The 82,174-nt window shown below is 69.8% G+C and carries 66 protein-coding genes, 2 tRNA genes and 11 pseudogenes; 49 read left to right on the top strand and 30 right to left on the bottom strand.

Features of this window, described 5'->3' with window-relative positions; genetic code table 11:
- The 5 genes from E1166_RS03725 to E1166_RS03705 form a co-directional block, all read left to right on the top strand.
- On the top strand, positions 1–647 hold a 647-nt coding region (locus tag E1166_RS03725), incomplete at its 5' end, for an alpha/beta fold hydrolase (protein ID WP_132335768.1).
- A gap of 20 nt (positions 648–667) precedes the next feature.
- Positions 668–1,951, top strand: coding sequence for an MFS transporter (locus E1166_RS03720; protein ID WP_243710131.1), 1,284 nt, complete (start codon positions 668–670; stop codon positions 1,949–1,951).
- A 26-nt stretch (positions 1,952–1,977) separates the two neighbouring features.
- Positions 1,978–3,708, top strand: a complete 1,731-nt coding sequence (locus E1166_RS03715; RefSeq protein ID WP_132335766.1) for a S8 family serine peptidase — start codon at positions 1,978–1,980, stop codon at positions 3,706–3,708.
- Positions 3,709–4,423: 715 nt separating this feature from the next.
- Positions 4,424–5,002 (top strand): hypothetical protein, encoded by a 579-nt coding sequence (locus E1166_RS30730; RefSeq protein WP_165944228.1) that lies wholly within the window; start codon positions 4,424–4,426, stop codon positions 5,000–5,002.
- A 526-nt stretch (positions 5,003–5,528) separates the two neighbouring features.
- Positions 5,529–9,101, top strand: coding sequence for a S8 family serine peptidase (locus E1166_RS03705; protein ID WP_132335764.1), 3,573 nt, complete (start codon positions 5,529–5,531; stop codon positions 9,099–9,101).
- Positions 9,102–9,243: 142 nt separating this feature from the next.
- On the opposite strand, the gene E1166_RS31390 is transcribed toward E1166_RS03705, so the two are convergent.
- The 3 genes from E1166_RS31390 to shbA all read right to left on the bottom strand — a co-directional run bounded on the left by E1166_RS31390 (position 9,244) and on the right by shbA (position 11,147).
- On the bottom strand, positions 9,244–9,411 hold the full coding sequence (locus E1166_RS31390; RefSeq protein ID WP_207913987.1) for a hypothetical protein: 168 nt from the start codon (positions 9,409–9,411) through the stop codon (positions 9,244–9,246).
- A gap of 360 nt (positions 9,412–9,771) precedes the next feature.
- Entirely contained in the window at positions 9,772–10,572 is an 801-nt protein-coding gene (locus tag E1166_RS03695) for an anti-sigma-D factor RsdA (protein ID WP_132335762.1), read from the bottom strand.
- On the bottom strand, positions 10,569–11,147 hold the full coding sequence (gene shbA / locus E1166_RS03690) for an RNA polymerase sigma factor ShbA (protein ID WP_132335760.1): 579 nt from the start codon (positions 11,145–11,147) through the stop codon (positions 10,569–10,571). The genes E1166_RS03695 and shbA overlap by 4 nt, the downstream gene beginning before the upstream one ends.
- A gap of 158 nt (positions 11,148–11,305) precedes the next feature.
- Here shbA and E1166_RS03685 point away from each other — a divergent pair, with 158 nt between their 5' ends.
- Genes E1166_RS03685 through E1166_RS03635 form a run of 11 tightly spaced genes read left to right on the top strand, consistent with a single transcriptional unit; the run spans position 11,306 to position 22,420 of the window.
- Positions 11,306–12,304, top strand: coding sequence for an ABC transporter ATP-binding protein (locus E1166_RS03685; protein ID WP_132335758.1), 999 nt, complete (start codon positions 11,306–11,308; stop codon positions 12,302–12,304).
- The gene (locus E1166_RS03680) at positions 12,301–13,071 is read left to right on the top strand and encodes an ABC transporter permease (protein ID WP_132335756.1); all 771 of its coding nucleotides are present in this window, start codon (positions 12,301–12,303) and stop codon (positions 13,069–13,071) included. The genes E1166_RS03685 and E1166_RS03680 overlap by 4 nt, the downstream gene beginning before the upstream one ends.
- 1 nt (position 13,072) lies before the next feature.
- On the top strand, positions 13,073–13,876 hold the full coding sequence (locus tag E1166_RS03675) for an ABC transporter permease (RefSeq protein WP_132179223.1): 804 nt from the start codon (positions 13,073–13,075) through the stop codon (positions 13,874–13,876).
- Position 13,877: 1 nt separating this feature from the next.
- A complete protein-coding gene (locus E1166_RS03670) occupies positions 13,878–15,158 on the top strand; it encodes an MCE family protein (RefSeq protein ID WP_132335754.1) in 1,281 nt (426 codons plus the stop codon).
- On the top strand, positions 15,155–16,186 hold the full coding sequence (locus tag E1166_RS03665) for an MCE family protein (protein ID WP_132335752.1): 1,032 nt from the start codon (positions 15,155–15,157) through the stop codon (positions 16,184–16,186). Before E1166_RS03670 ends, E1166_RS03665 begins: the two co-directional genes overlap by 4 nt.
- The gene (locus E1166_RS03660) at positions 16,183–17,166 is read left to right on the top strand and encodes an MCE family protein (protein WP_132335750.1); all 984 of its coding nucleotides are present in this window, start codon (positions 16,183–16,185) and stop codon (positions 17,164–17,166) included. Before E1166_RS03665 ends, E1166_RS03660 begins: the two co-directional genes overlap by 4 nt.
- Complete coding sequence (locus E1166_RS03655) at positions 17,166–18,407, top strand: MCE family protein (RefSeq protein WP_165944227.1); 1,242 nt, start codon at positions 17,166–17,168, stop codon at positions 18,405–18,407. The genes E1166_RS03660 and E1166_RS03655 overlap by 1 nt, the downstream gene beginning before the upstream one ends.
- Positions 18,408–18,415: 8 nt before the next feature.
- On the top strand, positions 18,416–19,801 hold the full coding sequence (locus E1166_RS03650) for an MCE family protein (RefSeq protein WP_132335746.1): 1,386 nt from the start codon (positions 18,416–18,418) through the stop codon (positions 19,799–19,801).
- Positions 19,798–21,042: an MlaD family protein gene (locus tag E1166_RS03645; protein WP_132335744.1), complete on the top strand. Its 1,245-nt coding sequence runs from the start codon at positions 19,798–19,800 to the stop codon at positions 21,040–21,042. Before E1166_RS03650 ends, E1166_RS03645 begins: the two co-directional genes overlap by 4 nt.
- A gap of 23 nt (positions 21,043–21,065) precedes the next feature.
- Positions 21,066–21,881 carry a hypothetical protein gene (locus E1166_RS03640; protein WP_132335742.1) on the top strand — a complete coding sequence of 272 codons (816 nt, stop codon included), beginning with the start codon at positions 21,066–21,068 and terminating at the stop codon, positions 21,879–21,881.
- Positions 21,882–21,907: 26 nt separating this feature from the next.
- Positions 21,908–22,420 (top strand): hypothetical protein, encoded by a 513-nt coding sequence (locus E1166_RS03635; RefSeq protein ID WP_132335740.1) that lies wholly within the window; start codon positions 21,908–21,910, stop codon positions 22,418–22,420.
- A 123-nt stretch (positions 22,421–22,543) separates the two neighbouring features.
- On the opposite strand, the gene E1166_RS03630 is transcribed toward E1166_RS03635, so the two are convergent.
- Together E1166_RS03630 and E1166_RS03625 are read right to left on the bottom strand one after the other, a co-directional pair.
- The gene (locus tag E1166_RS03630) at positions 22,544–22,804 is read right to left on the bottom strand and encodes a hypothetical protein (protein ID WP_207913985.1); all 261 of its coding nucleotides are present in this window, start codon (positions 22,802–22,804) and stop codon (positions 22,544–22,546) included.
- A 61-nt stretch (positions 22,805–22,865) separates the two neighbouring features.
- Positions 22,866–23,174, bottom strand: a complete 309-nt coding sequence (locus E1166_RS03625; protein WP_132335738.1) for a hypothetical protein — start codon at positions 23,172–23,174, stop codon at positions 22,866–22,868.
- Positions 23,175–23,390: 216 nt separating this feature from the next.
- Here E1166_RS03625 and E1166_RS03620 point away from each other — a divergent pair, with 216 nt between their 5' ends.
- The 3 genes and pseudogenes from E1166_RS03620 to E1166_RS03610 all read left to right on the top strand — a co-directional run.
- Positions 23,391–24,401, top strand: a complete 1,011-nt coding sequence (locus E1166_RS03620; RefSeq protein ID WP_132335736.1) for a hypothetical protein — start codon at positions 23,391–23,393, stop codon at positions 24,399–24,401.
- Positions 24,402–24,839: 438 nt separating this feature from the next.
- A complete protein-coding gene (locus tag E1166_RS03615; RefSeq protein ID WP_207913983.1) occupies positions 24,840–26,111 on the top strand; it encodes a PD40 domain-containing protein in 1,272 nt (423 codons plus the stop codon).
- Positions 26,112–26,263: 152 nt separating this feature from the next.
- A pseudogene (locus E1166_RS03610) lies at positions 26,264–26,394 on the top strand (transposase); the annotation flags it as partial.
- Positions 26,395–27,073: 679 nt separating this feature from the next.
- On the opposite strand, the pseudogene E1166_RS03600 reads toward E1166_RS03610, so the two are convergent.
- Positions 27,074–27,223 (bottom strand): annotated as a pseudogene (locus tag E1166_RS03600) (IS5/IS1182 family transposase); the annotation flags it as partial.
- 101 nt (positions 27,224–27,324) lie between these two features.
- On the opposite strand from E1166_RS03600, the gene E1166_RS03595 reads away from it, so the two are divergent.
- The 6 genes and pseudogenes from E1166_RS03595 to E1166_RS31770 all read left to right on the top strand — a co-directional run.
- Positions 27,325–27,858 carry a SigE family RNA polymerase sigma factor gene (locus tag E1166_RS03595; RefSeq protein ID WP_132335734.1) on the top strand — a complete coding sequence of 178 codons (534 nt, stop codon included), beginning with the start codon at positions 27,325–27,327 and terminating at the stop codon, positions 27,856–27,858.
- Positions 27,855–29,066 (top strand): hypothetical protein, encoded by a 1,212-nt coding sequence (locus tag E1166_RS03590; protein WP_132335732.1) that lies wholly within the window; start codon positions 27,855–27,857, stop codon positions 29,064–29,066. Before E1166_RS03595 ends, E1166_RS03590 begins: the two co-directional genes overlap by 4 nt.
- Positions 29,063–30,838, top strand: coding sequence for a hypothetical protein (locus E1166_RS03585; RefSeq protein WP_132335730.1), 1,776 nt, complete (start codon positions 29,063–29,065; stop codon positions 30,836–30,838). Before E1166_RS03590 ends, E1166_RS03585 begins: the two co-directional genes overlap by 4 nt.
- 368 nt (positions 30,839–31,206) lie before the next feature.
- Positions 31,207–31,409: pseudogene (locus tag E1166_RS32635) on the top strand (transposase); the annotation flags it as partial.
- Positions 31,410–31,447: 38 nt separating this feature from the next.
- Positions 31,448–31,534 (top strand): annotated as a pseudogene (locus tag E1166_RS31775) (transposase family protein); the annotation flags it as partial.
- Between the two features lie 160 nt (positions 31,535–31,694).
- Positions 31,695–31,952 (top strand): annotated as a pseudogene (locus tag E1166_RS31770) (transposase family protein); the annotation flags it as partial.
- A 105-nt stretch (positions 31,953–32,057) separates the two neighbouring features.
- Here E1166_RS31770 and E1166_RS03570 read toward each other — a convergent pair.
- Positions 32,058–32,912, bottom strand: a complete 855-nt coding sequence (locus tag E1166_RS03570) for a GAF domain-containing protein (protein WP_132335728.1) — start codon at positions 32,910–32,912, stop codon at positions 32,058–32,060.
- 363 nt (positions 32,913–33,275) lie between these two features.
- Between E1166_RS03570 and E1166_RS31765 the strand changes: the two are divergent.
- Positions 33,276–33,466, top strand: a pseudogene (locus tag E1166_RS31765) (hypothetical protein); the annotation flags it as partial.
- Between the two features lie 450 nt (positions 33,467–33,916).
- On the opposite strand, the gene E1166_RS03555 reads toward E1166_RS31765, so the two are convergent.
- Both E1166_RS03555 and aztA read right to left on the bottom strand, forming a co-directional pair.
- Positions 33,917–34,453, bottom strand: a complete 537-nt coding sequence (locus E1166_RS03555; protein ID WP_132335724.1) for an isochorismatase family protein — start codon at positions 34,451–34,453, stop codon at positions 33,917–33,919.
- A gap of 230 nt (positions 34,454–34,683) precedes the next feature.
- On the bottom strand, positions 34,684–35,346 hold the full coding sequence (aztA, locus tag E1166_RS03550) for a zinc ABC transporter ATP-binding protein AztA (protein WP_132335722.1): 663 nt from the start codon (positions 35,344–35,346) through the stop codon (positions 34,684–34,686).
- A 47-nt stretch (positions 35,347–35,393) separates the two neighbouring features.
- Between aztA and aztB the strand changes: the two genes are divergently transcribed.
- The 7 genes and pseudogenes from aztB to E1166_RS03505 all read left to right on the top strand — a co-directional run bounded on the left by aztB (position 35,394) and on the right by E1166_RS03505 (position 43,311).
- Positions 35,394–36,260, top strand: coding sequence for a zinc ABC transporter permease AztB (gene aztB, locus E1166_RS03545; RefSeq protein ID WP_132335774.1), 867 nt, complete (start codon positions 35,394–35,396; stop codon positions 36,258–36,260).
- Complete coding sequence (locus E1166_RS03540) at positions 36,257–37,447, top strand: hypothetical protein (protein ID WP_132335720.1); 1,191 nt, start codon at positions 36,257–36,259, stop codon at positions 37,445–37,447. Before aztB ends, E1166_RS03540 begins: the two co-directional genes overlap by 4 nt.
- On the top strand, positions 37,444–38,358 hold the full coding sequence (gene aztC / locus E1166_RS03535) for a zinc ABC transporter substrate-binding protein AztC (RefSeq protein WP_132335718.1): 915 nt from the start codon (positions 37,444–37,446) through the stop codon (positions 38,356–38,358). Before E1166_RS03540 ends, aztC begins: the two co-directional genes overlap by 4 nt.
- 216 nt (positions 38,359–38,574) lie before the next feature.
- Positions 38,575–39,621: a zinc metallochaperone AztD gene (gene aztD, locus E1166_RS03530; protein ID WP_243710130.1), complete on the top strand. Its 1,047-nt coding sequence runs from the start codon at positions 38,575–38,577 to the stop codon at positions 39,619–39,621.
- 352 nt (positions 39,622–39,973) lie between these two features.
- Positions 39,974–41,172 (top strand): annotated as a pseudogene (locus E1166_RS03520) (IS256 family transposase).
- A gap of 470 nt (positions 41,173–41,642) precedes the next feature.
- On the top strand, positions 41,643–42,368 hold the full coding sequence (locus tag E1166_RS03515) for a hypothetical protein (RefSeq protein ID WP_132335714.1): 726 nt from the start codon (positions 41,643–41,645) through the stop codon (positions 42,366–42,368).
- 595 nt (positions 42,369–42,963) lie between these two features.
- Positions 42,964–43,311 carry a hypothetical protein gene (locus E1166_RS03505; protein WP_207913981.1) on the top strand — a complete coding sequence of 116 codons (348 nt, stop codon included), beginning with the start codon at positions 42,964–42,966 and terminating at the stop codon, positions 43,309–43,311.
- Between the two features lie 45 nt (positions 43,312–43,356).
- Here the strand turns inward: E1166_RS03505 and E1166_RS03500 are convergent, their stop codons facing one another.
- From E1166_RS03500 to E1166_RS03490, 3 genes are all read right to left on the bottom strand, one after another.
- On the bottom strand, positions 43,357–44,607 hold the full coding sequence (locus tag E1166_RS03500; RefSeq protein ID WP_132335712.1) for a hypothetical protein: 1,251 nt from the start codon (positions 44,605–44,607) through the stop codon (positions 43,357–43,359).
- 502 nt (positions 44,608–45,109) lie between these two features.
- Positions 45,110–46,540 carry a glycoside hydrolase family 43 protein gene (locus tag E1166_RS03495; RefSeq protein WP_132335710.1) on the bottom strand — a complete coding sequence of 477 codons (1,431 nt, stop codon included), beginning with the start codon at positions 46,538–46,540 and terminating at the stop codon, positions 45,110–45,112.
- A 1,152-nt stretch (positions 46,541–47,692) separates the two neighbouring features.
- Positions 47,693–49,363, bottom strand: a complete 1,671-nt coding sequence (locus E1166_RS03490; protein ID WP_165944226.1) for a CocE/NonD family hydrolase — start codon at positions 49,361–49,363, stop codon at positions 47,693–47,695.
- Positions 49,364–49,990: 627 nt separating this feature from the next.
- On the opposite strand from E1166_RS03490, the gene E1166_RS03485 reads away from it, so the two are divergent.
- The 4 genes from E1166_RS03485 to E1166_RS03470 all read left to right on the top strand — a co-directional run bounded on the left by E1166_RS03485 (position 49,991) and on the right by E1166_RS03470 (position 53,263).
- Entirely contained in the window at positions 49,991–50,725 is a 735-nt protein-coding gene (locus E1166_RS03485; protein WP_132335706.1) for a transposase, read from the top strand.
- A gap of 164 nt (positions 50,726–50,889) precedes the next feature.
- On the top strand, positions 50,890–52,383 hold the full coding sequence (locus E1166_RS03480) for an FAD-binding protein (protein ID WP_165944225.1): 1,494 nt from the start codon (positions 50,890–50,892) through the stop codon (positions 52,381–52,383).
- 29 nt (positions 52,384–52,412) lie between these two features.
- Positions 52,413–52,787: a nuclear transport factor 2 family protein gene (locus E1166_RS03475; RefSeq protein ID WP_132335702.1), complete on the top strand. Its 375-nt coding sequence runs from the start codon at positions 52,413–52,415 to the stop codon at positions 52,785–52,787.
- Between the two features lie 2 nt (positions 52,788–52,789).
- Positions 52,790–53,263, top strand: a complete 474-nt coding sequence (locus tag E1166_RS03470) for a thioesterase family protein (RefSeq protein ID WP_132262757.1) — start codon at positions 52,790–52,792, stop codon at positions 53,261–53,263.
- 177 nt (positions 53,264–53,440) lie between these two features.
- Here the strand turns inward: E1166_RS03470 and E1166_RS03465 are convergent, their stop codons facing one another.
- On the bottom strand, positions 53,441–54,382 hold the full coding sequence (locus E1166_RS03465; RefSeq protein WP_132262754.1) for an AraC family transcriptional regulator: 942 nt from the start codon (positions 54,380–54,382) through the stop codon (positions 53,441–53,443).
- A gap of 81 nt (positions 54,383–54,463) precedes the next feature.
- Here E1166_RS03465 and E1166_RS03460 point away from each other — a divergent pair, with 81 nt between their 5' ends.
- Positions 54,464–55,297 (top strand): NmrA family transcriptional regulator, encoded by an 834-nt coding sequence (locus E1166_RS03460; protein WP_207913979.1) that lies wholly within the window; start codon positions 54,464–54,466, stop codon positions 55,295–55,297.
- A gap of 711 nt (positions 55,298–56,008) precedes the next feature.
- Here E1166_RS03460 and E1166_RS03455 read toward each other — a convergent pair.
- The 4 genes from E1166_RS03455 to E1166_RS30725 are packed head-to-tail and all read right to left on the bottom strand — an operon-like array spanning position 56,009 to position 59,310.
- Positions 56,009–57,217, bottom strand: a complete 1,209-nt coding sequence (locus E1166_RS03455; protein ID WP_132335700.1) for an acyltransferase domain-containing protein — start codon at positions 57,215–57,217, stop codon at positions 56,009–56,011.
- Between the two features lie 31 nt (positions 57,218–57,248).
- A complete protein-coding gene (locus E1166_RS03450) occupies positions 57,249–58,019 on the bottom strand; it encodes a 3-oxoacyl-ACP reductase family protein (RefSeq protein ID WP_207913977.1) in 771 nt (256 codons plus the stop codon).
- Positions 58,016–59,017 (bottom strand): ketoacyl-ACP synthase III, encoded by a 1,002-nt coding sequence (locus E1166_RS03445; protein ID WP_132262750.1) that lies wholly within the window; start codon positions 59,015–59,017, stop codon positions 58,016–58,018. The genes E1166_RS03450 and E1166_RS03445 overlap by 4 nt, the downstream gene beginning before the upstream one ends.
- 14 nt (positions 59,018–59,031) lie before the next feature.
- On the bottom strand, positions 59,032–59,310 hold the full coding sequence (locus E1166_RS30725) for an acyl carrier protein (RefSeq protein ID WP_132262748.1): 279 nt from the start codon (positions 59,308–59,310) through the stop codon (positions 59,032–59,034).
- A gap of 281 nt (positions 59,311–59,591) precedes the next feature.
- On the opposite strand from E1166_RS30725, the gene E1166_RS03435 reads away from it, so the two are divergent.
- Positions 59,592–61,535, top strand: a complete 1,944-nt coding sequence (locus E1166_RS03435; protein ID WP_165944224.1) for an AAA family ATPase — start codon at positions 59,592–59,594, stop codon at positions 61,533–61,535.
- 208 nt (positions 61,536–61,743) lie between these two features.
- Positions 61,744–64,761, top strand: coding sequence for a BTAD domain-containing putative transcriptional regulator (locus E1166_RS03430; protein WP_132335694.1), 3,018 nt, complete (start codon positions 61,744–61,746; stop codon positions 64,759–64,761).
- Here E1166_RS03430 and E1166_RS03425 read toward each other — a convergent pair.
- Genes E1166_RS03425 through E1166_RS03390 form a run of 8 tightly spaced genes read right to left on the bottom strand, consistent with a single transcriptional unit; the run spans position 64,643 to position 71,230 of the window.
- Positions 64,643–65,353 carry an indole-3-glycerol-phosphate synthase gene (locus tag E1166_RS03425; RefSeq protein ID WP_132335692.1) on the bottom strand — a complete coding sequence of 237 codons (711 nt, stop codon included), beginning with the start codon at positions 65,351–65,353 and terminating at the stop codon, positions 64,643–64,645. The two genes, E1166_RS03430 and E1166_RS03425, sit on opposite strands and share 119 nt — an antisense overlap.
- Positions 65,353–66,057, bottom strand: coding sequence for a hypothetical protein (locus tag E1166_RS03420; RefSeq protein ID WP_207913975.1), 705 nt, complete (start codon positions 66,055–66,057; stop codon positions 65,353–65,355). The genes E1166_RS03425 and E1166_RS03420 overlap by 1 nt, the downstream gene beginning before the upstream one ends.
- 2 nt (positions 66,058–66,059) lie before the next feature.
- Positions 66,060–67,196, bottom strand: coding sequence for an acyl-CoA dehydrogenase family protein (locus E1166_RS03415; RefSeq protein WP_132335688.1), 1,137 nt, complete (start codon positions 67,194–67,196; stop codon positions 66,060–66,062).
- A gap of 10 nt (positions 67,197–67,206) precedes the next feature.
- Positions 67,207–67,581 carry an ectoine synthase gene (locus tag E1166_RS03410; RefSeq protein ID WP_132335686.1) on the bottom strand — a complete coding sequence of 125 codons (375 nt, stop codon included), beginning with the start codon at positions 67,579–67,581 and terminating at the stop codon, positions 67,207–67,209.
- A 13-nt stretch (positions 67,582–67,594) separates the two neighbouring features.
- Positions 67,595–68,404, bottom strand: coding sequence for a tryptophan synthase subunit alpha (trpA, locus tag E1166_RS03405; protein WP_132335684.1), 810 nt, complete (start codon positions 68,402–68,404; stop codon positions 67,595–67,597).
- A gap of 1 nt (position 68,405) precedes the next feature.
- Positions 68,406–69,449, bottom strand: a complete 1,044-nt coding sequence (locus E1166_RS03400; protein WP_132335682.1) for a hypothetical protein — start codon at positions 69,447–69,449, stop codon at positions 68,406–68,408.
- A gap of 3 nt (positions 69,450–69,452) precedes the next feature.
- Positions 69,453–69,713 carry an acyl carrier protein gene (locus E1166_RS03395; RefSeq protein ID WP_132335680.1) on the bottom strand — a complete coding sequence of 87 codons (261 nt, stop codon included), beginning with the start codon at positions 69,711–69,713 and terminating at the stop codon, positions 69,453–69,455.
- Positions 69,710–71,230 carry an AMP-binding protein gene (locus tag E1166_RS03390; RefSeq protein ID WP_132335678.1) on the bottom strand — a complete coding sequence of 507 codons (1,521 nt, stop codon included), beginning with the start codon at positions 71,228–71,230 and terminating at the stop codon, positions 69,710–69,712. Before E1166_RS03390 ends, E1166_RS03395 begins: the two co-directional genes overlap by 4 nt.
- Positions 71,231–71,399: 169 nt before the next feature.
- On the opposite strand from E1166_RS03390, the pseudogene prs reads away from it, so the two are divergent.
- The 3 genes and pseudogenes from prs to E1166_RS31755 form a co-directional block, all read left to right on the top strand.
- Positions 71,400–72,286: pseudogene (gene prs, locus E1166_RS31760) on the top strand (ribose-phosphate diphosphokinase); the annotation flags it as partial.
- A 145-nt stretch (positions 72,287–72,431) separates the two neighbouring features.
- Positions 72,432–72,917 (top strand): anthrone oxygenase family protein, encoded by a 486-nt coding sequence (locus tag E1166_RS03370; RefSeq protein WP_132335674.1) that lies wholly within the window; start codon positions 72,432–72,434, stop codon positions 72,915–72,917.
- Between the two features lie 111 nt (positions 72,918–73,028).
- The gene (locus tag E1166_RS31755) at positions 73,029–73,316 is read left to right on the top strand and encodes a hypothetical protein (RefSeq protein ID WP_243710129.1); all 288 of its coding nucleotides are present in this window, start codon (positions 73,029–73,031) and stop codon (positions 73,314–73,316) included.
- Positions 73,317–73,710: 394 nt separating this feature from the next.
- Here the strand turns inward: E1166_RS31755 and E1166_RS03360 are convergent.
- A pseudogene (locus E1166_RS03360) lies at positions 73,711–74,283 on the bottom strand (nucleotidyltransferase domain-containing protein); the annotation flags it as partial.
- A 187-nt stretch (positions 74,284–74,470) separates the two neighbouring features.
- Between E1166_RS03360 and E1166_RS03355 the strand changes: the two are divergent.
- From E1166_RS03355 to E1166_RS03345, 3 genes and pseudogenes are all read left to right on the top strand, one after another.
- Positions 74,471–74,865: pseudogene (locus E1166_RS03355) on the top strand (GntR family transcriptional regulator).
- A complete protein-coding gene (locus tag E1166_RS03350; protein WP_132335672.1) occupies positions 74,862–75,761 on the top strand; it encodes an ABC transporter ATP-binding protein in 900 nt (299 codons plus the stop codon). The pseudogene E1166_RS03355 and the gene E1166_RS03350 overlap by 4 nt, the downstream one beginning before the upstream one ends.
- A complete protein-coding gene (locus tag E1166_RS03345; RefSeq protein WP_132335670.1) occupies positions 75,758–76,735 on the top strand; it encodes an ABC transporter permease subunit in 978 nt (325 codons plus the stop codon). Before E1166_RS03350 ends, E1166_RS03345 begins: the two co-directional genes overlap by 4 nt.
- Positions 76,736–77,807: 1,072 nt before the next feature.
- On the opposite strand, the gene E1166_RS03340 is transcribed toward E1166_RS03345, so the two are convergent.
- The 4 genes from E1166_RS03340 to E1166_RS03320 form a co-directional block, all read right to left on the bottom strand.
- Positions 77,808–78,365, bottom strand: a complete 558-nt coding sequence (locus E1166_RS03340; RefSeq protein ID WP_132335668.1) for a dihydrofolate reductase family protein — start codon at positions 78,363–78,365, stop codon at positions 77,808–77,810.
- Positions 78,366–78,422: 57 nt separating this feature from the next.
- Positions 78,423–78,495 (bottom strand) — tRNA-Arg (locus E1166_RS03335).
- A 79-nt stretch (positions 78,496–78,574) separates the two neighbouring features.
- A tRNA-Ser gene (locus E1166_RS03325) sits at positions 78,575–78,661 on the bottom strand.
- A gap of 264 nt (positions 78,662–78,925) precedes the next feature.
- Positions 78,926–79,744 (bottom strand): hypothetical protein, encoded by an 819-nt coding sequence (locus E1166_RS03320; protein WP_132335666.1) that lies wholly within the window; start codon positions 79,742–79,744, stop codon positions 78,926–78,928.
- A 384-nt stretch (positions 79,745–80,128) separates the two neighbouring features.
- On the opposite strand from E1166_RS03320, the gene E1166_RS03315 reads away from it, so the two are divergent.
- From E1166_RS03315 to E1166_RS03305, 3 genes and pseudogenes are all read left to right on the top strand, one after another.
- On the top strand, positions 80,129–80,326 hold the full coding sequence (locus E1166_RS03315) for a hypothetical protein (RefSeq protein WP_132335664.1): 198 nt from the start codon (positions 80,129–80,131) through the stop codon (positions 80,324–80,326).
- 54 nt (positions 80,327–80,380) lie between these two features.
- A pseudogene (locus E1166_RS31750) lies at positions 80,381–80,538 on the top strand (IS701 family transposase); the annotation flags it as partial.
- 969 nt (positions 80,539–81,507) lie between these two features.
- A partial coding sequence (locus E1166_RS03305; RefSeq protein WP_165944223.1) for a glycoside hydrolase family 11 protein occupies positions 81,508–82,174 on the top strand: 667 nt, incomplete at its 3' end.

Raw genomic sequence — 82,174 nt, 5'->3', positions numbered from 1 at the left:
CCCGCACCCTGAGGGAGTTGTCCGAGTATTACGTGTCGCTGCTATGCGCGCACTGGCCCGGCCGACCGGTGACCTTGCTCGGCTGGTCGCTCGGCGGGGTGGTGGCCTACGACATGGCGCAGCAGCTGTCCGCGGCAGGGGTCGCCGTGCCGGCGCTCGTGTTAGTCGACGCCGATGTGCCGTATCGGGCGCCGCTGCCGCCGGAGAAGGCGATGCTGCTGAAGTTCCTGCACGATTTGACGGCGGTGGCACATACCTCGACCGACGCCGCGGCCTCGTCGACCCCCTTGGCCGGCGAGCTCGACGCGATAGTGGGGCCGCAACCCGCGGACGCCGACCCGGCGGCGGTCTTCGACGCGATCGAATGCGCGGCGATCCTGCCCGAGGAGGTGGACGCCGAGATGCTCCTGCAGCGCTACCGCATCTTCCGGGCGCACGTGGCCGCGCTGTTCGACTTCGAGGTGCGCACGCCGTATCACGGGCCGGTGACCCTTATCAGGGCCGCCAAGTCACCCGATGATCAGATGCGTTGGGATCGGGTGGCACCGGACCTGCGCAAGTACACCATCGAGGGCGACCACCATTCCATCTGGACCGGGAACGGCCTGTCAACCATCGCCGGCATTGTCGCGGGCCTGCAGCGATGAGCTCCACCCGGTCTCGTGGCGTGCTGTGGCGCGACCCGGACTTTCTCAAGTTCTGGGCTGGCGAGACGCTGTCGCTTTACGGCACGCAGGTCACCACGCTGGCGCTGCCGCTGACCGCGATGCTGGTCTTCGATGCCGGTCCCGAGCAGGTCGGGTTCCTGCGATTCATGCAGCTGGCACCGTACCCGGCCTTCGCGCTGCTGTTCGGCGTGTGGGTGGACCGGGTGCGGCGGCGGCCGTTGATGCTCGGCGCCAATTCGGTGCGGGCAGTGCTCATCGGGCTGGTGCCGGTGCTGGCCGGGATGGACAGGCTCACGCAGCCGGTGCTGCTGGTGCTGGCGTTCGGCATCGGCGTGGCGTCGGTGCTGTTCGACGTCAGCTGGATGTCATACCTGCCGGGCCTGCTCCGCGACAAGAAGTACCTGGTGGAGGCCAACTCCAAGCTGTCGATCACCGCCAGTTCCGCAGATGCTGCCGGGCCCGGCCTGGCCGGCGTGCTGATCAGTGCGCTCACCGCGCCGGTGGCGATGGTTGTCGACGCGGCGAGCTATCTGGTCTCGGTGGTGTTGCTGGCCGCCATCCCCACCCGGGAGCCGGCGCCCTCATCGGCCGCGGTCCGGCGACATCTGCTGGCCGAACTGGCCGACGGCCTGCGGTGGGTGTTCGGTAACAGCTACCTGCGGTCGATCGCCTTCGTCGGCGCCTTCTGCAACTTCTTCACCATGGCTACATCGACGATGTTCATCGTCTATGCGGTGCGCAATGGCGGCCTGTCCCCGGCGCAATTGGGCGTCGTCTTCTCGCTCGGCGCGGTCGGCGGGCTGCTCGGCTCCCTAGTGTCCGGCCGGCTGCTCGCCCACTACACGCCCGGCCGGGTCTACTTCTGGTCGCTGGCCGCGACGTTCATCGGCCCGGTGCTGATCCCACTGGCCGCCGGGCCACACTGGCTGGTTCTCAGTCTGTTCGTGGCTTCGTTCTTCATCGCCTATGGCGGGCTCGCGGTGTCCAACGTGCTGATCGTGAGCCTTCGGCAGACGGTGACGCCGCCGCACCTGATGGGCCGGATGACCGCGGCCATTCGCACCTTGCTGTTCGGCGGCGGCGCTCTCGGCGGCCCGGTGAGCGGCCTGCTGGCCGGCGCCGTCGGCCTGCGCCCCGCGTTGTGGACCATCGGTGCCGCCGCGGTGCTGATGCTGCTGCCGGTGCTGCTGTCCCCGGTCAGCCGACTGGCGGCGATGCCGGAAACCCGTTCCAAGGCACCACTCAATCCGATCGATCCGATCCCTGAGCGTACGAGGGAGTAACACCGAAAATGATTAAACGAGGACGGGTGCTCGCCGCAGCACTATCAGTGGTGTCCGGGCTGGCGATGGCAGGCCCGGCCCCGGCCGGGCCGGCACCGGCCGGGGCGGCACCCACCACCGGGCCGGTGGCCTACACTGTGCTGCTCGCCGATGATGGTCGGCATGATGCTGCACTGGCCGCCATCCGCGCAGCTCAGGGCACAGTGCTGCGTGAGAACCGCGCGCTCGGGCTGGTCGTGGCGGAGAGCTCGGCCGCCGATTTTGCCGAGCGCGTAGTGGTACCGGGGGTGCTCGGTGCGGCCCGCAGCCGAGCACTCAGCCGCAGCGGGGGCAGCGTCGGCCGCGACCTCGGCGTCGGCGCCACGGTCGCCGACGTGACCGGCTACAGCCCAGCCGGTCCGTCCCGAGCCGGTGCGGTCACGGCCGCGGTTGGCATGGACCCGCTGGACGCGAAGCTCTGGGGCCTGCGGATGGTGCGTGCCGACAAGGCCCGCGAGCGTCAGCCGGGCGACCACCGGGTACGGGTCGGTGTGATCGACTCCGGGATCGACGCCACCCACCGTGACCTGGCCACGAACGTCGACCTGGCCGCGTCGCGCAACTTCGTGGCCGACATCCCGAACGACGTGAACGGCGTGGTGATCGACGGGCCGTGCGAGTTCGCCGGCTGTGTGGACCCGCCCGGGCACGACGACTACGGCCACGGCACCCACGTCGCCGGAACGATCGCCGCCGCCGCCAACGGGTCCGGCACCTCCGGCGTGGCGCCCGGTGTCACGCTCGTGGACATCAGGGCCACCCAGGACAGCGGCTGGACTTTCCTGCAGCCTTTTCTCGACGCCCTGACCTACGGCGCGGACATCGGGCTCAACGTGATCAACCTGCCGTTCTACATCGACCCGTGGCTCTACAACTGCCCGGACAACCCCGCCGACACGCCCGCGCAGCAGCTCGAACAGCGCATCACGATCGAGGCGGTAAACCGCGCGCTTGATTACGCGCACCGGAAGGGCGTTACCCTGATTTCGCCGATCGGCTTCGCCCACGACGACCTCGGGCGCCCCAATCCGGACACGCTCAGCCCGACCTTCCCGGCCAACTCTGCCTACACCCGGCAGATCGACGGCGCCAGCTGTGCGGCCATGCCCATCGAAGGGCGCCACGTGATCGGCGTCAGCGGCCTCGGGCCGTCGGAGGGCAAAGCCGACTACTCCAACTACGGTGTCCCCGAGGTCGAGCTCGGCGGCCCCGGCGGCTTCCGCAAAGACGGGCTGGGCACCCCTTCATTCGGTGCCAGGGAAAATCAGATCCTGTCGACGTACTCCCGCGCCGCGGCCACCGGCAAGGGCTGGCTGACTCCGGAGGGCGACATCACTCCGCTCGGCGATGCGCAGGGGATGCTCAAAGATTGCACCCAGGACGGCACCTGCTCGTTCTTCCGCTGGGCCGAGAGCACCAGCCGGGCCGCCCCACATGTCTCCGGCGCGGCCGCTCTGGTGATCAGCCAGTATGGCATCAAGAACCGGCGTGGTGGCCGGATCAGCATGAACCCGGCCAGCGTGCGGCACGTCCTGCTGACCAGCGCCCGCCGGCACCCTTGCCCGACACCGCGCCTGGTGTCCTATGCCGGCATCGGCCGTCCGCCAGCGTACGACGCCTACTGTGAAGGCACCAAGTGGCACAACGGCTTCTACGGTTACGGCATCGTCGACGCATATGCCGCAGTCACACGTCGGGGCCCCCAACTTGGGTTTTAACCTGAGGCCGGGTGGTATCGACCCCGGCTGATCATAGGAACAGCCCTTGATCGATGATCTTCTAGTCTGGGGAAGAAAACCGAATCAAGGGCTGTCTGATGATCAGTCTGCCTGACGTGGATCCGGCTGGTGCTCTCGGGCGTCTGGTCGGGTTCCGGGCCGAGTTCCGAAAGCCCCACGCTTTCGAACGCCTTCGTCGGTGGATCGAGTCGGGGCCTTGGCCAGGTCGCCTGCTGCCCTGGTGGCTCAGCGGGCGACTCGGCCGGGGCGCCGCACACCTGGTGCCAGGTCATCTCGACACACTCGCCGATTCGACCGCACCTTGGCGGGCACAGGCGGCTGCCGCAGCAGGCTGATCCCTCACCGATACATGTACTGCGCGTATCTCGTCGCGATGTACTCGTCCGGGTCGCAGAACCGCAGGATTTGCTTGACCTGGTCAGCGGTGCGCAAGGTGATGGGGGAAGCGGCCGTCGAGCTGTGACTGGTTCCAGGGCTCGTCCTGCTGGCCAGACGAAGGCGTCAGATGGTCCCCGTTGAAGCCTGCGTCATAACAAGTCGCTGGGATGCCCGTTTCTCGATATTCTGGGCATCCGTGACGATGCGTAGCCTCGTGCCGCTACCTGTACGCCGGCATTTCGCGATCTGAGTGCTAGCCACAGCACTCTCCGGTTGATCGTGGGCATGTGGGAGGACCACGGATTCACGCCGTCCGGTGATCCGAACGACGAGACCAGCGAACGGCGCGGATTGGCGCGAGTTCGAGGACAACGTGGACTGGATTGACCCAGGCCACGTAAAGCGTGTTCTTCGGGTGTACGAGACGCTGGTCGACGCGCTGCCACCGGAGGCGGTGGCGAGCACGCGCAAGTTCATGGAGCGGCAGGGCTTCGATCTGGACGCGGAGGGCAGGATCAGCCCGAAGTCAGACAGCGCCCTTGTCGCTGCCGCGACGATGCCGCGGTCGTTGACCGCGCTCCGAGACCCGGGGATGATCCTGGACTCGTTCGATCGTATCAACAGGGCCCTCCCGACCGACCCGGCCCAGGCGATCGGATCTGCCAAGGAACTGGTCGAGGCGACCGCGAAGACCGTGCCGCCTGATCCCGACAGCAGCCTCTTCGGACAAGTCGCAACCTGCCGTACCCGAATGCCGGCAGGCTCCTGGTCGCGGCGGCCGGGCAGGCCTGATCGCGGCACCGGCCGCGCCTGCCGGTCCCGCCCGTCGACCGTTCCGTTCGGTGTACGCCAAACCGGGCGGAGTCTGCGGGAGCAGCGGGGCCGGCCTCGGTGACCTCGATCTCCAACGCGACCGTGCCGCTGCGGAACGACAGCGTCCGCGCGGAGCGGGCCGACCGGGTCAGCCCCCGCCGGCTCCGCGTCGCACGCCGAGTCGAGCATCAGCTCGGCGGTCAGGGCGTCGTCATCGGCCGGCGGCCACGGTGCCACCACGGTCACCTCCGTTCGTGTGCGTCGCCGCCGCTCCGAGGAACCGAGCCAGCGCCGGGCACTCGCGCAGCCGCCGCAGGCAGCGCCTGGGTGGGCCCGATGCTGCCGACCGGCACGTCCAGCCGTTCGGCGATCTCCCGGTAGCTGGGCGGTGGGTCGGCCGTCAGCAGGGACAGCAGTTCCTGGCAGCGCGGCGGTAGCTGCGCGAAGCCCTCCCGCAGCGCCTGCCGCCGCTCCGCGCGCAGCAGTTCCTCGTCCGGGCCCGCCGCGTCCGGGGCGCGGGAGGCGGCTGTAACGCAACCGCCGGCCCGGCCGATATAAGCGGCAGACAGACTCCCGTCGGTCTTCCCTCCAGAGAAAGGGGAACCCGCGTGTCCATCAAGACACGAGGCGCCCTCGTCACGGCCGGTGTCGTGACACTCGCCCTGATCGTCGCCACCCCACCGGGCACCGCCGGCGCGACGACCTCGGCAACGGTGACGGTCGCCACCGTCGGCGGCAATCCCGTGAAGAACGGCAGGGTGTCGGCACCGTTGTCGGGTACGGTCGCGGTCGCCGGGAGGGCCAACCCCTCCGCCACGATCCCCGCCCCCTCGCCGACGCCGCTGGTCGCCGACGCCGGTGACAGCGCGTTCGTCGCCGCCGGCGAGCGTGCCGTCCTGCTCGGCTCGGCGTACGGCGGCACCGCCCCCTACCAGTTCACCTGGTCCAGCCCGAACGGCAAACTCGTCAGCCCCGACGCGTCCAGCACCGAGCTGGACACCGCCGGCCTGGCCGCGGGCAGCTACCCGGTGACCCTGACCGTGCGCGACGCAGCCGGGAAGTCCAGTTCGGACAGCGTACGCGTGGTGGTCTTCCGGTCCGGCCAGACCACGCTGCTGGACCGGACCGACAGCGACCTCACCCCGGGAACCGTCGCGACCGGGGAGCGGCTGGAGTTCGGCTTCACGGTGCCGACCGGGACCCGGCGGATCACCGTCAAGCTCTCCTTCACCAACGCCGCCAACGACTACGACCTGGAGGTGTACGACCCGACAGGCGTCCGGGTGGCGTCGTCCGGCGCGTCTGCCGGACGGCCGGAGGAGGCGGTAATCTCCTCGCCCGCGCCCGGTGCCTGGCGGGCGGTCGCGGTCAAGTTCGCCACCGTGCCGCCGGAGCAGGTACGGGTCGTGGTGACCGGCGAGACCGGTGCCACCGACCCGCGGCCCGTGGTGGTGTCCGGCGGGCCCTACGCGTTCGCGACCGGTGCCGAGCAGGCGCTGCGCGGCACGGTCCGCGGCGGAGCAGCGCCGGTCGTCGCGGGCTGGGACCTCGACGGCGACGGGGTGTTCGAGAGCGCTGGCGGCTCGGTTACCGCACACCTGCCCGAGGGGCGGCACCTGGTGACGCTGAAGGCCACCGACGCGGCGGGACTCGAACGGCGCGAGACCACCAGCGTCCTGGTGGCCGACCCGGCGGTGATCGCTTCGAAGACCACACCGCTGACCGTGATCGGCATCGCCGACACCGGCGTCAACCCGTACCACCTCGAATTCTCCGCGCAGACCTACCCGGACCCGGACGTTCTCGCGCTGACCAAGAACTTCACCCGGCACCCCAGCGACTACATCCCCGGCTATCCGAAGGACGCCAAGGCGCTGGACATCACGCTCGGCCGGGGCTACTTCCCGCCGGAGGACACGAAGCTCTGGTCGGGCAACACCACGATCCAGCCGGGCTCGATGTACTGGATCCCCGGCACGAAGATCATCGGAGCGGTGGACTCCGGCGGCTCGACCGGGGTCACCTCATCCGACGACCCGCATCCGATCCTGGACGACAACGGGCACGGCTCCGGGTCGGCCTCGGTCTCCGCGGGCAACCGGTACGGCTACTGTCCGACCTGCCTGCTGGTCGTGGTCGAGGCACTGGACGAATCCGTCGTGGCCCAACTGCCCTGGGTCGACATCTCCAGCAACTCGTTCGGCTACGTCGGCGGCGCGCCCGTCGGTCCGGTCTCCAACGGCCAGGAGGTGACCAAGCGGGCGGCGGAACGCGGCCAGACCACCCTGTTCGCCGCCGGCAACGGGGTCGGCAACGCGTTCGACGTTCCGGTGAGCACCTGGCACTCCGACCAGACCGGCCCGGACTGGAACATCACCGTGGGCGCGATCCGACGCGACAACCAGCGGGCGATCGTCGGTGACGGCATCCCGGTACACCTGTCGTCCTGGGGTGACGGCAACCTGCCCTCAGCCTGCCGGTCCGGCACCGTCGGTCAGTGCGCCTTCGGCGGCACCTCCGCCGCCACGCCGTACACCGCAGGGGTTTTCGGCGCGGTGCTCGGCCAGGTTCGCGCCGCTCTCGGCGACGGCGCCGCGGGGCAGCGCCCCGGACAGGCGGTGGCGGTGGGCGTGCCCCGCACGGAGAGCGTCTACCTCGCCGACGGCAAGCTGACCCGCGACGAGCTGCGGCAAGCCGTACTCAAGAGCGCGCTGCCGCTCGGGCGGGACAACACCGGGGCGCCGTACGCGTACCCGCTGACCGCGCCGTACACGGGCGAGCCGAACGTGCTCTTCGAGGGGTACGGTGCCGCCACCCCGGCAGCTGCCCAGCGGGCGATCGCCGTCCTGCTCGGCGAGACGCAACTGCCCGAGCGGCCGTTCGAGGACCAGTTCTTCGCGTACGACCGGGCCGTGCGGGACACGTTGTGGGGTGGCTTCGACCGCGACGGCGACGGCAAGGCCGACTCCTCGGCGCTCGCCAGCGGGCTCGGCGTGGACCTCGCCGACGTGGCCACGTCCGCCGGCGCGCTGTCCGTACTGCAGAAGGTCGCGGCGGCCACGTCGCCCGCGGCACAATCCAGGCTCCAGCCGCTCGGTGACAACACCCTGTCGTACTGGCTGCACCGCCGTGTCGCGTCGACACCCGGCGTGACGGGCTGCGCGGCGACGAACAACGAGCAGTACATGGACCGCGCCAACGGCCCGGGCGACCTGGAACCCTGCTTCGAGTCCCGGGTCACGTCGGTGGTCGCGGCGTTCCGGCCGGTGGGCATCTTCGCCGGTACGGACACCCTCGACGCACCGCTGCCCGCCGGGTCGACGGTCAACGTGGAGCTGTACATCGCCGGTGAGACACCCACCGTGATCCGGCCGGTCGGCGTACTCATGGCCACCGACCGCGAGATCGGCACCGGCGAAGGGCTGGCCCAGCCGGTTCTCGGCAGCGGGCCGGGCGGCGCGGCCTGCGCCACCCTCGGTGAGACCTGCTGGACCCGGTACGCCTTCTCGTACCGCACCACCCGGCCGGCGTTCACCGCAGAGCAGCTCACGTTCCAGGTGCAACTGCTCGGAGCGCGGTCGTGGGCATTCGGGTTCGAAGGCCAGCACGCTTCCCGCGTACAGATCACGCCCGCGCCGCTGCCCCCGGCCGGGCTGGATTTCGGGGTGACGGTCGACTCGCCGGCGGGCGGGAGCGCGGTCTCCGAGGACGAGACGGTGTTGGCCGGCGGGAGGTACGCGGTCCCTGACCTGGGCGAGGACCCGAACGGCGCGGGCGACCACCCGAGCCAGCGCCGGGTCGAGGTATCCGTCGACGACGCGTCGTTCGGCAACCCGGTGAAGGCGGTGCTCGACCCGGCGACCGGCACCTGGTCGCTGTCGCTCGGCAGGCTGCCGGTCGGTGAGCACACCATCTACGCCCGGGCGCGTGTGGACAGCACCACGTCGGCGGTTACGGCGAGCACGTTCAGGGTGGCACCGAACGCGGTGGTGCAGTGGCAGGTGGCGGACCGCAACGGCGCGGCCGACCAGACCGGGTGGCGGGCAGCCGAGGGCCTGACGGACTGGACCTTCAACGTCGACACCCACAGGTACGACTCCGGCCCGAAGATGATCCTGGTCCGCTTGGTCGAGCGGAACATCGAGACGGCACGCGACGCCGTACAGGTCAGGTTCCGTTAGCCGTACGCCGGTCGCCGGCCGGGTTGGTCAGCTTCTTGGCCCGGCGAGTGTCGTCCCACGTGCCTGATCGAAGCGTCCCCCACGTAGCTCCTGCTAGGTGGGGGACGCTTCGCTCTGTCACTCTGCTCCTGAAAGCGGGCTGTCAACTGGCACCATTGGCGAACCGAAGCCCCAACACCGCCGCACCGGCCGCCGACGGGGCGAAGCCGGCCGGCAGGTTGACCCGGACGCTGTCGACGTGCAGCGCGGTGTCGGTGAGCTGGCTGCCGTTGAGCAGCCGCCGCACCGGTGGGGTGACCAGAACCGGCACCCGCCCCTGTCCCGCACCTGACCGACCACGGAGGTGAGGTTGCCGCGAAAGGCCGACGCGGTCCGCACCGGCCGACACGTGCCGGGGCAGGATCTGTCCCACCCGGTGTACGGGGCGGTCGGCTGGTCGCAGAACCGTAAAGCCGCCGGCCAGGCAGACCGCCTGCAACGCCCGGTGCACGGTGCCGTCGCGACGCCGAGCGGGTTGCTGGCCGCCTGGACGGTCAGACCGGACAGTTTCGGCGCGGACCCGGCGAAAGGTGATGCTCAGCCCCGGGTTACCGGCGCCCACCAATCGGCAGATTGGAATGGCTTGGGCCTAGGTGCCGGGACCGGCCCGGCCGGGGGTGCGCAGCCGGGCTCAGCCCGGCAGGTCGCCGGCGGACGGCGGCAGCCCGGGCAGCGCCGGCAGCAGCGTCGGTGCGCCCGACGGCGGCAGCAGGGTGGGCAGGGGCAGCGAGCCGCCGTCTGGGAGAGGGGTGCGACCACCCGGCGTCGGCGAGGGCGCCGGCGAGGTGAGCTTGGGGGTCGTGCCGCCGGGGGCAGGTTCCCGGGTCAGGGTGGGGCCGAGCGTCGGGATGCCCGCGGAGGGCACGCCGGGCGATCGCGTCGACAGCGCCTCGAGCAGGTCACGGTGCACCGCGTCGAGTTCGGCGCCCAGGCGGGCGGCGGTGGCGGGATCGTCGATCGCCAGGAGGTCGCCGCGCGCCCGGTCCACCAGCTGCCGAGCATTGTCGAGCTGACCCGATTCGACGGCGGCGCGGGCGCGGACGAGGCTGTCCTCGACGCTGCGTACCTCGGCCTGCCCCGGATACAACACGCGGGTCAGCGACCACAGCGGGCTGCCCGGCCCGGCCGTACGGCTGGCCACGCCCAGCCCGATGGCGAGGGCGGCGAGGGCGACCACGGCTGCGGCGACCCGCAGGAACCGGCCCCCGAGCCGCGCCGGCGTGGCCGCGGGCGTGGCGGCCCACGGATCGACGGCGGGCGGGGCCTCCTGCGGATCAGCGCCGAGATCGGCGTGCCAGGCAGCCAGCATCGAGGCGAGGTCGTCGCCGGCCGGGACCGGCTCGCCGCGGCCGAGCGCGTCGAGCAGCCGGTCGTCCCGGGCGATCGTCGCCAGGTCCGGCTCCTCGCCGCCGTCGGGCCTGTGCTCCCTCATGCCGCCACCTCGCCGAGTGTGTCGCCTGCCAGCGTACGGAGGCGGGCGAGCGCCCGGGACTGGGCCACCCGGACTGCGGCCGCGGTCATGCCCAGGATCGTGCCCACCTCCTCGGCGGACAGGCCGACCGCCACCCGCAGGACGACGATCTCCCGCTGCGCCTCGGGCAAACGGTTGAGCAGCACCGTCAGTCGGCGGGCGAGGTCGGTGGCGACGGCTCGCTGCTCCGGCCCCGGCTGCGTGTCCGGTGTCTCCAGCGGCGGTTCGGCGGCGGAGACGGTGGCGGCACGTACCGCCGCCCGCTGCGCGTCGGCCACCTTGTGCCCGGCGATTGCGTAGACGAACGCCGAGAACGGCGTGCCCTGGTCGCGGTATCGCGGCAGGGCGCGAAGCACCGCGAGGCAGATCTCCTGGGCGACGTCATCCGCGGTGGTGTACCCGCCGCCGATGCGACCCAGCCGCGCCCGGCAGTAGCGCACGAGCCCGGGCCGGACCTCGGCGAGCAGGGCCGCGAGGGCAATCTGGTCGCCGCGGGCGGCCCGGTGCACGAGCTCGGGCTCGGTCGTGGTGGTCATCGCGTCGGGGGCACCTTCGTTACCAGCGGGTTACGGGGCACGGTATCGAGCCCTGCCCTTCTTGCATAGCTCACGGTCGGTGCGCGGCCATCACCCAAAGTAGTTGTTGCGCCCGAGCGGGCCGCCGCGATGTCCCAGTAGCGAGAGGGGAGGGGCGCGTGGGCGTCGAGGTGGCGGTGCGAGGGCTGACCAAGTCCTTCGGTGGCCAGCCGGTCTGGTCCGACATCAGCCTGACCCTGCCGGCTGGTGAGATCTCGGTGCTGCTCGGCCCCTCCGGCACCGGCAAGTCGGTGTTCCTCAAGACCCTGGTCGGGCTGCTGCGGCCGGACCGGGGTGAGATCTGGATCGAGGACAAGAATCTTCCCGCGCTCTCCGAGCGTGGCCTCTACGAGGTCCGCAAGCTGTTCGGCGTGCTGTTTCAGGACGGCGCGCTGTTCGGTTCGATGACCATCTACGACAACGTCGCCTTCCCGTTGCGTGAGCACACCCGCAAGACCGAGGCCGAGATCCGGGCGGTGGTCGACGAGAAGCTGGACATGGTCGGGCTGACCGGCGCCGAGCGGAAACTGCCGGGTGAGATATCGGGCGGCATGCGTAAACGTGCCGGGCTCGCCCGGGCGCTCGTCCTCGACCCGCGGATCATCCTGTTCGACGAGCCGGACTCCGGACTCGACCCGGTGCGCACCGCGTACCTCAACCAGCTCATCATCGACCTCAACCAGCGCACCGAGGCGACGTTCCTGATCGTCACGCACGACATCAACACCGCCCGGACCGTGCCGGACAACATCGGGCTGATCTACCACGGGCACCTGGCCATGTTCGGGCCCAGGGAGATGCTGTTGTCCAGCACCGAACCGGTCGTGCGGCAGTTCCTCAACGCCCAGCGGATCGGACCGATCGGGATGGCCGAGGAGAAGGACGCCGAGGAGTTGCAGGCCGAGGCGCAGGCCGGAGCGGAGCTGCCGCCGCTGCCGCCCATCCCGCCGCAGTTGCGGCCCACCGACGGTCTGCCCCGTCGCGCCGAGCGACCCGCCGGGCAGTGGTGCCGGGAACACGGCGTCACGCCACCGCCTGGTTCCTTCACGAGCACACCGGCCGCCGAACGTCCCACCGGGGAGATCCCGGCGCAGCCTCGCCGAGAGGGTTCCGGATGAGCGACACCCGAGCCCCCGTCCGTGAGGTGGGCCAGTTCCTCGCGTTCTGCCTCGACACCCTGCGCGGGCTCGGGCGGCGGCCGGTGCAGGTCCGTGAGTTCGTCCAGCAGGCGTGGTTCATCAGCTCGGTCTCGATCCTGCCGGCCGCGCTGGTGGCGATCCCGTTCGGCGCGGTCATCGCGTTGCAGCTCGGCTCGCTGGTGCGGCAGCTCGGCGCGCAGTCGTTCACCGGGGCGGCCTCGGTGCTCGCCGTTGTCCGCGAGGCCGGGCCGATCGTGACCGCCCTGATCATCGCCGGCGCGGGCGGCTCGGCGATCTGCGCGGACCTCGGCTCCCGGAAGATCCGCGAGGAGCTGGACGCGATGCGGGTGCTGGGCATCGATCCCGTCCAGCGACTCGTGGTGCCCCGGGTGCTCGCCTCGATGCTGGTGGCGGTCCTGCTCAACGGTCTGGTCAGCGTCGTCGGCGTCACCGGCGGATGCCTGTTCAACGTGGTCATGCAGGGCGGCACCCCCGGCGCGTACCTGGCCAGCTTCCAGGCCCTCGGGCAACTGCCCGACCTGGTGGTCGGTGAGATCAAGGCGCTGTTGTTCGGTGCCACCGCCGGGCTCGTCGCCTCGTACAAGGGGATGACCGCCCGGGGCGGCCCGAAGGGCGTCGGCGACGCGGTCAACCAGAGCGTGGTGATCACGTTCATGCTGCTGTTCGCGCTGAACTTCGTCGTCACCGCCGTGTACTTCCAGGTCGTACCGCAGAAGGGGACGTGACGTGCCGGTGCTGCGACAACTCGACGACCTCGGCGGCCAGCTCGCGTTCTACCTGCGGGCGTTCGCCTGGGCGCCGCGCACGGTCCGCCGCTACCGGCGGGAGGTGGTGCGGCTGCTGGCCGAGGTCAGCTTCGGCACGGGCGCCCTCGCGGTGCTCGGCGGCACCGTCGGCGTCATCTGTTTCCTGACCTTCTTCACCGGCACCGAGGTCGGCCTACAGGGCTACCAGGCGCTCAACCAGATCGGCAGCAGCGCGTTCACCGGCTTCATCTCGGCGTACTTCAACACCCGCGAGATCTCGCCGCTGGTGGCCGCGTTGGCGCTGTCGGCCACCGTCGGCTGTGGGTTCACCGCACAGCTCGGTGCGATGCGCATCTCCGAGGAGGTGGACGCCCTGGAGGTGATGGCCGTGCCATCGCTACCGTTCCTGGTCACCACCCGGATGATCGCCGGGTTCATCGCGGTGATCCCGCTGTACGTGATCGGCCTGCTCTCCAGCTACCTTGCCACCCGCACCATCGCCGTCGGCTACTTCGGGCAGTCGGCCGGCACCTACGACTACTACTTCCACCTCTTCCTACCGCCCGGCGACGTTCTCTGGTCCTTCGGCAAGGTGCTGGTCTTCAGTCTGATCGTGGTGCTCGTCCACTGCTACTACGGCTACACCGCCAGCGGCGGGCCCGCGGGCGTCGGCGTCGCGGTCGGGCGGGCCGTCCGGCTGGCCATCGTGGCCGTCAACATCGTCGACTTCTTCCTGTCGCTGGCCATCTGGGGAGCGACCACCACCGTCCGGATCGCGGGGTGACATGAAAAATCGGGTCCTCGGTGTCGTCTTCATCGTCGTGCTGACCGCGGCGCTGACCGCCTCCGTGCTGCAGTACCAACGGGCGTTCACCCCGGTCGCCTGGGTCACCCTGCACGCCGACCGCGCCGGGCTGCAGCTCAGCGACGGCGCCGACGTCAAGGTACGCGGCGTGCGCGTCGGCGACGTCCGTTCGGTGCGCAGCGACGGTGCCGGGGTCGTCCTCCGGCTCGCCATCGACCCGGCGTCGACCGCCCGGATCCCCGCCGACACGACCGCCCAGCTGCTACCCAAGACGCTCTTCGGCGAACGCTACGTCGAGCTCGTCCCACCGCCGGCCAGCACCGCCGGGCCGATCCGCGACGGCTCCGTGATCACCCAGGACCGCAGCCGCACCGCCGTCGAGCTGGAACGGGTACTCGACGAGGCGCTGCCCCTGCTGCAGGCCATCCGCCCCGATCAGCTGGCCACCACGCTGGCCGCCCTGGCGACCGCCCTGGAAGGGCGGGGCGACCAGCTCGGCGCGAACCTGGCCGCACTCGACGCGTACCTCAAGCAACTTAACCCGGCGATGCCGGCGATCGCCGAGGACATCCGCACGCTGGCGATAGTGCTCGACAGCTACGACGCGGCGCTGCCCGACCTGCTGGCGTTGCTGCGCGACGTCACGGTCACCGCCCGCACCGTCGCCGACCAGCGCACCCAACTGGCGGCGTTCCTCGCCACGACCACCGGAGCGGCCGACGTCACCCGGGGTTTCCTCGACCGGCACGGCGACCAGCTCATCCGGCTGGGCGCGGTGAGCCGGCCGGTGCTCGAACTGCTCGCCGCCTACGCCCCCGAGTACCCGTGCCTGATGAGCGGCCTGGTCGCCCTGCAACCCCGGGTGGAGGAGGTGTTCGCCGGCGGCCGGATGCACATCACCCTGGAGGTCACCCGCGACGGCGGCAGGTACGAGCGGGGCCGCGACGAGCCGGTCTACGGTGCCGACGACGGGCCGAACTGCCGTGGCCTCCCCCGGCCCGCCGGACCGGCCCCGGAGGTTCCGGTCGACGACGGCTACGACTACTCCGGCGAGCGTCACCGCCCGAGGCTGCCCGTCGGCGTGCCGGCCGCGTCCGCCGGCGCCTCCCCGGAGATGGGCCGGGCCGCTACCAGCGAGGAACGGGCCCTGGTCAAACCCCTCGTGGGTGCCCTCACCGGCACCCCGCCGGCGGAGGTGCCCGACATCGCGGTGCTGCTGTGGGGGCCGCTGCTGCGCGGCGCGGTGGTGCACGCGCGATGAGCCAGAAGACGATCGCGCCGCTGGTCAAGCTGGCCATCTTCGCCGCCGTGACGCTGCTGCTGACCGGGCTGCTTGCGCAGACTCTCGGCGCCTTTCCCGCCGGCGGTGTCACCTACCGGGCCCGGTTCACCGACGTCACCGGGCTGCTGCCCGGCGACGACGTGCGCATCGCCGGGGTGCGGGTCGGTCGGGTCAGCGACATCCGGGTGGTCGACAACACGGTCGCCGAGGTGGCCTTCACCGTCCGCGACGAGGTGCCCCTGGTCACCAGCGTCCGCGCGAAGATCCGCTACCGGAACCTCGTCGGCCAGCGCTACCTGGCGCTGAGCGAGGGACCGGGAGACCGGCGCCCGCTGCGGCCGGACGGGCTCATTCCGGTCGGCCAGACCACCCCGGCGCTGGACCTGACCGCGCTGTTCAACGGATTCCGGCCACTGTTCGCCGCGCTCGACCCGAACGACGTCAACAAGCTCGCCTACGAGATCATCCAGGTGCTCCAGGGCGAGGGCGGCACGGTCAGCAGCCTGCTGAGCCGCACGGCGTCGCTGACCAACACCCTCGCCGACCGGGACGCCGTCATCGGCCGGGTGATCACCAACCTCAACGACGTCCTGGCGACCCTGGCCACGCGCGACCGTGACCTCGACCGGACGATCCGGCAGTTGCAGGAGTTCGTCTCCGGGCTGGCCGCCGACCGGAAGGCCATCGGCCAGGCGCTGGTCAACATCGGCGACCTCACCACCGCGACCTCGTCACTGCTGGCGGAGGTGCGGCCGCCACTGGCCGCGGACGTGCGGGCCCTGGACCAGCTCGCCGGCACCCTCGACCGCAACTCGGCGGTCATCGAGGGCACCCTCGGCCGGCTACCGCAGCGGTACGAGGCGCTGACCCGGGTCGCCTCCTACGGATCCTGGTTCAACTTCTACCTCTGCGACTTCGACGGCCAGGTGACGGCCGCCGGCCAGACGCTCAACCCCGTGACGTTCAGCGCACCGGCCGCCCGGTGCGCCGGCGGAGGCAGCCGATGAAACCGTTCAGCGAACGCAATCCCGTGGTCACCGGCGCCGTCGGGCTGACCGTGATCGTCGCCGTGCTGCTCGGCGCCTTTCAGCTCGACCGGCTCGCGGGGCTGACCGGCCGCGCTTACCAGGCGGCCTTCCACGACGCCAGCGGCCTGGCCGTCGGCAACGAGGTACGGGTCGCGGGCGTACGGGTCGGCAAGGTGACCACCGTGGAACTCGCCCGCGACGGCGACACGTTCGTGCGGGTCCGCTTCCGGGTCGACGACGACGGCGTACGCCTCGGCGACCAGACCGGTGCGACCATCCGGATCAAAACCGTGCTCGGCCAGAAGTACCTCGCCCTGTCTCCCTCCGGCGGGGGACGGCTGCCCGAGGGCGCGCTGATCCCGCTGGAGCGCACCGCCGCCCCGTTCGACGTGTTGCAGGCCGTCACCGGGCTCGCCGACACCCTCGACCGGGTCGACACCGAGCAGCTCGCCGCCGCGTTCGCCACCCTGTCCGAGACGTTCGCCGACACCCCGGCCAGCGTCGGCTCCGCGCTGGACGGGCTGTCCCGGCTGTCCCGGACCGTCGCCGAGCGCGACGCCGAACTGCGGTCCCTGCTGGCCCGGGCCCGGAAGGTCACCGAGGTGCTCGCCACCCGCGACGAGGAGTTCCGCAGGCTGGTCACCGACGGCGAGGCGCTGCTGGCCGAGGTGAGCCGCCGCCGGGACGCCATCCACAAGCTGCTCGTCGGCACCAGCGACCTCGCCACCCAGCTGTCCGGCCTGGTCGCTGACAACCGCACCACGCTCACCCCTGCCCTGAACAAGCTGCGTGAGGTGATTGCCGTCTTGCAACGCAACCGGGACGACCTGGAGCTGACCATCGAACGGATGGCGCCGTTCGTGACCGCGTTCGCCAACGTGGTCGGCAACGGCCGGTGGTTCGACTCGTACGTGCACGGGATGGTGCAGCCGTTCCAGCCAACGACGGGAGGACGATGATGCCCGGCCGGATCTTGCGGTGGCGGCGTCCGGTCGCCGCCGCGACCGTCCTGCTGACCGCCGTCGCCGCCACGGTGGTGGTCCTCCGCCCCCAGATCCCGCAACGGCAGATGGTCGCCCACTTCACTCGCGCCGTCGGCGTGTACCCCGGATCCGACGTGCGGGTGCTCGGCGTCCGCGTCGGGGAGGTGACCGCCGTGACGCCGCAGGGCGCCACCGTGCGGGTCACCATGCGCTACGACCCGGAGGTGGGCGTGCCCGCCGACGCGCAGGCGCTGATCGTTCCGCCCAGCGTGGTCAGCGACCGGTACGTGCAGCTGACCCCCGCGTACTCCGGCGGGCCGGCGCTGGCCGACGGAGCGGAGATTCCGGTCTCCCGGACCGCCGCTCCGATGGAGATCGACGACATCTACCGGGCGTTGGACGAGTTCAACCGCGCGCTCGGGCCGAAGGGGGCCAACGCCGACGGCGCCCTGTCCGACCTGGTCGCCACGGGACGAGCTAACCTTGAGGGCAACGGCGACAATCTTCGCGACGCCCTCGACGGGCTGTCCCGGGCGCTCGCCACCGTCGCCGACGGCCGGCAGGACCTGTTCGGTTCGGTCGCCAACCTGCAACGGTTCACCACCACCCTGGCCCGCAGTGACCAGCAGGTCCGCGCGTTCAACCAGCAACTGGCCGACGTGGCGCAGCAGCTCGCCGGCGAGGGCGACGAACTGACCGCCGCGTTGCGCAACCTCTCGGTCGCCCTGGCCGACGTCACCGCGTTCGTGCGCCAGAACCGCGAGGTGCTCACCGCCGACGTCGCGGCGCTCGCCGACATCACCGGGGTGCTGGTCCGCCAGCAGCGGGCGGTCATCGAGATCCTCGACGTCGCGCCGCTGACCGTGAGCAACCTCGCCCTGGCCTACAACCCCCGCTCCGGCACGCTCGACACCCGAAACAACGCGACCGGCCCGTACGACCCGGCCGGGTTCGTCTGCTCACTGATGGTGGACCAGCTGCCGGCGACACGGGTGCCCGAGACGTGCCGCGCGCTCGCGCAGACCCTGCACGCACGCGGCCTGCCCATGACCGACCAGCTGCGTAGGCTGCTCAAGCTGCCGCCCGGCGCCCCGGCGACCGGTCCGGTCCCACCGGGAGCCCCCTCTCCCGGAGGGCCGGCCGCCGATGCGGCGCCGGGCGGCCCCGACATCGCCCCCGACCTCACCCTCGGCGGCATCCTGCGGGGGCCGGCATGATCGCCCGGATGCGCCAGCTGGCGGCCGGCGTTCTGGTCGCGGCGCTACTGCCCGCCGGGTGCGGTCTGCCGGAGGTGACCGACCTGCCACTGCCCGGTGGCGAGCCGGCCGGCGCCGGATACCGGGTCACCGTCGAGTTCAGCGACGTACTCGACCTGGTGCCGCAGGCCGCCGTCAAGGTCGACGACGTGACCGTGGGCAGCGTCGAGAGGATCTCGCTGGCCGGCTGGACGGCGCGGGTGACCCTGCGCATCGACCGCGAGGTCCGCCTGCCGGCCAACGCCACCGCCGCCGTCCGGCAGAGCAGCCTGCTCGGCGAGAAGTACGTGACGGTGGCCGCGCCGCCCACCGAACCGGCGCGCGGCCGGCTCGCCGACGGTGACGTCATCCCGCTGGTCCGCACCAGCCGCGGGGCGGAGGTCGAGGAGGTGCTCGCCGCCCTCGGGCTGCTGCTCAACGGCGGTGGACTGGCGCAGCTGCGCACCATCAACCAGGAACTGGCGGCGGCACTGGACGGCCGCGAGCCCGCGGTCCGCGACGCGCTGCGCCAGCTCGACACCTTCATCGGCGGGCTGGAGCGGCAGAAGAGCGACATCGTCCGGGCCGTCGAGGCGCTCGACCGGCTCACCGGCCGGCTGGCCCGGCAACGGCAGGTGGTCGGCGACGCGGTCGACTCCCTCGCCCCCGGGATGACCGTGCTGGTCAGCCAGCGCGCCCAGCTGACCAGCGCGCTGACCGCGCTCGGTGAGCTCGGCCGGGTCGGCACCCGCGTCGTGGAGCGCAGCCGCGACGACACCCTGGCCAGCGTACGGGCGCTGCAACCGATCCTGGAGCAGCTCGTCCGCGCCGGCGACGACCTGCCGAAGTCCCTGGACTTCATGCTGTCCTTCCCGTTCCCGCCGAACGTGACCGGGGCGATCGTCGGCGACTTCGTCAACCTCTCCGTCACCGCCGACCTCGACGCCGCCGGCATCCTGGCCAACCTGGTCGCCGCGGCGCCCGCACCGCCCGCCACGGCCCGCCCGCCCAAGTCCGGCGCGTCCCGGCCGCCCGGCCCGGGCGGGCCCCGGCCGGACGCCGGCCCGCTGCCTCTGCCCGACCTGCCACTGACCGGGTGCCTGCCCGATCCGAAGAATTTCCCGGCGACCTGGACGCCACCGAAGGACTGCCGGCTGCCCGAGGGATGCGTGCTGCTCAAGCCCGGCTCGCCGGTGCCGGTGGACGGCCTGATCCTGCCGAAGGGGCTGGTGCCCCCCGGCACCGCGTTCCCCGCCGGAACCGAGCTGCCGTCCGGCACGGTGCTGTCGGGGCAGTGCGTGCTGCCGGTGACCGGGGCGATCACCGGCCAGACCGGTGACCTGACCGACGTCCTGAAAGGGGGCTTGCTGCCGTGATCGGGCGTGGCACGAAACTCAAGGTTTTCGTCTTCGTCGTGGTGAGCCTGCTCGGCGTCACCTACGTGGGGGTGCGATACGTCGGTCTCGGCGACCGGCTGCTCGGCGGCGGGTATGTCGTCCACCTCGACCTGGCCCGCGCCGGCGGCATCTTCCCGCACGCCCCGGTCACCTACCGCGGCGTGCCCGTCGGCCGGGTCACCGCGGTCACCCTGCGCGGCGACGGCGTCCGCGCCGACCTGCGGATCCAGCGGGGCGTACGGGTGCCGGCGCAGTTGCGCGCCGTGATCGCCCAGCGCTCCGCCGTCGGGGAGCAGTACGTGGATCTGCGCCCGGACCGCGACGCCGGGCCGTACCTGCGCGCCGGTGCGGTGATCCCGGCCGACCGCACCGGCGTCCCGCTCGCCCCCGAGGTGCTGCTGTCCAACCTGGACGCGCTGGTCCGGTCGGTCGGGCCGGACGATCTGGCGGTGCTGGTCACCGAGCTGGGCACCGCCTTCGCCGGCAACGAGCAGGCGCTGGCGCGGATCCTCGATGCCGGTGACGCGCTGCTCGCCGACGCGACCGAGGCTCTGCCCGAGACCCTCACACTGATCGAGGACGCCCGGACCGTCCTCGCCACCCAGGCCGAGTCGGCGGAGGCGCTGCGGCGGTGGGCGGCCGGGCTGGCCCAGCTCGCCGCCGCCGTCCGGGCCGCCGACCCCGACCTGCGCCGCCTGCTCGCCGCCGGCCCGCCGGCCGGGCAGGAACTGGTGGCGCTGCTGCGCGGGCTGGAACCGACCGTGGGCACCCTGCTCGGCAACCTGATCACCGTCAACGGCATCGCCGCCCGGCGGCTGCCCGGCATCGAACAGTTGCTGGTGGTCTACCCGATCACCGTCGCCGGCGGGTTCACGGTCACCCCGGGCGACGGCACGGCACACCTGGGCCTGGTCCTGAACGCCAACGACCCGCCGGCGTGCGTGTACCGGAGCCCCGAACGGGGGTGCAGCGCGGCGGACCGCGCGGCCGGCGCCGGCGTACGCGGCGCCGCGGACGCGCCGCGGCCCTCGGGGGCCGAGCCGGCCTTCACGGGCGGCGCGTCCCGGGCGGGGGCCGGCACGGCCGGCTACGACCCGGTGACCGGGCTGGTGCTCGGCAGCGACGGCCGGCCCCTGCAGTTCGGCGGGACGGGTGGCCAGTACCGGACCGCCGGGGACCAGTCGTGGAAGCAGTTGCTGCTGGCCGGGGTGACCCCGTGACCGGTGGTGGGGAGGAGGATGTCGTGCAGACACCCAGGGACGGCAGGCTGAAGGTGATCAGGGGTGCGAAGCTCGCGGTGCCCGGCCGGCCGGCCCGCCGGCGGCTCGTCAGCCGGCCGGTGAACCGGGCGACGGCCATCGAGGACGTGCTGCGGCGCCTCGACCGGGAACCGGTCGAGGCGCCGATCGAGGTCGAGGACCGGGAACCGGTCGAGGATCTGCCGCGTGATGGCGGCCGTGTCGAGGACCGGGAACCGGTCGATGGCCTGCCGCGTGATGGCGGCCGTCCCGGTGTCGTCAAGCCTGCCGCCGGTCCGGACACCGCCACCGGCGACGGGCGTCGAACCGGGTCGCCGGCCGGCCGGGCGCTGGTGGGCCTGCTGGCGGTCGCGCTCGCCGCCACCCTGGCCGCCGCTGTCGTGTACGGCCACCGCTGGTACGCCGACCGGGCGGTGGAGGAGGCGCGCCAGGGGGCGCTCGCCGCGGCCAAGCAGGTCGCTGTCAACTTCGTCTCGGTCAGCGCGGCGAGCGTCGACCGGGACCTGCAACGGATCTCCGCCGGGGCGGCGGGCGACTTCAAGGAGGAGTTCGCCCGGGGCCAGTCGCAGGTCCGGGCGGCCGTGGTGGAGAACAAGGTGGAGTCGCAGGGGTCGGTACTGCGGGCGGGAATGGTCTCCGGAGACCGCCGCCGGGCTGTGGTCCTGGTCGCCGTGGACGCGACGGTGAAGAACGTCAAGGCCCCGGAGGGGCGGCCGTCGCACTACCGAATCCAGATGGACCTGGTCCATGAACCGGAGTCGGGTCAGTGGCTGGTGTCCCGCCTGCAGTTCGTCGGTTGACGCCCACCTTCGATCAAGGAGAATCGATGCGTACTCTCGACCCGGCCCGCTGGCGGCCCGCCCTCCGCCGCGTCCGGCCGATCCCGGCGTTGGTCACGGCGATCCTGCTGGCGGCGGCCGCCGCCGGCCTGGGCTGGCACGGCGACCGCGGCGCCGAGCGGCGGGACGCCGCCGTCCGGCAGGCGCTGGCTACCGCCCCCGCCGCCGCCAAGGCGATCTTCTCCTACGACCACCGCACCTTCGACGACAGCGTCGCGAACGGCCGCAGCTTCGTCACCGGGCCCTTCGCCCGGGAGTACGCCCAGACCACGACGACGCTCAAGCAGACCGTCGTCAAGCAGCAGGCGGTGGTGCTGGCGGAGGTCTCCGCGACGGGGGTGGTGAGCGCCACGGCGGACCGAGTGGAGTTGCTGGTCTACCTGAACCAGTACCGGCGCAACGTCAACACCGCCGGCGAGAAGGTGGACCAGAACCGGGTGCTGCTCACGCTGGTGCCCGACGGGGGCGCCTGGAAGGTCAGTGCGGCCTCCGCCATCTGAGGGCCCGTCGGCGGCCGGGTGGTGGTCGCCGGCCTGCCGGCCGAGTCAGGGCGTCTTCGGCTGTTTCCTGGTCACGTCGGAGCCGCCCTGACCGGGGTGGGTCGACACGTGGTCGGTCCGCGGCTACGGGGTGACCACCCGGCCGCCGAGGGTCACCACGAGGCGACCCTCGGAGGCGAAGGACCAGCCCAGAGTTCCGGTGTGGTTCGCGCACCGGGATCCGTTCATGCCGTTTGAGAACTGGTTGGAGCCGTCGGCGTCGCTGACGATCCGGTCGGTCGAGCCGCTGTCGCAGGAGGTGTTGTCGCGGAACACCGAAGAGCCGGCGTCGAAGGTGAGGTTGCGCTGGGCGTTGCCGATGCTGGTGTTGTTCGACAACGTCATCGTGCCCGGGTTGCGGTTGGAGGTGAACCCGTGCTTGCCGTTGTCGTACTAAAAGCATGTCTCAAATGGTGAGTTTGAGGTAGCGCTTGTGGCAGGTGTAGGCGGCGCGCGAGGTAGGCGCCTCGGCGATGTCGCCTGCGGGACGGCCGGATCGGTGGTGGTGTCGAGGGGGAACGTAGTGGGTGTGCCGCAGTTCGGTCATGAACCCCGGGCAGGGCATGCGGGCCTGGAGGCCGGTGGTGATCGTGGTGGACAGCGTCTCGGTCAAGCCGGCCAGTGTCGAGCCGTGTTTGCCGACCCGTAGGTCGACGTGGGTGAGCCGACCAGCCGAGCTGGCGGTGACGAGGCGTCCAGGGATGCCGTCAAGCACGAAACCGACGGTGACGCCGGCTTACCCGGCCTGGGCGTGCTGCCATCGCTCATTCGACTTATGACCCCTCGCAGAAAGAAGCCTGCTTGCTAACCACCAATAAGGCGTGGCGGACGGCGAGGCTGTCGGCTACGTGACTGCACCCTGGCGGCGTGGTGGGACGGGCCTAGGCTGAGCGCACCTTTCGCCCGGCGACGCTCCGGAGGGAGCCGTCCCATGCCATCCATCCTCGCGACCGCTCTCCTCGCGGCCGCCTTGACGGCCGCACCCACCCTCGCATCCCCCGCCGCCGTTGCGCCCGGCGCCCTGGCCAGCTACCGCGTGGTGGACCTCGGCACCTTCGGCGGCGACAGCAGCTACGCCACCGCCATGAACGACCGCGGCGACGTGGTTGGCCGTGCCCAGGCCGCCGACGGCACCTTCCGCGGGTTCCTCTGGCGCGACGGCCGGATGATCGATCTCGGCGCCTTCAACCCGATTGACGTCAACGACCATGGCCAGGTCGTCGGCGGCCACGGCGACGGCTCCGGCGGGTACGTCTGGCACCGCGGGGTCCTGCGGTCGCTGGGCGACCCGTCCGCCCTGCCCGTGGCGATCAACGACCGCGGCCAGGTCGTCAGCCGCACCGCCGAAGGCCCCGTCCTGTGGACGAACGGCCGCGCCCGGCCCTTGCCCCTCGCCGAGGTGTCCGACGTCAACGAGCACGGCCAGGTCTCCGGCGGAATGCACGTGCCGGGCGGCTACCACGCCGCCCTGTGGCACCGTAACCGGGTCACCGACCTCGGCGCCGGCCCCTTCAACCGCAGCAACACGTACGCCCTCAACGACCACGGCTGGTTGATCGGCTGGCAGTTCTCGGCCATGCAGTTCCCGCGCGGCATCCTCTGGCGGCACGGCCGCGCCCTGGACGTCGGCACCCTCGGCGGCAGCTTCACGGAGCTGCGGGCGATCAACAACCGCGGCGAGATCCTGGCCACCTCCCAGGCCACCGACGGAAGCGCCCGCCCGGCACTGTGGCGGCGCGGCGTCCTGCACGACCTCAGCCTCGCCGGGGTCAGCACGGCGGGCACGGTCGTCGACCTCGATGACCACGGCCGCATCGCCGCGTCGATCCGCCCGGTCTGGGGTGTCAGCCGCGCGGTCGTCTACCACCCGCGCTCGTTCGAAGGCTCCGCGGCACCCCGTCCGACCGCCTCCGGCTGTACCGCTCGATGGGCATGCCGGTGAGCCGCTTCTCCCAGGCCGGTCGAGTCGTAGCTGTGCCCGATGGCACGGGTAGCCCGTCAAGCGCGCCGATCCGTTCCGCACAGGCGGGCAGGTAGACCTGCCGCTCGGCGTCGCACTGTCCGTCCGTGCTCTTGGTGCGGTCCTTCGTCAGATTTGGGCTTCGGTCGGCCAGCACCCAGTCCTAAAGTAGCGCCAGGCGACTCGCGTTCCGCCGCTGGTCGGGCGCAATCCGGTGCCGCAGGGTGACGCGTGTCGACACACCCGGCAGCGACGGTGCCGAATGGCGGCGACTGGAGTATCGGGTACCGGACACGGGCGAACAATCGCGCCCCAGCCCGAGCCCAACCAGGTATGACGACACAATTCGCGACACCCGCCACCCATCGCAGGACCGTACGGTCTTGCCTGCGCCGCCCGATCAGCACCGCCGCTGCCGGCGTGGCCGTGCTCGGCTGCCTCGCCGTCGGCGTCGCACCTGCCGCCTCCGCCGCCGCACCGCCAGCTACCACCCGGATCAGCGTGGACAGCAAGGGCGGCCAGGCCACCGAGTACCGCAGCGAGCCCTTTGCGGCGAGCGCGGACGGCCGGTACGTCGCCTTCGCCTCCGCCTCGCCGAACCTGGTGCCGGACGACACCAACAACACCTGGGACGTGCTGGTTCGCGACCGCCGCACCGGCACCACGAGCCGGGTCAGCCAGTCCACTGCGGGAGTTGTGGGCGACAGCTCCAGCTACGGCCAGTCCCTGAGTCCGGACGGCCGGTACGTCTCTTTCACGTCTGACGCCACCAATCTGGTGCCCGGCGACACCAACGGGGTTTCCGACGGCTTCGTCCACGACCGCCGCACGGGCAGCACCAGCCGGGTCACCCTGACCAATGGCGGCACCGAGGCCGACGCCCGCAGCTACGCTCCGGCCATCAGCGCCGACGCTCGGTTCGTGGCGTTCGTCTCCGAAGCCACCAACGTGGTGCCGGGTGACACCAACGGGGTGGCCGACATCTTCCTGCGTGACCGGCAGGCCGGTACCACCGTCCGGGTCAGCGGCATGAACGCCGACGCACCGTCCGACGCACCGGCGATCAGCGCCAACGGCCGGTACGTGACGTTCACCTCCGAGGCGGCGTTGGTTCCCGGCGACACCAACGGCGTCGCCGACGTGTTCATCCGTGACATGCGCACCGGCAGCCTCCGGCGGGTGAACGTGTCCACCACCGGCGCACAAGCAAACGCGCTGACCGTCTCTCCGACGATGAGCGCGGACGGCCGGATCGTAGCGTTCACCTCCGAGGCCACCAACCTGGTTTCCGGCGACACCAACGGCGTCGCCGACGTGTTCCTACGAGACCTGCGCGCCGGCACGACCGTCCGGGCCAGCCTGGCGGCCGATGGTGGGCAGGCCACCGGCGGCAGCAGTTACGGCCCGATGATGAGCGCGGACGGCCGGTACGTTGTCTTCAGCTCCGACGCCACCGACCTGGTGTCGGGCGACACCAACGGTGTAGCCGACGTGTTTCTGCGAGACCTGCGCGCCGGCACGACCGTCCGGGCCAGCCTGGCGGCCGACGGCGGACAGGGCAACGACGGCAGCTACAACGGGGTGGTCACCCGAGACGGCCGACACGTCGCCTTCGCCTCGGCGGCCACGAATTTGGTACCGGGCGACACCAACGGCGTGACCGACGCATTCCTGCGCCGCATGCCCCACTGACCCACTCGATGGTAGGCGTCTCGATCGGCCCCGTGGCGCGCCGAGTGCCCCGGCTTCCTGCGAGGCCGGGGCACTCCTCGCCTATCTGGTACTCGGCCGCTGATCGCGGCCCACGGCAGGGACTGCTACCGGCACATCGACTCGATCAGCTCATCTCCAAGTCCGAGGTGTCGCGCATCTGCGCCGATCTGGACGAGGAAGTGGGGCCTTCCGCGACCGATCCCTGGCCTCGGCCGCGTTTCCCTACGTCTTCCTCGACGCCACCTACTGCAAAGCCCGAGTCAGCCGCGAAGTTCGACGGCGGTGTGGGTGGTGGTTGCGCGGTGAGCAGCGCCTGCGCGACGGCGGAGGCGGTGAACGCCGCCGTGCTGGCCGCCGCGACCGGCCAGGTCCGCGGATCAGTGGCGGCGTGGCACAGGGCCGCGGCCAGCAACAGACTCACCGCGGCCAGCACACGCCCGGCGGACAGCCGACGCGCCGATCGTGCGGCAGTCCAGGCAAGCGCCGCCCCGACTACGGCGCCGGGCAGCAGAAGTAGGCCGATGCCCATCGTGCTGTGGCCCTGGCGGCTGAGCAGGTGAGGAGCGGCGTACCGAACGGTGAACAGGCCTGCGTACACGCTCGCGCCGGTAGTTGCGGCGTGCCGGAACCATCGGGCGGACAGAGTGTGCCGACCGAGGAGCCCGTCAGGGCGCGTCCGCTGACGAATCGCCAGACTCGCAGCGGCGGCTGCCGTAGTGACAGCGGTAATCACGGTGGGCCTCGCGCCTGCCTGCCCGGCAGCACGCTGCGCGGTCAGCAGCAGTCCGGCGGCGGCGACCGCGAGCAGACCGGCGGCAGGCCAGTCCACCCGATCTCGGCGTGGCGCGTGGGCGGTGAGGGGCCAGCACGGGGGAACCGCGGCGACGGACAGCACGGGCAGAACCAGCGCTGCCCGCCAGGACCAGTGCGCCGCGACCGCGCCGGCCAGCGGCATCGGCGATGACCTGCACGTTCATCCCGTGCCGTTGGTGCTTACCGGAGGAGCACGGCTGCTGACCGGCGACGCGGTCGATCGGAATAGGCGTGCCGTCCAGGATCGCGCACGTCAGCCGCCGGATCCGCTGCATGGCAGTGGCAGGTCCTCGGACGGCTGTTGTCCCGGCCGATGGGTGACAACCTTCCTGCGGTCTGGGCGCGATAGAGGTGTGACGCCGAAGGAAGGAGTCATGCCTTGTCGGCAGAGGAAGACCGGGAGTACGTCGAGTACGTCTCGGCGGCGTTGGACCGGCTCAGGCGTACGGCTTTCTTGTTGTGCGGTGACGCCGACCGCGCCGATGACATCGTGCAGTCCGCGCTCGTCGCGGTCTATCTGCGCTGGAAGAGGATCCGCATGGTCGGCAACCTCGACGGCTACGTGCACCGCATCCTGGTGCGCCGCTACATCGACGAGACCCGCAAGGGCTGGGCACGCGTTCTGCTCGCCTGGCGGGATCCCGACACCGCGGCCCGCGCCGGACCGAGTGTGGAGGACTCGCATGCGGTGCAGGCCGCGCTCGCGAAGGTCAGCCGGGGGCAGCGCACCGTTCTGGTGTTGCGGTTCTTCTGCGACTTGTCGGTCCAGGAGACGGCCACCGTGCTCGGCCTTTCCACCGGAACCGTGAAGAGCCAGACCGCTCGCGGCCTGGCGGCGATGCGCGACCTGCTCGGCGAGGAGTGGCAGGCGATGCCCGCAGGGGCCACCAGAGAACCGAGGAGGGTGCGATGACGCCAGACAGTGAGACCAGGATGCGGCAGTTGTTGTCCTCAGTGGACATGCCGGCGTCCCGGATGAGCGCGACCGATCTGGTCCGCGAGGGTGCGCGGATCCGGCGCCGACGCCGGCAGTGGCTGACGGCAAGCGTCGCCGGGGTGGCCACGCTGGGGCTCGGCGCGGCCGCTGGGCTGGCCGGCCTGCCCGGGCACCCGGGCGGTCCGGATCCCGGGCTGCCGCAGCAGGCCGGTGCGTCGGTGACGGCCGCGCCGGTGGCCTGCGCCGTGCAGCGGCTGACCCTGCCCAAGGGGTCGACCGCCGGTGAGGTCACTGCCGGCTCGCCGAACGGGCAGTATCTCGCCGGGGTGGTCACCGGAAAGGACAACCCGGGTACGCCGGTCCTCTGGGCCGGCGCGCGGACCGTCTCGATTCCGATCGACGGAAATGGCGAGGCCGAGGGCGTGAACGACAGCGGGGTGGTGGTCGGCGAGGGCCAGACCGCCGACCGGCGGCACTATGCCTGGGCGTACGTCGACGGCAAGGTCGTCGAACTGCCGGTCCCGAACGGCTACACGGGCGCCGAGGCGTCTGCGATCAACGCCAGGGGCCAGGTGGCCGGGGTGCTGTTCGCGGGGGACCGGGCTGCCGCCGTGGTGTGGCAGGCGCCCACCGCCACCGCCCAAGCCAAGGTGCTGGAGGCGCCGGGCGGGGCGATGGCCTTCGGCATCTCGGACAGCGGGATGGTGGTCGGCGGCCTGTACGACGGCAGCGCCGCGTACTGGTGGGACGCGCAAGGGCTGGGCGGCAGGCTCAGCAGCCCGGCCGGCACCGTCGGCGGCTCCGCCTACGGCGTCCGTGGCGACTGGGCCTACGGCCTGCTCAAGCGAGACGGCAAACCGCCCACCGGCGACCCAACCGCGAGCGCTCCGCAATCCATCGACTGGAACGTGGCGGTGGTGTGGGACCTGCGGAACGGCCGCGCCGCCACGGTGGACGACGGCCGGGTCCAGGCGATCAACATCAGCGGGCAGGTCGTGGTCGATCACCCCGACAACACGGCATCGATCCGCGAGGTGGACGGCACGCTGCGGGCCCTGCCGGGTCTCGCCGCGGAGGACACGGCCCATGCCACCACCCTCAGCGACGACGGCACCCGGGCAGGCGGAGGCAGCGCCGACGTCCCGGCAAGTTGGTTCTGCGCTCCAGGAAGGGGCAATCGATGAGAGCATGTTTGCGGCCGGTCATCGCGGCGATGCTCGCCGGATCGGTGCTGCTCACGGCACCGGCCGCGACCGCCGCCGAGCCGTCCGACAGGTCCGGGGGTCAGGGCGTCGCGCCGGAGCGGACCGTCTTCGGGGCCGTCCGGGCCGCCGGCCAGATGCGGATGGTGTCCGGCAACGCCGCGTCCCTGCTGAGGAACGGAGTGCCGGGCGGCAAGCTGGTCGGCATGCCCCCGCTGGGCGAGCCCCGGTCGTTGGCCGCGACCGGCGACGAGGAGGAGCTGTTCGACCTCACCCTCCTGCACACCGGACGCGACGGCGCCCCCAGCACCGACCATCAGCCCTTCATCGTCAAGACCGACGGGGAGAGCGCGTGGGTCGACGTGCCGGCGGACGGCAAGCTCCGGCTGCCCCGCGGCGAGTACATGGTCAGCACCAAGATCTACGGTCCCGAGGGCGAGGTGACCGATCTGGTGTGGCCGCGGCTGGAGCTGACCGGGGATCGTACCGTCGATCTGGACGCCCGGCTGGGCCAACCAATCACGGTGACCGTGCCGAATCCGTCGGCCACGTCGTTCCTCGCCGAGCTGGTGGTGAACATTCCCACCGACGACGGGTTGGGCATCTCCCTGCTCTCCTGGAGCGATTCGTTCGAGCGTCAGTACAGCGCACAGCTCGGACCGGCCGGCACTCTCGACGGCATGACGACCAGGATCGGCAGTCAATGGTCCGGCGGCCCGGCTGACAGCCCGTACGCCTATCGCCTGGCCTGGTTCGAGAGCGGCCTGATGCCCACCGGCTTCAGCCGGCGGGTCCGGCCGGCCGAGCTGGCCACCGTGCGGGCACAGTACGCCGTCGGCACCCCGGGTGCCACCGGCAGGCTCGCCGCGTTCGCCCGCAACGACGCGGTGCCCAGCGGCGGCTTCGTCGAGGACGTCGATTTCGCGCTGCCCACCACCCGGACCGAGTACTACAACGCCGAGCCGGGAGTGGTCTGGGAGAACAACTTCGGCGAGGTGCACGCCGACGCGGGCGGCCTGACCAACCAGCTCTGGGGTGCCGGCCACTACCGGCCGGGACGCACCTACCGGGAGACCTGGAACCGGGGGATCCTCGGCCCGGCCTTCTCCGGCATCCGCACCCCGGACCGCAAGCCGGAGGAGGTGGCCCGGACGGACGACACGATCAACGTCAATCTGCCGCTGTACTCGGACACGGTCGACCGGTACAGCTGGCCGGGCGTGTCCACCGGCACCACCTCGCTCTACCGGGACGGAGAGCTGGTCGCCGAGCTGCCGAGACTGACCGGCAAGTTCGCTGTTCCCGCGGCGAAGTCCGGCTACCGGCTGCGGATCGACGCACAACGCGGCAAACCGGCCGACCTGGCGATGCGTACCATCGTCGAGTGGACCTTCCGCTCCGGCGGAAGTCCCGGCCGGACCACCCGCCTGCCGGCCTCGGTGGTGCGGTTCACCCCGGCGCTGGACGATCGCCAGACGGCACCGGCCGGGGCGACCGTCCGGTTCCCGGTCCAGGTGCACCGGCAGCCGGGCACAGCTGGCGGCCCGGTGCGCTCCCTCGCTGTGGATGTCTCCTACGACGACGGAAAGACCTGGAGCCAGACGGAAGTCACCCAGATCGGCGACAGCGGCCTGGTCACTCTGCACCACCCGCAATCGATCGGGTACGTGTCCCTGCGCGCGGCCGCGACCGACAACGCGGGCAACACCGTCGAGCAGACCGTGATCCGGGCGTACCGGCTCACGTCCGAATAACCGACCCTCAGAGGTGGCGGGCCGTGCCGCGCACGGCCTGCCACCCGGGCAGGTGCGGCGGGCGTTCCCGGAGGGGTACTGCTGGCGGAGCTAGGGGACGCAATCGCGGCTCAGGCTCCGGCATGGGTGCGAGCAGGGTCATAACAATAGCTTCGATGCCAGTAACAGCCCGAGGAGCTGGCCGGTCAGGGGTCACCGTTACGCGGTCGAGGACCACCACCGCATTCACGCCGCCTCGTACGTGTGGCCACCTAACTTGATCTTTAACCCCCTGAGGTCCTGCGGGGGCCCCGACCGATCACGGAAACAGCCCTTGGTCGATGATCTTCTTGTCTAGGGAAGAACGTCGATAACCAAGGGCTGTTCTGGTGACCAGTGTGTATGACTGTGGTCCGGCTGATGCCGTCAGGGACCTGAACGGGTTCCGGCGAGAGTTCTACGACTGCTTGACTGCCCGGGCTGACGCGTTGTTTGACCTGACGGACGCGGTGTTGTGCGCCGACGGGCCGGTCCGGTCGCTGGTGGAGCTGTCGCTGGTGGGTGAGCACCGCGGGGTCACGGGGCGTTGTATCTCGGCGTGGGATTGGCGCTGGGGCGAAACACCGGCTCGTGTTCAGGGATCGCCTGGTGGCCACGCTGGTGCATCTACGGCACGGGTTGACCCATGACGCGGTGGCCGCCTGGTTCGGAGTTCACCGTTCGACGATCACCCGCAGTGTCGCCGAGGTACGGCCGCTGCTGGCCGAGCGTGGCTGCCAGGTGCCCGACGGCGTGCGGCTGCGCACCCTCGCGGACGTGGTCGGGTACCTGGGCCACCACCCGCGGGCGTTGATGGACGCCACCGAGGTACGGGTCCGTGAAGGCCCTGGTGATCTGCGATCCGGCTGGTCGGCTGCTGTTCTGCGGCGAGACCCGGCCGGGCTCGATGCACGACCTCACCCAGGCACGGACCGCAGGCCTCGTCGACCTGCTTCTCCACACGCCGATCGGGGTCCAGGTCCTCGCCGACGCCGGCTACCAAGGACTCGGTGCCGACACCGCCGGAACGGTGATCACCCCAAAGCCCACACCACGCAAACACCAGAAGTCACTGCCGCCAAGCGTCACCGCCGCACACGACGCGGCTCGAAAACGGCACTCGTCGCAACGCATCCGGGTCGAGCACGTCATCGGACCGCTGGCCGTCGGCGTCGCCGTTCGTCCCAGCCGGGCATATGGTTCAGCGGTTGAGGTAGGCGGCCAGGCCGCCGAGTTCCTCATTGGCGATGAACACCGACCGGACGTTGACGATGGCTTCCTCGACGTGGGCGGTGCAGCCCCAGGCGGAGTCGCCCCACGCGTCGGCGATCTTCAACTCGGCCGGGGCGGTGCATCCGGAGGTGCCGCCGAGTTGGCAGTGCTCGGGATGCGCGGCGGTGGCGTGCGCGGCGGTCGCGGCGCGCATCCGGGCGGCGAGCTCGGCCGCGGCGGCGGCGCGTTGCTCGGCCTCGGCGCGCAGGTGCCGTTCGGCGCGCACCGCGGTCAACGCGGCCAGCCGTAGTTCCAGCTGCCGAGCGACCAGCGCGGCGAGGTGACCCAGCACGGCGGTCTGGGCGTCGGTGAGCTGCCGTGGGGCGGAGTCGATCGCGGTGACCGTCCCCAGGTGGTGGCCGTCGGCGGTGATGATCGGTGCGGCGGCGTAGAACCGCAGCCCCAGCTCGCCGCGCACCAGGGGGTGCTCCAGGGTGCGCGGGTCGACGGCGGCGTCGTTGATTACGTAGGGGCCCTCGGCGCAGAACGCCGAGGCGCACAGGCCCGGCTCGGTGCCGACCTGCGTCACCCCGTCCAGTCCGTGCGTGGCGGCGAACCACACCCGGTCGGTGTCGACGATGCTGACCGTGGCGATCGGGGTGCCGCACACCGCGGCCGCGGCGGCGGCGAACTCGTCGAACGCCCCGTCGGTCGGGGCGTCGAGGATCTCGTAGCGGCGCACGGCCGCCACCCGGGCCGGATCCCGCAGCGCAGCCACCGGATCAGCCGGCGCCGGGTTCGTCGCGGTCGGGTCGGTCGTGGTCGAGTCAGCGGTGGTCGACATCTTGGTCTTCGGTGCCCTTCGGGATTCGTGTGGGTTAGGCGGCGGCGCGGTCGAGGTGGCTGTAGATGGTGCCGTGGGTTACCCCGAGAGCGGCGGCGATCTGGGCGACGGTGAAAGTCTTCGTATTTCCGCGCCCCCCCACCTAAATCAACTACTTGGCGTTGACCATACGCTGCCAGTCGGGCAGGCCAGCACCTCGACCACTAGCTAGATCAACTTTTTGGCGACTGGTCGCAAGATCGTTAGCAACGCGCCTAGGGCACCAGCCGCAGCACCGGGCGCTGGTGTCAAGAGATATCGCCGAGAGCGGGGTTAAGAGATCGTCCGCCAACCCGCCGACCAGCAAGGGTTCGTCGTGCACGCCGCCGCTGGGTGGTGGAGCGAACCCTGGCCTGGCTCACCACCTCCGCCGGCTGGCCCGCGATTACGAAACCCGCCCCGCCACCTCGGAAGCCATGATCCGCTGGGCCGCCATCGCCGGCATGCTCGGCCGTCTCACCCGAGGCGGACCCGCCACCCGCCAACAACGGCGCATCTTCAACACACCCGACTGACATGTGTTGCTCCATCCGACGTTGGAAGCGTCCCGGCACTCCAACAGAGCTGCGATCAAGAGCGCAACGAGTTTTCGAGCCTGCACCGCTCCTGCCGGATGGGTCACCGCGAGCCCAGAGTGACCGCGTAGTCGATTGACGCTCTTCTGGCCTGGGCGTTTGGCAGATGTGGCTCAGGGATGGGGCAGGTCCCGGGCGAAGTCGGAAGTGGACGTCTGGTTGGGGTGGTTAGTGGAGAATCGCCGTGGTGTGGTCAGCAGGGCGGGCTCGACCGTCACGGAAGATCATCGAGGTTGTGAGGCCTGTTGATCTGTCTGCAATGAGCCATGCCAGGGCTGTCATCATCGCTGATCCCGTCATTGTCGGCTGCGCCAGCCAGGGCGTTGCTGCCCCGAGCGTGCCGGTGGGCTTCTGGCAGCCCGGCAGAGCAATTGGGCAGTACGTCAGATGTCAGCTGAGCCTGTCGAGAACCTCGTCGGTGGTGATGACCTCGCCAAATCGCGGCAGGACCACCCTCAGCGCGTGGTCATGCTCGTGCGCCGTCATGCCGCTCATCGCGTCGGCGGCAAAGATGACCGCGAACTCGTGGTCGGACGCTGCGCGGGCGGTCGACTCGACGCCCATCGTCGTCGCGATACCGGCCATGACCACAGTGTCCACGCCGCGTTCCCGCAACTGCTCGGCCAGGCCCGTGCCATAGAACGCGCCGACGGTGTGCTTGACGACGGCGATGTCGCCGGGCTGCGGTTCCATCTCAACGACAAAGCCGCTGCCGGGCGGCTGCTCGGCGACGTTCGGCCGATCCACCCGGACCAGCACCACGGAGGCGCTCGCCTGGCGGAACGCATTCACCAGACGGCTCGCCCGGGCTACCACGTCGACGCCCTTGTGAGGCCCCAGATCCTGCTCGACGATACGCGGCATGAGGTCCACGACGATCAGGGCGGTGCGCTCGGCGACCAGAGGATTGGTAAGGGGCGAAGACACTTCGCGACCCTAACATATCGGCAGGCATACGCGAGAACATCGTCGAAGCCCTGGGGTCGGTGGGGCGGGTGTGGTCGTATCGGTGATCATGGTGGTTCCTGACGCCACATGATTCCGACCAGGACCCGTGTGGGCCCGGTGCCATTCTGGCGATCTGTCGCAACGGCCACGTCACCGACCGGACGGCACGTTTCCTGCGCGTTCCTCCGCTTCGTGCGACCGGTGCGTCTTCAGCGCTGATCCGTGTTGCCGGACAGCGTGGCCACGGAACTGGGCCTGGCGCCTTCGAGGCGGATGGTGTGTTCGGCGAGCGCGGTCTCGGCGGGGTCGTGGCTGGCGAGGACCACCGCCGCGCCGGTGGTGACGCGTTCGGTGAGCAGGTCGTGGACCTGCTGCCGGCTGCGGGTGTCGAGGGCGGCTGTCGGCTCGTCCAGGACGTAGATGTCGGCGTCCTGGACGAGCGCCTGCGCGATGAGGGTGCGCTGGCACTGGCCGCCGGACAGTTCGCGGAGCCGCCGGCGGGCCAGGTGGGCGATGTCCAGCCGCTGCATGATCTCCACCACGGAGGCGCGGTCGTCACGGCTGAGGCGTCGACGCGGCGTGAACCGGCCGATCTGTACGCACTCGGCGACGGTCAGCGGCAGGGCGTCGATGTCGCTGGTGCGTTGCGGCAGCAGGGCGAGGCGGGTGCCGGGCCGGCGGTGGACGCGTCCTTCGGTGGGCTGTGCGACGCCCGCGAGCAGGTGCAGCAGCGTGCTCTTGCCGGTGCCGTTCGCGCCGGTCAGAGCGAGCATGGACCCGGACCTGACGCGCAGGTTCACGTCGTGCAGGACGGGCACGTCGGCGTAGCGGAAGCCCACATGCTCGGCGGTCAGGACATCAGAGCTCAACACATCCCCTTAACAAAAACGATTATCATTTAACTATAGTCGACCGGGTGATGTCGTCCCTGGTCGAGCCGTTTACCGTGTCCTTCGTCATCCGTGCCCTCGTCGGCGGCGTGCTGCTGGCCGCGGCGTGCGCCTTGGTCGGCGTGTGGGTGATCGCCCGGGGGATGACCTTCCTCGGCGAGGCGATGAGCCACGGCATGCTGCCGGGAGTGGCGATCGCGTCGATCTTCGGCGGGAACCTCGTCGTGGGGGCCGCCGCCAGCGCCTTCGCCATGGCAGCCGGCGTCAACGCACTACGGCACAGCCGGGAGTTCGGCCGCGACACCAGCATCGGGCTGCTGTTCGTGGGGATGCTCTCGGTCGGGGTCATCATCGTGTCGCACTCGCGGTCGTTCGCAACCGACCTGACGGCTTTCCTGTTCGGCGACGTCCTGGCGATCCAGCGGCCCGACCTGCTGATGCTCGCCGTCGCCGTCGCCGTGATCGCGGCGGTCACCGCCGTGTGCTACCGACCGTTCCTTGCGCTGGCCTTCGACCCGCGCAAGGCGCGGACACTCGGCCTGCGACCGGATCTGGCCAACGCGGCGATGCTGGCGCTGCTGACCGTCACGATGGCGGTCGCCTTCAGTGTCGTGGGCACCCTGCTCGCCTTCGGCATGCTGATCGCGCCGTCGGCGGCGGCCATGCTCGTGGCGCGCCGGCTGCCCGCGGTGATGCTGACCAGCTTCGTGATCGGGTCGGCCGCCACCGTGATCGGCCTGTGGGTCTCCTGGTACGCCGCGACCGCCGCCGGCGCCACGATCGCCGCCGTCGCCGTACTGATCTTCTTCGTGATCCTCGGCGCGCGCCGGGTCACGACCGCGCTGGGTCGACGCTGGTCGCCGACCCCGAACCCCTCACTGAAAGGAACTTTGTGATCGTCACCGATGCCAGGCACGCCGCCGGTGCCGCCGTCCTGAGTGTCACGCTCGCTCTGTCCGCGTGTGGCTCGTCGAGTGATCCGCCAGACGTCGAGGAGACACCACACGGCTACGTCGCCGGTGCCGAGGAGGTGGCCGAGCCCCAGCCGGCCATCGCGTACGCGACCCGCGGGGCCCGACGGCTGCACCTGCTCGACCTGGCCGGCGGGTCGGAGAAGGAGGTCGGCCTGTCGCTCGATGCCGAGCGGATCACCGAGGACGGCCGGTTCGTCTACGCCGGCGACGGTGACCGGAGACTCGAGATCGTCGACGCCGGAGTCTGGACGGTCGATCACACCGACCACGTCCACTACTACCGGGCGGCGGCCCGCTCGGTCGGCACGCTGACGCTCGACGCGCCGGTCACGACGGTCGTCGGCTTCGAGGCCCACACCACCATCGGTACGACCGACGGGAAGGTCACGGTGCTCGACCGCCGGAAACTCGAGGCCGGCAAGGTCGCCACGCTCGCCACCATCGACTCCCGCAGCACCACCGCACTGGCCGTGCCGTACGCGGATCGGCTGCTCGTCGCCGTCGGCGACGATCCGGGCCGGCCGGCGAACCGGATCGTCGCCATGGACGAGCGGGGCGAACCGACGGCCGCCCTGGAGGTTCCGTGCGCCGCACCGCGCGGCTGGGCGGTGCTGCGCGGCGGCGCGGTCATCGCCTGCGAGGACGGTTTCGTGCGCGTCAAACTCGCGGGCGAGAAACTTACCGCAAAGACCCTGCCCAGCCCACGGACTCCGGTCTCGACGGACACGTTCGGGTACCGGCCACGGAGCAACGAGGCGGCGGTCGCCGATCGCGCCGGAATCTGGTCGGTGAACGCGGCCAAGGCCACCCTGCGATACCTCCCGACGCAAGGACGTGAGCTGGTGGCGGCGGTGTCACCGGCGGACGGGAGCACGGTGCTCGCCCTCGACAAATCCGGCACGCTGATCAGCTACGACCTGGAAACCGGGAAGGTGCTCGCGCAGAAGTCCGTGCCGGCCGCGAGCCTGACGCTGGACGTCGAGCGTGCCTACCTGGCCGAGCCGGCTGCCCGGATCATCCACGAGATCGACTATCGCGACGGGCTGCGTACCGCCCGGACGCTGCGGGTCGCCGAGCAGCCGGACCTCGCCGCGGAGGTCGGTCGATGAGGGCTTCGAAACTGCTGGCGGCACTTGTCGCCGCAGCTGTTCTGCTGGTCGGCGGCGCCGCCTGCACCTCGCCGGAGCGGACGCGCATCGTGGTGACCACGAACATTCTCGGTGACGTCGTCGCGCAGATCGTCGGTGATCAGGCCGAGGTCAGCGTGCTCATGAAGCCGAACGCCGACCCGCACTCGTTCGCAGTCTCGGCGCGGGAGGCGCACGCCATGCAGACGGCCGACCTGGTCGTCTACAACGGTCTCGGCCTGGAGGAGGGCGTGCTGCACCATGTGGAGGCGGCGAAGTCCGAGGGCGTGCCCACCGTGGAGGTGGGTGCGCGGATCGACCCGATGGAGTACCGGGACGGCGACGCCGCTGGGCTTCCGGATCCACATTTCTGGACCGACCCGGCGCGTGTCGTCACCGCGGTGCGACTACTGACCGACGAGATCATCACCCATGTCGACGGCGTGGACGCCGGCATCCTCCGCCAGCGCGCCGAGTCGTACGCGAACGACGTAAGCGAACTGGACGCGACGCTGGCCGAGCGCTTCGCCGGAATCCCGGCGAAGCGCCGGGTCCTGGTCACCAACCACCACGTCTTCGGCTATCTCGCCGAACGCTACGACCTCACGGTCGTCGGCGCGATCATCCCGAGCGGGACGACCCTGGCCTCGCCGAGCGCCTCCGACCTCGCCTCGCTGGTCACCGCCATCAAGACCCACCGGGTGCCGGCCATCTTCGCCGACACCGCGCAACCCGCGCGCCTCGCCGAGGTCCTCGCCGCCGAGGCCGGCGTCACGGTACGCGTCGTCGGGCTGTACTCGGAATCGCTCAGCGACGCCGACGGCGACGCCTCCAGCTACCTGGACATGATGCGCTTCAACACCGAGGCCATCATTGGCAGCCTGAGCAGCTGACCTCCCAGAGACACCCGGAGGGGCACCTCCATGTAGATTATCTGAAAACGATTGTCACTTTCATATATGAGAGGGAATGTAGTGAATCGACGCACAAGCTACGGACTGGCCACACTGGTGGCAGCCTCGCTGGCGCTCGCCGCCTGCGGGTCCGAAACGACGAACGAAAGCGGCTCTCCCTCCGCTTCGTCCACCGCCGCCTTGGTGAAGGAGCCGGTGGCAGTCACCTACGAGGGCGGCATCCACGTGCTCGACGGCGAGACCCTGAAGGTGGCGCACACCGTCGCCCTCGACGGGTTCAACCGGATCAACCCGGCCGGCAACGACACTGGCGTCTTCGTCTCCACCGAGGCCGGTTTCCAGGTGCTCGACGCGGCCGCCGGCAGGATGACCGACATCACCTACCCCGGCGCGAAGCCCGGTCACGTCGTGCTGCACGGCGACCGCACCGTCCTGTTCACCGACGGGACCGGTGAGGTGCACAGTTTCGACCCGAAGGGCCTCGCCGACGGCAAGCCCGTCGGGCGCCAGTACAAGACCGCGCAGCCGCACCACGGCGTAGCGGTCGAGCTGGGCGACGGCACTCTCGTGGTCAGTCTTGGCACCGAGGAGTCCCGCTCCGGTGCGATCGCGCTCGACAAGGACGGCAAGGAGATCGCCCGCAGCGAGGAGTGCCCCGGTGTGCACGGTGAAGCCGTCGCCCAGGGCGAGGTCGTCGGGCTCGGCTGCGAGGACGGGGTCCTGCTGTTCAAGAACGGCGCCTTCGTCAAGGTGAAGAGCGACCGGGCATACAGCCGGATCGGCAACCAGGCGGGCAGCGAGGACTCGCCGGTCCTGCTCGGCGACTACAAGATCGAACCCGACGCCGAGTTGGAGGCCCCCGAGCAGTTCGCGCTCATCGACACCGCCACCAACTCCCTGAAGGTGGTGCCGATGCCCAAGGGTGTCAGCTACAGCTTCCGCTCCCTGGGCCGTGGTCCCGAGGGTGAGGGCCTGATCCTGGGCACCGACGGCAAGCTGTACGTCATCGACCCCGCCACCGGCGCCTTCACCAACGCGTGGCCCGTGGTTGCCGCCTGGAAGGAGCCGGTGAAGTGGCAGGAGCCCCGTCCGGCACTGTTCGTTCGCGGTGACACTGCCTACATCACCGAGCCCGCCACCAAGAAGGTGCACCGGCTCGACCTCGCCACCGGCAAGCTCGTCGGCTCGGTGGAACTACCCGCGGTCCCGAACGAGATCAGCGGGACGCTGTCGGCCCACTGATCACTTTTGAGGTGAAGGAGCCCGGACTGCGGAGACGCGGCTCGGGCCCTTCTCTTTTTGGCCCTGGCGGGTGTGACTGTCCCGAGCGGTCAGTGCGGATGCTGCTCGCGGGCACCTTGCGTCTGTCGTCGGTAGTCAATGGGTACGGGAAGGACTGCCGGAGAAGGTGCGGGTGGTGGGGATCAGTGCCGCAACCGCCGGGGCCGCGAAGCGAACGACCGCGCAGGTGGCCAGCACCGCGGGAGCACCGTACGCGTTGATCGCCGCTGCGATGACGGCGAGCCCGACGGGCGCTAGGCAATACACCTAGCGGGTCAGGCTGGGCGTTGTGCCTGGTGAGGAGGGTGCCGTGATGACCGCGACACTGAACGAGCAGACCGGACGCAGGAAGCGGCCCGAGCCGTCGGCGGAGGCGAAGGCCGCCGCCGAGTTAATCCGGGCCGCAGAGGAACAAAGGGCTGTCGTTGACCGGCCCGGACGGGCTGCTCAAGCAGCTGACCAAGACGGTCCTGGAAACCGCGCCGCACGAGGAGATGACCGCGCACCTCGGTTATGAGAAACACGACCAGGCCGGCGTCGGGTCGGGCAACATCCGCAACGGCACCAGGCCGAAGACCGTGCTCACCGACAGCACCGGACCGGTACAGATTGACGTGCCACGGGACCGGGTCGGCACGTTCGAGCCGCAGATCGTGCGTAAACGGCAGCGCCGCCTGTCCGGGGTCGACGAGGTCGTGTTGTCGCTGTGTGCCAAAGGGCTGACGACCGGGGAGATCTCGGCGCATTTCGCCGAGATCTTCGGGGCCTCGGTCAGCAAGGACACGGTCTCTCGGATTGCCGACAAGGTGGTCGAGGAGATGACCGACTGGTCGTACCGGCCTCGTGATGAGATCTACGCGGCGGTGTTCATCGACGCGATCGTGGTCAAGGTCCGTGACGGGCAGGTCGCCAACCGGCCGTTCTACGCCGCGATCGGGGTCACCCTCGACGGGGAGAGGGACATCCTCGGGCTGTGGGCCGGCACGGGTGGTGAGGGTGCGAAGTTCTGGATGAGCGTGCTGACCGACGGACGGTGGTGCAGACCTGCGTGATCCACTGATCCGTAACACGTTCCGGTTGACGTCCCGCCGCTACTGGCACGAGTTGAAGCGGGACATCAAGCCGATCTACACCGCCGTCAACGCCCACCGCTGCCTGGGCCGCGTTCGATGACCTGGCCGACAAGTGGGGCGGGCGGTATCCGGCGGTGATCCGGCTGTGGGACAACGCCTGGGCCGAGTTCATCCCGATCCTGGACTACGACGTGGAAATCCGGCGGGTGATCTGCTGGACCAACGCGGTCGAGTCGTTGAACGCCCGCTACCGGCGGGCGGTGAAGGCCCGTGGCCACTTCGCGAACGAGCAGGCCGCGTTGGAGTGTCTGTACCTGGTGACCGGTCCCTGGACCCCACCGGAGCAGGCCGAACCCGATGGACGATGCGCTGGAAACCCGCGTTGAAAGCCTTCGCCATCACCTTCAGCGACCGCTTCCCAGCCGCTGGAACCTACTAACCAAGATCGCCGGAAACGCCGTTAGCGAGACAGCCCCAACATCCTCGGCGAGTGGTGTGTGGCCGGGGCACGGTCTACGGGTGCAGCGAAATCTCGAGCAGGGCACATGGCCCGCGCAGTTCGCGCGACCCTTCGTCACGGGCACTGGCCGAATCTTCAGGAACGAATCATGTGGGTAGCCCACCTGGATGGTTTCTGTGGAAGGGCGTGAAATGAGACCAGGGGTGTGTCCTAGATATCTTCGTAAGTGGTGATCGCCGCAAGGAGCGCGAAGCCTCTAGAGCAGAGTCGAAAGGGCCTCAACTGTCATGTGGAGCATTAACAGCATCAGTACTCTCGACGAGCCAGGAAGGATCTGGGGTGGTCTGGGCGCCAACGCCGGCCCCCAACAGCTGGGCGCCCAACTTGGCGGCGTAGGCGCCAGCTACGTGGTCTCCTGCGGTGACGCCGGGTCGCTGACATTGGTCCAGGTGAACCGACAAAATCGCTATGACATCGTGCAGGTCAACGGCCCCACACAGATCCAGTTCGAGGTGATAGGTTCGATCGACATCAAGGTTCTCGACGAAACCAACGTGGAGATCACCCCGGACAGTCAGAAGCCGATCCCGTATAAGCTGCTCAACCAGGCCATTGACGTCGGCCAGATCGTGCAGGTTGTCCTGTCGATCGTGAGCGCGAGTCCCACCCTGCAGCAGCAATGGGACAACAACGCGATGGACCTGCTCAGTGCCGCCGGGCTTCCGGAATCCGCTCTGGAAAACCTGGGTGTGACCGTGTCCAGCGCGCCCAGCGGGGGCGACCAGCTCACCACCTGGCTACAGAGCATCAAATTCTCGGAGGTCGCGGAGTTCACTGAGGACGCGCGAGCGACCTGGCTGAGCTGTGCCCTCTGCAAGGGCCTCGTCTGTGGCGGCGCCGCGGCCGCCTTCGTCCTCGTCGCCGCCGCCTGCATCGCCACCGGCGGCGTCAGCGCCCCCGCCGTCACAGCCGTCGCCGGCTTCACCATCGTCGAGGCTATCGCGGCGTTGACAACGCTCTCGGCCACCGTTGTCGCCCAGGCGGCTGTCGCCGCATTCTTCGCCGCGGGCGCGGCCGGTTTCGTCGGTGCGGTACTGGATGCCATCTGCCAGGCAAATGGCTCCTGCCAAACCAGCATCATCGCCCCACCCAAACTCGCCGTCCGTACCGCCTAGCAGAGTGACTTGCCGGGGGTGAAGTCCACCTTCCATCACCGGTCGAAGCCGCTGCGCGTCGGTCGGTCCAGCGAGCGTGCACCGGCGCCTTGTATCGGGGATGGGCCACATCAGGAGCGTGGAGATTTCAGACGAGGATGTGGGACACCAAGTGGATCCAAACGGGCGGCCAGGCGTCGCCCACGAAGGCGCGGGCCTTCTCGGTGAGGGCCTGCGCCGAGCCACCGCCGCCCTCTTGACCGGAGGAAACCGGCATCCCGCTGGGAGTCCTCGACCGCACCTGGTGGTCACGCAGCAACTTCGACCTCGTGCACGGTTGACGGTAGAAGGAGCAGCACCGTCTCATCGAACTTTGGGTGCAGCGGGTAGGGCCCTGATTCGCCGGGTGTTGTGCTCGATGCGGTCGGTGTGTTGGTGCTCGGACAGGAGGCCGGCGATCGCGCGGATGCCGGCGTCGAAGGATTCGCGTCGGCCGTGGTAGCGGCCCAGGATTCGCCAGTTCTTCGGGTGCCCGATGGCGTGCTCGACACGGATGCGTGGGGGAGGAGTGTCGTGCGTACCGTTGACCGGGGCCGACGGCCGGTCGGTGTGGGTCGTGCAGGTACATGGGCGACGCGACCCGGCGGGCAAGGGTGATACTCCGGCACGGCGTCGGCAGGCCGGGCGGCTCGCGGATCTGGTACGCCGGAGACGCGATCCTCGCGACCTGGTGGTGGTCTGCGGGGACTTCACCCTGCTGTCCGACAGCGAAACGTTCGGCGTGCTGGCCGAACTCGGTCTCACCGACCTGGTCGGCACGGCTGACACCCGGTCGTCGCACTACCGTAAGCCGGTGCGACACACGAGCTACCTACTGGTCTCCGACGTCGCCGCCGTCAAACGGTTCGAGATCCTGGCCGAGCCAGAGGTCTCCGAGCATCGTGCACTGATTCTCGACATCTAACCAGAGTCGGCACCAGTCACAGCCCGGTTCTCGGCCCTCCGAGAGCTACTGCTGGGACAGGCCCTGGCCGGGCAGCTCATCGGCAGGAGCAACCACAGCGGGCGGACCTCCTCGCCGGCCGCGCCTACGCCGCCGCGTTCCGGGCGGGCGGACCCGGGCCAGATAGTTGTCACGGACCAGCAGGCTCAGGGAGATGCTGCGCGACAACGGGTCGTAGAAGGCGGTCCGGTACTTCGGGTCTGTCGAGGTCGATGCCGCGAAATACACCATGGACAGCATGGCGAGAAAAGCAGCGGTCCGGACCAGCTCCCATGACGCGAACACCTCGATACCGAGAACCTGCGCCACCTGTGGCACACGACCGGTCCAGGTCTCGATGATGTCTGTGCCGATCGCCGCCATGCCGAAGATCACGAAGAACACGAACACGACCAGCGAGAACAACACCGCCTGGAAGGTCTGGGCCAACGCCAGCTTGGCGACGATGTTGACCCGCTCGCGGCGGGACACAGGCCGGCGCGGCGGGTGCGCGTCCCCGTTCGGCAAGACCCCAGACGGCCGATCCGCCTCGTGGGCGAGGGCGGCAATCGCCTCGCGCGGATAATCCGAGGCGACGATCTCCTTCATCTCGCTGAAGGAGATCGTCGCCGAAAAGCCGGCCGCCGCGCAGGTCAGCACGGCCGCCATGGCCCAGAACCGTGACCCGTCGAGTGCGGACACGACCTGCCATACCTCGGCGGCCAGGAAGCCGAATACGGACAGCAGGACAAACAGGGGCAGCGCACGCCCGGTCATCTCTCGCAGCGCCGTTGTCTGCCGCAGCCCTTCGCGCACCGACCAGGCAAGAAGCGACCCGACGCCCAGGTAGTTCAGAAGGACCAGCACGGCAGTGGCAGCGATGTTGCCGGCAACATCGCTGACGAAGTCGTTGCCCATCAGGGCGTTCAGATACGGCGCGAGCACGACGGCAACCGCGGTCGCCACGACCGCGGTAACGACCGGCAGCGTTCGGGACGTGGTGGAATCGATCCGCCGAGCCGCCCATCGGGCCGCCAGCAACGGTAGGACCAGGAGCGCCACCAGGACAAGGAGCTGCAGGGGGCGCAACGGCTGCTCCGCCTGCGGCCCGCCCTGCTGCAGTGCGTCCAGGGCGGTGGACAGAAGCTCCCAGGTCGAGATCAGCACCAGGGGCGGCAGTACGCGAGCGGCTGTCAGTGGGCGGACACCGACAGTGAAACTGGGCAGCCCCTGGCGATCGAACCATCGCTCGAAGGCGCGCCGCTGTCGGTCGCCCACGGTCGTCTACCTCCCACCCGTCGATCGCAGCCGTACCGGGCCACTGACGTCCACCGCGCCTTGTCACGCACTGATCAACGGATCCCGATCACGCACCGTCGGCACGCATCGGCGGGCCCGTCCACGACGTGCGATACGTCCTCGACCAGCGCCACCGCAGTGTACGCAGGGGCGGGACGGGTTTCATTCGCCCAGGAGCCTGCCCGAACGCTCCTCGCGCAGCTACTACTCGTAACGCGGATTTGCGACGTACTCCGGGAACAGCTCGGAGGCAGGCCCGGCTCGTCATGGGAGTCATCAACGGCGCGCTGGTTGGTCGGCTCCAGGCCAGGCCGGTCCGGAACGTCGGCGGTCAGCGGCGGCCGGAAGTCCTTCGCCGAGTGCTGGGCTGCCACGTCCGGGTGGTGGTTGCTGGTCAGGGAGACGGGGATCGCTTGTGAGGGATGCCGGCGCTCTCCCCGCAGGGACGGGTGGCGGTGAGGGCGCCGGCATCACGGTCGGGTCAGTTGGTTACGCGGAAGGTGGCGTCGCCGCGTGCGGTTGTGGTGGTGATCGGGTCGAGGCGGAGTTGGTAGGCGTAGTGGCGGATGTAGCGGTCGGGGTGGCTGTATGACTGGAAGGAGGACCAGGTCGGGTCGGCGAGGCCGGCGACCTGCAGGAAGGTGGCGTCGGCGGCGAACTGGGCGGTGCCGTCGTTGCGGACCAGTTGGAAGTCGTAGTTGGCGTGGCGCAGGAAGTAGCCGGGGAAGTTGACCGACTCGAAGGAGACGGTGCCGGTGCCGGTGAGGCCGGGCCGTAGCCGGAACTGGGCGTCGGGGCCGGTGATGTTCTGGTCGATGCGTACGTCGTAGTTGGCGTGGCGCACGTATCGGTCGGGGAAGTTGTACGACTGGAGCCGCTTGGCCGGGGTGCTGGGCCAGCGGGCGAGGACGCGGCCTTCCTCGGCGGCGGTGAGGGTCATGATGGAGCCGTGGCGCTTCTTGGTGGCGCCCATGTTGTAGCTTCCCGATGCCGGGATCTGGTAGGTGCTTACGGCGGAGGGGTTTGTCGTCGTGACGGGCATGTATCCGCGTCCGGAGGAGTACTGGTCGAGGTAGAGGGCCCACTCGTTGCGGTCGCGGAACTTCATCCACATCGGGCCTTCGACCTGGGAGCCGGTCAGGCCGATGCCGGAGAGGTTGCCGAGGTTGGTCCAGGTGCCGAGGATGGAGTTGCTGCCTTCGAGGGTGATCTGGCCGTCGCCGGAGGCCCGTACGTAGCGGTAGTTGCCGACGCCGGCCGGCAGTTCGACGATCTGGGTGTCGATGAGTTCCTGGGTGCCGGGGCGGTCGATGTAGATCCGCGGGGTGGTGATGGTGCGGAAGTCGGTGGTGTGGGTGTAGAAAATGCGGTGCTTCGTCTTGCCGTCGAGTGGCACGTTCGTCGCCCAGTACAGGACGTAGTCGTTGGTGTCGGGGTTCCAGATCGCCTCCGGCGCCCAGGCGTTGCGTCCGTCGGGGATCGCGCCGGCGACGTTGAGCAGCCACGGTTCCGACCAGGTGATCAGATCCGTCGACTCCCATACCACGAAGCTGCGGCTGCCGTTGTTGATGGAGCCGTCCACCGTCGACCCGCAGCCCCAGCACAGGTCGGTCGCGATGATCCAGTACTTGCTGCCGTCCGGGGAGCGGACCAGTGCGGGGTCGCGCACCCCGCGCGTGCCGAGCGGGGAGCGCAGGATCGACGCTCCGTCGTTGAGGTCGTTCCAGTGCAGGCCGTCCGTGCTGTGCGAGAGGTAGATCTGCTGACCGGTCGACCCCTCACCGATGAAGTGGACCATCAGGTAGCCCGGGTCGGCGGCGACGGCCCGCCGCGGTGCGGTCACCGACCAGGATGTGAACAGCAGACAGGCAGCAGACAACATCGCCACTAGTCTGACCAGGATCTTCGGCATTTGTCTCCTTTAGGAACAGTGAGGTGCGTCAGATGCGTGACCGTTGGAGCTGGTGGCCGTGCCGCAGGTGTGCTGTTCCACCAGGGCGAAGTCCGGCAGTGGAAGCGCCGACGATGTTGAGACGCTTGCCGCTGCGGCGGGCCTGCTCATGTAGGGCGTCTTCTTGAAGATGATGGAGCGAAAGGAAGGACCAGGGGAGCCGTTAGCGCTGACGCTTGGTCAGCGCCCTCATGGGGTCATGGATGTTTCGATTGTGTGTTAGCGTTCACAACTCTGACGTCAAGGGCACAGGCTAGGTGCGCCTGGCGCGGCCGTCAATACTTTGCCACCGGTGCAACCGGCGGCGGGCGGCCCGCCCCTGCGCGGCTCGCTGCAGCTTCCGTCGAGGTGGGCCGATGGCGGAGCGGGACCGGGATGGTCGCTGGCCGCGTGGTCGGCATCGTGGGTCGGGGTGCCGAGGCCCGTGAGCAGTTGGACGAGCAGGGTGAACCGCGTCGGACTGGATCTCAATTTCTTCGATCAAGGCTTCAGGCAGGGCTTTCCTTGCTTGTGGTGGCTGGCGGTGATGATCTCCGCAACCTGCCACAGTTGCGAAGCGCGGGTGTTGACTTGCCCCACGCTGATCGCTGAGGATGTGCCGCAACTCGTTGGATGCGAAACGTGTAACCGACCGGCGGGCAGCCGGTCATCGCTCGTCCGGGCCTGATGTGGCAGCGCCGCGGGTCCCGTCGAGCCGCATGTCGGGTGCCGGGCGACCGGCGCCGCGGGGGAGCTGCGCACCCAACCCGGGTGCCGCATTGACGGTTGACGTGCGGGCCGAGATTCGACCCTCAATGTTAGCGCTAACATAGAAAAGCGACTATTTTGTCTCGGGGGCCCGCTTACGGACGCCGCATTCCACCCGGAGTGAGCCGATGTGGCCCGCTTCATGTCAGCGGGCCCAAAATGACGAAAGGAAAGATGCTATGTCGATTGGTTTGCGCGCACCGTGAGGTGGCGTCGTCGCTGGCGGTCGGGTTGGCCGCTGCGGCAGTCGTGCCGCCGCGCACCGGGTGCGGGGTGGCCTGGACATCGGCACGGCGTTCGTGGTCAGCAGAGCTGACATACGGCGTAGCTGCCGCCACCCGAGCTGCGGGTGCCGCAGGAACAGCGTCAGGGTGCTACGGAGAGGGCGATCGCCGACTCGTACAGCGGTGACGTGTGAACCTCAAGTCGTACGGGCACCAGATCGCTCGGTTCTCCCAGCGCGGCACCTGTTCCGGGGTTGCGTGCGAAACGCGGATGCGCTCCTCCACTGATCTGGATGCGGATGCGGTGCCCCGGCTTGAAGTGGTAGGCCGTTGGCCACAGGGTGACCTCGACTCGCCGGACGCCGGAGGTGTCCGCTGCGCTCGCGCTCACCCGGGTGAGCCCGTCGCACACGTTCCACGAGCGGCCGGATGTGTCTACGTCACACAAGCGTACGAAGATGTCGAAGTGGTCCCGCGACGCGCCGACGTATACCGTCGCGGTGACGGGGCCGAGCACCTCGACCACGGCGTCGAGCGGATCGCTGGTGTAGGTGCGTACATCCGGTCGCGCTTCCAGGCGTCGGTTGTCCTGTCGCCCGGCTGCTGCGGCGGCGAGTCGAGGACCGCCGAGCGCGGGCGTGGGGTCGTTGGGGTCGTAGGTGAAGACATCGCGGCCGTCCCAAGCTGCTGGCGTGGTGTGTAGCCCTCCGCCGGCGTGCAGGTACCACGGCTTGGGCCGGGCCCCGGGTGGCGGCCATTGCGGGTAGTCGCGCCACTGGTTCGAGCCGCCGATGTGCACCCGAACCGGGTGTTCGCGTACGGGCCGGCCCTCGGCGTTGGCCTTGTACCAGGCCACGGCCTCGCTCACCAAGCATCGGAAGAAGCCGGAGCTGTTGTGTTTCCAGGGCCCGATCGTCAGATGAGGCGGGCGACCGGCTTTGCACAGAGCTGCGTAGTCGTCGAGTTGGCAGGGCAGCATGACGTCGTACCAGCCCCCGATCATGTGGATCGGTGCCTGTACGTCGGTCACGCGTGACCGGTGATCGCGTTCGAGCCAGTACTCTCCGGCGGTGTCGTTTTCTGCCAGCCATTCCTGGAAAAAGCCGACTCGCTGTCCCGTCGCGACCCGGTCGGCTTCCGCCAGCGGCAGGTGGGCAAGAGCAGCGTGAAGTCGGGAGCGGCGCAGCCACGACTCGATGAGGGTTGGCTGGCGTTCGGGGTCCGATCCCAGCGCGCCCAGTCCCCACACCCAGGTCAGCGCGCTGTCGAGGGAGAACGCCCCGCCGGTGTAGAGGGAGCCGGTGAACTGGGCGGCGGTCGCGGCCATCATCAACGCGACGAGCTGATCACCGGCGTCGGCCGCGAACCCCCATGTGGCGTAACCGCAATAGCTGAAGCCGAAGACACAAAGTTGGCCTGTGTACCACGGCTGGTCGGCCAGCCACGCAATCGTATCCAGACCGTCCGCCCGTTCGTGCCGCATCGGCGCGAACTCGCCAGTGCCCGCTGCGGTGCCGCGGCAGGACTGCAGTACGACGTGGAATCCCTGCGCGGCGACCGCGCGGGCGACGCGCGGGTTGCTTCCGCCGCGCCCGTACGGGGTGCGGATAAGAATGGTCGGCGACTTCCCTCGGTCGGTGGCGGGACTGTAGTGGTCGGCGGGCAGGCAAACGCCGTCGCGCATCGGTACTGGCAGGTCGCGCTCGATGGTGATCCGTCGGGTTGCTGGTGCGGGCAGGCCCAGCAGTCGGCGCATCGCCTCGTCCAAGGGCGTGAGCCGGCGTTTTACCGGCGGATGGCCGTTGCTGGACATGGGCGGTGTCCGGATGTCGGGCTGGTTGCTCGGCGGGTACTCGGGGTCCGCAGATGGACGAGGGGTGTGCATTGGTGCTGTACTCTCTGCTGTTAGCGTTAACATCCTCGGCTCGGCCGACCGACTGACGTGGAATTCTTGTCGCCCGGCGATGCCGGTTCGCGGGCTCGGTGAGTCGACGGCCGGCCGCATCGAGGCGGAACAGTCGACCGCTACCCTGGGCCCGTTTCATGATCGTGTCCAACGGGCTGCGACACATGATGATCGCTGTCGGAAGTCACGTCAAGCTTGGGCAAATCGATTCCCTCGTACTGGGATGCCGCTCCTCTACCTGTCGACAGGAATGCTGGATCGCACTGGCAATCCGGAAGTTTTTAAATTCTCCGGCCTATAGGGTGATGTGGTTCAGATAGGGCTATTTGGACAGAGTGGCAGCGGTGTTGGCGGGAGTGCGGATCTAACGGCACCTCTCTTGTCGACCATGCGGGTGCCGAAAACCTCATCCGCGCTGGGCAGGCCGAGCAGCGTGTCGCATTCGTGGAGGAATCCACCGAGTCGGTCATGTCGGTGGACGTTCAGGCGTATCAGGATTGCGAGGTCGGTGATCGGTGAGCCACCCCCGCTTTCATGGATCTTTTTGATCATGGTCTGATGGCCGTGGGGAGGAAGTTGTCCGTGGCAGCACCGAAGAAGTACCCCGATGAGCTACGTCAGCGCGCTGTGCGCCTGTATCGCGAGTCGGACCCGAAGCCGGTGATCCGGCGTCTGGCCGAGCAGCTCGGCGTGCATCACGAGGCGCTCAGGAACTGGATCCGCCAAGCCGAGGTCGACACGGGTGAGCGTCACGACCGGCCGACCAGCGAGACGGTCGAGGAGAACCGCCGGCTGCGCAGGGAAGTCGCCGAGTTGCGGCGGGCGAATGAGATCCTGAAGGCCGCGAGCGCGTATTTCGCGGCGGAGCTCGACCCGACCCGGCGACGGTCAGAGGTAGGCGGTGCGGGCCTATGCCATGGCGGCGTGCGGTTCGGCCAGGTCGCGGCTGGCCTTGGCGAGCAGGCTGACGGTGTCCAGCGGCACGGCGATGTGCCGCAGGTTGTGCGCCACGGCCGCGATGACCAGGTCCGCTTCTGTAGGCCACCGTCGGTAGACGGTGCGCTGCTGGCGCGGGCGCAGGCGGCGATGTCATCGACGGTAAGCCCGTTGTGGCCGGTCTCTGTCAGCAGGTTCATGATCACCTCGGTCCGGTGCCCTGCACGTCGACGATGCGACCAGAAGCGCCATCCGTCCGCACCAGGCGGCGTCAGCCTCATCTCCGTGCGTTCCGCCGGGTCGACGCCCCGTCCTCGATGGTGCGGCGACTGACCGGGCCAATTTCCCATACGAAATACGCCTGTTTGCTTGCGAAATCGCCGATGTAACGCCATGGAACGGTGGCTTGTGAGCAGGAAAGGGAAACAACCCGGTCGAATATGGACGGCGCGGGCGGGTTTGCGTTTCCTTTGCGATCCCGGGCGTACCAACGAGGCATGCAGATCGATCTCACTCGCCGAAAGTTCCTGTCCAGCCTCACTGTCGGAGCGGGTGCGGCGGTCCTGGGGTGGAATCCCAGTGCGCGCGCGTGGGCCACCGCCCCCGGTTCGACGGCAGGCATCGCGCAGATCCCCACATTGGACGGCACCCTCGTGCTGCCCGCCGACCCATCTCCCTTCACTGAGGACTTCGGCCACTTGGTCACGCGGCGCCCTCAGGCGGTGCTGACGCCCGGCTCGGTCGACGACATCAAGAAGATCGTCCGCTATGCCCGCAGCAACCGGATCGCGGTGGCCATCAACGGTCAGAGCGGCACCGGCAGCGAGGGCCGCCACTCCCACTCGCACTATGGTCAGGCTCTTGTCGACGGCGGCATCGCCATCGACCCGAAGCCGCTCGGCAGGATCCACAGCATCGGCGACGGCATCGCCGACGTCGACGCCGGTGTCACCTGGTCGACCCTGGCGCTGCGGGCGCTCGAGTCCGGCCAGACCCTGCCTGTCTACAACGACTTCGCCCATCTGTCGATCGGCGGTACCCTCAGCGTCGGCGGCCTCGGCGGGACCAGCCAGCGTTACGGCTCGCAGGCCGACAATGTCAGATGGATCCAGGTCGTCACGGGTACCGGCGAACTGGTCACGTGCTCCCGCAGCAACAACCCCGACCTGTTCGAGGCCGTGCTCATTGGCGGCGGTCAGTACGGCATCATCGTGCGGGCCGGCGTCAAGTTGATCCCCGCCAAGACGACCGCCCGTTCGCTGGAGTTCACCTACACCGACCGCGCGACGTTCCTGCGCGACTCGCTCGCCGTCATGCGTGCCAAGGTTGTCGACGATCAGAACGGCTACGCCGAACCGAAAGCCGGTGGCGGTTGGACGTACCGGCTCGCGCTCGGCATGTTCTTCTCCTCACCCGCCCAGCCCGACGTTGCCGCACTGCGGGCCGTGCTGTCGCCGCAGGCCGTCGCCGGCCCGACCACCGACATGCCGTTCCGTGACTGGCTGCTGCGCTTCGACCCGAACTGGGCCGCGCTCAAGGCCGCCGGGTTCTGGGGCAGCAAGAAGCCGTGGCTGATGATGTTCGTCAGCACCGAGAACACCCCCGCGTACCTCGACACCGTCCTCGGCGAGCTCACCCCCGACCAGATGGGCCCCGGCCCGATCCGGATCTCGCCGATGAGCGCCCGGCCGCTCACCCGCGAGAACTTCGTCCTGCCCCGCTGCTCCACCACCGAGTTCTTCGAGGTCAGCCTCATCCGCATCCCTGCGCCGGACCACCCGGACACCCCGGGCATGCTGGTGCAGAACCGCCGCTTCTACGACCGGGGTGTCAGCCTCGGCGCCAAGCGGTACCTCGTCGGTGCCGTGCCTTCGATGACCCGCACCGACTGGCGGACTCACTACGGCTCGCGCTGGAGCGCGCTCGTCGAAATGAAGCGCCAGTACGACCCGGCCGGCATCCTCACGCCTGGCCAGGGCATCTTCAGCTGATCCTGAGCCTGCCTTAAGGAGACCCAGACATGCCAGCACAGCGTCCGGAAGACATCCCCGGCCTCATCGCCGAGTCCTTCAACTCCAACGACATGCAGGCCATGCTCGACCTGTACGAGCCGGACGGCATCCTCGTCCAGCCGCCGGACGGCCGGCAGGCAGTGGGTCTCGAAGCCGTCACCGCCGAACTCAAGCCGATGTTCGCCGCTATCACCGCCGCGGACATCACGATGACCAGCATCATGCGGACCGGCGACATCGCCATGACGCACGCCGACTGGCATCTGGTCGGCGAGCACGAGGACGGCCAGGCGATCGATCTGCGCGGCAAGGGCACCGTGGTGTCCCGGCAGCAGGTCGACGGCACCTGGCGGATCGTTATCGACGACCCGGTCGGGCTCTGAACATGAGCACAGCGTTCAGCGTCCGCCTCCAGGCGCGGGCCTACGAGGTCGACCGGCAGGGTCACGTCAACCAGGCCGTCTACACGCAGTACGCCGAGCACGCCCGCTGGGAGTTCCTGCAGGCGGCCGGCCTCACCCCGGACGTGCTGGCCGACGCCGGGCTCGGCCCGGTGCTGCTCAAGGCGACCGTCCGGTTCCAGCGTGAGCTGCGCGCCGGCGACCACGTCGATGTCAGCTGCGTCATCAGCGGCGGCAAGGGCCAGCTCATCGAGCTGGTGCAACGGTTCCAGACCCCCGGCGGGATCGCGGTCGCCCGGTTCGAGAACACGATCGGGCTGCTCGATCTCGCCACCCGGCGGCTGGTGCCGGACCCGCGGGCCATGATGCGCGAACTGGCCAAACAACCCGATGTCCTGTTCCCCGACACACCGGAGCAGTCGCAGGCGAAGCCTGACAGCGCCGAGGGACAGGCGTGAGGCCAGGCCACCGGCGACCCCCCTTCCGCGTCGGTGGCCTGCCCGAGACACGCCGGCCGTCCCCGCGACTGCTCGACCGCCCGGCCCGGTACGGCGCTCGGCCCCTGAGACCAGGGCCGGCCGCCGCCGGGCCGGCCGGCTTCCATGTCACCGTCCATTGGACGGTGACATTGCCGTCTACTGCGCCATGGCGGCGGCACGGTGCTCCTGCGGGCTGACGCCGTAGACCCGCTTGAACGCCGAGCTGAGGGCGAATCCGCTGCCGTAGCCGACCTGCCGGGCGACGGCGTTGAGCGTGGCGTCGGACTGGCGCAGCAGGTCCGCGGCCAGGGCCAGGCGCCACTCCATGAGATACGTCATCGGCGGCGTGCCGACGGTGTTGCGGAAGCACTCAGCGAGCGTCGCCCGCGACACTCCGACTTCGGCGGCGACCCTGGCGAGGGTCCAGTCGCCGGCCGGGTCCTCGTGGAACAGCCGCAGCGCCTCGCCGGCGATCGGATGGGCCTGGGCCCGATACCACGCCGGGGCCTCGGAGTCGGGACGGTCGAACCACACCCGCAGCACGGAGATGAGCAGCAGGTCCAGCAGGCGGTCCAGCACGACGCCCTGCGCCGGCCCGGTCCGGGTGACCTCGCCGGCGAGGATCGGGATCAGCATGGAGTCCCACGAGTCGTCGGACACGACCAGCAGCGGCGGCAGCACGTCGAGCAGGCGCTGGCCGACTGCGCCGACCTCTTCGTACACCCCCAGCAGCATCTGCACGGAGCCGTCGGGGTTGCTGCCCCACGTGCGGACCCCCAGCGCCATGCGTTCGCGCAACTCGACGCCTTCGGGGGTGAGGCACTGCTGGCCGGGGTGCACGATGACCTGGGGCGGGGTCGCGCTGCCGTCGCTGAGCACATAGGGGTCGGGGCCGCGGACGATGGCGACGTCGCCCGGCCCGAGCCGCACCACCTCGCCATGGTCCGGCTGCACATACGCCTCACCGCTGAGCACCGCGGCGAGGCACAAGGGGGACCTGTCCTGGACCCGGATCGACCATGGCGGGTCCAGGACGACGCGGAGGAGAAAAGCCCCGCTGGCCCGCGGCCCTTCGAGCAATCCTGCGAGTGCGTCCACGTCGTCAATACTAGACGATGGATTATGCATCCCAGAATCTCGGCCATGGACCGTCCAGATGGCGCGGGTAACACTATATCCATGGCAAACGAAAACACGACATTGGTCATCGGTGGCACCGGTCGCGTCGGTCGCCGGGTCACCCAGAAGCTCGACAAGCGCGGCGTCAACGTCAAGGTCGCCTCCCGCAGCGGCGTGCCCCCGTTCGACTGGGAGAAGCCCGACACCTGGAACAGCGGCATCTTCACCGGTGTCAAGTCCGCCTACATCATGTTCTACCCCGAGGTCGAGTGGCCCGGCGCCAGTGAGTCGGTCGGCACCGTTGCCCGCATCGCCGCCGACGCCGGCGTGCAGCGCCTGGTTCTGCTGTCGGCCCGCAACCAGGAGGAGGCCGTGCTCTGCGAGGACGCCGTCACGAGTCTCCCGGTGGAGTGGACCATCGTCGCCCCGGCCTCTTTCAACCAGAACTTCGACGAGGGGGTTTTCCTCGAGCCGCTGCGTCAGGGCGTGCTGGCCCTGCCGTGCGGTGACAACTCCGACCCGTTCATCGACGCCAACGACATCGCTGACGTCGTCGTGGCCGCCCTCACCGAGGACCGCCACGTCGGGCAGCGCTACGAGCTGACCGGCCCGCGCCTGTGGACGTTCGCCGAGGGCGTCGCCGAGATCGCCCGCGCGACCGGTCGCGAGCTGCGCTACCAGCCCATCACCCGCGACGAGTTCGCCGACGCCGTCGTCGCCGACGGTGCCCCGCGCGAGTTCGCCGACCCGCTGGCCACCCTGATCTCCGAGTTCTTCGACGGCCGCAACAGCTCCCTCACCGACGGTGTCGAGCGCGCCCTCGGCCGCAAGCCCCGCGACTTCGCGGATTGGGTGGCGGAGGTCGCCCCCACCGGTGTGTGGAAAGCCGCTTGAGCTGACTCTCCTCCGACGGTGGTCCGGCCCGCAGGGTGCCGGACCACCGTTGTTCTCGTTGTGGCGTCTGTATCGCACGAACACTCGCAACCGTTGGCCGCACCACCGATGTGTCCGCCGGCCAGGAAACCCGGGCTGCCGAAAACCGGGTGCGGGAGGCCGGTCCCGCGTCGGGATCGCTCGTGCCCGGCCCGCCACGACCCAGTCCTCGCCCTCATCTCTGGTGCGGGCGTGCCGGCGGTCGACGTCACCGAGGCGGCAGACCCGGGACGCCGGACAGTTCGATCTCTACGATCGGCCGGTCACCGCGCCCGGTCACCGCGCCCGGTCACCGCGCCCGGTCACCGCGCCCGGTCACCGCGCCCGGTCACCGCGCCCGGTCACCGCGCCCGGTCACCGCGCCCGGTCACCGCGCCCGGTCACCGGCGGTCGGCAGCGGCGCACGGAACTTGCCGTCCTGCAGGGGGTGATCATCGTCTTCGTGCCGTCCAGCACGGCCGCGAGCAGGGGCATCAAAAGCCGGCTTCGGTCACTGCGGCGGCGAATGCGGGGCGTCAGCGAGAATAGGCTTTCGTCGGTGGGAACCCGTCGCGGAGATAACGGCGTCGTGCGATTTCACGACCGTCAGGAATGCACGGGTCCGGACCGGGCGCATGGGTTTAACCAGACATAACGACCATGTTCGATCGTCTGGCCGTTGATCACCTTCGGTTAAAGTGCCGTCACGTTCAGGTCGTGACCCTCGCACCACAGCGCCGCCGCGGCCTCGAGCGTCGCGGGCCGGTCGGGCCGGTCGCCGGGCAGCATCGGAACCACTCTGCTGCCCCCGGCCCGCACGGCCGGCTGGCGCAGGGCGAAGGACGACAGGACGCGACCCGGCCCGCACTCCACGAGCAGCCGGTCGCCCTCGTCGAGCAGCGCGCCCAGCGCGAGTTTGAAGTGGACGGTGTCGGCCGCCTGCCGGGCCCAGAACCGGGCGTCGCCGGCCTCCTCGTCGGTGATCGGCCGAGCGGTGTAGCCGGACCGGACGGGAAACGCCGGCGGCTTCGGCGACGCGCGGAACGACAGCTGCGCTGCGGCGACGGCCGGTTCCATGGCAGGGCTGTGGAACGGGACGGTCGACGGCACCCGCCGGACCATGAACCCGTCGGCGGTCAGCCGCGCCGCGGCGACGGCGAGTTCGGCGTCCGGCCCGGCGAGCATCGTGCGGCGGTCGGCGTTGACGGCCCCGACGGCGACCTGCCCGATCAGGTACGACTGCAGTTCGTCGGCGGACGCGGCCACGGCGAGCATTCCGCCCGCAGGGACCGCAACGGCGGCGCTCACCCGGCCGCGCACCATGGCGACGGCCTCGGCGACGGTGAACACCCCGGCGAGGGTCGCCGCCACGATCTCTCCGGCGCTGTGCCCGAGCACCTCGGCCGGTCTGACGCCCCAGCTCAGCAGCAGCCGGCCCAGCCCGTGGTCGACGGCGAAGAGCAGCGGCTGGGCCCGGCGGGGGTCGTCGATCGAGATGCCTGGACCGGTGCCGGTGCCGAGCCAGTCGACGCGGATGTCCGCACCGCCGGGTCCCCACGCCTCGAACACGTCGTCGACGGCGGAGCGGAACACGGGCTCGTCGTGGTACAGACTCACCGCCATGCCGTCGTGCTGGGAACCCTGGCCGGGCAGCAATAGGACGGCCGGCCGGGGTCCGCCGGCCGGCACCTGCCGCACGGGGGCGGCCACGATGTCGTCGAGGGCGCGGGCCGGCGTCGTGACGACCGCCCCGCGCACGGGCCCCGGAACCGGACGGGGGATCGGGGCCCCGGTGCGTGCCGCGTCGGTCACCGCGGCCCGGGCGGCACGTTCGGCTGCCGGGTCGGCTCCCGCCCAGAGCAGCAGCCGTGCCGTGCCGTTCGTCAGGTCGGTGACCGTCATGTCGCTGTCCTCCGGCTGGACGGGTGTGCCGTCAGATGAGGGAGATCCCGCCGTCGACGCTGAGCACCTGGCCGGTCAGGTACCCGTTGTCGAGGAAGACGCCGACCGTCGGCGCGACCTCCTCGGGGGTGGTGAGCCGCGGGACCGGCAGGTTCGCGGTGAGGTTCTGCCGGAACTTGTCGGTGGCGTTCGCCGTCATCCGCGTCTCCATGAAGCCGGGCGAGATGGCGTTGACCGTCACCCCGCGCCGGCCACACTCGGTGGCGAGGGTGCGGGTCAGCGCGATGACGCCGGACTTCGAGGCGGCGTAGGCGGTCTGCCCGGACGTGGCGACGAGCGCCGACGGCGACACCACGTTGATGATCCGGCCCCACCGCCGCTTCACCATCGACGGCAGCACCGCCCGGCACGCGTGGAATGTGCCCAGCAGGTTCGTCTGGATGACCTCGGCCCACACGTCCGGCGCCTGGCTCATCATCAGCGCGTCCTTGCGGATGGCTGCGTTGCTGACGAGGATGTCGACCTCGCCGAGCTGCTCGGTGATCCGCCGGTGCATGGCGCTGACCGACTCCCAGTCCCCGACGTTCGCCTGCACGACCGTCGAGTCGTTCGTGAGCTGCTCGCTGACCTCTCGGGCGCCGTCGGCGGCGCTGTTGTAGTGCAGCGCGACACGGCACCCTAGCCGGTCGAGCTCGATCGCCACGGCGGCGCCGAAGCCGCCGGACGCACCGGTCACCAGCGCGACCGGCTTCTCCGGGCGCGGCGCCGAGACCTGCCGTCCGTCCATGGTGGATTGCGTCATGACCGCCACTCCGTCGGCTCGCCCGCGCCCCACTCGATCAGCGCGGTGACCCAGACCATCCCGGCGCCGAACGCCGCAAACATGACCCGGTCACCCTTCTGGATGCGTCCCGCGTCCAGTGCCTCGGCCAGGGCGATCGGCATCGAGCCCGCCCCGGTGTTGCCGTAGTACTCGATGTTGGTGATCAGCCGGTCCCGGGGCACACCGCTGTGCTCCACGATCGAGTCGATGATGCGCAGGTTCGCCTGGTGCGGCAGCAGGTGGTCGATGTCCTGGGGGCCGAGCTGTGCCGCCTGCAGGGTTTTGCGTACCGACCCGACGGTGAACCGGATGGCGTGCAGGTAAATCTCGTTGCCCTTGATCTGTGCGTAGTGCAGCTTCTCGCGCAACGTCTCCTCGGTTGCGGGCATCCGGCTGCCGCCGGCGGGGATCTTGAGGCTGTCGACCTTTGAGCCGTCGCAGCCCATATCCCAGCCGCGCAGCCAGCTGCGGCTGTGCGGGGCCAGGACGACCGCGCCGGCGCCGTCGCCGATGAGCACGCTCAGGTCCCGGTCCTCAGGGTTGACGACCAGCGAGTGCGTGTCGGTCCCGATGAGCAGGATCGGGCGCGGGTCGATCGCCATGAGCCCGGCCGCGACCACGAAACCGTAGGCGAAGCTGGCGCACTCAGCGTTGACGTCGTGGGCGCCGCCTGCCGTACCGAGCTCGCGCTGGACGAAGGCGGACGTGGCCGGCGACAGTTGCTCCGGCGTGCCGGAGGCGAGAATGAGATGGGAGATCTGGTCGGGCCGCAAACCGGCGTGCTCCAGCGCACGACGGCCGGCTTCGACGGCCAGGGAGGCGGTCGTCTCGCCGGGGCCGACGACCCGCCGTTCCCGGATGCCGGTGCGCTGCACGACCCAGTCCTCGTCGACGCCGAAGCGGGCCGAGAGTTCCGAGTTGGTCAGTCTGCCTTCGGGCACGTACTTGCCCCAGCCGATGATGCCGATGCCGGACATCCGTGGCTCCGCGGTCACGCGTCTCCGGTCGCGCCGGCGACCGGAGACGAGCCGTTGGCTGCGGAGAGCAACTGCTGGTGGATGCTGCGGAACGTGATGGTGTCGTCGACCTGTTCGGCAATCGACGCGTCCACACCCAGGTCCGGGTACCGCTCCTGCATGTCGCTGACCCACTCCATGAGGTCGAGCGAGTCGACACCGGAAGCGGTCAGGGGGGTGTCGGGATCGAGGTCCGAGATCCGGCTCACGGCCTTCAAGCGGTCGACAGCCACCTCGAGAGTGGGAAGGTTCATGGTGAGCTCCTGTTCGTCGGTGATTCGGCGCGTCCGGTGGACCGTACGAGTGCCGGTGCAATCGCGCCGCAATCCGCAGGCGCCGTCGGACGGCCCGCTCGGCACCGGCGGCCCGGCCGAGAAGACACGTGCGGGCCGCCGATGGTTCCGGAGCGGGCCGATACCACACTTGCTCGGTACCCCCGTGGTACCCGCTCGGCTGATCCTGAGAAAACACACAGACATCCTCAGGCTGCGGGGGGCGGGATCACATGGAAGCGAAGATCGAGTTAATGGGCCTGATGGCCGTTCGGTGCGCCGGCATCGTCTACCACCTGCATGGCGCGCAGGCCCGGGTGGCGTTCGCCCGCCTGGCCCTGGCCGGCCCGGAGGGCGTGACCCGGCACGAGCTGGCCGATGTCATCTGGCCGGGTGCGCTGCCACCCACCTGGGCATCGGCCCTGCGCACACTGATCAGCCGGCTCCGCGCCTTCGTAGGCCCGCTACAGAGCCACCCGGTGAACCCGCTCGTCAAGCGCGGCGGCCGGTACGTCCTCGCGCTGGACGGCAACGTGCTCATCGACGTGGAGGAGGCGATGCGGGCGGTGACCGACGCCCGCGGGGCGCTCGACGCCGGCGACTTTGCCACCGCGGACCGGCTGGCGGCGGCTGCGGCCGACCGGTTGCGGTTCCCGTTCCTGTCCGAGCATGAGGGGCACTGGGTCGCAGAACGGCGTGAGCGGCTGACCGAGTATCTCGTCACCGCGCTGGAGGTGGCCGGCCAGGCGGCGATGCGTTCCGGCGACCATCCTCGGGCCGCGCTGCTCGCCGAGGAGGCGACAACCCGCGGACCCGAACGGGAGAGCGCCCACCGCTGCCTCATGGCGGTCCGCGAGGCGATGGGCAACCGGGGCGAGGCCCTGCGGGCGTACCAGCGGCTGCGCCGGCACCTCGCCGAGGAGTTCGGGGTCGATCCTTCGCCGGAGACCGAGGCCGCATATCTGGCGCTGCTCGGCCCGGCGTCCGCGCCGGCCGTCCCGAGCGGTGGCGCCGGCGGGTACCGCCACCGCCCGGTGCCGTTCGTCGGGCGCGAGCAGCAGATGACGACGGTGGCCGGTGCCTGGTCCTGGGCCACGCGGGGGCGCCGGCAGTTTGTCCTGGTCACCGGTGAGGCCGGGATCGGCAAGACGCGGCTGCTGCGGGAGGCCGGCGCCGCGGTCGCCGCCGACGGCGGGCTCGTGCTGGTCGGCCGGTGCGATGAGGACGCGATGGTGCCGTACCAGCCGATCGTGGAGGCGCTGGACGGCTACGTCGCCGCCTCGCCGGACGACCCGCTGGACGCCGTCTCGCCGGCCGCCCGGGGCCCGCTGCGCATGCTGCTGCCGTCGCTCGGCGGGCCGTGCCCGTCGGGTGAGCTGCCGGAGCAGCCGGTCGTCTTCGCCGCGTTCGCCCAGCTGCTGACGGTGGCGGCGGGCGAGCGGCCCTGCGCCCTGCTGATCGACGACGTGCACTGGGCCGACCCGCAGACGGTGGCGCTGCTGCGGTATCTGCTGCGCGCCGGCGCCGACACGCGGCTGTGCGTTGTCGTGGCCGCCCGCAACGACCTCCCGACGTCGATCCGGCGCCGGGTGAGGGGCTGCATGGACGAGGTGATGCTGCCGCTGGAGCACACCGGTGAGGGGACCGAGGTGACGCTTGGCGGTCTCGACTTCGCCGCCGCCCGGATGCTCGCCGCCGAGCTCGGGACCGCCGCCGGCACCGCCGACGGTGACCCGGTCCGGTGGGCGCACGCCCGAAGCGGCGGAAATCCGTACATGCTGCTCGAGGTGCTGCGGCACCAGGCCGGTCCCGATGCGGTACCACCGGCCGTCGCGAGGCTGGTCGCGGCGAAGCTCGCCTCGATCGGCCAGGACGCCACCCAGCTGCTGCAGGTCGCGGCCGTCATGGGCCCGTCGTTCGGCTTCGACACCGTCGCGGACGCGGCAAACCTCGATGTCCTGGCCGCTCTCGATGCGCTGGAGGCGTTGCTGGAGATCGGCATCCTGGCCGAGGTGACCGCCGCCGGCTCTCAGCACCCCGACCGGACGGCGGTCTACGAGTTCCGCCACGACATCGTCCGTCAGTCGGTCGACCAGCAGGTGAGTGATGCGCGGCGCCGGCACCTGACCTCCCGGCGGCAGGTCGTGCCTGGTGCCGGTCACGACACGGAGCACCGGCTCTCGCGCACCGGCGCGGAGCGCGTGTGACCACTGTCATGTTTCTGTCACGGTGAGCATCGCTCGTTTAATCAAACGGCCGAAGTTATTACCACCTATTCATGTTAGCGTACGGTCCAATCAAACCAGCGTGACGGTGCTGCTGGGACTCGCCGGTTCAGCAGGCATGAGGGGTTCGCCTCGTATGGTTCGAGTGCCTTTCGTTCCACGTCAGCGGCTCGTGGGAGAAATCCTCAACGTGAGGCATTCGGTCCTCATCGAGGCGGGCGGCGGGTTCGGCAAGAGCGTCCTGATCCGGCAGGTCGGTGCCAGTACCGGCAACAGCATCGAGGTGAGCCTACCTCGCGACCACCCGGTCACGATCGACGAGCTGACATCGTCGATCTTCGACGCGGCCGAGCAGACAACCGACTGGGCATGCCCGCCCGCGAACGGCACCGCCAGGCGGATCGGTGCGCTGCTGGCCGCGTCGCCGGAGCCCAGCCTGCTGGTCGTCGACAACGCCGAGGCGCTCACCGACGACGCCGCCGCCTGGCTCGCCGACCTGGCCCAAGACGGCCCGCAGCCACCACGGATCCTCGTCAGCGGGCGCCTGCTGCCGGCGCCGCTGGCGGCCATGGAGTTCCAGGGCACCGCCGCACGGTTCAACACCCAGGACCTGCGCCTCACGCAGGACGAGGCCGGGGCCCTTGCCCGCCTCGAGATCGGCGACGAGGACGGCGCGCGGCTCGCCGCCACCCTGCACGACCTGTCCGGCGGTTGGGTGGCGCTGCTGCTGGTGATGCTGCGCCGCCTCGCCCGCACGCCGGACCGCATCGCGGCCGCCACGGTCCTGCTGCGCCATCCAGGGCTGATCCGGCAGCTGATGGACCACTACGCCGCCGACCTCGATCCGTCCGACCGCTACCTGCTGACCCAGGTCGCAGCGTTCCCGATGGTCAACGACCGGCTGGTGGAAGGGCTCGGGCACCCGGGGCTGCTGCGCCGCCTCATCCGGGCCGGCATCCCTTTCGCCGTCGGCGCCAACGGGTGGTCACGGCTGTGCAGCGAGTCGCGGGAGTCCCTCGCCGCGCTGGCGCCGCTCGACCCGGCCATCGCGCAGCGGGCCGCCCCGCTGCTGATGTCGCAGGGCGCCGAACTAGCGGCGGCCAGCCTGCTAGCCGACAGCGGCGACCCTGAGCAGGCCGCGACGCTCGTCGCCAAGCTGCCAACCTCCCGGATCAACCAGCTCGATCCGGTCGAGTTCATCCACCTGATGGCCCGCCTCGGGCCGGCCGCCGAAGCCGCCCCACAGGTGCTGCTGCACCTGGCCCGCACCCACCGCAACCTGGGCCAGCTCGCCGAGGAACGGGAAGTCATCGGGCGGGCGCTGCGCATCGTGCGGGAGCAGGATGCCGACGACGACCTCGCTACGGAGGTCGAGAGCGAATGGCTGATCCAGCGTGCGCTGGTGCGTGAGCCGGACGTGCTCGCACACGTCGAACGGCTCCTGGACGGAGCCGCGGAGGGTACGCGTGCGCAGGCGAGCCTGCTCGAGGCCCTCGGCGTGGCCCTGTCCGACCGGCCGGACGAGCCGAGCCTGCGCCGCGCCGAGAACGCCATGCGCCAGGCCGCCATCATGTGGGGCGAGCTGGGCGAGCCCGCCCGCGTCGCGGCCGTCCAGCGCGCGCTCGCCACGCACGTGCTGTCCGTCCTCGGCAAGACCGGTGAGGGCGCCATGTTGCTGCGTAGACTCGGCACCACCAGCGACACCCAGTTCGACCGCATGCTGTGCCTCGTCATGGAGGCGCGGCTGCTGGCGCTGAGCGGCGAGGCCGATCGGCCGCTCGCCATCCTCGACGACGGCATTCGGCTCGCCGAACTGCTGGGCATCGACTGGGTCACCGGCCACGCCGCGTGGACCCGTCTGATCGTGGCAGCCAACGATCATGACACAGCTGGGGTCCTGGAGCACTTAGCCAGGGCCGAGGCACACCTCGGCCAGCTCATGAACCACGACGGCGGCGGTCTGCTCTTCCTGTGCGAGGCCGCCGACGCCTGTGCGGTGGTCGGGGCGGACGGCCCCGCTGCCCGACTGCTCGCCACCGCCCGGGAGCACCGCATCGAAGACTCGCTGACCGTCGCTCTCACGGAGGCGTTCATCGACGCCCGCCGCGGTGACCCCGCCGCCGCCGACGTCCTGCAACGCATGCTCAAGGATGGCGAGATCGCCCCCTGCCTGCGGTGGAAGGCCGAGCTGCTGACCGGCTACGTCCGCCACGCCGCCGGCGACATCGACGCTGCCGACCAGTGCCTGCTGCTCGCGCTGGACCGGGCGGCAAGTCTCGGCCATCCCGACCTGCTCGACCGCCGGGAACGGCGGGTGGCCGGTGTCCTGCGCTCGGCGATTCGGCTGCCGTCGGCGGCCGTGGACGGTCCGCCCGCTGGCGAGGGGGCCGGCGAGGGCGGCTGCTACGAGGTCCGGGTGCTCGGCGGGTTCGAGGTCCGCAAGGGCAACACCGTGCTGCACGGCACCGGCCGGGTCAGCCAGTTGGTGAAGCATCTCGTTCTCGCCAATGGTTCCGTCCGCGTCGAGACGATGGTGGAGGCACTGTGGCCGGGCGAGATGCCCGGGGTCGGGCAGCGCCGCCTCAAGAATGTCCTGACCAGGGTTCGCGCCGCGTACGGGTCGCTGGTGAGCCGGACGGGGCAGCTGCTGAGCCTGTCCTCGTGCAAGGTCGACCTGCACGCGTTCGAGGACCTGGCCCGGGCGGTCGCGGCCGCGCAGGACGACGAGCGCGTCGCCCGCGCCCGCATCGCGCTCACCGCGTTCGGCGGCCCGCTGCTGCCCGATGACCTCTATGACGACGCCATCACGCAACGCCGTGAGGTCATGCGCCGCCGGGTCCTCGGCCTGATCGACGTCGTGCTGACCGCCGCGATCGACGCGGACGCCATGGACGAGGCCATGGCACGCCTGGAGGCGGCCATGGACCTCGACCCGTACGACCAGGAACGACCCCTGCGGGTCACACGGGCCCTGATCGCACGTCAGCGGTATCTGGAAGCGGGCGACCTCGCCGTGCGGGTGATCGCGGCCGCCGGCGAACTGGGTCTGCCGCTCGCCGTCGAGTGGAACGAGCTGTCGCTCGGTTCGCTCAGCGAGTCCCGCGTGCGGCAGGGCGGCGGAGGGCGTCGAGATCCTCACACCATGACTCGAGCCGGTCTGCCCGCAACAGATGCGTGCCGACCAGCAGCCCGGCGTAACCAGCGCTGAGCAAATCGGCGGCCACCCACGGGTCGTCGATCCCGCTGGCGCTGACCGGGCACGACGTCCCGGTCCCGAGCACGGCCGGCAGCAGCTTGCGGCTGCGGTCCATGTCGGCGTCGCCGCGTTCACGGAGGCGGATGTCCTTGTTGTTGACGGCCACCACGCACCCCTCGCACCGGGGGAGGGCCTCGACCTCGTCGTCGCCGGCCACCTCGATGAAGGGGGTCAGATTGAGCGCCAGTGCCCGCTCGGTCAGTCGCTCCAGCGCGACCCGCGGCAGCAGCGTCGCGGTCAGCAGCACCGCGGAGGCACCGAGGTCCTTCGCCACCTGCAGCTGCCCGGCGTTGGTGATGAAGTCCTTCTGCAGGATCGGCAGATCCGTGGACCGGGCGACCTTGGCCAGCAGGCTAGCGTCGCCGCCGAACCAGCGGCCGGTGACGACCGACAGGCACGGGGCGCCCGCGGCTTCGTACCGCGCCACGATCTCGGCCGGGGTGCGGCCACGGAACAGGTCCTCGCCGCCGGCCGAGCGCGGTTTGAGCTCCATGACAACGGGGCGGCCGGCCCCTGTCAGGGCATCGACGAAGGTCGAGGCCATCAGGCTACCTCCTCCATGTCCGGGACAGCACGCCACTGCTGCCGGATGCCGCTGACCCTGACGGGACAGAACGCCCCTGTCAGGTCCCTCGCGGCCGTGTCGACGTCGACACCGGCGAACCGAGGATGCGCGGAAACCTTGTCGTACCTGGGACGGTTGTGGGCCGAGATCCCGCCGGCAAGCAGGAACGGGATCGTCGTCGCCTCGGCAAGGTCGATCACGACGTCGGGGTCCAGTGAGACGCCGGTGCTGCCGACCTGTCCGCCAGGGCTCGTCGCGTCGAACAGGAACATGTCGGTACCGGCCCGCTCGTAGGACGCCAGCAGCGGCCGCTCGACGCAGGCGTCGCCGGTGACGTGCAGCACCTTGACGACCGTAGCCTCCGGCTGGTCTCGCTTGATCGCCGCGACGACGGCCGGCGGCTGGTAACCGTGCAACTGCAGCCACCGCACATCCGCGGCGCGGGATGCCTCCAGGATGGCGGCCGGGTCCCGCAGGAACGTGACCATAATCGGGTCCGGTGCCGGCCGTGTCGCCGTCGCCCAGGCGCTGCGGCACGCCTGCGCCAGGGCGGAGAAGCGGCCGAGGGGCAGGTCGGCGTGGCCGCCCGGCACCCCGTGCCACAGACCGATGAGGTCTGTGCCCGAGGCGCCGAGCAGGGCCACGTCTTCGCGGCGGGTGGCGCCGCAAACCTTCAGCAGCATCCTCACAGCCCCAGCAGCGAAGAGATCCGGTTGTACTGAATCTCGGTCGTTCCCGAGTAGATGGTGCTACCGACGGCGTCGGCGAGCTCGCGGTCCAGTCCGTACTCCGACATGTAGCCGTTACCGCCGAAGATCTGGATGGCCGCCAGCCCGGAGGCGACGTTCGCCTCGCTGGTCAGCAGCTTGCTGATCGCCACGTCCATCGTGACGTTCTGGCCGGCGACGAGGCGTTCGGCGGTGTCGTACAACCACCGGCGCGCCGTCTCCAGGCGGATGCGCATGTCGACCAGCTTGTGCGAGATCGCCTGGTACGAACCGATCGGCTTGCCGAACTGAGTGCGGATCCGGGCATACTCCAGACAGCGCTCGAACCGGTGCTGCATCTCTCCGACGTTGATGATGAACGAGCAGAGGATCTCGTGCGTCATCACGTGTTCGAGCAGCAGGTACCCACGCCCGACACCGCCGATGACCCGGTCGGCCGGCACCCGGCAGTCGTCGAGGAACAGTTCGCTCATCGGCGACGACGTCAGGCCCATCTTCTTGATCGGCTGGCCGGCCGTGAAGCCGGGGGTCTGCGTGTCGACCAGGAACGCGGTGATGCCGAGCGGCCCGCCCTCGGGCCTGGTCCGGGCGTAGACGACGACCACGTCGGCGATCGGGCCGTTGCTGACGAAGCTCTTGCTGCCGTTGAGGACGAAATGGTCGCCGTCCCGTACGGCTGTCGTGCGCATGCTGAGCGCGTCGGACCCGGTGTCGGGCTCGCTGATCGCGTGGGCGCCGATGAGCTCGCCCGCGCACAGCCGGGTCAGGTACCGGTCCTTCTGCGCCTCGGTCCCGAAGTGCTGGAGCAGCACGCCCGTGCTGCACAGGGTGGTGGCGACGGAGAAGCTCAGCCCGCCGTCACGGCACCCTTTGCCGAGGGCCTCCAGCACGTACATCGTGGTGGGCAGGTCGGCGCCCGCCCCGCCCCAGGCGGGGTCGAACGGCAGGCTCATGATCCCTGAGGCGCGCAGCGACTTCCACGCGTCCCACGGGAACCCGCTTCCGGCGGCGTCGTGCTCGCCGACGGCCAGGTCGCGGCAGACCCGCTCCATGCCGTCGCGCAGTGCAAGCTGATCCTTGGTCCAGGTGCGCATGCGCGCGGCCTCAGTACGCGGAGGTGCCGGCTGCGTCGAGGCTGTGCGTCTCGTCGCCGCGCAGGGCGGGCGAGAACACGCACACGAGGCGCAGGTCGGTGTCCGGGTCGGCGATCAGGTAGTGGGCGTCGTGCTTGTCCAGGGCGTAGATCGTGCCCGGGGTGATGCGGTGCGACGTGCCGTCCATGCTGACGACCTCGCCGGCGCCCTCGATGCAGTAGCAGGCCTCCAGGTGGTTGCGGTACTCCAGCAGCGACTTGGTGCCGGCCAGCACGATCGTGTCGGTGACCGTATAGCCGAGGCCGTCGGACTGCAGTAGGAAGCGGCGGCTGACGCCGTTACCCCAGTCAACGGTGAGGACGTTGTCCAGCGAGCGGACGATCATCGGATTGCTCCTCTCAGGATTGGTGAACCGGTCGCAGGGACCGGACGTGGTGGTTGGGACGCAGGTCGGTGACGAGTTCGGCGAGGTCGGCGACGACGTCACCGCCGGTGAGGTATGACGCCTCGGCACGCGCGACGACGGTGCTGCCGACGACCGCCGCGTCGGCGCCCGCCGCGTGTACCCGCTGGACGTCGGCCGTCGTGCGGATCCCGAAACCGACCGCGATCGGCGCGTCGGTCAGGGCCCGCAAGGCGTCGATGGGGGAGCGCAGTGCCTGCGCGTCGGGCGCCGGGCCGGAACCGCTGGCGCCGTAGTGCGTCACCAGGTACACGTAGCCGGAGGCGTGGGCCGCCGCCTCCGCCACGACCGCCGAGGTCGAGGACGCGTAGCACGTGGTGACCACGGGCAGTCCCGCGGCGCCGGCCCGGTCGTGGAAGTCCGGGCGGACCCGGGGTGGTGCTCCGTGCAGGAGCATCCCGGCCGCCCCCGCACCGGCGACGGCCGTGACGACCTGCGCCATGGAACGGGGACGGACGGTGTAGGCCCAATCGGCCAGCACGACCACCTTGAGGTGCAGGTGCCGGCTGCGGCAGCGTTCGACGAACGCGAGGACGTCGCGCAGGTCGGTACCGGCCGCGAGCGCCCGGTCCGCCGACCGCCGGATGACCGGCCCGTCGCTGATGGAGTCGGGGAACGGCACCGCTAGTTCCAAGACGTCGACCTCGTACTCGTCGAGCATGTCGGCGACGTCGTCGAGCACGTCGAACGGCGGGTCGCCGGCGTTGAGGAAGACGGCCAGGCCCGGCGGGCGCGGAAAGTACATGTCATGCACCGGACGCCGCCCGGCTCAGTAGCGGCGACGGCTTGCCGGTCCGCACGGCCTCGATCAAGTTGCGGACCGCACCGTCGCGCATCGCCGCCAGCGCCGAGTCCATCGCGTTGCGCCAGCCCGTCTCCCGTTCGGCCGCGATGGCCAGAGCGGCGGCGTTGAGCGCGACGGTCTGGGTGGCCACCTCGCCGGCCCGCCCGGACACAACGTCCAGGAAGTGCTCGACGAGGCGGTCGTTGTCCGCGACCGCCGCGAGGTCCGGCAGCGAACCGTCGGCGAGTTGCAGGTTCCGGCGGCTCAGCAGGATCTCCGGTGCGTCGGGCCCGGGCAGGACCGCGTTGTCAGCGAAGCTGATGAGCTCGTCGGCACCGACGTTGTTGGTGACCAACCAGATATCGCGGTCCTCGACCGCCGCCGCGAGCCTGCGTGCCAGCGGCAGCAGCCCCGGGTTCGGCAGGCCGGTCAGCTGACGCGTTCCCGGCAGCGCCGGCAGGAACGGGCCCAGCAGGTTGAGCGCCCGGCCGTAGGGCTTCATCGGCAGCGGCAGGATCCGCCGGGCCAGCACGGTCAGCTCCACCGGATACACGAAGTAGCCGGCGAATGCGATGCCGTGGCGGTCCAGCCACGCCGCCGTCTCGTCGTAGGACTTGGTGAGCGGGATCCCGAGCCGGTCCAACAGGTCGATCGAGCCGAATTTGCTGGAGTAGGCCCGCGACCCGGTCTTCACGACGCGGGCCCCCAGTGCCGTCGCGACGAACGCGGCGGCCGTGGAGACGTTGAACGTCGACACACCGCCGCCCGTGCCGACGACGTTGACCGCCCCGGGGAAGGCGCGGACCGGCCCGGTGCGGCGCGCGTGCAGCGACCGGGCCAGGTTGGCGAGCGTGTCCGGAACGACCCCGTCGAGGCTGAGCGCGGCCATGAGCGACGCCGGCTCGCCGGGTCCCAGCGTGTCGGCGCTGAGCTCGTCCCAGAACGACGACCAGGTCGCGGTGTCGACCGGCCGACCGGCCCGCAGGGCGGCGATCGCGGCGTGCACGGGTCAACCCGCCTTGACCGGGTGCGACGCCCGCGCCACGAAGGCGTTGATGGCGTCGACGGTGCGGAAGTTGTCCGGGTCCAGCGCCGCGTCGTTGACGGTGACCTGGAACTCCGACTCGACCCAGGCGATGAGCTTGAGCAGCCCGAGGCTGTCCACGACGCCGTTGGTGAGCAGGTCGTATTCGGTGGTGAGTTCCGACGCCTGCACGCCGGGCAGGAACTCCGTGATCAGGAAGCTCTTGATGTGTTCGATATGGTTCATCGGGCCGGTTCCTTTCTCGCGACGGTCGCCTCCGACTGAGGGGACCTGAGGATCTGGGTGAGGGACTGGCGGTCGACCTTGCCCGTGCTCGTGCGGGGCAAGGGGTCTTCGGAAAGCCGCAGCGTCGACGGGATAGCCGCCGTCGGCAGGTGCCGGGCGCAGTGCTGACGCAGCGCGAGGGTGTTGACGGTGGCGCCGGGCACGCGGCGTAGGACCACGTGCAGCAGGTGCCCGGCGACGGGGTCGGGGACGGCCAGGACGACGGCTTCGGCGACCTGGTCGTGGTCGAGCAGCACCTGTTCGACCACCGCGATGTTGAGCCGCGTGCCGCGAACCTTCACCTGAAAGTCGTTGCGGCCTTCCAGGTACAGCAAGCCGTCGCCGTCGCGGCGCACCACGTCGCCGGTGCGGTAGTAGCGGTCGGAAATGCCCGGCGGGCGGCCCGCGGGGGCCGGCACGAACGGGTTCGGTGCCGCCGGGTCCGCGCCGAGGTACCCCGCGGACTGAAACGGCGTCGCGACGACCAGCTCGCCCTGTCCCGGCCCGGTGATCTCGTTGCCGTCGTCGTCGAGGACGACCGCGTCGACACCGGGCAGCGGGGTGCCGAGCGGGACACCGTCGAGCGGCAACGCGCCGCGGTCGACCTCGTGCATGAAGCTGTCGTTAGTTTCCGTACAGCCGTAGATGTTGTAGAAGCGGCTGGCGGGGAACACGCCGGGCAGCCGGGTGAGGCACCGCGCGGGCAGGTGGTCGCCGGTGAAGATCAGATGGCGTACCGACGTGAGCTGCCGGTCCGCGTCGCAGGCGGCGTCGACCATCAGCTGGTGCGCCATCGGCACGGCCTGCACGACGGTGACGGCGTTGTCGTCGATCGCGTCGATCAGGTACCGCCCGTTGGTGGCGGCGTCCGGGTCGACGAGGACGACCTGACCACCGTGGTGCAGCGTCGCCCACACGTCGAGCAGGCACAGGTCGAAGTTCAGCGGAGCATGATTGAGCACCGATGCGCCGGGGCCGAGGTCGAACTGACCGGCGGCCCAGTCGGCGAAGCGCTCGACCGCGCCCGCGCTGAGCGGCACCAGCTTCGGGATGCCCGTAGACCCCGACGTCGTGAGGATGAACGCGACGTCGTCCGGGTTGCCGGGCACGCCCGGTGCCGGTGTGGTGCCGGCCCGGGCGGGACCGGTGCCGTCGGCGTCGAGCAGATGGCGGCACCGGGCCTTGTCCACGAGGCGTTGCAGCGTGGCTTCCGGCAGGGTCGCCGGTGGCAGTACCACGGGCAGGCGCGCCTTCAGGCACGCCAGCACCATGGCGATGGTGTGCGGTGTTTTCGTTGCGGACACGGCGATCGGCTCCCGGCCGGTCGTGTCGAGCCCGTCGAGGCGGGCAGAGGCAGTGGCGACGAGGTCGCCGAGCTCGCCGTAGGAGATGAGCCGGCCCTTCGCCACGAGGGCCGTGGCGTCCGGCCGGGCGTCGACCTGCCGGGCGAACGACATCCAAATCTCAGTCGGTTTCATCTTCGGTAGCGTGCGGACGGGCGCGCAACATCACCGCAAGGTCCGGCGCGGTCTGCCAGATCGGCTCGGGACGGCCGTGGAAACGGTGGGAGCAAGGCATGCGCGGCTGTTGCGTTCCGCGTGGTACCAACGGGCGACGATGCTGTACCGACTCCGAGGAGCCAGGCTTATGCGGGACATCGCCGTGTTCAGTGGCAGCGCACATCCGGAGCTGGCTGAGGAGATCTGCGCCCAACTCGTCGTGCCGTGCAGCCGGTGCGGATCGACCGGTTCTCCAGCGATTGTCTCGAAGTGCAGTTGCAGACCAACTGCCGCGAGCGGGACGTATGCCTGATCCAGCCGCTCGTCCCGCCGGTGCAGGAGCATCTGGTCGAGCTGCTGATCATGCTCGACGCGGCCCGCGGCGCCTCAGCGGCGCGGACCACCGTCGTCACGTCGCACTATGCCTACGCCCGCTCCGACAAGAAGGACGAGCCACGCTTCTCCATCGGCGGCCGCCTCGTCGCCGACCTGCTCGCCGCCTCCGGTGCGTCGCGGGTGCTGACGATGGCCCTGCATTCACCACAGGTTCACGGGTCTTCAGCGTCCCGGGTCGACCACCTGCACGCCGTCGACCAGCGCGCCGAGACTCAACGGCAGATGAAGGCCCCGATCGTCACCGCCCCCGACGAACGACGCGCCCGGTTGCGCAACCTGAACATCACGAAGCTGCTCGCCACCTGTGCGGATCTGCAACCCGACCAAGGCGACGCGGCCAGCCCAGCCGTCGCCGTCGCCGCCGTGCTTCGCTCGCTGACCCGCCGCCACCAGCACCTATCCATCGAGATCGCCGACCTCGACGAACTACTCGAACCACTGGTCGCCGCCATCAACCCGGCCCTGCTGGCCGCGAACGGCGTCGGACCCGACGTCGCCGGGCAGCTGTTGGTTTGCGCCGGCGAGAACCACGACCGGCTCGCTTCCGAAGCCGCGTTCGCCATGCTCTGTGGGGCCGCTCCGATCCCGGCCAGCTCCGGCGAGACCACCCGGCACCGGCTCAACCGCGGCGGCGACAGACAGGCAACGCCGATTTCGCACACAAGTAACCACCGCAAAATCGCTGAGATCACTTCACTAACCTCGCACCCTGTTGGACGATGGAACATGGATGAGCGACTTTCAGCCATTGCTCGTCTGTCGACGATCGTATTGAATCTTTGGTATGGAACAGGTACGCATCGCGGTCCTTGCCGCCGCCACGCTCTTCGTCGGCCTATCCGCCGGCGTGTTCTTCACGTACTCGACCTCGGTGATGCTGGCCCTGCGCCAGACCGAAGACCGTGTGCTCATCGACGTTATGCAGAAGGTCAACGTCGTCATCCTCAACGGCTGGTTCCTCACCGCCTATGTCGGCGCCCTCGTACTCGCCATCGTCGCGGTCGTCCTGCACCGCGGCCCGGAATACCGCGCCATGTTTCCCTGGCTGCTCGCGGCGACGGTGCTGTACGTCATCCTGTTTGCCGTCACGGCGTTCGTGAGCGCTCCGCTGAACTACCGCCTGGACCGGGCCGGCCCGGTCGCGGACATGGCCGACCCGGCCGCGGTCCGCGCCGCCTTCGAAGCGACCTGGAACCGCTGGAACCTGGTCCGCACGCTCGCCGGCGCCGCATCCCTGCTGACCCTGGCCATGGCCCTGCTCAAACGCTGACTGCCACGCGGCGTCCTCGGTGTACCTGGTGGAGAGGAAATCTGCGATGCTCAGCAGACGATCAGTGATCCTCGATGTATACCGTGACGCGGTGGCGAGTTCGTAGTGTCCGTGTCGGAGGTTCTGCACGAAGGCGTGGCTGGTGACGATCGTCTGGGCGGCGCGGTCGGAACGGAGTCCGCGTATCGGTCTGAGCCGGTGCTTGAACTGGCTGTGGTCGGCCTCGATCGGATTGTTGGCATGCCGTTCGACGTGGTGCCACGCCGACGGGACCAGGTCCTCGAGCACCCTCGGATAGAGCGGGTGCGCGTCGGTGACAACTTCGCTGGGCGTGACCTTCAGCGTGGTCAGCGCTCGGTGGAAGAACCGTCGGGCCGCGGCGGCGTCCCGACGCGGTGAGACGAGCACGTCGATGACCTGACCATGCTGGTCCACGGCCCCGGTGCATGTACCGCCCGTCCCGTTGATTTTGACGTAGGTCGCGTCCACGAACCAGCGGTCACCAGGGGAGTGGCGAGCGAACCGGGCTGCGTCGGCCAGCAGTGGGGTGAACCGCTGCACGCACCGGAAGACCGTGACGTGATCCACCTCGACACCACGCTCGCTCGGCTGCTCCTGTGGGGTCGTGGTATCGATCGCCCCTCGGACACAGATTTGAAGCGTCCCTGCTGTATCTGACGTACCCGCGGTCAAGTTCGCTTGAGCACGGGTTTTCGGCCCTTGCGGCGTCCTCCGTCGGGACTGTTTGCGGTGGGGTTGTTCGCCATGGTTGACGTAACTGTCGCTGCCTTGGTGCCTCCTGGACTGCCGGGTCTTTCTCGTCGGGCAGCGTCGACGTGTCCCGGGCCGCCTCGAGCTCGGCCCGTAGCCGCGGTATGTCGGTGGCGAGTCGCTCGGCGGCGCCTGCGGGGAGCGGTCCGTGCTCGGCCTCCCGCTTGGCGGCGATGAGGTCGGGCACGTACGCCAACCTCGTCCCGAGCACACCAAGGTCGGTCTCCAGGCGGCCGGTGCGCATCAGGTGGATTCCGGTGAGCAGGACTCGCAGCGTGTACAACACGGGCTTGAGCTGCCCGGTCCTGGCGTACTGCTTTTCCTGGGTGGCCGCGAATCCAAGGTAGTGATGCGCGTGGTGACGGGTGATCAGTTGCGGGGCCAGCGACGTGAGTTCGGCGTGTACCGCGGTGGTCACGACCACCAGCGGCGACAGCAGCTGTTCCAGGACGTACCCGTTGCGGCTGGTCAACAGCTTGGCGAACTTCAGCAGGTCGTGGCTGACCACGTCCAGCTCGATTCCGTCACGCACGCCGGTGTACTGCAACGTCTGTGGCCCGGTACGCAAACCGACCACCTCCGTCGGCGACAGTAGGTCCACGCGGCCAGCCGCCTCATCGTGTACATCGCAGGTCCGTTGTCACGGTCGCCGCCGCGCCCCGACCGCGCGGTCGGGGCAGGCGTGCGCCCGGATCCGATGCCGCGGTCGTGCGGGCGTGTCGGCTCTCGTGACCGCCAACTTGCTGCTTTACTATGGCACTAGGAAAGCAGCAAGGGGCTACGTGTTCGTCTTCCGGCTCGACACCCACTCCGGCGTGCCGCCGTCCTGCAACTCGTTCAGCAGGTCCGCCAGGCGGTGCTGCTGGGCTTTCTCCAACCCGGTGACCGCCTCCCGCTCATCCGCGAGGTGGTCGAGGACCTGGCGATCAATCCGAACACCGTCGCCAAGGCGTACCGGCAGATGGAGCAGGAGAACCTGGTCACCGGCCGGCCCGGCCAGGGCACGTTCGTCAATGAACAGCAGTCGGCCGCGATGTCGGCATCGACGTACACGTCGCTGCGCCGCGGCCTGGCAACCTGGCTGCGCCGCGCCTACGCGGCCGGCCTCGACGAGCAGGCGGTCAACGCGCTTTTTACTTCCGTCCACCAGCGGACGAGGAATGAGGAAGTGGCGTGACAGCGACCGAGTTCGCGCTGCGCACCGACGGTGTGGGCAAGCGGTACCGGAAGGGCTGGGCGCTGCGCGACTGCACCCTGGCCCTGCCGGCGGGCGGCGTGATCGCCCTGGTCGGGCCGAACGGCGCGGGCAAGACCACGCTGCTGCGCCTGGTCGTCGGGTTGCTGGCACCGAGCACCGGCACGGTGGAGGTCCTTGGCCACGACGTCACCGCCAGCACCCCGCAAACTCTGTCCCGGGTCGGGTTCCTGGCCCAGGACCACCCGCTGTACAAGCGCTTCACCGTCGCCGAGATGCTCCGCTTCGGCCGGGCCTGCAACCTGCGGTTCGACCAGGGGCTGGCCGAGCGCCGGCTGGCGAAGCTGGGCATCCCGCTCGACCGCAGGGCCGGTACGCTCTCCGGCGGGCAGCAGGCCCAGGTCGCGTTGGCTCTGGCCCTGGCGAAGCGGCCGGACCTGCTCGTCCTCGACGAGCCGGTGGCCAGCCTCGACCCGCTGGCCCGGCACGAGTTCCTGCAGGTCCTCATGGGCGCGGTGGCCGAAGGCGGGGTAACCGTCCTGTTCTCCTCCCACGTCGTGCACGAGCTGGAGCGCGTCTGCGACCACCTGGTCGTGCTCAACCACGGCCGGGTCACGCTCACCGGTGACATCGACACCCTCCTCGCCGAGCACCGGCTGCTCGTCGGCCCGCGCACGGCCACCGACCTCGACCGGGCCGGCGCCGTCGTGGAGGCCGTCCACAGCGACCGGCACACGACCCTGCTGGTACGCGACGGCGCGATCCCGGCCGCGCCTGGGTGGCAGGCCCAGCCGGTCGCGCTGGAGGACCTGGTGCTGGCGTACCTGCGCCGGCCGTCCGAGCCGAGCGCCGCGGTCACGTCGGGGGCGCCGGCATGACGTGGTTGATCTGGCGCCAGCACCGGACCGAGGTCTGCGTCCTGGGTCTACTTGTCGGCATGTTCGGCATTGCCCTGCTCGTGCTCGGGACGCAGGCCCACGACCTGTTCCCCGGCGGTCCCGCCCGGTGTGCGGGAGAGGCCGGTATCAACGAGGACTGCGCGGCCTCCTTCCGCCGGCTCGACGAGGAGTACGGGTACGTCGAGAACCTCCTGGCGGGCTTCTATCTGGTCCCCGTCGTCATCGGTGCGTTCCTCGGTGCGCCGCTGCTCGCGCGCGAACTGGAGGACGGCACCTGGCAGCTCGCCTGGACGCAGGCCGTGCCGCGGATGCGCTGGCTGGCGGCCAAGCTCGCGGCACTGGCCGGCGTCACCGTCACGCTCACCGGGATGTTCACCGCGGTGCTCACCTGGTTCCGTCAGCCATTCGACGCGTGGGAAGGGCGGTTCCAGTACGACGCCTTCGACCTGGAGGGACTTGTTCCGGTGGCGTACGCGCTGTTCGCGTTCGGCGTCGCCACCGCCGCCGGGGCGATCCTGCGGCGCAGCCTGCCCGCGTTCGGCGTCGCGTTCGGGGCGTTCCTCGCCGCCCGGATGCCGGTGGCGCTGTTGGCCCGTCCCGCGTACGCCACCCCGCTCACCAGCATGGAGCCGGTCGGAGTCGGCGGCTCGAAGGATCAGGCGGGGCACCGGCCCGTGCCCAGCTTCGCTGACTGGATAATCGAACACGGCTACGCAGACGCCACCGGGCGCAGGCTGAGCTGGACCGAGTACTACGAGCTGGAGGGCGCCGCCAACCGGGCCGGCACCAATTTCAACCAGTTCCTGCACGCGCGGGGCATCCAGCAGTTCGGGGTCTACCACCCGGCCGACCGGTTCTGGACGTTCCAGCTCATCGAGGCGGCCCTGTTCGTCGCCGTCGCGGCGGTCCTGATCGGTGTGGTGGTGTGGCGGGTACGGCGCCGTATGGTCTAGTGCCCTGACCACAAACGTTCACGATGTTCGTTGACACGCTGTTCGGCCTGTCGGCCGGGTGGCGTGTCGACGTTCACGCGTGTGGATGGCAGAGCTGGGCTTCCCTTGGGGGGGTGTGGCACCGGGTTATGGCGCGATCGGTAGCAGCGCGTAGTTCGAGGGTTTGTTCGTACTCGGCGGGGCTGCGAGGGCGGAGTGGCGACGGCGGTGGTTGTAGAAGGCGATCCAGCGGAAGATGCCGCGTCGGGCGTCGGCCTCGCTGTTCCGCGTCGCCGCGCGAAACGCCCGCCTCGCGCTCGTCCCGCGCCGCGGCCACATCAACATCATGGCCGAGACAACTGTGCTCGCCGGACTCGTCACCACCGCGGCCGCATCGGCAGTGCCAGCCCCGTAGCGATTCCACGTAACAGCCGAGGTCCCGAACGTTGCCAGAACCGCCGGGTCAAGGCCAGACTTGGTCAACGGACGCTACGCGCGTCGGCTGCCGTCTTGGCGCTGAAAAATATTGACGAGCGGCGATGGCGGAATAGCGCGAAGTTGACCCTCGCCACATCGAGCTATTGGTCTTGGCTTCCGGATCTGCCGCCGTCCGAGCGCGGTGGCCGCCCGGCGGCGCGTTCGACTCGATCAGCTCTCGCGGAGCTGTCGGAATAGCCGACGTCCGTGGAGCCCTGCGCGACGTGGACGCGAAAGCGACTCAGCTAGCGGCGCATGGCGGTGAGGGAGGGAACCGAACCCCAAGGCATTGCGGCCCTGTCCGCTTTCGAGGCCGCGCCCGTCACCTATCGGGGTGGCCTCACCATGAGTGGGGCTGGCCGGATTCGTTATCTCTACTCTCGGAGCTCCACGGCAGCGCTTACCCAGCTCAGAGTCGCCAGCGCGACGCGGCCAACCCTTGCACGATCTGCAACGGTTCACGCTCGCCCGCTTGGACAGCACGCCGACAGCGGGCATGGTGGACGGGCCATGATCCTCTGCGCCGCCGGCCGACGAGGAGTCGTTCGGCGCAGCGCGGCGAGCGCGAGCAGGACGCCGCGCTGCCGGTGAGCTGGCGGCGATGGGCTCCTGTGATTCAGCGCGCGCGGCGGTAGTGCATGACCACCGCGCCGTTGCGGAGCGGCTCCGCCGAGAGCAGCTCGAGCTGGCGCGTGCCGGGCAGCCCGCCCTGGTACAGCGTCGGGCCGTGGCCGGCGATTCTGGGATGGACGAGCAGCTTGTACTCGTCGATCAGGTCCAGCCGGTCGAGCTCGTTCGCGAGCTTGCCGCTTCCGAGGAGGACCCCGGCCGGGGTTGCGTCCTTGAGCTTCTGCACGCCCTCACGCAGATCGCCGGCGATGTGGTGGCTGTTGGGCCACGGAAAGTCCTTGCGCGTCGACGACACCACGTACTTGGGTTTGGCCTCCAGCTTGACCGCCCACTCGCGCATGGCCGGCGGCGCCTCCTCGTCGCTGCGGGCGACGGCCGGCCAGTAGCTCTCCATCATCTCGTAGGTGACGCGACCCCACAGCATTGCCCCGCCCTCGTCCATGAGACGGGTGAAGAAGGCGTGCGTCTCGTCGTCGGCGATCCCCTCCTGGTGGTCGACGCAACCGTCCAGGGTGAGGTTGAGGCTGAAGGTGAGGAGTCCCATGGCCGGCGAGTCTACGCCGATGCGTCGGCAATGACCTGGCCTGCACTTCTTTCTGCGTGCCCCCGGCGCGATTCGAACGCGCGACCCCCAGATCCGTAGTCTGGTGCTCTATCCACTGAGCCACGGGGGCATGGTGTCGTCGGGTGGAGTTGCACCACCGCATCTCTCGGTTATCAGCCGGGTGCCTTAACCAGTTTGGTCACGACGCATGGCGGAAGGTGAGGGACTCGAACACCCGACGGTGTGACCCGTTACGGGTTAGCAACCCGCTGCCTTACCAACTCGGCCAACCTTCCATGCGCGCCAGCAACGGATATTCGGAGGCACGTTCATGTGATTCGTTGGTGAGCTAGAACGAGCGGTGCTCAGCGGAGAGCCGTTTCAGCATTCCGGCCGCCGCGACGATATCGGCGGCATCACCCCCGGCCTGGGCGGGTCGTCGGGGTTGACGCTGGGGCGGACATACAGCCGAGCCGTGGGCGACATCGTAGGGTGGCCTTGACGCTGACAGCGACCCGCTGGCAGGAACTCAACGATCTTCACTCATGCGAAAGCTCAGGTCACAGAGACGTCCAGTTACGGATGTCTCGGTGAACCTCGGTGGTTATCCGCACACCGTAGTTGAAGTTCAGGTTGGGGCCGGGATGGTAGCCGTGGATGGCCGTGACGCATGGGCCACAGCCGGGCACGGCCGGCACGTAGACCGGTGAACCGTTCTGACCAAAGAAAGTGTCGTTGTCATAGGAGAGGCGCTGCGCGGTGGAGGGACCGACGACACCATCGGCTGCCCACTGCAACCAGGGCGTGGACTGCTTATCATTGGGGAAGCCCTGAGTCCGCACCGCGGTGCCGGCGAAGATGTAGTTCGTCGAGTATCCATAGGCGCCCGTCAGCTGCCCGAGGGGCTGCCCCGACGGTCGGCAGTCGACCTTGACGGCGCCGTAGTCGTACTCGGGAACGGGCGGAACACCCCAACGCGCCGCCTTGTAGAGGACCCTGGCCGGGCAGATGATCGCATTCGGGCCGCCGACGTGGACGTGATAGTTGCTGTGCCAGATGCCGGTCTCCGCACCGTAGACGCAGTGGCCAGCCGTGATGATGGTGGTGCTGCGATCATGGTGGCCGGACACCCAGCCGGTGCAGCGGCCCGCCTTCCACTGACCGTCGTGATCGTAGTACGAGAAGGTGAGAAGGACGGTCGCGGTAGCGGGATAGGCCGCCGGATCGACCGGGTAACGGCCATCGGTGCCGATGATGGCCTGGGTGCCGATGTTCTCGGTCAGCGACACGGCGGCGGCCGGAGCCTGCGCCACGGTCAGGCCGGTGATCGCGGCGAGCACGGCCGCGAGTACCCGCCGTACGGTGAATCTGGAGACCATGTCGATCAACCTGACCAAACATCGAATAACAGATCACTACTTAGACTGATGTAGATGAGTGTGATGCCGACGGCGACGGTAGGCAAGGGGATGGATGACGTGGACGGCGGAGCGCGACACCCCGAAGGCGAACCGATTGCCGCACGGTCTCGATCATGCTGGCGAAACTCCGGCGGATTGGTGCGGGCGTCCGAACTCATCCCTCGGCCCGCTCGGCCAGCACCTGGCGGGCGTCGCCGAGGTGCAGCTCGATTGGGGCGACCCGCCGGGGCCGGGGCCGGCCGTGTAGCTGTGGACGTCGATGCTATTCGCCGGATGGACTGCGCGGTCGCACCGTTTGTCTGTTGTGGTCGGTAATAGGGCGGGCAGGCTCCGGTGCTTGTGTTGACCGATGAGATCGTGGGTTGGTGGGCAGGTTTGGGCGATCTGCTGGCGCGGTTCGCGCACCGGTTCGAGCGGATGGAGCCGCGCCGGCAGGCGCTGAGTTACCTGGTCGGGTTGTCGTCGCCGCTGTTGAGCAAGAACGGCTGGACCTGGCAGAGGCCGCCGGTGACTGGCGTGGAAGTGCCGCAGCTGCGGTGACGGCGTCAAAGGGTCGCGACTCTGGCGGTGGCATCCCTGCCCGGCGCTGACGGCGGCTACGGCCACTGGCTGTTGATTCGCCGCGGTATCACCGATCCCACCGATCTGGCCTACTTCGCCGGATCCGGTGGGCGATCGAGGAGTGCTTCCAGACCGCCAAAACCGAGGTCGGCCTGGACTACTACCAGGTGCGTCGGTACGACGCCTGGTACCGACTGGTGCCGCAGCACGAGCACCTCGACCGCGTTGGCGTGCCCAGCGCGGGCCAACAGGGTGACCGACCACAGTGCCTGACGAAGAATCAGCTAGCCGAATGACCGGATCATGACCGGAAGCATGCCGCCATCCATCGGTCACGCAGCAGACAAAGCCGCACTTCAGCACCTGCGACCGAGTCACCGGCCGCCCACGACGCCATGGCGGCGGGTTCATCTTCGGTGACCCGGGCAGTTGGGGCGACCCGGAGGTAGCCACGACATCTACGTCGGTGGCGGCAAGATGTGGTCGTCGCCGCGGACCGGCAAGACCGTCAGCAAGCAGAGGATCTGGAGCCGTAACTACGTCGTCGGGCGCCTGGCCTGACAGTGACGAGCACCATCAGCCACGGTCGGATCGATTCCGGTCCCGCCGTGGCTGATGCGTCTTGCGCCTCTGTCACGCACTCTGCACGGGTTGCCGCAAGCACCGCGAGCAGGGCCGAAACTTTCGGAATCATCAGGTTGTGCGTTGCCCACCTTCTTCCGGGTCTATCGACGCCTGACCAACACGACGACCTCGTGCCCTTCAGCCTGGGAAAACGTCCGGCTGGTCCGGCCAGCCCAGGGTGTGGTTTCCGAAATGTTTCCGATAGGTGTTGACGATGTGACGAACTGGTGTCGATACTGGCGGCAGCAACATCGACCTGGCTCAATTTCGTCTCGGGCTGCCACCGCGGCCCGGAACTCCGGTCGTCGAACACATGACGACCGGCCCCCACCACCGCGTGTTATGGCCCACGCACGGTGGTCCGACACCACGGCCACCGACAGTGCTACCGGGTCGCGTATCACGCTGTCTGGCCTTCCGCCAGCCCTTCACGAGGAGGAAGCATGCATATGCACAAGGCTCCCGTCCAACGGAAGAGTCGCAGAGGCAGCCGCCTCAGGATGCTCATCGGCAGTGCATGCGCCGTAGCGTTGGTCATGACCGGCGCGGCCGTGCTCCTGGCCAGCCCCGCCCAGGCCGAGGCCGACCGGCAGGTCTGCTCGAACACGACCGGCACGCACAACGGGTTCTACTTCTCGTTCTGGAAAGACAGTGGCGACGCCTGCATGGTGCTGCGCGAGAACGGCCGGTACTCCAGCTCGTGGAGCAGGAGCACTAACAACTGGGTCGGCGGCAAGGGCTGGGCCACCGGCAGCCGCCGAACGGTCAGCTACTCGGGCAGCTACAACCCGGGCAACAACAACACCTACCTCGCGCTGTACGGATGGACGCGGAACCCGCTCATCGAGTACTACGTCGTGGAGAACTTCGGCAGCTACAACCCGAGCAGCGGGGCCCAACGGCTGGGCACGGTCACCACTGACGGCGGCACCTACGACATCCTCCGCAGCCAGCGGGTCAACGCGCCGTCGATCGACGGCCCCGCCACGTTCTACCAGTACTGGAGCGTCCGCCAGCAGAAGCGCAGCAGTGGCACCATCACCACCGCCAACCACTTCGACGCCTGGGCCCGCGTTGGCCTGAACCTCGGCAGCAGCTGGGCCTACCAGATCATGGCGACCGAGGGCTACCAGAGCCAGGGAAGCTCCGACATCACCGTCCGGGAAGGCACCTCCAACCCGCCCGGCAACCCCACCACCCCAC

The sequence above is a fragment of the Micromonospora sp. KC213 genome, from assembly GCF_004348325.1.
Classification (GTDB): Bacteria; Actinomycetota; Actinomycetes; order Mycobacteriales; family Micromonosporaceae; genus Micromonospora.
The sequence above is the reverse complement of the archived record's forward strand: the minus strand, read 5'-3'. Positions and strand labels throughout refer to the sequence as shown.

Bases quoted from the DNA above. Each gene is read 5' to 3' on its own strand.
- E1166_RS03695 (WP_132335762.1), bottom strand. From the start codon at position 10,572: ATGAGGGAGCACAGGCCCGACGGCGGCGAGGAGCCGGACCTGGCGACG.
- shbA (WP_132335760.1), bottom strand. From the start codon at position 11,147: ATGACCACCACGACCGAGCCCGAGCTCGTGCACCGGGCCGCCCGCGGC.
- E1166_RS03680 (WP_132335756.1), top strand. From the start codon at position 12,301: ATGAGCGACACCCGAGCCCCCGTCCGTGAGGTGGGCCAGTTCCTCGCG.
- E1166_RS03670 (WP_132335754.1), top strand. From the start codon at position 13,878: ATGAAAAATCGGGTCCTCGGTGTCGTCTTCATCGTCGTGCTGACCGCG.
- E1166_RS03665 (WP_132335752.1), top strand. From the start codon at position 15,155: ATGAGCCAGAAGACGATCGCGCCGCTGGTCAAGCTGGCCATCTTCGCC.
- E1166_RS03660 (WP_132335750.1), top strand. From the start codon at position 16,183: ATGAAACCGTTCAGCGAACGCAATCCCGTGGTCACCGGCGCCGTCGGG.
- E1166_RS03655 (WP_165944227.1), top strand. From the start codon at position 17,166: ATGCCCGGCCGGATCTTGCGGTGGCGGCGTCCGGTCGCCGCCGCGACC.
- E1166_RS03650 (WP_132335746.1), top strand. From the start codon at position 18,416: ATGCGCCAGCTGGCGGCCGGCGTTCTGGTCGCGGCGCTACTGCCCGCC.
- E1166_RS03635 (WP_132335740.1), top strand. From the start codon at position 21,908: ATGCGTACTCTCGACCCGGCCCGCTGGCGGCCCGCCCTCCGCCGCGTC.
- E1166_RS03630 (WP_207913985.1), bottom strand. From the start codon at position 22,804: ATGACGTTGTCGAACAACACCAGCATCGGCAACGCCCAGCGCAACCTC.
- E1166_RS03620 (WP_132335736.1), top strand. From the start codon at position 23,391: ATGCCATCCATCCTCGCGACCGCTCTCCTCGCGGCCGCCTTGACGGCC.
- E1166_RS03590 (WP_132335732.1), top strand. From the start codon at position 27,855: ATGACGCCAGACAGTGAGACCAGGATGCGGCAGTTGTTGTCCTCAGTG.
- E1166_RS03585 (WP_132335730.1), top strand. From the start codon at position 29,063: ATGAGAGCATGTTTGCGGCCGGTCATCGCGGCGATGCTCGCCGGATCG.
- E1166_RS03570 (WP_132335728.1), bottom strand. From the start codon at position 32,912: ATGTCGACCACCGCTGACTCGACCACGACCGACCCGACCGCGACGAAC.
- aztB (WP_132335774.1), top strand. From the start codon at position 35,394: ATGTCGTCCCTGGTCGAGCCGTTTACCGTGTCCTTCGTCATCCGTGCC.
- aztC (WP_132335718.1), top strand. From the start codon at position 37,444: ATGAGGGCTTCGAAACTGCTGGCGGCACTTGTCGCCGCAGCTGTTCTG.
- E1166_RS03495 (WP_132335710.1), bottom strand. From the start codon at position 46,540: ATGCCGAAGATCCTGGTCAGACTAGTGGCGATGTTGTCTGCTGCCTGT.
- E1166_RS03490 (WP_165944226.1), bottom strand. From the start codon at position 49,363: ATGTCCAGCAACGGCCATCCGCCGGTAAAACGCCGGCTCACGCCCTTG.
- E1166_RS03485 (WP_132335706.1), top strand. From the start codon at position 49,991: ATGGATCTTTTTGATCATGGTCTGATGGCCGTGGGGAGGAAGTTGTCC.
- E1166_RS03480 (WP_165944225.1), top strand. From the start codon at position 50,890: ATGCAGATCGATCTCACTCGCCGAAAGTTCCTGTCCAGCCTCACTGTC.
- E1166_RS03475 (WP_132335702.1), top strand. From the start codon at position 52,413: ATGCCAGCACAGCGTCCGGAAGACATCCCCGGCCTCATCGCCGAGTCC.
- E1166_RS03470 (WP_132262757.1), top strand. From the start codon at position 52,790: ATGAGCACAGCGTTCAGCGTCCGCCTCCAGGCGCGGGCCTACGAGGTC.
- E1166_RS03460 (WP_207913979.1), top strand. From the start codon at position 54,464: ATGGCAAACGAAAACACGACATTGGTCATCGGTGGCACCGGTCGCGTC.
- E1166_RS03455 (WP_132335700.1), bottom strand. From the start codon at position 57,217: ATGACGGTCACCGACCTGACGAACGGCACGGCACGGCTGCTGCTCTGG.
- E1166_RS03450 (WP_207913977.1), bottom strand. From the start codon at position 58,019: ATGACGCAATCCACCATGGACGGACGGCAGGTCTCGGCGCCGCGCCCG.
- E1166_RS03445 (WP_132262750.1), bottom strand. From the start codon at position 59,017: ATGTCCGGCATCGGCATCATCGGCTGGGGCAAGTACGTGCCCGAAGGC.
- E1166_RS30725 (WP_132262748.1), bottom strand. From the start codon at position 59,310: ATGAACCTTCCCACTCTCGAGGTGGCTGTCGACCGCTTGAAGGCCGTG.
- E1166_RS03435 (WP_165944224.1), top strand. From the start codon at position 59,592: ATGGCCGTTCGGTGCGCCGGCATCGTCTACCACCTGCATGGCGCGCAG.
- E1166_RS03425 (WP_132335692.1), bottom strand. From the start codon at position 65,353: ATGGCCTCGACCTTCGTCGATGCCCTGACAGGGGCCGGCCGCCCCGTT.
- E1166_RS03420 (WP_207913975.1), bottom strand. From the start codon at position 66,057: ATGCTGCTGAAGGTTTGCGGCGCCACCCGCCGCGAAGACGTGGCCCTG.
- E1166_RS03415 (WP_132335688.1), bottom strand. From the start codon at position 67,196: ATGCGCACCTGGACCAAGGATCAGCTTGCACTGCGCGACGGCATGGAG.
- E1166_RS03410 (WP_132335686.1), bottom strand. From the start codon at position 67,581: ATGATCGTCCGCTCGCTGGACAACGTCCTCACCGTTGACTGGGGTAAC.
- trpA (WP_132335684.1), bottom strand. From the start codon at position 68,404: ATGTACTTTCCGCGCCCGCCGGGCCTGGCCGTCTTCCTCAACGCCGGC.
- E1166_RS03395 (WP_132335680.1), bottom strand. From the start codon at position 69,713: ATGAACCATATCGAACACATCAAGAGCTTCCTGATCACGGAGTTCCTG.
- E1166_RS03390 (WP_132335678.1), bottom strand. From the start codon at position 71,230: ATGAAACCGACTGAGATTTGGATGTCGTTCGCCCGGCAGGTCGACGCC.
- E1166_RS03370 (WP_132335674.1), top strand. From the start codon at position 72,432: ATGGAACAGGTACGCATCGCGGTCCTTGCCGCCGCCACGCTCTTCGTC.
- E1166_RS03345 (WP_132335670.1), top strand. From the start codon at position 75,758: ATGACGTGGTTGATCTGGCGCCAGCACCGGACCGAGGTCTGCGTCCTG.
- E1166_RS03340 (WP_132335668.1), bottom strand. From the start codon at position 78,365: ATGGGACTCCTCACCTTCAGCCTCAACCTCACCCTGGACGGTTGCGTC.
- E1166_RS03320 (WP_132335666.1), bottom strand. From the start codon at position 79,744: ATGGTCTCCAGATTCACCGTACGGCGGGTACTCGCGGCCGTGCTCGCC.